111 protein-coding genes, 3 pseudogenes and 1 riboswitch (2 of these 115 cut by a window edge) are annotated in these 115,343 nt (G+C 35.7%); of the genes and pseudogenes, 100 read left to right on the top strand and 14 right to left on the bottom strand.

The genetic code is table 11. The annotated features are described in order from the left end of the window. The 40 genes from nuoF to EZV73_RS15690 all read left to right on the top strand — a co-directional run. Positions 1-186: the 3' end of an NADH-quinone oxidoreductase subunit NuoF gene (gene nuoF / locus EZV73_RS15885; protein WP_240841387.1), read on the top strand. Its footprint begins 1,605 nt before the window's first position; 186 of the gene's 1,791 nt are visible here — the last part of the coding sequence; its start codon lies off the left edge, out of view; its stop codon occupies positions 184-186. A 26-nt stretch (positions 187-212) separates the two neighbouring features. Beyond that, positions 213-1,943 (top strand): NADH-dependent [FeFe] hydrogenase, group A6, encoded by a 1,731-nt coding sequence (locus EZV73_RS15880; protein ID WP_240841386.1) that lies wholly within the window; start codon positions 213-215, stop codon positions 1,941-1,943. Positions 1,944-2,140: 197 nt separating this feature from the next. Further along, positions 2,141-3,550: a sodium-dependent transporter gene (locus tag EZV73_RS15875; protein WP_240841385.1), complete on the top strand. Its 1,410-nt coding sequence runs from the start codon at positions 2,141-2,143 to the stop codon at positions 3,548-3,550. 102 nt (positions 3,551-3,652) lie between these two features. After that, the gene (locus EZV73_RS15870; RefSeq protein ID WP_240841384.1) at positions 3,653-4,135 is read left to right on the top strand and encodes an isochorismatase family protein; all 483 of its coding nucleotides are present in this window, start codon (positions 3,653-3,655) and stop codon (positions 4,133-4,135) included. A gap of 45 nt (positions 4,136-4,180) precedes the next feature. Then, entirely contained in the window at positions 4,181-5,104 is a 924-nt protein-coding gene (locus EZV73_RS15865; RefSeq protein WP_240841383.1) for a GGDEF domain-containing protein, read from the top strand. Between the two features lie 12 nt (positions 5,105-5,116). After that, a complete protein-coding gene (locus EZV73_RS15860) occupies positions 5,117-6,475 on the top strand; it encodes a FapA family protein (protein ID WP_240841382.1) in 1,359 nt (452 codons plus the stop codon). A gap of 56 nt (positions 6,476-6,531) precedes the next feature. Further along, positions 6,532-7,317 (top strand): formate dehydrogenase accessory sulfurtransferase FdhD, encoded by a 786-nt coding sequence (gene fdhD, locus EZV73_RS15855; RefSeq protein ID WP_240841381.1) that lies wholly within the window; start codon positions 6,532-6,534, stop codon positions 7,315-7,317. A gap of 83 nt (positions 7,318-7,400) precedes the next feature. Further along, positions 7,401-7,748 (top strand): DRTGG domain-containing protein, encoded by a 348-nt coding sequence (locus EZV73_RS15850; protein WP_240841380.1) that lies wholly within the window; start codon positions 7,401-7,403, stop codon positions 7,746-7,748. A gap of 10 nt (positions 7,749-7,758) precedes the next feature. Next, positions 7,759-8,202 carry an anti-sigma regulatory factor gene (locus EZV73_RS15845; RefSeq protein WP_240841379.1) on the top strand — a complete coding sequence of 148 codons (444 nt, stop codon included), beginning with the start codon at positions 7,759-7,761 and terminating at the stop codon, positions 8,200-8,202. Between the two features lie 11 nt (positions 8,203-8,213). Continuing rightward, positions 8,214-9,491 (top strand): [Fe-Fe] hydrogenase large subunit C-terminal domain-containing protein, encoded by a 1,278-nt coding sequence (locus EZV73_RS15840; protein ID WP_240841378.1) that lies wholly within the window; start codon positions 8,214-8,216, stop codon positions 9,489-9,491. Then, on the top strand, positions 9,481-9,813 hold the full coding sequence (locus EZV73_RS15835) for an AraC family transcriptional regulator (protein WP_240841377.1): 333 nt from the start codon (positions 9,481-9,483) through the stop codon (positions 9,811-9,813). The genes EZV73_RS15840 and EZV73_RS15835 overlap by 11 nt, the downstream gene beginning before the upstream one ends. Positions 9,814-9,815: 2 nt before the next feature. Next, complete coding sequence (locus tag EZV73_RS15830) at positions 9,816-10,532, top strand: PHP domain-containing protein (protein WP_240841376.1); 717 nt, start codon at positions 9,816-9,818, stop codon at positions 10,530-10,532. A 13-nt stretch (positions 10,533-10,545) separates the two neighbouring features. Continuing rightward, positions 10,546-11,103 (top strand): ATP-binding protein, encoded by a 558-nt coding sequence (locus tag EZV73_RS15825; RefSeq protein WP_240841375.1) that lies wholly within the window; start codon positions 10,546-10,548, stop codon positions 11,101-11,103. 69 nt (positions 11,104-11,172) lie between these two features. After that, on the top strand, positions 11,173-11,808 hold the full coding sequence (gene tmk / locus EZV73_RS15820) for a dTMP kinase (RefSeq protein WP_240841374.1): 636 nt from the start codon (positions 11,173-11,175) through the stop codon (positions 11,806-11,808). Next, positions 11,801-11,971 (top strand): hypothetical protein, encoded by a 171-nt coding sequence (locus tag EZV73_RS15815; RefSeq protein WP_240841373.1) that lies wholly within the window; start codon positions 11,801-11,803, stop codon positions 11,969-11,971. Before tmk ends, EZV73_RS15815 begins: the two co-directional genes overlap by 8 nt. Further along, positions 11,949-12,119: a hypothetical protein gene (locus EZV73_RS15810; RefSeq protein ID WP_240841372.1), complete on the top strand. Its 171-nt coding sequence runs from the start codon at positions 11,949-11,951 to the stop codon at positions 12,117-12,119. The genes EZV73_RS15815 and EZV73_RS15810 overlap by 23 nt, the downstream gene beginning before the upstream one ends. A gap of 84 nt (positions 12,120-12,203) precedes the next feature. After that, positions 12,204-12,530, top strand: coding sequence for a TadE/TadG family type IV pilus assembly protein (locus EZV73_RS15805; RefSeq protein ID WP_240841371.1), 327 nt, complete (start codon positions 12,204-12,206; stop codon positions 12,528-12,530). Next, positions 12,520-14,412, top strand: coding sequence for a DUF5702 domain-containing protein (locus EZV73_RS15800; RefSeq protein WP_240841370.1), 1,893 nt, complete (start codon positions 12,520-12,522; stop codon positions 14,410-14,412). Before EZV73_RS15805 ends, EZV73_RS15800 begins: the two co-directional genes overlap by 11 nt. Then, complete coding sequence (locus EZV73_RS15795; protein WP_240841369.1) at positions 14,405-15,079, top strand: TadE family protein; 675 nt, start codon at positions 14,405-14,407, stop codon at positions 15,077-15,079. Before EZV73_RS15800 ends, EZV73_RS15795 begins: the two co-directional genes overlap by 8 nt. Further along, positions 15,076-15,777 carry a protein kinase gene (locus EZV73_RS15790; protein WP_240841368.1) on the top strand — a complete coding sequence of 234 codons (702 nt, stop codon included), beginning with the start codon at positions 15,076-15,078 and terminating at the stop codon, positions 15,775-15,777. The genes EZV73_RS15795 and EZV73_RS15790 overlap by 4 nt, the downstream gene beginning before the upstream one ends. A gap of 88 nt (positions 15,778-15,865) precedes the next feature. Beyond that, positions 15,866-17,692, top strand: coding sequence for a glycosyl hydrolase family 18 protein (locus EZV73_RS15785; protein ID WP_240841367.1), 1,827 nt, complete (start codon positions 15,866-15,868; stop codon positions 17,690-17,692). A 212-nt stretch (positions 17,693-17,904) separates the two neighbouring features. Next, positions 17,905-18,063, top strand: coding sequence for a hypothetical protein (locus EZV73_RS15780; RefSeq protein WP_240841366.1), 159 nt, complete (start codon positions 17,905-17,907; stop codon positions 18,061-18,063). Positions 18,064-18,274: 211 nt separating this feature from the next. Beyond that, positions 18,275-19,474, top strand: coding sequence for an MFS transporter (locus tag EZV73_RS15775; protein ID WP_240841365.1), 1,200 nt, complete (start codon positions 18,275-18,277; stop codon positions 19,472-19,474). Between the two features lie 245 nt (positions 19,475-19,719). Beyond that, complete coding sequence (locus EZV73_RS15770; protein ID WP_240841364.1) at positions 19,720-20,799, top strand: ornithine cyclodeaminase family protein; 1,080 nt, start codon at positions 19,720-19,722, stop codon at positions 20,797-20,799. A gap of 25 nt (positions 20,800-20,824) precedes the next feature. Beyond that, a complete protein-coding gene (locus EZV73_RS15765) occupies positions 20,825-22,579 on the top strand; it encodes a sigma-54-dependent Fis family transcriptional regulator (RefSeq protein WP_240841363.1) in 1,755 nt (584 codons plus the stop codon). Then, on the top strand, positions 22,579-23,289 hold the full coding sequence (locus EZV73_RS15760) for a gamma-glutamyl-gamma-aminobutyrate hydrolase family protein (protein ID WP_240841362.1): 711 nt from the start codon (positions 22,579-22,581) through the stop codon (positions 23,287-23,289). The genes EZV73_RS15765 and EZV73_RS15760 overlap by 1 nt, the downstream gene beginning before the upstream one ends. A 95-nt stretch (positions 23,290-23,384) precedes the next feature. Then, positions 23,385-25,187 (top strand): S9 family peptidase, encoded by a 1,803-nt coding sequence (locus EZV73_RS28900; protein WP_240841361.1) that lies wholly within the window; start codon positions 23,385-23,387, stop codon positions 25,185-25,187. Further along, on the top strand, positions 25,184-26,239 hold the full coding sequence (locus tag EZV73_RS15750; RefSeq protein WP_240841360.1) for a M20 family metallopeptidase: 1,056 nt from the start codon (positions 25,184-25,186) through the stop codon (positions 26,237-26,239). The genes EZV73_RS28900 and EZV73_RS15750 overlap by 4 nt, the downstream gene beginning before the upstream one ends. Before the next feature lie 42 nt (positions 26,240-26,281). Continuing rightward, entirely contained in the window at positions 26,282-27,832 is a 1,551-nt protein-coding gene (locus tag EZV73_RS15745; RefSeq protein WP_240841359.1) for an ABC transporter substrate-binding protein, read from the top strand. Positions 27,833-27,894: 62 nt separating this feature from the next. Further along, positions 27,895-28,821: a nickel ABC transporter permease gene (nikB, locus tag EZV73_RS15740; protein ID WP_240841358.1), complete on the top strand. Its 927-nt coding sequence runs from the start codon at positions 27,895-27,897 to the stop codon at positions 28,819-28,821. A gap of 8 nt (positions 28,822-28,829) precedes the next feature. Next, positions 28,830-29,726 (top strand): ABC transporter permease, encoded by an 897-nt coding sequence (locus EZV73_RS15735; protein ID WP_240841357.1) that lies wholly within the window; start codon positions 28,830-28,832, stop codon positions 29,724-29,726. A 9-nt stretch (positions 29,727-29,735) separates the two neighbouring features. After that, positions 29,736-30,734: an ABC transporter ATP-binding protein gene (locus tag EZV73_RS15730; RefSeq protein WP_240841356.1), complete on the top strand. Its 999-nt coding sequence runs from the start codon at positions 29,736-29,738 to the stop codon at positions 30,732-30,734. 2 nt (positions 30,735-30,736) lie between these two features. Continuing rightward, positions 30,737-31,690, top strand: coding sequence for an ABC transporter ATP-binding protein (locus EZV73_RS15725; RefSeq protein ID WP_240841355.1), 954 nt, complete (start codon positions 30,737-30,739; stop codon positions 31,688-31,690). 16 nt (positions 31,691-31,706) lie between these two features. Next, positions 31,707-32,699, top strand: a complete 993-nt coding sequence (locus tag EZV73_RS15720) for an aminopeptidase (protein WP_240841354.1) — start codon at positions 31,707-31,709, stop codon at positions 32,697-32,699. A gap of 75 nt (positions 32,700-32,774) precedes the next feature. Then, the gene (locus tag EZV73_RS15715; RefSeq protein ID WP_240841353.1) at positions 32,775-33,728 is read left to right on the top strand and encodes a CoA transferase subunit A; all 954 of its coding nucleotides are present in this window, start codon (positions 32,775-32,777) and stop codon (positions 33,726-33,728) included. Between the two features lie 11 nt (positions 33,729-33,739). Further along, on the top strand, positions 33,740-34,513 hold the full coding sequence (locus EZV73_RS15710; protein ID WP_330637145.1) for a CoA-transferase: 774 nt from the start codon (positions 33,740-33,742) through the stop codon (positions 34,511-34,513). 9 nt (positions 34,514-34,522) lie between these two features. Then, on the top strand, positions 34,523-35,701 hold the full coding sequence (locus EZV73_RS15705; protein ID WP_240841352.1) for a thiolase family protein: 1,179 nt from the start codon (positions 34,523-34,525) through the stop codon (positions 35,699-35,701). Positions 35,702-35,708: 7 nt separating this feature from the next. Continuing rightward, positions 35,709-36,599, top strand: a complete 891-nt coding sequence (locus EZV73_RS15700) for a 3-hydroxyacyl-CoA dehydrogenase family protein (RefSeq protein WP_240841351.1) — start codon at positions 35,709-35,711, stop codon at positions 36,597-36,599. Between the two features lie 2 nt (positions 36,600-36,601). Beyond that, a complete protein-coding gene (locus tag EZV73_RS15695; protein WP_240841350.1) occupies positions 36,602-37,375 on the top strand; it encodes an enoyl-CoA hydratase/isomerase family protein in 774 nt (257 codons plus the stop codon). Positions 37,376-37,436: 61 nt separating this feature from the next. Further along, positions 37,437-38,180 carry an IclR family transcriptional regulator gene (locus tag EZV73_RS15690; protein WP_240841349.1) on the top strand — a complete coding sequence of 248 codons (744 nt, stop codon included), beginning with the start codon at positions 37,437-37,439 and terminating at the stop codon, positions 38,178-38,180. A 31-nt stretch (positions 38,181-38,211) separates the two neighbouring features. Here EZV73_RS15690 and EZV73_RS15685 read toward each other — a convergent pair whose 3' ends face one another. Further along, on the bottom strand, positions 38,212-39,288 hold the full coding sequence (locus EZV73_RS15685) for a nitronate monooxygenase family protein (protein ID WP_240841348.1): 1,077 nt from the start codon (positions 39,286-39,288) through the stop codon (positions 38,212-38,214). Positions 39,289-39,605: 317 nt separating this feature from the next. Between EZV73_RS15685 and EZV73_RS15680 the strand changes: the two genes are divergently transcribed. Genes EZV73_RS15680 through panD form a run of 4 tightly spaced genes read left to right on the top strand, consistent with a single transcriptional unit; the run spans position 39,606 to position 42,491 of the window. Continuing rightward, a complete protein-coding gene (locus EZV73_RS15680) occupies positions 39,606-40,427 on the top strand; it encodes a Rossmann-like and DUF2520 domain-containing protein (protein ID WP_240841347.1) in 822 nt (273 codons plus the stop codon). Further along, entirely contained in the window at positions 40,427-41,257 is an 831-nt protein-coding gene (gene panB, locus EZV73_RS15675; RefSeq protein WP_240841346.1) for a 3-methyl-2-oxobutanoate hydroxymethyltransferase, read from the top strand. The genes EZV73_RS15680 and panB overlap by 1 nt, the downstream gene beginning before the upstream one ends. Next, positions 41,258-42,106 carry a pantoate--beta-alanine ligase gene (gene panC, locus EZV73_RS15670; RefSeq protein WP_240841345.1) on the top strand — a complete coding sequence of 283 codons (849 nt, stop codon included), beginning with the start codon at positions 41,258-41,260 and terminating at the stop codon, positions 42,104-42,106. Between the two features lies 1 nt (position 42,107). After that, entirely contained in the window at positions 42,108-42,491 is a 384-nt protein-coding gene (gene panD / locus EZV73_RS15665; RefSeq protein ID WP_240841344.1) for an aspartate 1-decarboxylase, read from the top strand. Positions 42,492-42,566: 75 nt separating this feature from the next. Here panD and EZV73_RS15660 read toward each other — a convergent pair whose 3' ends face one another. The 4 genes from EZV73_RS15660 to EZV73_RS15645 all read right to left on the bottom strand — a co-directional run bounded on the left by EZV73_RS15660 (position 42,567) and on the right by EZV73_RS15645 (position 47,505). Next, positions 42,567-44,339 carry an ABC-F family ATP-binding cassette domain-containing protein gene (locus EZV73_RS15660; protein ID WP_240841343.1) on the bottom strand — a complete coding sequence of 591 codons (1,773 nt, stop codon included), beginning with the start codon at positions 44,337-44,339 and terminating at the stop codon, positions 42,567-42,569. Positions 44,340-44,730: 391 nt separating this feature from the next. Then, positions 44,731-45,681 carry an L-lactate dehydrogenase gene (locus tag EZV73_RS15655; protein ID WP_240841342.1) on the bottom strand — a complete coding sequence of 317 codons (951 nt, stop codon included), beginning with the start codon at positions 45,679-45,681 and terminating at the stop codon, positions 44,731-44,733. Positions 45,682-45,773: 92 nt separating this feature from the next. Further along, on the bottom strand, positions 45,774-46,262 hold the full coding sequence (locus tag EZV73_RS15650; RefSeq protein ID WP_240841341.1) for a molybdenum cofactor biosynthesis protein B: 489 nt from the start codon (positions 46,260-46,262) through the stop codon (positions 45,774-45,776). Positions 46,263-46,326: 64 nt separating this feature from the next. After that, positions 46,327-47,505 carry a radical SAM protein gene (locus EZV73_RS15645; RefSeq protein ID WP_240841340.1) on the bottom strand — a complete coding sequence of 393 codons (1,179 nt, stop codon included), beginning with the start codon at positions 47,503-47,505 and terminating at the stop codon, positions 46,327-46,329. Positions 47,506-47,829: 324 nt separating this feature from the next. Here EZV73_RS15645 and EZV73_RS15640 point away from each other — a divergent pair. Beyond that, positions 47,830-48,096: pseudogene (locus EZV73_RS15640) on the top strand (BrnT family toxin); the annotation flags it as partial. After that, positions 48,074-48,295 carry a BrnA antitoxin family protein gene (locus EZV73_RS15635; protein ID WP_240841338.1) on the top strand — a complete coding sequence of 74 codons (222 nt, stop codon included), beginning with the start codon at positions 48,074-48,076 and terminating at the stop codon, positions 48,293-48,295. The pseudogene EZV73_RS15640 and the gene EZV73_RS15635, both read left to right, overlap by 23 nt. 212 nt (positions 48,296-48,507) lie before the next feature. Here the strand turns inward: EZV73_RS15635 and EZV73_RS15630 are convergent, their stop codons facing one another. Both EZV73_RS15630 and EZV73_RS15625 read right to left on the bottom strand, forming a co-directional pair. Beyond that, entirely contained in the window at positions 48,508-49,125 is a 618-nt protein-coding gene (locus EZV73_RS15630) for a TetR/AcrR family transcriptional regulator (RefSeq protein WP_240841337.1), read from the bottom strand. Positions 49,126-49,156: 31 nt separating this feature from the next. Next, complete coding sequence (locus EZV73_RS15625) at positions 49,157-50,020, bottom strand: MBL fold metallo-hydrolase (protein WP_240841336.1); 864 nt, start codon at positions 50,018-50,020, stop codon at positions 49,157-49,159. A 1,020-nt stretch (positions 50,021-51,040) separates the two neighbouring features. Between EZV73_RS15625 and EZV73_RS15620 the strand changes: the two genes are divergently transcribed. The 37 genes from EZV73_RS15620 to EZV73_RS15440 all read left to right on the top strand — a co-directional run bounded on the left by EZV73_RS15620 (position 51,041) and on the right by EZV73_RS15440 (position 89,239). Next, positions 51,041-52,486 (top strand): transposase, encoded by a 1,446-nt coding sequence (locus EZV73_RS15620; RefSeq protein ID WP_240841335.1) that lies wholly within the window; start codon positions 51,041-51,043, stop codon positions 52,484-52,486. A gap of 28 nt (positions 52,487-52,514) precedes the next feature. After that, the gene (locus EZV73_RS15615; protein WP_255813504.1) at positions 52,515-53,816 is read left to right on the top strand and encodes an MFS transporter; all 1,302 of its coding nucleotides are present in this window, start codon (positions 52,515-52,517) and stop codon (positions 53,814-53,816) included. A gap of 256 nt (positions 53,817-54,072) precedes the next feature. Then, the gene (locus tag EZV73_RS15610; protein WP_240841333.1) at positions 54,073-55,098 is read left to right on the top strand and encodes a 3-deoxy-7-phosphoheptulonate synthase; all 1,026 of its coding nucleotides are present in this window, start codon (positions 54,073-54,075) and stop codon (positions 55,096-55,098) included. A gap of 8 nt (positions 55,099-55,106) precedes the next feature. After that, on the top strand, positions 55,107-55,427 hold the full coding sequence (locus EZV73_RS15605; protein ID WP_240841332.1) for a hypothetical protein: 321 nt from the start codon (positions 55,107-55,109) through the stop codon (positions 55,425-55,427). A gap of 131 nt (positions 55,428-55,558) precedes the next feature. Continuing rightward, the gene (locus EZV73_RS15600; RefSeq protein WP_240841331.1) at positions 55,559-56,629 is read left to right on the top strand and encodes a M42 family metallopeptidase; all 1,071 of its coding nucleotides are present in this window, start codon (positions 55,559-55,561) and stop codon (positions 56,627-56,629) included. A gap of 51 nt (positions 56,630-56,680) precedes the next feature. Continuing rightward, positions 56,681-56,795, top strand: a riboswitch (molybdenum cofactor riboswitch). Positions 56,796-56,829: 34 nt separating this feature from the next. Next, positions 56,830-57,648 (top strand): substrate-binding domain-containing protein, encoded by an 819-nt coding sequence (locus EZV73_RS15595; protein ID WP_240841330.1) that lies wholly within the window; start codon positions 56,830-56,832, stop codon positions 57,646-57,648. 208 nt (positions 57,649-57,856) lie between these two features. Continuing rightward, entirely contained in the window at positions 57,857-58,489 is a 633-nt protein-coding gene (locus EZV73_RS15590; protein ID WP_240841329.1) for an ABC transporter permease, read from the top strand. Beyond that, the gene (locus EZV73_RS15585) at positions 58,482-59,129 is read left to right on the top strand and encodes an ATP-binding cassette domain-containing protein (protein ID WP_240841328.1); all 648 of its coding nucleotides are present in this window, start codon (positions 58,482-58,484) and stop codon (positions 59,127-59,129) included. Before EZV73_RS15590 ends, EZV73_RS15585 begins: the two co-directional genes overlap by 8 nt. 9 nt (positions 59,130-59,138) lie before the next feature. Next, positions 59,139-60,344, top strand: coding sequence for a molybdopterin molybdotransferase MoeA (locus EZV73_RS15580; RefSeq protein WP_240841327.1), 1,206 nt, complete (start codon positions 59,139-59,141; stop codon positions 60,342-60,344). A gap of 7 nt (positions 60,345-60,351) precedes the next feature. After that, positions 60,352-62,247: a molybdopterin biosynthesis protein gene (locus tag EZV73_RS15575; RefSeq protein WP_240841326.1), complete on the top strand. Its 1,896-nt coding sequence runs from the start codon at positions 60,352-60,354 to the stop codon at positions 62,245-62,247. A gap of 5 nt (positions 62,248-62,252) precedes the next feature. Next, the gene (gene moaA, locus EZV73_RS15570; protein ID WP_240841325.1) at positions 62,253-63,209 is read left to right on the top strand and encodes a GTP 3',8-cyclase MoaA; all 957 of its coding nucleotides are present in this window, start codon (positions 62,253-62,255) and stop codon (positions 63,207-63,209) included. Continuing rightward, a complete protein-coding gene (gene moaC / locus EZV73_RS15565; protein ID WP_240841324.1) occupies positions 63,210-63,689 on the top strand; it encodes a cyclic pyranopterin monophosphate synthase MoaC in 480 nt (159 codons plus the stop codon). Next, the gene (locus EZV73_RS15560) at positions 63,690-64,157 is read left to right on the top strand and encodes an MOSC domain-containing protein (protein ID WP_240841323.1); all 468 of its coding nucleotides are present in this window, start codon (positions 63,690-63,692) and stop codon (positions 64,155-64,157) included. An 89-nt stretch (positions 64,158-64,246) separates the two neighbouring features. Next, positions 64,247-65,056, top strand: coding sequence for a stalk domain-containing protein (locus tag EZV73_RS15555; protein WP_240841322.1), 810 nt, complete (start codon positions 64,247-64,249; stop codon positions 65,054-65,056). Between the two features lie 108 nt (positions 65,057-65,164). Beyond that, a complete protein-coding gene (murB, locus tag EZV73_RS15550) occupies positions 65,165-66,106 on the top strand; it encodes a UDP-N-acetylmuramate dehydrogenase (RefSeq protein ID WP_240841321.1) in 942 nt (313 codons plus the stop codon). 2 nt (positions 66,107-66,108) lie between these two features. Then, positions 66,109-66,846 (top strand): PHP domain-containing protein, encoded by a 738-nt coding sequence (locus EZV73_RS15545; protein WP_240841320.1) that lies wholly within the window; start codon positions 66,109-66,111, stop codon positions 66,844-66,846. Beyond that, the gene (rapZ, locus tag EZV73_RS15540) at positions 66,843-67,691 is read left to right on the top strand and encodes an RNase adapter RapZ (RefSeq protein WP_240841319.1); all 849 of its coding nucleotides are present in this window, start codon (positions 66,843-66,845) and stop codon (positions 67,689-67,691) included. The genes EZV73_RS15545 and rapZ overlap by 4 nt, the downstream gene beginning before the upstream one ends. Then, a complete protein-coding gene (gene yvcK, locus EZV73_RS15535) occupies positions 67,692-68,663 on the top strand; it encodes a uridine diphosphate-N-acetylglucosamine-binding protein YvcK (protein WP_240841318.1) in 972 nt (323 codons plus the stop codon). 151 nt (positions 68,664-68,814) lie between these two features. Continuing rightward, positions 68,815-70,200 (top strand): 6-phospho-beta-glucosidase, encoded by a 1,386-nt coding sequence (locus tag EZV73_RS15530; RefSeq protein ID WP_240841317.1) that lies wholly within the window; start codon positions 68,815-68,817, stop codon positions 70,198-70,200. Continuing rightward, on the top strand, positions 70,197-71,096 hold the full coding sequence (locus tag EZV73_RS15525; protein WP_240841316.1) for a carbohydrate kinase family protein: 900 nt from the start codon (positions 70,197-70,199) through the stop codon (positions 71,094-71,096). Before EZV73_RS15530 ends, EZV73_RS15525 begins: the two co-directional genes overlap by 4 nt. A 57-nt stretch (positions 71,097-71,153) precedes the next feature. Continuing rightward, a complete protein-coding gene (locus EZV73_RS15520) occupies positions 71,154-72,425 on the top strand; it encodes a sugar ABC transporter substrate-binding protein (RefSeq protein WP_240841315.1) in 1,272 nt (423 codons plus the stop codon). 73 nt (positions 72,426-72,498) lie between these two features. Next, positions 72,499-73,401 (top strand): carbohydrate ABC transporter permease, encoded by a 903-nt coding sequence (locus EZV73_RS15515; protein WP_240841314.1) that lies wholly within the window; start codon positions 72,499-72,501, stop codon positions 73,399-73,401. 8 nt (positions 73,402-73,409) lie between these two features. Next, entirely contained in the window at positions 73,410-74,228 is an 819-nt protein-coding gene (locus tag EZV73_RS15510) for a carbohydrate ABC transporter permease (RefSeq protein WP_240841313.1), read from the top strand. Positions 74,229-74,240: 12 nt separating this feature from the next. After that, positions 74,241-74,915, top strand: coding sequence for a PIG-L family deacetylase (locus tag EZV73_RS15505; RefSeq protein WP_240841312.1), 675 nt, complete (start codon positions 74,241-74,243; stop codon positions 74,913-74,915). 60 nt (positions 74,916-74,975) lie between these two features. Next, positions 74,976-75,989, top strand: a complete 1,014-nt coding sequence (locus tag EZV73_RS15500; protein ID WP_240841311.1) for a LacI family DNA-binding transcriptional regulator — start codon at positions 74,976-74,978, stop codon at positions 75,987-75,989. Continuing rightward, entirely contained in the window at positions 75,979-76,377 is a 399-nt protein-coding gene (locus tag EZV73_RS15495) for an NUDIX hydrolase (RefSeq protein WP_240841310.1), read from the top strand. The genes EZV73_RS15500 and EZV73_RS15495 overlap by 11 nt, the downstream gene beginning before the upstream one ends. Before the next feature lie 157 nt (positions 76,378-76,534). Next, positions 76,535-77,782, top strand: coding sequence for a hypothetical protein (locus tag EZV73_RS15490; RefSeq protein WP_240841309.1), 1,248 nt, complete (start codon positions 76,535-76,537; stop codon positions 77,780-77,782). 2 nt (positions 77,783-77,784) lie between these two features. Further along, positions 77,785-77,973 carry a DUF6199 family natural product biosynthesis protein gene (locus EZV73_RS15485; RefSeq protein ID WP_240841308.1) on the top strand — a complete coding sequence of 63 codons (189 nt, stop codon included), beginning with the start codon at positions 77,785-77,787 and terminating at the stop codon, positions 77,971-77,973. A 98-nt stretch (positions 77,974-78,071) separates the two neighbouring features. Then, positions 78,072-78,479, top strand: coding sequence for an NUDIX hydrolase (locus EZV73_RS15480; RefSeq protein WP_240841307.1), 408 nt, complete (start codon positions 78,072-78,074; stop codon positions 78,477-78,479). A gap of 7 nt (positions 78,480-78,486) precedes the next feature. Next, a complete protein-coding gene (gene whiA / locus EZV73_RS15475; protein ID WP_240841306.1) occupies positions 78,487-79,434 on the top strand; it encodes a DNA-binding protein WhiA in 948 nt (315 codons plus the stop codon). After that, on the top strand, positions 79,434-79,700 hold the full coding sequence (locus EZV73_RS15470) for an HPr family phosphocarrier protein (protein ID WP_240841305.1): 267 nt from the start codon (positions 79,434-79,436) through the stop codon (positions 79,698-79,700). The genes whiA and EZV73_RS15470 overlap by 1 nt, the downstream gene beginning before the upstream one ends. Positions 79,701-79,802: 102 nt before the next feature. Further along, positions 79,803-80,948: an HD-GYP domain-containing protein gene (locus tag EZV73_RS15465; protein ID WP_240841304.1), complete on the top strand. Its 1,146-nt coding sequence runs from the start codon at positions 79,803-79,805 to the stop codon at positions 80,946-80,948. 65 nt (positions 80,949-81,013) lie between these two features. Then, the gene (locus EZV73_RS15460) at positions 81,014-82,258 is read left to right on the top strand and encodes an ABC transporter substrate-binding protein (protein WP_240841303.1); all 1,245 of its coding nucleotides are present in this window, start codon (positions 81,014-81,016) and stop codon (positions 82,256-82,258) included. Between the two features lie 41 nt (positions 82,259-82,299). Beyond that, a complete protein-coding gene (locus EZV73_RS15455) occupies positions 82,300-85,776 on the top strand; it encodes a DNA polymerase III subunit alpha (protein WP_240841302.1) in 3,477 nt (1,158 codons plus the stop codon). 191 nt (positions 85,777-85,967) lie between these two features. Next, a complete protein-coding gene (gene pfkA, locus EZV73_RS15450) occupies positions 85,968-86,927 on the top strand; it encodes a 6-phosphofructokinase (protein WP_240841301.1) in 960 nt (319 codons plus the stop codon). A gap of 7 nt (positions 86,928-86,934) precedes the next feature. Then, positions 86,935-88,695 carry a pyruvate kinase gene (gene pyk / locus EZV73_RS15445; RefSeq protein WP_240841300.1) on the top strand — a complete coding sequence of 587 codons (1,761 nt, stop codon included), beginning with the start codon at positions 86,935-86,937 and terminating at the stop codon, positions 88,693-88,695. Positions 88,696-88,753: 58 nt separating this feature from the next. Next, positions 88,754-89,239 carry a GNAT family N-acetyltransferase gene (locus tag EZV73_RS15440; protein ID WP_240841299.1) on the top strand — a complete coding sequence of 162 codons (486 nt, stop codon included), beginning with the start codon at positions 88,754-88,756 and terminating at the stop codon, positions 89,237-89,239. Between the two features lie 29 nt (positions 89,240-89,268). Here EZV73_RS15440 and brnQ read toward each other — a convergent pair whose 3' ends face one another. Next, on the bottom strand, positions 89,269-90,570 hold the full coding sequence (gene brnQ / locus EZV73_RS15435; RefSeq protein ID WP_240841298.1) for a branched-chain amino acid transport system II carrier protein: 1,302 nt from the start codon (positions 90,568-90,570) through the stop codon (positions 89,269-89,271). Between the two features lie 213 nt (positions 90,571-90,783). After that, entirely contained in the window at positions 90,784-91,590 is an 807-nt protein-coding gene (locus EZV73_RS15430; protein WP_240841297.1) for an AraC family transcriptional regulator, read from the bottom strand. Between the two features lie 142 nt (positions 91,591-91,732). Here EZV73_RS15430 and EZV73_RS15425 point away from each other — a divergent pair, with 142 nt between their 5' ends. Continuing rightward, a complete protein-coding gene (locus EZV73_RS15425; protein ID WP_240841296.1) occupies positions 91,733-93,061 on the top strand; it encodes a glycoside-pentoside-hexuronide (GPH):cation symporter in 1,329 nt (442 codons plus the stop codon). Positions 93,062-93,069: 8 nt separating this feature from the next. Beyond that, positions 93,070-95,310 (top strand): glycoside hydrolase family 3 C-terminal domain-containing protein, encoded by a 2,241-nt coding sequence (locus EZV73_RS15420; protein WP_240841295.1) that lies wholly within the window; start codon positions 93,070-93,072, stop codon positions 95,308-95,310. A gap of 27 nt (positions 95,311-95,337) precedes the next feature. On the opposite strand, the gene EZV73_RS15415 is transcribed toward EZV73_RS15420, so the two are convergent. The 4 genes and pseudogenes from EZV73_RS15415 to msrB form a co-directional block, all read right to left on the bottom strand. Next, a complete protein-coding gene (locus tag EZV73_RS15415) occupies positions 95,338-96,624 on the bottom strand; it encodes a citrate synthase (RefSeq protein ID WP_240841294.1) in 1,287 nt (428 codons plus the stop codon). Continuing rightward, positions 96,602-97,582, bottom strand: coding sequence for an isocitrate/isopropylmalate dehydrogenase family protein (locus tag EZV73_RS15410; RefSeq protein WP_240841293.1), 981 nt, complete (start codon positions 97,580-97,582; stop codon positions 96,602-96,604). The genes EZV73_RS15415 and EZV73_RS15410 overlap by 23 nt, the downstream gene beginning before the upstream one ends. After that, the gene (locus EZV73_RS15405) at positions 97,579-99,474 is read right to left on the bottom strand and encodes an aconitate hydratase (RefSeq protein ID WP_240841292.1); all 1,896 of its coding nucleotides are present in this window, start codon (positions 99,472-99,474) and stop codon (positions 97,579-97,581) included. Before EZV73_RS15405 ends, EZV73_RS15410 begins: the two co-directional genes overlap by 4 nt. Before the next feature lie 133 nt (positions 99,475-99,607). Then, positions 99,608-100,414 (bottom strand): annotated as a pseudogene (msrB, locus tag EZV73_RS28995) (peptide-methionine (R)-S-oxide reductase MsrB); the annotation flags it as partial. Between the two features lie 231 nt (positions 100,415-100,645). Between msrB and EZV73_RS15395 the strand changes: the two are divergent. Together EZV73_RS15395 and EZV73_RS15390 are read left to right on the top strand one after the other, a co-directional pair. Beyond that, positions 100,646-101,068, top strand: a complete 423-nt coding sequence (locus EZV73_RS15395) for a thioesterase family protein (RefSeq protein WP_240841290.1) — start codon at positions 100,646-100,648, stop codon at positions 101,066-101,068. Positions 101,069-101,139: 71 nt separating this feature from the next. Continuing rightward, the gene (locus EZV73_RS15390) at positions 101,140-101,667 is read left to right on the top strand and encodes a nuclear transport factor 2 family protein (protein WP_240841289.1); all 528 of its coding nucleotides are present in this window, start codon (positions 101,140-101,142) and stop codon (positions 101,665-101,667) included. Positions 101,668-101,691: 24 nt separating this feature from the next. Here the strand turns inward: EZV73_RS15390 and EZV73_RS28895 are convergent, their stop codons facing one another. Further along, complete coding sequence (locus EZV73_RS28895) at positions 101,692-103,071, bottom strand: GerMN domain-containing protein (RefSeq protein ID WP_240841288.1); 1,380 nt, start codon at positions 103,069-103,071, stop codon at positions 101,692-101,694. 193 nt (positions 103,072-103,264) lie between these two features. Here EZV73_RS28895 and rlmD point away from each other — a divergent pair, with 193 nt between their 5' ends. The 13 genes and pseudogenes from rlmD to EZV73_RS15320 form a co-directional block, all read left to right on the top strand. Continuing rightward, on the top strand, positions 103,265-104,614 hold the full coding sequence (rlmD, locus tag EZV73_RS15380) for a 23S rRNA (uracil(1939)-C(5))-methyltransferase RlmD (RefSeq protein ID WP_240841287.1): 1,350 nt from the start codon (positions 103,265-103,267) through the stop codon (positions 104,612-104,614). Between the two features lie 231 nt (positions 104,615-104,845). Continuing rightward, on the top strand, positions 104,846-105,631 hold the full coding sequence (locus tag EZV73_RS15375; RefSeq protein ID WP_240841286.1) for a ParA family protein: 786 nt from the start codon (positions 104,846-104,848) through the stop codon (positions 105,629-105,631). Continuing rightward, positions 105,618-106,565 carry a ParB N-terminal domain-containing protein gene (locus EZV73_RS15370; protein WP_240841285.1) on the top strand — a complete coding sequence of 316 codons (948 nt, stop codon included), beginning with the start codon at positions 105,618-105,620 and terminating at the stop codon, positions 106,563-106,565. The genes EZV73_RS15375 and EZV73_RS15370 overlap by 14 nt, the downstream gene beginning before the upstream one ends. A gap of 14 nt (positions 106,566-106,579) precedes the next feature. Beyond that, positions 106,580-107,560 (top strand): DUF6017 domain-containing protein, encoded by a 981-nt coding sequence (locus EZV73_RS15365; RefSeq protein ID WP_240841284.1) that lies wholly within the window; start codon positions 106,580-106,582, stop codon positions 107,558-107,560. Between the two features lie 11 nt (positions 107,561-107,571). Next, positions 107,572-108,069 carry a DUF3801 domain-containing protein gene (locus tag EZV73_RS15360; RefSeq protein ID WP_240841283.1) on the top strand — a complete coding sequence of 166 codons (498 nt, stop codon included), beginning with the start codon at positions 107,572-107,574 and terminating at the stop codon, positions 108,067-108,069. A 155-nt stretch (positions 108,070-108,224) separates the two neighbouring features. Next, positions 108,225-109,862, top strand: a pseudogene (locus tag EZV73_RS15355) (VirD4-like conjugal transfer protein, CD1115 family); the annotation flags it as partial. Positions 109,863-110,052: 190 nt separating this feature from the next. Continuing rightward, complete coding sequence (locus tag EZV73_RS15350; protein WP_240841281.1) at positions 110,053-110,679, top strand: hypothetical protein; 627 nt, start codon at positions 110,053-110,055, stop codon at positions 110,677-110,679. A gap of 52 nt (positions 110,680-110,731) precedes the next feature. Next, the gene (locus EZV73_RS15345) at positions 110,732-111,343 is read left to right on the top strand and encodes a hypothetical protein (protein ID WP_240841280.1); all 612 of its coding nucleotides are present in this window, start codon (positions 110,732-110,734) and stop codon (positions 111,341-111,343) included. A gap of 56 nt (positions 111,344-111,399) precedes the next feature. Continuing rightward, entirely contained in the window at positions 111,400-112,344 is a 945-nt protein-coding gene (locus EZV73_RS15340; protein WP_240841279.1) for a DUF2971 domain-containing protein, read from the top strand. A 160-nt stretch (positions 112,345-112,504) separates the two neighbouring features. Beyond that, complete coding sequence (locus EZV73_RS15335; RefSeq protein ID WP_240841278.1) at positions 112,505-112,717, top strand: Maff2 family mobile element protein; 213 nt, start codon at positions 112,505-112,507, stop codon at positions 112,715-112,717. Between the two features lie 12 nt (positions 112,718-112,729). Further along, complete coding sequence (locus EZV73_RS15330) at positions 112,730-113,599, top strand: VirB6/TrbL-like conjugal transfer protein, CD1112 family (RefSeq protein ID WP_240841277.1); 870 nt, start codon at positions 112,730-112,732, stop codon at positions 113,597-113,599. Between the two features lie 9 nt (positions 113,600-113,608). Then, entirely contained in the window at positions 113,609-114,091 is a 483-nt protein-coding gene (locus tag EZV73_RS15325; protein ID WP_240841276.1) for a PrgI family protein, read from the top strand. Continuing rightward, positions 114,066-115,343 carry the 5' portion of a VirB4-like conjugal transfer ATPase, CD1110 family gene (locus EZV73_RS15320; RefSeq protein WP_369123962.1) on the top strand. Its footprint extends 1,035 nt past the window's final position, so 1,278 of the gene's 2,313 nt are visible here — the first part of the coding sequence; the start codon lies at positions 114,066-114,068; its stop codon lies beyond the right edge, outside the window. The genes EZV73_RS15325 and EZV73_RS15320 overlap by 26 nt, the downstream gene beginning before the upstream one ends.

The raw sequence follows: 115,343 nt of genomic DNA, 5'->3' as shown, positions 1-115,343 counted from the left end.
TGTAAAGACTTATTAGCTATCACAATCACTGACAAGTGTATCGGTTGTACTATGTGTAAGACTGTTTGTCCTGTTAACTGTATTGAGGGCGAAAAGAAAGGTCAACATACTATCGATCAAGATGCATGTATCAAGTGTGAGGCGTGTATTTCTAAATGTCCAGTTAAGTGTATTGTAAAGAAATAAGCTGAATATTCGAGGAGGAAGAGAACGTGGTTAAACTTACGATTAACAACACTCAGGTAGAAGTACCAGAGTCATATACAGTTTTAGAAGCGGCTAGAGATGCTGGCTTCGATATTCCTACACTATGCTACATGAAAGAAACTAACGAAGTTGGTGCATGTAGAGTATGTGTGGTAGAAGTTGAAGGTGCTAGATCACTTCAAGCATCTTGTGTATTACCTGTTAGAGATGGCATGGTAGTAAAGACTAACTCAAAGAGAGTTAGAGAAACTAGAAAAACAACAGTTGAGCTTATCTTAGCTAACCATGACAGAGAATGTACTCAATGTGTTAGATCTGGTAACTGTGAATTACAAACTATTTCTGAAGATCTAGGTGTATCTGGTCTTAAGTACCAAGGTGCAAAGAGAGAAAAGAAATTTGATAACTTATCTGCATCATTAGTAAGAGATACTTCAAAGTGTATTCTTTGTGGTAAGTGTGTAAGCGTATGTAAGAAGCAACAAGATGTTGGTATCTTAGGCTTCCAAAACAGAGGCTTCAACACAACTGTAGGTCCTGCATTTGACAGACCAATGACTGAAACAGATTGTTTATTCTGTGGTCAATGTATCAATGTTTGTCCAGTAGGCGCTTTAATGGAAAAATCAGATATCCATAGAGTATGGGATGCATTAGAAGATCCAGATACTTATGTAGTTGTTCAAACTGCTCCAGCTGTAAGAGCTGCATTAGGTGAAGAATTCGGTTTACCAATCGGTACTAGAACAACTGGTAAAATGGCTGCTTCATTAAGAAGATTAGGCTTCAACAGAGTATTTGATACTAACTGGGCTGCTGACTTAACAATCATGGAAGAAGGTCATGAGTTATTACACAGAATCCAAAACGGTGGTACTTTACCGATGATTACATCTTGTTCACCAGGTTGGATCAGATACTGTGAGTTCAATCACCCAGACTTTATTCCTAACTTATCATCTTGTAAGTCTCCACACCAAATGTTTGGTGCTATGGTTAAGTCTTACTTCGCTGAAAAAGAAAACATTGATCCAAAGAAAATGTTCGTTCTTTCAGTAATGCCTTGTACTTCTAAGAAGACTGAAGCTGCAAGACCAGAGATGGAAGTAGATGGTTTAAGAGACGTTGATGCTGTAATCACTACAAGAGAATTAGGTAGAATGATTAAAGAAGCTGGTCTTAACTTCCACAACTTACCGGACGAAGGTTTTGACGAAATCATGGGTGAATACTCAGGTGCTGGTGTTATCTTCGGTGCTACTGGTGGTGTTATGGAAGCGGCATTAAGAACTGTTGCTGATGTATTAACTGGTGAAGACTTAGCTGACTTCGAATACAATGAAGTTAGAGGTTTAACTGAAAATAAAGAAGCGACTATTAAGATTGGTGACTTAGATGTTAAAGTTGCTATCGCTCATGGTACTGAGTCTGCAGGTAGATTATTAGACGCAGTAAGAAGAGGCGAGAAAGATTACCACTTCATCGAGATCATGGGTTGTCCTGGTGGTTGTGTAAACGGTGGTGGTCAGCCACAACAACCTCAAAAGGTTAGAGACATTGTAGATCTTAAAGTTGAAAGAGCGAAAGCTTTATATGAAGAAGATGCTATCTTAACAGTAAGAAAATCTCACCAAAACCCAGAGATGATTAAATTATATGCTGACTACTTAGGCGAGCCTAATGGTCATAAAGCACATAAGTTACTACACACTCACTACACTGCTAGAGAGAAGTAATAAAAGCTACACCGCATCTTAGATGCGGTGTTATTTTTTTTGAGCTTATCTGATGTATTTTCAATAGTGATATTATTTAGAAAAATGCAGGTTTTAAGCCATTTTCTGTTCTTATTTCAAATATATTGAACCATCTAATGTAATGTGCTATTATACACAAGTCGGTTATTTTAGCATAATTAGAAGGGGGTTTACTTATGGCTAAAAGAGAAAATTGGGGCTCTAAATTAGGCTTCATTATGGCTGCTGCCGGTTCGGCAGTGGGTCTGGGGAACATATGGAAGTTTCCATATACTGCTGGTGAAAACGGTGGTGGTGCTTTCGTACTTATTTATTTGTTTTTTGTAGTAGTAATTGGTTTTAGTGTTATGCTTGCTGAGTTTGCAGTAGGTAGAAGAAAGCAGCTTGCTGCAGTGGGTGCATTTAAATCAGAGGATCGTCGTTGGACATTTGCTGGTGCACTGGGGGTTTTAAGTGCTCTCTTGATCATGGGTTTCTATCCTGTTGTAGGTGGTTGGTCTCTTGCTTACGTTTCAAAAGTATTTACGGGACTATTAAATGCGCCAGAGGCAATTGCTTCTACTTTCGACAGTTTTATCACTAATCCTCTTGTACCACTTATGTGGATGGTTGCCTATCTTATCTTAAACATTGTTATTGTTGTGCGAGGTATTTCTACTGGTATTGAAAAAGCAGGTAAAGTATTAATGCCACTTTTATTTGGCATTTTGATTGCCATTTCAATCAAGGGCTTAACACTGCCAGGTGCTATGGCTGGTATGGAGTTTTTATTTAAGCCAGACTTCTCAGTTGTTGATCCTAGTGTTATATTAGCGGCTCTTGGTCAAGCATTCTTCTCATTGTCACTAGGTATGGGCATCATGATTACATATGGTTCTTATTTACCCAAACAGGAGAACTTGGTTTCCAATGCTGCAATCGTAACTGTTATGGATACAGCTGTGGCCTTACTTGCAGGTATTGCCATGTTCCCAGCTATGTTTGCATTCGGTATTGCACCAGCTCAAGGTCCAGGTCTTGTATTTGTTGTTGTACCAACTATCTTTGCTGAAATGGGTGGTGTTGGTACTATCTTTGCTGCTTTATTCTTTATTGCCTTATCAGTAGCTGCATTAACATCTTCGGTTTCGCTGCTTGAAGTTGTGGTCGCCTACTTTATTGACGAAAAAGGTTTTTCAAGACCTAAGGCAGTAGTCGTTTCATCATCTATAATGGTTGTACTTTGTGTATTAGCTTCATTATCCTTAGGTGGTGTCGGTCCTAAAGTCTTCGGTACAGGTGCTTTTGATATCTTTGACTTATTAACAGATAAGATCTTCCTTGCCTTTGGCGGTTTCTTTGTTTCTATCTTTGCAGGTTGGAAGTTATCTAAATCAGATCTTCAAAATGAAGTGACGAACAATGGATCAATTAAGTTTGGTCTATTTGGTATTTGGTATGCACTTGTAAAATACATCATTCCGCTAACCATCCTATGGGTTGCTTTTGGTGGGATTAGAGATGGCTTTGAAAGTGGTGCTGGTCCAATTATGATTATTGGTCTACTCATCATTGCCATAACAGCAGTATTTTCGAAGAAATTATAAACATGCCCAGTCCTATGGACTGGGTTTTCTTTTTTTACACGTTCTATCCCTAAATAGCCATGACTTATATGATATGATGAATTTATAGAGAAAGGAGTTCGTGTGAACATTGCTTTATTAATTATTGATATGCAAGAAGAGTTTTTTAAACAGGAGAGACTAAAGGATATGATGCTTGGTGCATCAGAGTACATCAACGAAGCGGCAAGTTTCTTTAGAAAGGCCGGGTGTCCCGTTGTTATAGTCCAAGATGCTGAAGCGACAAATGGTTTTGATACCATCAAGGAAATTGAAATAGCACCTACTGATATCAGGCTGACAAAAGAGTTTTCTAACTCGTTTTGGAAAACCGATTTGGAAAACATCTTAAAATCGCGTGGCATTGAGTTTGTGGTAGTCAGTGGTTTTGCAGCAGAATACTGTGTACTCTTTACACTAAACGGTGCAGAAGAAAGAGGCTTTGGTGCATCACTTCTACAACATGGGGTGGCTGGATTATCAAAAAAAGCAGTGGAGAAAACCCACCTGCTAAGACCAACGGTCAGCTTAGAAACACTTTATTTTATGCTTCATAAACATAATTGAATGAAAGAAAGCATCTCTGGGTAGATATTCTACAAGGAGGGCTTTATGAGCGAATTTTATTTAAAAGATGAGTTGTATAAATCACATCAGAATATTTCAGAATTTTTTATTGAGAAAGCTGTAGATGTTGTCTTTTATAGAGATCTAATCATACCAGATAATCAATATCATAGCCCGAAGTTTTGGAAGATACTTGGCTATGAGCCTGAAACAAAATCACATTTATCCAATGAGCTTTACATGCACTTGTTGCCTGAGGACCGGGGACTTTTAGATGATGGTATAGAAAGGCTAAAAGAAGACGCGCTAGCGCCTTTTGACAAGCTTTTAAGATTTAAGCATAGAAAAGGTCATACCATTTGGATGAGGTGTCATATGATGATCATCAAAGATGAGTTGGACCGTCCTTTTAGGTTGCTTGCAGTGATGAACGACGTCTCACAGGTAAAGGCTTTGCAAGAACAGGTGGAAAACAAAGACCACAAGGTCTCTGGTTTAAAAGACATGTTAAAGGCTTATGAAATAAAAGACCATAATTCTGGTTTTTACAACAGACTGGTTATGGAAGAGTTGCTTCTTAATGAAAAAGACCGATCAGACAGAAAAAAGAGAATCTTTTCTGTTATGATGCTGACCATCAACAACTATGACCAGCTGAAGATGGATTTTGGTATAGGTGTAGAAGAGAAAATGGTGAAGAACATCTCAAAACGCTTGAACTTATTGTTAAGAAAACAAGATTTGAAGTGCCGTTACAATGAATCTACTTTTCTGATTTTACTACCTGAAACCGGTACAGTGGATTTACAAGACGTTAGAAGAAAACTCCTAAAGGATATGGATAACTGGCACCTCTTGGTAAGGAACAGCCAAATACACTATTCGTGTAAAATTGGCATGACATCATACAATCAACATGAAACAATCGATAATGTAATTGATAGACTTGATTCGGACTTAAATAACTAATTTGGAGGATTGATGAAAGAGATTGATGTTTATATTTCAGATGATTATTATAAGGCTTATTTGTCATTGAGATTACATGGTGAAAGTGTAGGGCCTGAGGAAATCTATGAAGCTTTGAAGAAAAAACATGTTGTTTACGGCATTGACGATGAAGTGATTTCAGCCCTTTGTGAGTTAAATGAAGATGTACTTGATGAACTTGTTGCTGAAGGTCAGCCTCACATTCATGGTATAGACTGTGAGATTGTTTATACTTATGAGGCCGGTGTTCATTCACATCCTACCATCCTAGAAGATGGGACTGTAGATTTTAAATCCATGAATCTTTTTCAGAAGGTTTCAAGTGGTCAAGTACTTGCCACAAAGATACCTGCAACTGAAGGCATTGATGGTATGACTGTGACAGGTAAAAGTATCCGTGCTAAAAATGGTAAAGACAAGCAGTTTTCATTTGGAGAAAACATTGAACCCGACTCTGAAGGTAGGGTCTTAAAGGCAACCAGTGACGGCATATACAAGGTCGAAAATGGTAAAATACTGGTTCAAAATTATATGGAGCTTGACAATGGCGTTGGTGTAGAAACGGGTAATATCAACTTCAAAGGTGACATTGTTGTTAATGGCAATGTCTGCTCGGGTTACCGTATTGACTGTGATGGCAACCTAACCATCAATGGACTTGTTGAAGGTGCAAATCTTATATCTGCTGGTGATTTAACCATTACTAAGGGTGTATCAGGTCATAACGACTGTAGGATCGAGTGTGGTGGTAATTTTGTTGTTAAATACATTGATAACGCAGAAGTATGCGTAAAGGGTAATTTGGAAGCAGGAGAAATCTTAAATTCCAAGGTTTTTTGTGATGGACAAGTGATTGTAAAGGGGAAAAAAGGTCATATTATCGGTGGTGAAATAACTGCAAGATATGCAATTGATGCCACAACCATCGGATCTAGGCTTGGTGTGATTACACTGATAAATCTTGGTGTAGACATCGATAGCATTAAAGAGCTGAGGAGTTTGAAGGAGGAAATTGCTGAAGAACAAGAAACTGTCAGACGACTAAAGCAGTTTATTGCAATTCTTAACGCCAAGGAAAAGAAAGAGATTATTACTGATTCAGAAGTTGAAACTTTAAAAAAATGTTATGAAAGTCTAGAACAGATGACATATATGATAAAAGAGAAGACAAGCCGTTTCAAACACTTGAGAGAAATACTCTTAAAGGCACAAAAGGGCCAGTTGAAAACTGAAACCATCTATCCGGATACCCTTGTTAAAATAGGCATGCATTCCTATTTTATTGACGAGGCTATCTTGAGGTCTATCTTAAAAAAATCAGATGATCAAATTGTTGCAATAGGATTTTAAACAGCCATGTGGTTGTTTATTTTTTGTGCTATAATTATTAAGACGGAAGGAGTTCTATGAGCTTAACGAATACATTAAAAATTAACAAGGTTTCAGAGGATTTGTGTGAATATTTAGAAGATGAAGTGGTTTGTGAGTTTCCTTTAACGATATTTGTTAATGACCAGGAAGCAAACACATTACTTTGTTCGCCTGATAGTCTGGAAATGCTGGTTTTAGGACATCTAAAAAGCGAATGGTATATCAAAGATATATCTGAGGTTAAGTCATTGATCCTCGATTCGGAAAAGGGACTTGCACATGTTGAAGTAAGTCGGTCTCTTGATAAGGATCTTAAAAGACGTTACATCACCTCTGGTTGTGCCAGTTCGGCTATGTTTTATGATCTTATGGATGCTGTTTCTTTAAGGCAATTAAAGTTAAGTCAAGTTTCTTTAGATGCATCATTCATACATAAGAATATGAAGGCCTTTTATGATGAATCAGATCTTTTTAAGAGAACTGGTGGTGTACATATGGCAGCCTTGTTTGAAGGTGAAAACTTGATTTGTGCCTTTGAAGACATTGGTAGGCACAATGCCGTTGATAAGGTAATAGGCTACATGATAAAACATGACTTGTCAAAAGACAAGCTGATGCTTTTTATAAGTGGGCGTGTATCTTCTGAAATGGTCTTGAAATGCATCAAAAGTGGTCTAGGTGTTTTGGTATCTAGATCGGCACCAATGGACCTAGCCGTTAAATTTGCTAGAAATTATGGTATGATCCTTGTGGGGTTTGCAAGAGGACATCGGTACAATATCTATTCTGGTGAAGAAAATGTATTAGGGAAACAATGCTAGTGAAAGTATTGCAAATAGCGGGAATTCGTGTATAATAATATTATATTGTTAAAAAAATAACGTTCGCGCTAGTGGGAGGCTTTATGAAGTTAAGACAAATTGCAGAATTACTGGAATGTGAAATTTTAGTAGGGGAAGAATTTCTAGATAGAGAAGTTGCTTATGCATTTGGATCAGATTTGATGAGTGATGTATTGGCATATACAGAAGAACATACTGTCCTTTTGACAGGACTGTGTAACAATCAAGTTATCAGAACAGCTGAAATGTTAGATCTAAAATCAATTGTGTTTGTAAGAGGTAAAACACCTACACAAGACATTATTGATATGGCAAGAGAGGATGAGATGCTTTTATTAAGAACAGAGCATACGATGTACTCAGCTTCAGGTATTTTATATTCTAACGGTTTAGAGGGTACATCAATTTAAGGAGAACATCATGATATTAGCGCGAGATAACAATGATGTAGCAATGATGAAAACGTTTGATGTTTCTAACGACGATTTTTCATCAGCTGGTATAGCATCAAGTAAAATAAAGAAGATACTTCGTCAGATTGGCATTGATTCCAGTGTCATCAGGCGTGTAGCAATTGCCACTTATGAAGCAGAAATAAATGTAGCAATCCATTCACATGGTGGAAAGATAGATGTATACATCAAGTCAGATAAGGTAGAAATATTTGTAGAAGATACTGGCCCGGGTATTGCTGATTTAAGTTTAGCCATGCAAAAAGGTTATTCAACAGCAACTAAGGAAATAAGGGAATTAGGATTTGGAGCAGGTATGGGACTTCCTAATATGGATAAGTGTAGTGACGACTTTCATATAGAATCTGAAGTTGATAAGTATACTGCTATAAAAATGACATTTAATCTTTAAATGGGGGCATAATGGATAAATATTGGCATTCGGTTGTTTTAGATAATGACTACTGTAATGGTTGTACCAACTGTTTAAGTCGTTGTCCAACACAAGCGATAAGAGTTATCGATGGCAAAGCCAAGATAATGAAGGAAAGATGTATTGATTGCGGTGAGTGCTTGAAAATATGTCACTTTCATGCAAAGGGTACATTGTCAGATAATTTAGAAAAAATATTTGAATACAAATATAAAGTTGCGTTACCGTCCATATCGATGTATGGACAGTTTTCAGCAGAATATGATATAGAGGATATTTTTCAATCATTATATAGACTAGGATTTGATATGGTCTATGATGTTGCGTATGCAGCAGACATACTGACAAAGTATCAAAATGAACTGCTTAAGGATCCGACAGTAGAAAAACCGGTTATATCGACTTACTGTCCAGCCATTACACGTTTGATACAGATCAGGTATCCATCCTTGATTGATAATATAACACGTTTAGAAGCGCCTATGGAGATTGCTGCTAGACAGGTAAAAAAGAAGTTGATGGCTGAAAAAGGACTCAAGTTTGAGGATATTGGTGTGTTTTATATAGCCCAGTGTCCAGCTAAGATAACCAGTATTATACAACCTTTAGGTTTGGAAAAATCTTATATAGATGGCGGAATTTCTTTAGAATCCATCTACTCTAGACTGATAAAAGCGGTTGATAAGGGTTCAAGAGACTTCCCAATTGTTCAAACTGCATCAGGTAATGGTGTAGGCTGGGGCATGGTTGGTGGCCAGTCTTTTGGTCTTGATACAGAAAGATATTTAGCAGTCGATGGGATTGAAGAAGTTATTCGGGTATTAGATAAAATGGAGTTAGGCAAGTTACCTGAAATTGATTTCTTTGAAGGTTATGCTTGTGTAACAGGCTGTTCTGGCGGCGTTTTAAATGTGGAAAATCCATTTATGGCCAAGGCCAGAGTACGCATGAAGTCATCTGAGTTAAAATCCTATAATCCAGATGACATTGATTCTTATCTGACAAGAGAGGACTTAGAATGGGATAAGGAAATGGAAGCTAGAACCATTCTTAAGTTGGATAAGGATTTTAAAGTAGCACTTAAGAAAATGGCTGAATTAGAAGAAATAGCCAATAAACTGCCGGGGATAGATTGTGGTGCATGTGGTGCGCCAACATGTCGTGCCTTAGCAGAAGATATTGTTATGAACAGAGCTCAGTATTCAGATTGTCTCTTATTGGGACGTTATAATAGAAGAAGAAGGAAGAGAGAAAAACATGAAGATTAGTCAATTATTAGAGAATGATGCATTTAAGTTGATATCTAAAACAAACTTGTTGGATAGAGAAATTAAAGGTGTAGAGTGTTGTGATTTATTGTCATGGGTAATGGCAAATGGTAAAGAGGATGATGCTTGGATTACAGTGCAAATTCATTCTAACATCATAGCTGTTGCGACACTTCTTGATTTTTCTTGTATCATTGTACCTGAAAATATTGAAGTAGGTGAAGATGTCTTAGAAAAGGCAAGTGAAGAAGATGTAGCAGTTATTTCAACTGGTCTTGATGCTTATGGCATTTTCAAAGTATTCTTTGAGAATGGCGTTTAAAAATGAAGTTGTATTATGACTTTCATATACACACTGGTTTTTCCCCCTGCGGTTCCGAGGATATGTCCCCTAATAACATAGTCAATATGTCTATTATAAAGGGCTTAGATGCTATTGCAATAACCGATCACAACGGCATAGGAAATGTCAGAGTGACTGTAGAAGTTGGTGAAAAACTGGGCTTGATTGTCATTCCAGGTATGGAAATACAAACAGTTGAAGATGTACATATGGTGGTGCTCTTTAGAGATATCATAGCTTTAGAAAACTTCTATCAAGGTATCAAAGACAAAAGATTGATGATCAAAAATAAGCCGGAACGTTTTGGTGAACAAGTTATTTTTAATGACCAAGATGAAATTGTTGGATATGAAGATAATTATTTGATTACCCCATATAGTCTAACCATCAATGAAATCATAAAGACGGTTCAAAGTTTGGATGGCGTTGTTTTTCCGGCTCATATCAACAGGAATTCATTTTCTATTATTAAGAGTTTGGGTTTTATTGATAAGGACATGGCAATAGAAAATATTGAATGGTATGGAAAAAGACCTGACGATGCAGAAGATATTGAAAAACGTATGTTTAGAAAATACAGAGAATTAATTAATTCAGATGCGCATGATTTAATCAGTATATCTGAAAGAGAAAACTATTTAGAAGTAGAGGAAAAATCGATTCAAGGCATTTTTAAGGTGTTGACCCAATCTGTATAAAGAGGAGAAAAAGGTGAGAGAATTATCATTGCATATTCTTGATATAGCACAGAATTCTATTGTTGCTCAAGCAGATGAAATTCGTATAGCTATTGTTGAGGATTATAGAGACGATCAATTAGCGATTTGTATAAAAGACGATGGTGTTGGTATGGATCAAGACACAGTAAGAAAGGTAGTTGATCCTTTTTACACAACAAGAACAACAAGAAAAGTTGGTTTAGGCATTCCTATGTTTAAGCAGGCTGCAGAGTTATGTGATGGTTCTTTTTCTATTACATCAAGTCCTGGTGTTGGAACAGACATTGTGGCTAAATTCAAGCTGTCGCATATAGATAGAATGCCACTTGGAAATATGTCAGATACTTTGATTACAATCATAAACTCCAACGCAAATGTTGACCTTCTTTATACCCATCAAATTGATGATGAGAAGTTTACCCTGTGTACAAGAGATATCAAAAAGACCTTAGGTGAACTGCCTATTACAAATTTAGATGTATTGATATGGTTAAGGGAATATATCAAGGAAAATCTTGAAGAAATGCATAGAAAAGTCGGTAGGCTGTAGAATGACGACAATTTCGTCATTCTTTTTGTTTGCATCTTGTGTTACAATAGATGAGGAAAAGAGGAAATTATGAGTAAAGGTTATTTAATATCTCTAGAAGGTGGCGAAGGCGCAGGCAAAACTACCATTCTAGAAAAGTTAGAGAAGTATTTTCAATCAAAAAATATCGAGTATATTACAACCAGAGAGCCTGGTGGTGTTCACATATCAGAGCAAATCAGAGAAATCATCTTAGATAAAGATAATGTAGAAATGGATCCCAAAACAGAAGCTCTTTTATTTGCAGCTGCTAGACGTCAGCATCTGGTACAAAAGGTTGTACCTGCATTAGAAGCGGGTAAAATCGTATTTATGGACAGATATGTGGATTCTTCCTTGATTTATCAAGGCTATGTAAGAGGCATGGGTGTTGACGAAGTGTTTGAGCTTAATCAATATGCCATAGAAGATCTTTTGCCTGATGTGACTTTGTATTTTGATTTATCGCCTGAGGTTGGTTTAGGAAGAATCAACAAGGATGATTCGAGAGAAGTCAACCGTTTGGATTTAGAAGAAGGTTCTTTTCATCACAAGGTCAGAGAAGGTTATCTAATGCTTAAAGATAAGTTTGAAAGATTTGAAGTCATAGATGCAGAAAAAGATTTAGAAGCTGTATTTACTCAAGTTATTGAAGTTTTGGTTAAAAGAGGCGTTATCAATGGATAGGATTAAAGCGATCAAACTGGAGCTGGAGTCGATGAAACTTGTAAATGACTGTTCTTATAATAATGACGGTCTTTACAATGAAATGAGAATTTTAAGAGAAAAACTTGAAAAGGAACTAGAAGAATTGTTAGGAGAAAAAAATGAATCTGAAAAAAGTCGGTAGAAATGTCTTGTTGATTACTTTAGCATTGGTGATAATTTTAAACTTCTTACCAGTTCATTATACAGTAAGACTCTTTCTTGGTTCTTTTGGTTTTGGTTCTGGTCTGGTTTTAATGGGCATTGGTAACAGTAAAAAATATGATTTGTAGAAGTTCTGCTAATAAGCAGAATTTTTTTTATGTTGTAATTGTCAAAAAATGGGATTTGTGATAAAGTTAATTTAGGTGATGGAAATGTTTGGTAATAAAAGAGGTTCGACGACAGTTGAAAGTGCGCTTATTGTACCTATGATGATTTTGATTATTGTCTCGTTTATAATGATACTCTTGACCACTTATCTTTATGGTGCAGGACTACTAGAAGAACTAGACGCTTATATTGAGGATCATCATGCTATAGAATTTGAAGGTGAGATCAGAGGCGTTTTATATGAAAAAACTGTTAAGACGACCTATAAAGAAGTTTATTTGGACGCTAGGTTACTTCAAGACTGCGTTGAGTATATGATCTATCAGGCCAAGTCTTATGGTCATATGTTGGAGAAAAAAGATGAACAATAAAGGTGTAATAACGGTCAAAGTAATCTTGATGCTTTCGGCTGTCTTTCTTATTTTTTCGCTTTTAATTGCAAGTATGCAGAAGGGTTTTTATAGAAACAATACCCATAGAAATTCAAAGTTTGCCTGCCAGTCTATGTTGGCAAGTTACGATACTTATCTTTACGTTAATTATGGGCTCTATGGGATGAAAGCGAGAGAAAGAAAAGGTTATTTGCATCATGATCTTTATAAGGAAAATGAAGAAAATCCTATTTTCAGTCAACCTCTTTCAGATTATGCTGTTATAAAAAAGCAAATATCCACCTATATGAACTACCGTCTTCCAGCTAATTATCTCGAGCAGGTGCTTAATAAACTTGAAGTAATCGAAAAGGCTAAGGCGTCTCAGGATGTGATGGATAAGAAGTATATTGTTGATATAGCCCTTTCTGATTTAGGCAAGTTATTTGATAGAAGAGCCGACTTGTCTGTTAAAGTGAATGAAATATTTTTCGAAGTAAATGACTATTCACAAACGTTAGATGATATAAAGTTTGAATTCCAGACATTAAGTGAAATTTATGATCAAGCGGATCAAAACAAAAAAGCTGAGATAGAAAATGAAATAAGTGCCATACTGGATGAGTACAACTCAATTAAAGAATCTTTGGAAAAGTATAGAGATTACAATAAAGAGTTGTTTAAAGTACTTTTAAAATCATCTGATCAAATGATTTCTATTAGAAACTTGATCGAGGAGACAAGAGATTTTATTAGATCGGATAAAAAGGCATTAGATATTATTAAAGATCAACTGATAAGCAGTTTGGAGAAATCTAAGGACCAACTGATGGAGTCAGATACCTTATCCGTATCGAGTGAGTTTGAGTCGTTTATGGTTGAGACTTATCCAAATATAGAAAAATCATGGTATGGCCTATTAGAGCTTCCTTATCATAATGAACAAGTTTTAGATCAGATATTAGAGTCTTCATCCTTAGATCTGTCTGATGTCATTCAAGGTCAAGTTCCAAACCTTGACCTTGAATTAATATCTATGTATAGAAAAGTGACACAGTTAGAAGCTAAGGAAGAAAATCCTGAATCGAAAGCTTATTATAATAAACAAAAGGACCAGGCGGGAAAAGCCTTTAACTATGAGAGTGAAGGTTATGTCATTGATCGACAAACAGCGTATGAAGTGGAAGATACTGCGGATTTCTGGTCTGTTTCAGGGCTAAATCCCTTGATAGACAGTCTTAAGATCAATGAATACATCATGTCAACCTTTAAGACTGCAGCTGCCTCATCAGCAACAGACTATGATTACTTTTCTAAGTATGAAAGATCGAGTTATTTTAAACGAGGAGAGATTGAGTATATCTTAATGGGAGGCAAATCTGAAGGGCTTAATATCTCTAAGGCAGTTGGTCTGGTCTATGGTGTTAGGGTTGTTATGAATGGCATTCATGTTTATACGGATAAGGAAAAACTCCTGTTATCAGAGTCCATTGCGCTAGGGGTGGCAGGTTGGTCAGGATTTGGTGTGCCTTTGGTGGCTAATGTCATTCGCTTAGGTTGGTCATGTGGTGAGAGTGGTTTAGATGTACATGCTCTCATGAAGGGAGAAAGTGTCCCCTTTTTTAAGGTATATCCTAGTCAGTGGAAATTGGACTTAGGTATTGTATATACACCTAAGAAGCTTCCTAATTATTTTAATTTAATTGATTTTACCTATCACGACTATCTAAGGTTGATGCTTATGACCTTAAAGGACGAAACCAAACTCAAACGTGTAGTTAACTTAATTGATCTTAATACCTATAGTGAATACGGTAGTTTTGTCATGAATGAAAGATTTAACAAGGTAAGCATTGGGGCATATGGAGTTGCTTATGAATAGAGGCAGTGTTAGCGTAGAAGCTGCTATTGTTTTTCCTATAACCATTCTTATTATGGTTATGCTTGTACAAGTGATAGCTTTTTTTCCAAGTGAGGATTTAAAAGTTCAACAGGTCAACGATGCTTTAATTAGGTTAGACAGCTTGAACTACGTTTATGAGAAGGTTGGTCTTTTAACATTTGATCTACCAGAAAATCCATATAGTGATTTTATAAGTTCATCACAATCTTTTCTTAATGACCATATGGCATCGGAGATACTAGAAGCCTATTTAAAGAATGAACTCAGTAATCATGAAATCTTACTAGAGGACTTTTCTGTAACTGGTGACACAGTAAGTGGTCTTGTATCTTGGAATAAAGCTTTTGTTTTTGGCCTAAAAAAAGAATCGCATGTCAAGTTTGAACATGTCTTATGGTTGTTTGGTGATGACAAGTCTCTGTATCCAAACGAAACCTTAACCAAGACCCTTTTTAAGAATGAAGAAGAAGAAAAAACAGTCATGGTTTATAAAACCAAATCAGGTTCAAAATATCATAGGGCGGGTTGTTTTTACTTGGTAAGGTCAACAACAGATAAAAGTAAAATTGTGAAAGTTTCCTTATATGATGCCAAGCGCAAGTACTTGTTAAGCCCATGTGAAAGATGTGTAAAGGAGGGAAAGTGAAAGTTAATCAGAAGGTAGGAAGATATACAGTCACTGAAGTTATTACAGACTCTACGGCCTATTGTAGGCAGGTTGACCATGGTACGGAATGGTTTATAAAATTCTTAAAAGAGGATAGTAGGGAAGTTGACTATTTAAAACTCCTAGACCATTGTAGGATACCAAGAGTTATTGATGTATACACAAAAGATGAAGGTGTCTATTATATTATGGACCAAGTAAGAGGGGTCACACTCTATGAAAGGTTAAAGCTAAAGGATATTACTTATAAGGAAATGATACAGTCTACCATCCATCTTTGTCAGATACTTGAACACTTGCATTGTATGAATGTTGTGCATGGTGATATCAAACTGGAAAACTTGGTTTTTGATGAACAGTTTGGCATTCATTTGATTGATTTTGGATCTGCATTTATGGAAAATGATTCTGACTCATTTACTATGGATTTTGTTGCACCAGAGCGACTTTTAGATACTTATCTAGCTGATGAAAGATCAGATATATACTGTTTAGGTCTTGTTATGAAGATTATGCTAAGACATGTTAAAAAGCGGACCATAAAGGAGCTTTTTTATTTCATAAGGCTGTGTAAACTCAAACGTATTATTAAGAAGGCTATAATGGTTCAACCAGAGCGTCGATACCAAAGTGCAACAGATCTAAAAGAAAGTCTAATACATTTGAAGTTTGCGTAACAAAGTATTAAATCTTGATGATATTCTTGTCTAATGATGCCTTACTTCGTTATAATATAAGAAGTACAAATGTACTGAAGGAGTTATTATGGATGATAAGAATGTAGATATTTTACTTAAAAAAAGAAGTGAAGAAATTAAGAAGAAACGTGAAGCTGTAGACTCAGAAACACCTGTAGTTGAAGAGAATCAAGCTCACTGCGTTGATGAACAAACAGTTCAAGATACAATTGTCTCTATAAAAAAAGTTCAAAGAACAAGTATTATTTGGAAGCTAGCAGTACTTATACTGGTTATTGCCTTAAGTGTTCTATGGTTCAATAACATGAGTTTACAAGAAACCATAGAGGATTTAGAGCTAGAAGTCTTGTCTCTATTAGATGGTGGTGCTAGTCATACTTATATGGGTGACACTATCCCTTCTGAATACCTACTTATGGTAGACAATAGAATCTTGATACATGCCGATTTCGTAATGGAGCAGATTGATACGAATATCCATTATTCAAATTCTGGAACAAGGGTTTATATCCCATTAGAACAAGTTGATTATGTACTTGAAACCAAAGAAGTAACAGATTATGTTAAGGAAAATATAGTTGATATCAATATACCAATACTGACTAAAAACGGTCATAACTATATTGATTTTGAAGTGCTTAAGAAGTTATATGGACTTGATTTGATGGTCGCAACTGATGGTTCATACGCTATTTATGACCAAACCTTTGATGGCCTCAGAAAGGTAGCATCAAATATATCTTTTGTAAAAACAAGTCATGGTATGAATGTTGTAGATGAAAGCGATCCTGTTCAGATAAGTGCGATTGTTATTGATACACATGAGGATTTAAGCAAGATCATCACTGAAACCGGAAGAACAGGTTTTGTTAAAACTGTGGATTTAGAGAATTATACAGTTGATATACTTGAAACCCAGCTCAATGATGTAAGGCCTGCACATGATTATGGTGAAAATGTCAATATGACTTGGTCTCAAATCTCTGAGTACAAGAATAATCCCAACCTAAGAAACGATGAAACGATTCCTGGTTTGGATGCTATTTCACCAACTTGGTTTAGCTTAAACATCAATGGTATCATTATTAATGAAGCTGATTTTAGGTATATGAAAGATGCACAAGATAAAGGGTATGAAGTTTGGGGCTTGTTTAATAACAGCTTTAAACCATCTTGGACATCTGAAATGTTAAATGATCCAGTTTATAGAAAAAGAGCCATTGCTCAAATTGCCTTTTATGCTGCCTTGTATGATTTAGATGGTGTTAACATTGATTTTGAAAATATGTATCTAGATGACAAAGAAAAGTTTACACAGTTTATGGCTGAGTTGTCGCCAGTAATGGAAGCTCAAAATGTTACCTTGTCTATTGCGGTGACAGTACCTGGTGGTTCTGATCAATGGTCTAAAGTCTTTGATAGAGAAAACATCGTCAAACATGTGGATTATATGATGTTGATGGCCTATGATGAGTTTTGGGGATCGAGCCCAGTAAGCGGTCCAGTAGCATCTATTCCATGGGTTGAAAAAGGCATTAAAGAGACCCTTGAATTAGTACCAAATGAAAAACTTATTTTAGGTATACCTCTTTATATGAGAGTATGGAAAGAAAGCGGTGTTTCTGTCGATTCTACGGCTTTTGGTATCAAACATCTTGAGGGACTTTTAGATGATGTCGATTATGAGTCCTCTTATGATGAGGAAAACTTCTTAAACTATGTTTCTTATAGAAAAGATGATTTACTCCATAGAATCTGGCTTGAAGATGAATCTTCTATCAATAAGAGAATTACCTTGGCTAAAAAATACAAGCTGCCTGGTATAGGTTCTTGGTCAAAAGAATTTGTGGAAATGGAAACCTGGGAATATATCAATAATATTTTAGATAGATAGCGCTTAATGCGCTATTTTTTTTGAGGAAAATGAGAGTTTTTGATTGGCCCGAAGAGGGCTTTTTTCAATACTATGAGTGGATGTGTTGCATGAGTCAACAATTTGTGAAAGTATTCTTGTTTTTTTGGTAAATTGCTTGCAATTATATTAGTATGATTGTATACTATTTATAGGAAGAATAATTGTATACAATCATACGAGGAGGCGAGACTATGAAGAACATGATGGAAAGTATGTATGTGAAAGTAGACGTTTGTAAGAGATGCGAAGATGAGAAGAAAGTCAATAAATTTGGTTTATGTGAGTCTTGCGCAGCAGAAGTAGATTACGAATACGCGGTACTTTACAGAATTAAGGAAATGGAATACTAATCGATTATCGTTTGGTCATTCTAAACTGAAAGATGGTTAAAGAATTAGAAAGTCGCATAGCGACATTTCTTTTTTTTTGCCCTTCTTTTTTTTCTTGTAGTATAATGAATTAAGGAGGGGATCTTATGGTAAGAATTAGAGGACAGTCTTAACACCTTGTCCGTCCACCGCCATAATTACATTTTAGGATGTTAATTATAGAGGAGGGAATATGACGAGATTGAATAAATTAAAACGAAATATACTATATGTACAAGCTTATTATTTTTTTAGAAGCTTTATTTTTGCTTATGTTATTGAAAGACTTTTCTGGAGAAGTCGCGGTATATCTATAGCTCAAACCGTCTATATTGAGATCATTTATGGTGCTGTTATTATTTTAATGGAAGTACCAACAGGTGTTTTAGCTGACCGCTTTTCAAGAAAGAATATTATTTTATCAGGTTCGCTTTTAACCTTGATAGGTGCGGCTTTGATTTTAAATGCCTATGGCTTTGCTGCATTTGCAGGACTGATTGTTTTATCTGGTATATCAGGAGCCCTAACGAGTGGCAGTGTCACAGCCCTAATGTATGATTCTTTACAAGAAATTGGCGAGACCATGAGTTTTGAAAAGTACTTGTCTAGAATCAAGGCCATACGTTATGGTTCTGGACTATTAGCGGCAATGATCGGTGCTTATGCTGCCTCTAAGGTAAGTTTGATTTTACCTTATCAGATGTCTGTCTTTTCTTGCATGATGATGGTCATCTTTAATGCTTTGTTAACTGAGCCAAATAAATCATCTTCTGAAAATGTTACAAGTGTAAAAGAAATATTTAAGACAGCGAGAGCTGTTATAAGCAGCAAGCATTATATCCAATATATTTTTATTACAGGTGGTGCTATTGGTGCAGCCATTATTTACATTGAAGAGTTCTGGCAGAATTACATGGATGGTATCCAGGTGGATATCATCTACTTTGGACTGATCAGTGGCTTGATGTCCCTATCAGTTTTAATTGCCAGCAGCCGTACCACTAAAATCATCACTACCATTGGGACAAGACAACGTAAGAGAGTCTTTTATACATTGACCATGTTGATATCGGCAGTATCTTATGTGAGTTTATTTCTGATAAGGCATCCACTTGGTTTGCTTTTCATGTTGGTTCCAATATATATCCAAGCAGTCCTTGATACAGTCATACTCGGGGATTTACATCATAATGTTGAATCTCACTATAGAGCAACCATGGAGTCGGTCTATTCTATGTTCAACTCCTTGATGTCGGTTATACTCGGACTGGGCTTTGCCTATGCATCAAAAGTTGCAGATGTCTTTTATGGCTACTTGAGTATTGGTAGTTTCCTGATAGTCATTGTAATAGGTAAAATTATATATTTCAAAAAAAAGGCGTTGAATGAATAATTCAGCGCTTTCTTTTATATCAAATTGTGTCATATTGACATATGAATATCTCAATATGACATATATAGTGGTAATAGGGACTTGTAGTATGAATAATCTGAAAATTTTACAAATTCACATGTCAAGTTGACATGTTGCAAAATTAAATATTAACCTTAAGCCTTGAAAATACATGATTTTAAAGTTGGCACCAGTATTGCATATATGTAATGTGTCAATATAAAAATTACAAGGAGGCTTATGTTATGAGTTCAAAGGTAGAATTTCTCTATCTACAACAAGAAGATTGTATCAAGGCAGGCGGTCTTGATATGGCAGGTTGCATGAAGGCAACTGAACGTTCATTTTTCCTACATGGTAAGAAGGCATTTATTCAACCAGGGAAACCAGTTATCAGATGGGGTGGTCCTGAAACAGAAGAAACAACCGGTAGAATCATGTCTATGCCATCTTATTTAGGTGGTCAGGAATATGAGGAGGAACTAAAGGAAAGAGATTTATTGGGACCAGTAAATACATCAGGTATCAAGTGGATTCCTTCAAAACCTCATAATCCCAGCAAATATAACCTACCAAGAGCAAATGCGGTTATTACAATCGTAGATCCAGACACTTTAATGCCGGTATGTATCATGGATGGTACAGTCGTATCAGCTATGAGAACAGGTGCAGCATCTGGTGTTGCTGCTAAGTATCTGGCAAATCCCGATTCTAAAGTCATGGGACTTGTGGGTGCGTCTGTTCAAGGTAAAACACAGGCAATGGCTATCAAAGCAGGTGTTCCTTCTTTAGAAGTCTTAAAAGTCTTTGACATCAACAGAGCGACATCTGAGAAATTTGTAGAAGAAATGAAAGATCAACTAGGCATGGAACTGGTTGTAGTGGATTCTGCTGAAGAAGCATTTAGAGGTTCTGATGTAATCTCTACTGCGACAATGGCCAAAGAGCCATACGTAAAAGCTGAGTGGTATAAAGAAGGTGCTTTACACTGTGAAATCTCTTTCTGGGATACACCGGCTGAAGCTTTAAAAATAATGGATAAAGTTGTGGTAGACGATTGGTATCAAGTATCGCACCATGGCGTAGATGTAAGCTATCGCGCAGTGAGGGACGGCGTGATTAGTGAAGATAAAATCCTCGGTAATATGGGTGATATTGTTGTAGGCAATATTCCAGGCAGACAAAGCAAGTCGGAAAGAATTTTCTTTAATCCGATCGGCATGGGGATACATGATCTTTCAGAAGCTTTCAGAGTTTATGAAAATGCAAAGGAAATGGGTATCGGTAGAAAACTGCCGCTATGGGAAAATCCTGCATTGGTATAAAAAATGTCCCTCTTAGGAGGGACTTTTGAGTCAATTAAAGAAGATTAAAGAAACTGCCAAACAAGTGGCAAATGCACTTTCGGAAGCCTTACAATTCGACATTGAAATTGTAGATGAAAATCTTGAAATCATTGTTTTAAGTGATCATGCGCCAAAACCTAAACAGGACTTTTATTATGATTCTGGTATCGTCAGTCGCATACTTTTTAAGGAAAATGGACCTAAGATGGTCATGATATCCGATCCAGGTAATGATCCAAGATGTGAGGGTTGTATCAGATATAGTAACTGTTCTTATAAAACAGCTATTTATTCTGTGATTAAAAATGATGATAAAATCATTGGGGCTATGGGGATTGCAACTAGAAAAGAAGACCTTAAGGATCGCTTGATTTCAGAAGCTGATAAAATGCAAAATTTCATTCAAATCATGTCGGAACTCTTGGCTTCAAAGGCAAAAGAGTATGATATTTACTCCAAGCTTCAAGCAGATGCTCAGCTTCTAGATATGGTCATTAACAACATTGACAAGGGTGTTGTAACCCTTGATGCAAACTTAAATATTCTTAGAATCAATAACAAACTTATCAAGCAACTTAACCTACCTATAGAAAAGTATCTACATAGGCATATCAGTCTTTTATTTGACTCACTAGGCAAGGAAAGACAAGAAATACTCGAAACAAAATCGCTAGAAATTGAGATAGATGATTCTAAATATTTCTTCATGATCTCATTTAATCCCTTATATACCAATAAGGGGCTTAATGGTTTTGCAATGATTATGGATGATCTTGAAGAAGTCCATCAGATGTCTTACAAACTCTTACAAAAGCAAGATGAAATTTTACTTAAAAGTATTATAGGGGAATCATCTGCGATTAGAATGTTGAAAGAAAAAATTAAGGCGATTGTTAATTTAGATTCTACAGTCCTTTTATATGGAGAAACAGGTACTGGTAAGGAGTTATTTGCAAGAGCGCTTCACTTTGAAAGTGAAAGAAGAAATGGCCCATTTGTATCCATTAACTGCGGAGCTATACCTGAATCACTTATTGAAAGTGAGTTGTTTGGTTACGATAAAGGTACCTTTACGGGTGCTGATAAAATCGGTAAACACGGTAAGTTCTTTTTAGCCAATAAGGGGACCATCTTATTAGATGAAGTAGAAAATATGCCATTACACTTGCAGCAGAAGATGTTACGCGTTATTGAAAGAAAACAGATAGAACGTATAGGTAGTGTAGAAAGTATTCCTATAGATGTTAGGATAATAGCCGCAACCAATGAACGCTTAGATGTTTTGGTTGAACGCAACCAATTTAGAGAAGACTTGTTCCATCGATTAAACGTATTCAGCTTAATGATTCCCAACTTGAAGAATCGAGAAAATGACCTTTTTATTCTGACTGATTACTTTATAAAACTCTTTAACAAGAAGTTTGGCAAATACATTCTTGACATTTCCGATGAAGTAAGAAGGGTATTTTATCAGTATGAATGGAAAGGCAACATAAGGGAACTTCAAAATACAATAGAGTATGCTGTACATATGGAAAAAGACGATTATATCACCCTTAAAAGCTTACCTTATCAATTCCATGAAAAAGAAGTTGAAAGTAGGTTTAAAACCCTTGAGGCATTAGAGTGGGATCATATAAAGGCAACGCTTGATTACTTTGGATGGCATGAAGAAGGTCGTCTTAAAGCTGCTCAGGAACTGGGAATCAGTCGTTCTACAATCTATAGAAAAATTAGTAAAATGAACAAGGAGACGTGATGAAACCTTTAATAGGTATTAGCTCATATGAGATAGACAAAGAAAGAGGAGCCTATATTACTGTGAATGACTTTTATTCACAAGCTGTCATTGCAGCAGGTGGCATACCTGTTGTAATACCTACAATTAGGCAACTTGAAGAGGCAGAAATATATGCCAAGAGACTAGATGGTCTAGTTTTAACAGGGGGAAATGAAAATATATCACCGAGGTATTATGAAAAGGACCTTAATAAGGAGATTGATTATATCAACCCACCACGAGACGAGTGGGAAATAGCACTTATTAAATTCTTTGAAAATAACAATAAACCCATACTTGGGATTTGTAGAGGCATGCAGCTTATTAATGTATCGCGTAATGGCAGCCTGTTTAGTAATGTACACAATAGGGAAAACTCTATTGGTCATTTTGCCGGAAAAACAAATATGAAGTTTCCGGTTCACACCATAAAAATTGAAGCTGATTCCAAACTTTATGAAAGTTTAGGGCATGAAGCTGAAGTCAATTCTTATCATTACCAGGGCATCAATGGTCTGGGAGATGGTCTGAAAGTTGTTGCAATGAGTCGTGATGGCCTAATTGAGGCCATTGAAGACGATTCAAAAAAATTCTTACAAGGTGTTCAGTGGCACCCTGAAGCCATGATAGAAACTCATTCCATGAAAGAATTATTTTCTAACTTTATCAAGTTCACACATCCTAAATAATAAGATTTTTCTGAAAAATCTTGTAAAGACCAATTTCGTGTGCTAGTATATATGCATAAGATATTTGGAATGCATTCCGCAATACGGAATGAGAGGTGGTTAAAATTAGAATTGAAGCGTTTCAGGATATAAAAACTTTCACAGAAGTGACAGTGATTGAAGACAGAAATGAAGTGTATTACATTACAACTTCAATGTCACTTGATAAAAATACATATGTCAATGAACTGTGGTGTACCAACCTACTTACAAAAAATAGTCAAAAGCTTTTGCTTGAGTCCCCTAGTCTAATCAGAAGAGGAGACAATGGCTTACTGGTTTATACAGGATCACACACAATCTACAAAATTAATTTAACTGACAAGTCAAGTCATGTTTGGGACAAAGTCAACCAAGAGATTCTTGATTTTGAGTACGATGATCATTTGATGTATCAGTTCTCAGTAAAGGAAAATCAATATGATTCTTCCTCGAATGCTTACAAACATATGGGGCTAAAATCATATGGAAAGTTCGCCATTCGTGGTAAGGAAAGCATGGATTTGCTTGGTGGAGATGTCTATCAGTTTAACTACAATAAGACTTTGAAGAAAGCTCTTGTAGTGACATTTGACTTGGGGTTAAAACCGATTTGGAACAGTATATATCTTTTAGACTTAAAAACCTTTGAAACAAAACTCATCTCAAAAGAGCAGTACAGAGTTGGAGATGCACTTTTACTAGACAATGGCCATATTTTGATGACGGCCTGTGATATGAAAAAAAATAGTAGAAATGATGATAAGTCTTTAATTGAGATGGATATGGATGGACAAGTTTTAAAAGTATCAGATTGTGGCTGTAGCTTTGAAGAAATGGGGGTTTACACAGACTGTCATACTTTTAAGGGTAAAAGGGCTAAGTATAAGAAGAAAGCTGCATTTGTTTCTGTTGATAAAGATGGTGAGAACATATTTGAGTGGCCGACCAGACGTAGCTTAGTAAATTTATACAGCATTGATTCTTTTGATTTTTATAAAGATGCTTATATAGCTGTTGGCCTTAAAGGGACTGACTTACAAGAACTCTATTACTTGACTGACGACTGTGAACGGATAACAGACCATAATCAAGCGCTTTCGAGTCTTGCTTTACAGCCTAAGTTTCTTGATGGCAGCATGCCTGGCTGGGTTATTGAGCCTGTAGTGAAAACTGAAAAAGCACCTGCTGTCTTAGTCATACATGGCGGTCCAAAGGGGATGTACAAGCCTGCCTTTTCATTTGATTTACAAGTATTGGCCTCAAAAGGTTATTATGTGATATTTACAAATCCACCAGGTAGCGATGGGTATGGCAATGACTATTCAAACATCCGAGGTGTGTTTGGCTCACTGCCTTATAAAGAGTTGATGACTTACTTAGATGAGGTTTTAGATCAATATCCTCAAATAGATAAAAGCAGAATTGGCTTGATGGGCGGCTCTTATGGAGGCTACTTGACCAACTACATCATTACTAGAACAGATAGGTTTAAAGCAGCAATTTCTGCAAGGGGCATCAGTTCCATGATCAATTCTTTTATGTCATCGGACATAGGGTTTGAATATGTTTATGAGTATATGGATGGCAAAACACCTTGGTCACATAGAAAGGACTTTCTTGAAGCTTCACCCCTATATGATTGTGAACTAATCAAAACACCAACCTTGTTTTTACACGGTGAAAAAGATAAGCGCTGTCATGTGACTGAATCGCTTAATATGTATCATGCACTCACGTATCTAGGAATAGAAACTGGGATTAGGATATTTGAAGATGAAGGACATGGTTTTGTTAGAAGTGGACAGCCAAGACACCGTTTAGAACGCTATCAACTGATGATAACTTGGTTTAGAAAGCACTTGCAGGAGGGAATATGAACTCGCTAGAACTACTAAAAAAATTGGTAAAGATGGATACATCAACTGTAGACAAGGCAAATGAATGTATTGAGTTTTGTCAGGTATATCTAAAGTTTTTTGACATAGATTCAGAAATTATTGTCAGTAACCAAAAGAAATCTCTTGTAGCGACAGTGGGTTCTGGCGACAAATGTATTGTTTTAAATGGTCATATTGATGTGGTGTCTGCTGATTCAAGCCAGTTTGAACCTTATGTAGAGGATAATTTGTTTTATGGACGAGGTGCTTCAGATATGAAGGCTGGTGTTGTTGCCATCATACACGCATTTATAAAAATGAAAGATGCGTCCAATGTAAAAGTGATGCTTCAATTGGTATCTGACGAAGAGGTTGGCGGTCATAACGGTACCAAGGTACTTGTAGAAAAAGGTTATACAGGTGATTTTGTTATTTGTACTGAGCCAACTCAAATGGCTATTTCTACAAGAGCTAAAGGCATCTTGCAAGTAGATATGATTACTTATGGAAAGGCTGCTCATGGCTCTAGGCCTTGGCTAGGAGAAAATGCCATAGAAAAAGCTTATGAGAACTTTAAGAAGATAAAATCCTTACCTATTTTGAAGATAGGTGATGATATATTTGAAAACTCTAGTGTTAATTTATCTATCTCACAAGGAGGAGATATATACAATCGTGTACCGGACTATCATAAGATGGGCATTGATATCAGATATGTACCTCACTTAGATCCAGAAGAGATTTTAAATGACATTAGAAATGTAATAGAAGGTGATGTTCAAGTTGTTCAAATGGAGCCAGGTATCTTGGTTTCAACAGACAATTTTTACATAGATAGAATTAAAGAGGCATTTAAACGTGCACATTATGAGGATGTTAAGATTTTTGGACAGCATGGTTCATCTGATGTTAGGTTTTTTTCTACTTTGAATATACCTGCAATTGAAGTTGGACCAAAAGGTGGTAACTGGCATGGTAAAGATGAATACGTTGATCTTGAGACGCTTGAGTTACTGGAGAATTTACTTGTAGATTTCTTAATGAACTTATAATGGCATTAAAAATGTCTGGGGGAGAAAAAGAAGGAGAAGAAAATGATTAAAAAGTGTTTGGTACTATTTCTGGTCTGTATGATGGTATTATCATCGGTTGTGGCTTGTAGTCAGAATCAAGATTCTGCTACTGCTAGCGGTAATAATAGCTTAGGCGAATCAACTGAAACTCAAGAAGTCTTAAAAGAAGATCTGACGGTTGCAATAAGTGCTGATATAGCATCACTTGATCCTCAAGGTCATAATGACACAAAATCTGAGTTAGTTACAAATGTGTTATTCAATCGTTTGTTTAGATTAAACCAAGATTTTGGCATTGACCCAGATTTGGCTGAGGAGTGGAGTCAACCATCTCCAACTGAATGGGTAATCAAAATCAAAGAAGGCGTTAAGTTCCATGATGGCAGTGAAATGAAGGCTAGCGATGTTAAGTTTTCTTTTGAAAGATCAAAGGAAATGCCTAAGGTACAGCATGTTTTAGCTGAAATGGACACCATTGAAGTGGTAGACGACTATACAGTTAAGATTACAACTAAGACTGCCTTTGCACCTTTCTTATACACGTTAGCCCACGCGGGTGCTTCGATCATTCCAGAGGCTTATGTAAATGCAGGTGGTAATTTTGATGATCCAATTGGTACGGGTCCATACAAGTTTGTTTCATGGGCTTCAGGTGACAAGATTGTGGTAGAAAAGTTTGATGGCTATTTTGATGAAAACAATATGGGCCACATGAAGAAAATCACTTTTAGAGTTATTCCTGAAGGTACTTCAAGAACAATTGCTTTAGAAACTGGTGAAGTGGACCTTGTTCAAGAATTAGAAACAATTGATATGCCTAAAGTAGAAGAAGCTCAAAACTTATCTGTTTATACAACAGAATCTACTAGAGTTGACTTCTTTGCAGTAAACAATGAAAAACCACCATTTGATAACAAGTTGGTAAGACAAGCACTTAACTATGCAATTGATAAACAAGCGATTATGATTGTTGCAATCAATGGCGCAGGTGCAGAAGCAAAATCGGTATTAGCACCTTCTATGTTAGGTTATAAAGGTTCTGATTACTCATATGATCCAGAAAAAGCAAAAGCGTTACTTGCTGAAGCCGGCTTCGAAAACGGTTTTGAAATGACAATCTGGGCATCAGGTGATGAGAGAAAGAGAATCGCAGAAGTTATTCAAGCCAACTTATTAGAAGTAGGTATCACGGCTTCAATTGAAATGTACGAGTGGGCGACTTACATTGATCTATTAATGAAGGGTGAAGAGGAATCGTTAATTATCGGTTGGTCTTCTAATCCAGATCCAGATCAAACATTAACACCTTTATACCACTCAAGCAATATAGGTGGATTTAACTTCTCAAGAATCAACGATTCTAAGATTGATGAGTTAATTGAGACAGCAAGAGTAGAAATGGATTTAGACAAACGTATTGCTATGTACAATGAATTCCATGAGTATATTATGGATGAAGCACCAATCGTACCGCTATTTGTTAAGTTCAATGTTGTAGGTGCAAATGCTGCACTTAAGGATGTTGAACTAAGTCCACAAGGCTTGTTTAATCTTGAAAAAATTCATTACTAAAAAATGTGGATGAAACACTTCGGTGTTTCGTCCACTTCTAAAGTAGAGCTTGTGGGGGAAAGATGGCTAAATATGTTTTAAGAAGACTTTTGATGATGTTACCTGTTATGCTTGGTGTCACATTTGTTGTTTTTTTTATCATCAGTTTAACACCTGGTGATCCAGCAACAATGATTCTTGGCGAAGGTGCAACAGAAGAAGCAGTACAGGAATTACGAGAAGAAATGGGTTTGAATGATCCATTGATCGTACAATACTTTAATTATGTAAAGAATTTATTAAGAGGAGATTTTGGTACCTCTTATTCAACGGGAAAAAGTGTTTGGTCTGACATCAGTTCAAGATTTCCAAATACATTTGTCTTGACCATATCTGCAATTGTCTTGTCGGTCATAATTTCTATACCGATTGGTGTTATATCAGCTACGAGACAGTATTCCATATTTGATAATGTGGGCATGGTCCTTGCACTGGTTGGTATATCCATGCCTTCATTCTGGACAGGCCTGATATTAATCATTTTATTCTCGTTAAAACTTGGATGGTTCCCGTCAGGTGGTATGGATTCTTGGTTGAGTTTGATTCTACCGGCATTTACGCTGGCGGTTGCATCTATGGCATCCATCACAAGAACAACAAGGTCTTCCATGTTAGAAGTTATTAGACAGGATTATATCTCTACTGCCAAGGCTAAAGGTGTCAGTAGAAAAGTTGTTGTTAGAAAACATGCCTTGAAAAATGCATTAATTCCAGCCATAACGGTTATTGGATTAGAGTTTGGTGTTTTACTTGGTGGCGCAGTTTTAACGGAAACGGTATTCTCATGGCCAGGTATCGGTAGATTGATGGTAACGGCTATACAAAGTAAAGACTTGCCTATGGTACTAGGCTGTGTTCTAGTATTTGCCCTGTCTTTTTCAATTGTTAACTTAATCATCGATATACTGTATTCATTTATCGATCCAAGAATAAAAGCGAATTATAGTTAGGAGTTACAATGAGTGCAAATGTTTCAATAAATAGTGTTGAAGTCAAGACACGAGTGAAAAAAAGAAGTCAATATGCAGATGTCTGGAGACGACTTAAGAAAAGTCGAACAGCCATGTTTGGTATTGTATTAATTTTAGCGTTCATTGCCATGGCTATATTTGCAGATGTCATTGCAGATTATGATAATGATGCTATAAAACTGAATGTTTTAGAAAGATTAGAAGGACCAAGTGCCAAGCACTGGTTTGGTACAGATGAGTACGGTAGAGATATTTTTGCGAGAATTGTATTTGGTACAAGAATATCTTTATTCGTAGGTATTATATCAGTTGGTATTGCCCTCAGTATTGGTGGTACCTTAGGGGCTGTAGCCGGCTATTATGGCGGTAAGCTAGATAATATTATCATGCGTTGTTTGGATGTCTTATTAGCCATTCCAACCATCCTTTTAGCCATAACGATTGTTGCCTCCCTTGGCGCTAGTATTTTAAACCTAATGATAGCCGTGGGTATTTCTAATATACCTGGATTTGCAAGAGTCGTTCGTGCAGCGGTCTTAAGTGTTAAGGATCAAGAGTTTATAGAAGCAGCTAAGGCTATTGGCGCTAAGGATCATGTTATTATTTTAAAACATGTTATTCCAAACTCCCTAGCACCAATTATTGTTTATGGTACTTTAAAGGTAGCAACTGCAATTATGGCAACTGCTGCACTTAGTTTTATCGGTTTAGGTGTACAGCCTCCAACACCTGAATGGGGATCTATGCTTGCTGGAGGTAGAGCTTATATGAGAGATCAAATGTATCTGGTTATGTTCCCAGGTTTAGCAATTGTGCTGACTGTATTGTCGCTTAATTTAATAGGTGATGGTCTAAGAGATGCACTAGATCCAAAGTTGAAATAGGGAGGATTTATGTCAGATAACATTTTGAATATAGAAGATCTTTTTATACAGTTCAATACTGATGATGGTGTTGTAAAGGCTCTAAACGGTGTTAGTTTAAACATCAAAAGAGGAAAGACACTTGGACTTGTTGGTGAAACAGGTGCAGGAAAAACAACAACTGCTCGTTCTATACTTAGGTTGGTACAGTCACCACCAGGTGAAATTGTAAGAGGTCAAATTACACTAGATAATATGGACATCATGGGTATGTCGGAAAATGATGTTGAAAAAATACGTGGTTCTGTTGTTTCGATGATATTCCAGGACCCTATGACGGCTCTAAATCCTGTTATATCTGTTGGCGAGCAAATTGCTGAGGCCATTGCCATCCATAAGGAAATGCCTTTAAAGGAAGCCATGGTTGAAGCTGAAAAAATGCTTGAAATGGTAGGTATTCCAGGATCGAGAAAGAACGAGTATCCACATCAGTTTTCAGGTGGTATGAAGCAAAGGGTTATCATTGCAATTGCCTTGTCATGCAGTCCTAAACTTTTGATTGCAGATGAACCGACAACTGCACTGGATGTTACCATTCAGGCACAGGTACTGGAACTTATGAAAAAGCTTAAAGAAGAGATGAACATGTCTATGTTGATGATCACTCATGATTTAGGTGTTGTTGTTGAAGTGTGTGATGAAGTGGCTATCATGTATGCAGGTAGAATTGTTGAAAAAGGTAATCTTGTAGATATCTACAGACATACAAAACATCCATATACAGAGGGACTTTTTAACTCGATACCTAATATTGATGATAGAAAGGCTGTTTTAAAACCAATTAAAGGCTTGATGTCAGATCCAAGTAAGTTGCCAGAGGGCTGTGCATTTTATGACAGGTGTGAATATGCAATGATAGATTGTAAAAACAAACAACCTGAGGTTCTAAAGCTGTCAGAAACCCATACAGTGGCTTGTCATTTGTACCAAAATGATCCAGAGTTTAAGTTGGACATGTTGAAGGAGTAATTATGGCTGAGAAAATTTTAGAAGTTAGAAACTTAAAAAAACATTTTGATACGTCACGAGGTAAGCTGCATGCTGTGGATGGCATTAATTTTACCTTAGAAAGAGGTAAGACATTAGGCCTTGTTGGCGAATCTGGCTGTGGCAAATCTACGACAGGTCGTGTAATATTAAGGTTACTAGAGGCAACTGACGGTGAAATCATCTACAAGGGTCAAAATATAAGAGATCTTAATAAAGAAGAGATGAGAGCTTTAAGAAAAGAACTCCAGATTATCTTTCAAGATCCGTTTTCTTCATTGGATCCAAGAATGACAGTTTTCGAAATAATTGAAGAGCCTATCAAGTTAAATAAAATCATAACCAATAAGGCTAAGCGTCATGACCGTGTGCTTGAATTAATGGAGTTGGTAGGTTTATCAGATCGTTTGGTCAACACTTATCCTCATGAATTGGATGGTGGTAGAAGACAGCGTATAGGTATAGCAAGGGCTTTGGCACTTGACACTCAGTTCATTGTATGTGATGAGCCTGTATCTGCACTGGATGTTTCCATTCAAGCTCAAATACTTAATCTGATGCAGGAACTTCAAGACAAACTGGGTTTAACTTATATATTTATCACACATGATTTGTCAGTTGTGAATCATTTTTCTGATGATATTGCAGTTATGTATCTGGGTAAATTAATTGAGAAGGCACCGGCAGAAGAACTCTTTGAAAATCCGATTCATCCTTATACAAAAGCTTTATTATCTGCTATTCCAAGACCAACACTTGATAATAAGGTAGAAAAAATTATACTTAAAGGAGAGATAACTTCTCCAATCAATCCAAAAAACAACTGTCGTTTTTCAGACAGATGTAATTATACAGAAGCCGTTTGTGAAAGAGAAGAGCCTTGTTTAATAGAGGTAAAAAAAGATCACTTTGTGGCTTGTCACATTTTTAATGATTAATTAGCGGAGGCATAAAATGGACAATAAGATCATTGAAGCAATACTCATTGCAGACCGTATTATGGGTGATTATCTAGCCGTTCAGAAACACGAGGAAGTCTTAATCTGTGTGGACCCTGAAACGGATGTTAGAATGACCAATGCTATGGCTGCAGCTGCGCAAAAGTATGGAAAGGATTATGTTGTTGTTATGATTCCTATTAGGGACAAAACAACAGCAACAACCATCCCTAAAACACTTGAAAAGGCCATGGAAGGCTGTGATGTCTATGTTGGTATGACAAGAGCATCAGGCGCATCGGTATACAACCGTAAAATGAAGGAGTTATTAATAGAAAAGAAGATCCGAGAATCTTCTATGGTTCTTCGAGATATTGATAACTACATAAAGGGTGGTGCTTTAGCCGATTACAATGCAATTTATGAAGAGGGAAAAAGACTGGCTGATATATGGAGAGGCAAGAAGGCCTTTTCTCTAACAACACCAGCAGGCACGCATTTAACAGCAGACATGAATATTATGGAACCCATAATTGAATGTGGTATTGCTAGAGAACCGGGTCAAAGTATGGCATTTTCTGATGGAGAAGTTTCACTTGGTCCAGTAGAAGGTACCATGAATGGTGTCTTGGTTATAGATGGTCCTTTATGTTATTATGGACTACCTCAAAAGCCTATCAAACTAAAAATAAGAAATGGTCGAGTAAGTGAAATCTTAGATGGTGACCCAAGAATCATAAAGGAGTTAGAATCTTTATTTGCAACAGTGGAAAACAGCGATAATATTGCTGAGATTGGTATTGGTTTGAATCCTACTTCACTTTTCAATGGAGATTTTGAAGAAGAAAAGAAAGCACGTGGAACTGTGCATTTAGCTTTAGGTAATGGTATTTACTATGGACAGACAATAGACAGTCAAGTCCATATTGATGTGGTGCTTTATAGTCCAACCGTAACCTTCGATGATCAATTAATTGTTAAAGATGGAAAAGTAATTGTTTTAGATTAATGAGGCATTTATGTCTCTAACTTTTTAATTGATTATTGGAATGCGTTTCATAATACAGAATGAAGAGGTAATTTTATGAAAAAAGTCTTCTCTTTGAAAGAAGCAATCTCAAAATTTGTTCATGATGGTGATTATATCGTTTTCGGTGGTTTCACCACCAACAGAAAACCTTATGCAGCTGTACATGAAATTATAAGACAGGAAAAGAAGTCACTTTATATAGAAAGTGGTCCTGCAGGTGGCGATATGGACATGTTGATAGGTGTTGGTGCTTGTAAGGCATATATCAATTCCTATACAGCAAACTCTGGCTACTCAAATGTTGGAAGAAGATTTAGAAAGGCTATAGAAAATAAGGAAATATTGTTTGAAGATTATTCTTTAGATGTTCAACCTATTTTGTATCATGCTGGTTCCTTAGGATTACCCTATGTGGCAGTAAGACATATGCTTGGTTCAGATTTGGCTGACAAGTGGGGGATTTCTGAAGAGGAAAGAATGAAACATGACAAACTACCAAACAAGAAACTCATGATAAGTGAGAATCCCTTTAAACCAGAAGAAAAATTGTGTCTGGTTCCTACGCCAGATATTGATGTGGCAATCATTCATGTACAAAAAGCTTCTACCAACGGCATAGTAAGAATCGAGGGTTCTACGATTATTGACGTTGATATTGCCTTGAGTGCTAGAAGGTGCATTGTGACATGTGAGGAGTTGGTGGAGCCAGAAGAAATGATGAATCATTCAGAAATGAATCAGATTCCATCTTTTGTTACTGATGCGGTTGTTCATGTGCCTTATGGTGCACATCCGTCTCAAGTTTACAACTACTATGATTATGACAGAGATTTCCTGCAGATGTATGATCAAGTATCAAGGAGTGACGAGTCATTTGATGAGTTTATTAATGAGTGGATCAAGGGTCTTCCTGATCATGAAGCCTATTTGGATAAACTAGGTGTGAATCGCTTGGTCGGTTTAAATGTAAGAAAAGGGCTGGGGTATTCTGTACCCAGTAAAGCATAATGGAGGATAGTGTGTATTATACAAATCGAGAGATGCAAGCTGTATCAATTGCACGTCTGATTCATGATGATCAGATTGCTGTAGTAGGCACTGGTTTGCCTTTAATAGGTGCCTCAATAGCTAAAAGGCTATTTGCACCAACATGCCATTTAATTGTTGAAAGTGGTATTATGGATTGCAATCCCAAAGAAGTGCCAACCAGTGTAGCAGATTGCAGACTGATGGCAAATGGTTCTGTATTATGGGACCAATACAGATATTTTGGATTTCAAACCAATTCAATGAGATATGAAAATATTGATTTGCTAGCCTTTATAGGCGGGGCTCAAATAGATCCATATGGCAATGTTAACTCAACATGCATTGGCGATTATCACCAACCCAAAACCAGATTTACAGGTTCTGGTGGTGCTAATGGTATCGCCACCTTTTTTAATACTGTCATCATGATGCAGCATGAAAAGAGAAGGTTTGTAAAAAGTGTAGATTATTTAACATCACCGGGTTGGATTGATGGTCCTGACGGCAGAAAAAAGAGTGGTTTGCCTTCAAACAGAGGACCGCAAGCGGTTGTGACGGATTTAGGCATTATGAAGTTTGATGATCAGACTAAAAGAATGTATGTAGATCAGTATTATCCAGGTGTTAGCTTGGATCAAATCATTGAGAATACAGGATTTGATATTGATGTGTCTAGGGCACGTCAAGCAGATCCACCGTCTAGACAAGTCATTGAACTTATAAGAACAGAGGTAGATCCTCACAAGGTGTTCATTAAATATTAGGGAGGTATTATGAGAAAAGTAGTCATAGCCAGTGCTGTCAGAACAGCAGGTGGCAAATTTGGTGGTAGCTTAAAGTCTTTTAAAGCTGGGGATTTAGGCGCTATAGTCATTGATGAAGCTGTATCAAGAGCGAAAATAGAAAAAAATGCTGTAGACCAAGTGATTTTTGGTAACGGTTGGCAGGCAGGCGTCGGTGCTAACCCTGCTAGAATTTCTACTGTTAAGTCAGGCCTGCCAGTAAGTGTACCTGCATTTACTGTTAATAAAAGATGTGGATCAAGTTTAAGAGCTTTACAACTAGGTGTACTTTCAATAGCAGCTGGCGAAAGTGATATTGTCGTTGCAGGTGGTACTGAATCTGCTAGTAATGTACCTTATGCATTGCCTGAAGCGAGATGGGGACAGAGAATGGGCTCTAAAACAGTTGATGACTTACTCCACAAAGACGGCTTTATTTGTCCGCTTGCAGATATGTTTATGGGTGATACATGTGAGCTTTTAAATCAGAAGTATGACATATCTAGAACAGAACAAGACATCTATGCATTAGAGTCGCAATCAAAGGCCATCAAAGCGATAAATAATGGTTTGTTTGACGATGAAATTGTACCAATCGAAGTCAAAAGCAGAAAATCAACTCTAATCTTTAAACGTGATGAAGTTCACCGTGAGACAAACTTAGAAAAGCTTGGTAAGCTTCCATCAGTATTTACAAGAGGGAATACCGTTACAGCTGGTAACTCTTGTGCCTTGAGTGATGGCGCCTCTGCTGTTGTCATCATGTCAGAAGAAAAAGCAAAAGCATTAGGTATTAAACCTATGGCTGAAGTTGTGTCGTATTCATTTGTAGGCCTGGAACCTGAATTTATGGGTCTGGGACCTGCTGTTGCGACACCTGTTGCTCTTAAAAAAGCTGGCCTAAGTTTAGAGGATATAGATATGATTGAACTTAATGAAGCCTTTGCAGGACAAGTACTTTCATGTGATAAGGAAATGAAAATGGACATGAGTAAAGTCAATATGTACGGAGGAGCAATAGCTTTAGGACATCCTGTGGCTGCAACTGGTACTAAAATATTAACAACTTTACTATATGGATTAAAGAGAGAAAACAAGACCTATGGATTGGCTACCCTATGTGTGGGTGGTGGACAAGGTGTTGCAATGATTGTTAAGAATATTAAGTGAGGCGAGTATGAAAAAAATATTTGTATACGGCACAGGCACTATGGGAAGAGGTATAGCCATTAATGCAGCTCAAAGTGGTTATCAAGTCCTTTTTTGCAATGATGTCTTTCCAAATGAAGTTAAAGAAAATATCGATATGATTTCAGCTTCATTAGGTAGACGTCTTGCAAAGGGCAAAATGACACAAGAAGCTTTTGATAAAACAATGGGTTTGATAACTGCTAGTACTAAGATAGAGGACTGTAAAGAAGCCGATTTCATCATTGAAACCATTATTGAAGATGTAGAAATTAAAAAAATGGCTTTTGAAAAGATGGAAGCTATAAAGAAGGATGAGGCTATTTTCTTATCCAATACAACTTCGTGTTCAATTACAGAAATCTCTTCGAAACTAAAGGACCCGACTCAGTTGATTGGTTTTCATTATTTCAATCCAGCTCACATCATGAAACTGCTTGAAATCATGCCTGGTATTTTAACATCAAAGGAAACCACAGATAAAGCAAGAGACTTGGCTATCAGTCTTGGTAAAGATCCTGTTGTGACTTATAGGGAAGGACCAGCTGGTGTTACCAGTAGGATTCTTGCGGGTCTACTAAATGAAGCGGTTTGGGTACTTCATGAAGGTATTGCGGGTGTTGCTGATATTGATAAAGCATGTGTTTTAGGTTGCAACCATAAGCTGGGCCCTCTTGAGTTGATTGATTTAATTGGTATTGATATTCATTTAGCCAAGACCAAGATGCTCTATCAAAAAACAGGTGACGCTAGGTACAGACCATGTTTCTTATTAGAACAAATGGTTTCTGCTGGCCAAATTGGTAAAAAGGCTGGTAAAGGTTTTTATGAATACTCTGAGGCTGGTAAAAAAGCCCTACAATTTATTCATGTGAGGTAAGTATGAATTATTTAGATTTTAAAGAATACAACCAATATGCCATTTTGACCATTAAAAGGCCACCCGTCAATGCTCTGTGTCATGAACTTGTTGAAGAGTTATACGACTTAATCAGAAAGCTTGAGGATACGCGTCATATTAGAGCCATGGTTATTACTGGTGCTGGTGAAAAAGCCTTCATGGCAGGTGCGGATATAAATGAACTGGATAAACGTGATTTCATTGAAGCCAGACATGTAACCAAAAGAAGACAAGAAGTCTTTAATATGATAGAAAATCTACATTTTCCTGTGATTGCAGCTGTAAATGGTTATGCTTTGGGGGGCGGTTTGGAACTTGCCCTGTCATGTACCATTAGGATGGCATCTGAAAAGGCAAGCTTTGCAGCGCCAGAAATCAATTTAGGTATAACACCAGGTGATGGTGCCACGCAAAGATTACCAAGAGTTATTGGGCAAGCTAGGGCCATGATGATGATCTTAACTGGGACAAGAATAGATGCTGAAACAGCACTGACTTATGGTTTGATTACAAGTATTTCATCGCAAGCATCACTTTTTGATGATGCGGTAGAGATGTGTAAAAAAATAGCCTCTAAAGCCCCGCTTGCTGTATCTTATGCTAAACAAGCTGTTCTCATTTCTGGCAGTGTGGACATGCATTCTGGTTTGATGTTTGAGTCTTATGTACATGCTTTATCTTGTGCATCTACTGATAAGGAAGAAGGTGTAGAAGCATTTTTAAACAAACGACAACCTGACTTCTTGAATAAGTGATTTTTGCTTGTCTAAACGGGTATCATCAGTTATGATTATCTTAGATGAAATGGAGGAGAAAATGCCTAAAAGTGTTAGAAGAACATTAGATTTACTCAACCTACTCGGTTCTGATAATCAAAAGTATTCAATTGCAGAGATAAGTAGAATGTCGGAGTTACCGCCATCTACAGTTCATAGATTGTTGGCAGTCTTAAAAGAGTATGGATTTGCTGAGCAAGACCCTTTTACTCAAGACTATTATCTTGGCCCAAGTTTGATTTCACTTGGACTTAAAGCACGTAATTATGTGGATTTAAGAAAAACTGGCTACAAGGCACTTAAGGATCTAACGGACGAAACACTCGAGGATTCCTATCTTGCTGTTGTAGATGGGTACACAGGTGTTTTTTTGGAGCAAGTTAAAGGGCCACAAGCCTTGAAAGTTTTTGATGCGCTTAGGACGAGTGTACCCCTTCACTGTGGTGCAATTAGAAAGGTACTTTTGGCAAATTCAGATTCAGACTTCATTGAAGATTATGCTTCAAGGGAATTAGAAAGCTTTACTGATAAGACCATTGATTCTAAAGAGGCTTTAGTGGATAACCTGATGGTCATTAAGGAACAAGGTTATGCTATTTCTCAAGGGGAGTATGTAAAAGATGGTTCAGGTATCGCAGCGCCTGTAAGAGATTATACGGGTGAGGTGATTGCTTCTATTGGTATTATTGGTCCTTCAAGTAGGATAGATGATGCTAAAGAGACCTTGATTAAATCTGTTAGACGTAGAGCAGAGCTCTTATCGAAGGAGCTTGGTTATAAATAAAATGAGCTACTCAACTGAGTAGCTCTATTTTTTACTTTTTAAAGTATGCATTTGCTTCATCGATTAAATCTTGCATTAAGTCTTTAACCTTGGTGATTTTTTCAAGCTTATGACCGTTAGACCCAATGAAAACTAAGCCGTTGTCAACATCGCCTTCTACTGAAGCTACTAGGGCTTCTGTGATACAGTAAGGTGTTGTTGCAGGATTACATCCTCTTAAACATCTGTAACAGTGCTTAATCTTCTGATTAGATGCTTCTACAGTTTCAACAAACTTATTCCTAAGTGCTCTACCTGGAAGACCTACTGGACTGACAATCAATTGGATATCTTCTTCATGTGAGTTGATATAGGCTTCTTTGAAGTTTTCATGAGCATCACACTCTTCTGTTGCAACGAACTGGGTAGACATTTGTACACCAGCAGCTCCTTGTTCAAGACACTCCGCAATATCTTGGCCTGAGAAAATACCACCTGCAGCAATTACAGGGATCTTCTTGTTATACTTTTCTTCGAACTCTTTTACAGCTTGTAATACATCTGCGACAATATCTTTGATATTTGGCATGTTTTCTTTTAAGTCTTCAACAGAAAAACCTAAATGACCACCAGCTTTTGGACCTTCAACGATGATTGCATCTGGCAAATAATCGTATTTTTTTGTCCAAAGTCTTGTAATCGTAGATGCTGCCTTACCTGAAGATACAATAGGTGCGATTTTAGTATCTGTACCTATTACAAATGAAGGTAAGTTCTTAGGTAAACCAGCACCTGAGATGATTAAATCCACCTTCTCTTGTACAGCTAGTTTAACCATGTCAGCATAGTTGGTTACTGATGCTAAGAAGTTAACACCAATAATGCCTTCTGGACTGAGTTCTTTTGCTTTTCTAATTTCTTTTTCCAATCCGCGGAGATTGGCTGTTTCATTATCTGTTCTGAAATCAGGTTCTTTGTAACCTGGTTGTGCACCGGAAATGATACCAATGCCGCCGGCATTAGCCACTGCTGAAGCCAGTTTTGAAAGCGACACGCCGATACCCATACCGCCTTGAATGATTGGCAATTTAGCTATTTTATCACCAATTTTAAGTTCCGAAATATTCATAAATCGACTCCTTTACTCTGTTAGATTGAGTATACCCAAATTTAATAGTAAAGTCAATAGTAGGTATTAGTAGTAGGTTCTAATGTTTTATCATCAAACTACTTACTATTTGCAATATGTTAAATGGTGTGTTACACTGCAAGTGGAAGGTATCTTTTGAGCCTTACCCTAACAATTTTCTTTTAAAACACACTGCTTTGAGCCATAAGGACGGAGACGGTTTATACTTCATGAAAGCCTATAATTGATATAGTCTTGTTTTTCGTGAGTTTATCGTAACGTGCTTAGGCGCGTATTTTTGTTTTTTTGGAGGTATCATGAGAGTTTCATTTATAGGTGCTGGTCATGTAGGAAAAGCTTTAGCTAAGTATATTTCAAATCATGTGGACCTTGTCTACTTTAACAGTAGGTCTAAGTCGTCTGCTGAAAAAGCATGTAAGTATGTGAATTGCCTTTATGGTGATTTAGAAACACTTGTGAATGAATCTGATATGATTTTTATCACAACCAGTGACAATGCCATTTCATCAGTGGCAAAAGACTTAACTTCTTTTGATGTAAAAGGTAAGACTTTTGTTCATACAAGTGGTGCAATGACATCAGATGAACTTCAAGAACTGAAGGCACTAGGTGCTTTTACATGTTCAATGCATCCACTTCAGACATTTTCAGATACAGATAAAGCAGTGATGGATTTAAAACAAGCTTATTTTGCTCTAGAAGGTGATACTGATAAGCTCATGGATCTTGTTTCAAAGACTTGTAATCCATATTTTATCTTATCGAAAGAGCAAAAGAATAAGTACCACTTGTCAGCATGTATTTTCTCTAATTACTTGGTAACACTTATGAATTATGGTTCAAGGATCTTATCTTCTATAGGTATAGAAGAAGAGGATGGTTTAAAGGCCATGAAGCCTTTAATTGAAGCGACTTTATCAAATATTCATTTGAAAGGTACAGAAAAAGCCCTAACAGGTCCTATACAAAGAGCAGATACCAAGACCCTAGAAAAACATATGACTGAACTTGACGGGTTAGATTTAGAAGCATATCGACTATTAGGTGAGATGACAACTGATAGGTTGATCATGGATAAAGATAAGAAAAGCATCTTAGATGCGATGTGGAGAAAATAATGAAAAAATTTACTGTAACGTCTTTTCAAAATGCAAAAGACAAGGGTGAAAAAATTTCGATGTTAACAGCATATGATTTTACAACAGCTCAGTTACTTGATGATGCAGGTGTGGATTCGATCTTGGTTGGTGATTCTTTAGGTATGACCATGCTGGGTTATGAGACAACGTTAGAAGTGACAATGGATGATATGATTCATCATACTAAGGCAGTCGTTAGAGGCGCTAAAAGAGCCCTTGTTATTGGTGATATGCCATTTCTTTCTTACCATGTAAGTGTTGAAGATACCATTAGAAATGCCGGTAGGTTTATTAAAGAGGCTGGTGCACATGCTGTTAAGCTTGAAGGTGGTATTGAGATGGTTGATAAGATCAAAGCCTTAGTTGCAGCTAAGATACCTGTTGTTGGCCATATTGGCTTAACACCTCAATCTGTCAATATGTTTGGTGGCTTTAAGGTTCAAGGAAAATCAGCAGAGCAAGCCCAGGCCATCATTGATGATGCCAGAGCACTAGAAGAAGCGGGTGTTTTTGCCATTGTACTAGAATGTGTGCCAAGTGAGCTTGCAAAGAAGATTACGGATATTGTGGGTATTCCAACCATTGGTATCGGTGCTGGTAAAGACTGTGACGGTCAAGTGCTTGTAATCCAAGATGTCCTTGGTATGTATCAGGGCCTACAGCCTAAGTTTGTTAAGAGATACAAGGAAACTGGTCTTGATATCATTGAAGCGACAAAAGCTTATATAAATGAAATAAATGAAGGTGTATTTCCAGCTAAGGAACATACATTTACTATAAAAGAAGAAGTGTTGGAGAAATTATATTAAATGAAGATTATTGGTTCAGTAAAAGAGTTAAGACAGGCTATAAAGGCTGAAAAGCTTCAGGCCAAGTCGGTGGGTTTTGTACCTACAATGGGTTTTCTACATGAAGGACATTTATCTTTGGTAAGAGCAGCTAAAGAAAACAATGATATAGTTGTAGTTTCTATCTTTGTCAATCCAACTCAGTTTGGTGAAAATGAAGACCTAGATGCTTATCCAAGAGACTTAGAAGGCGATCAGGCCAAACTGGTAGGAGAAGGTGTAGATATCTTGTTTTACCCAACTGTTGAAGAAATGTATCCTCAAGGTTATTCAACTTATGTAGATGTGGAAGGGGATATGACTGGTGTATTATGTGGTTCTTCTAGACCCGGACATTTTAGAGGCGTAGCAACAGTGGTTACCAAACTCTTCAATATGGTTGCACCTGACAGGGCTTACTTTGGACAAAAGGACGCTCAACAGGTATCGGTTATAGAGAGAATGGTAAAAGATTTAAACATGGATTTAGAGATTGTACCCTGTCCAATTCACAGAGAAGCTGATGGTCTTGCTATGAGTTCAAGAAATACTTACCTTTCTGAAAAAGAAAGAAAAGATGCCTTGGTTTTATCAGCGTCTTTATTTGAAGCTAAAGACAAGATACTTGCTGGTGAGACAAGTGCTGAAAAGATTATCTCAGGAATTGTTGACAAAATTAGTACAGTAGACTATGCTATTATAGATTACGTCGAAATTGTTGATGCGCTTTCATTAGAAAGAATCGACACATTAAAGGGCACCATCTTAATTGCACTGGCAGTTAAAGTTGGTAAGCCGCGATTAATTGATAACTTAAGGTTGGAGGTATAATATGTTACTTAACATGTTTAAAGGTAAAATTCATAGAGCGACTGTTACTGAGGCAAACTTAAATTATGTTGGTTCTATCACTATTGATGCAGATTTATTAAAGGCATCGGGTATCATTCCGGGAGAACGTGTTCAAATTGTTAACAACAACAATGGTGCAAGACTTGAAACTTATGTCATAAAGGGAGAACCTGGTTCTGGTGTTATTTGTTTAAATGGTGCTGCTGCAAGATTGGTTCAACCAGGAGATAGTGTTATTATCATAGCATATGCAATGATGACACCAGAAGAAGCTGAAAACTTTGAGCCAATGGTTGTATTCGTTGATGAAGATAATAAAATTACAGAAACTGCCCATGAAGAGAAGCATGGAGATATAAAATAATTTGATATAATCAAAGTAATCATAATATAAGAAGTACCTCTTACTCATTCTAAACTTGAGTAAAAGGTACTTTTTTTAGTTGATATAAAGTTCATATAAATGGTTAAGTTTGGCTTCAAGTAGACGATAGTTTTCATCTTTTCCATAGTACTTGCTGTGGTCTTCCATTTTACTTTCTAAATGCTCTATTTGCTCTTCTAGTTGTAAACCACTGGTCTTAGGCTCTGTCATCATCTGACCGATATAGGAGCTGTAGTTACCTTTATGATCAATAAGGTGGCCATCTTTAATTTCGATTAACCTGTCAACACATTTATTGAGATAATAGCGGTCATGAGAGACTGCTATAATAGTCCCTTTGTAAGCTAGGATGGCTTTTTCAATGGCAATTCTTGATTCTAAGTCCAAATGGTTTGTTGGCTCATCTAGAATAAGGCAGTGAGGATTTTTAAGCATCATTTCTCCTAAGATAATCCTTACTTTTTCACCGCCGCTTAAATCTTTTATCTGACTGTTTAAGACGTCACCGTAAAATTGAAACTTAGATAAATGTTTTCTTATTTCAGAATCCTTCATCTCATATCTTGTATGCATATATTCCAGTATTGAAAGAGACTCGTCTTCAAATGACACCTCCTGACCTAAATAGACATAATCTACCCATTTACCAAAATCGACATGACCAGTGTAGTCATTATCTAAACCTAGAAAGATGTTGATGAGTGTTGTTTTACCACATCCGTTTGGACCAATTATGGCTACTCTTTCACCGCCATAGATGGTTAGGTCCACATCTTTTAAAAGGTGCAAATCATCAAATGATTTATTTAAATGTTCTATAGTAAGTACCTCATGACTCAAGTGTTTGATTGGTTGAAAAGTAAGGGCCGGACCAGAAATACTCTTTAGGTTTTCTGTAGACTTTAGATGCATCATCATTTCCTTGGCTTTTTCTTCATACCGAATTAAAAGTTTTTCACGGCTCTGAGATTGCTTGATTTTCTTGTACTTACGAAGCTTAGTAATCATGGCTTTTTCACTTTTAATGTGTCTTTCGATGTTTTTCTGTTCTTTCAGATAGTAATCTCTTAATTGACTTTTCTGGTGTAGGTAGGATGAATAATTACACTTTCGTGTGGTTAAATGTCCGCCCTGAAGTTCTGCGATTCTTGTTGTCACCCGGTCTAGAAAGAACCTGTCATGAGATACAAGTAAGACCCCACCTGAAAACTTTTTAAGATAGTTTTCTAGCCATTCAATGGCCTTGATGTCTAAGTGGTTGGTAGGTTCATCAAGTACCAATAAATCAGGTTCGTTGATCAGTATTCTAGCTAGGGCCACTCTCATTTTTTCACCACCAGACAACTTGTTGATGGGGCGTGTTAAAGCACTTTCTTTTAAGCCCAGGCCTAATAGAGTTTTTTTAATCATACTTTGCTTGGTATAACCATCTAAGAGTTCGAAGGATGCCATCGTTTTTTCATACTTATCAAGGATAGGCTGATAGTCATCCTTTTCATAGTCGAGTGTCGCCATTTTTTCTTCGAGTGATTTAAGTTTCTTTTCAAGCCTATCGATTTCTTCTAGATGAAGGGCAGTGACATCTGCTACTTCTAAATCTTCAAGGTACTGAGACAGATAGCCTATTTTTACGCGCTTTGAAGTGAAGACCTGACCTTGGTCTTGTTCTACTTGATCCATCATAATCTTTAAAAGAGTGGTTTTGCCTGAACCATTTGGACCGATTAAGGCAACTCGTTCTCCTTTTTCTACTTGCAGACTGACATCTGCTAGTACAACTTTGTTTCTGTATTCTTTTCGAATATTGTTTACTGCTATTAAACTCATTTTTTCCTCCTTAATGAATGGGAGTATGTTCAGAGTTCATTTATGACAAAAAAACTCTACAACAAAAACAGTTGTAGAGTAGGTTATTATTATCAGTAATCTCCATGGCAAAAAGACCCTTATTCAGCATATAAACTTGCCTAAGTGTTTAAGGTATACTTTTTAAATTGAGACTACGGCTACTCACAAACATTTGCTCCGAACATAGCTCACCGAATATAGAATTAATTTCTTTACTCGAAGCAAACGCCTGTGGTCATAGTCGATACTTTAATACTGATAATAGTCATTTTATATTCTCCTGTATCGATTTGATTCACCTTTATCATATCACTTTTTTTACAAGGATTAGGTTACAGAATCATTACACCAAAAAAGTAGCCCCAAAAGGCTACTTAATGTAATTAAGAATTTCTTGTAGCTTGTCACCACTTTTCTTAAGTAGTTTGCTTTCTTCATCTGTTAAGTTCAACTCAACAATTTTATGAATACCTTCAGAAGAAACAATGGTAGGGACACTCATGGCAATCTTATCTATACCATATTCGCCGTTTAAGAGACTCGATACAGTTAGTATTGAATGTTCATTCCTTAAAATAGCCTCTGTGATACGCTTAATGGCTGTAGAAACACCATAATAGGTTGCTACCTTTCTATCGATGATATGATAGCCAGCATGGATGACCTGATTTAAAATGCCTTCTTTATCAAGACCATGACATGCATTTGAGTTGCAGTTATCACAGTATGATTCTAGTGGAGAGCCCGCAATGTTTGTTAAAGACCATGCTGCAACTTCACTATCACCATGTTCACCTAATATATAACCATGTACATTTCTAGCATCTACCTTGCAGTGTTGGCTGAGTAGGTATCTAAATCTTGCAGAATCAAGCACCGTACCAGAGCCTAAAACTTTCTTAGGATTATAATCAACCGATTCGACAGCGACTTGTGTCAAAATATCAACCGGATTAGTTGCAACAAGGATGATTGCCTCTCTTGTATATTTAACGATTTCTTTCATGATAGAGGTCATGATCTGACTGTTCTGTTTTGCCAGATCCAATCGAGTACCACCTGGTTGAATGGAAGGGCCTGCTGTCATGATAATTAAATCTGCGTCTTTACAATCTTCATATGTTCCTACTTTAATGGTCATTGGTTTTGTGAAAGATAAACAGTGGTTTAAGTCCATTACTTCGCCTTCGGCCTTTTTAATATCTAGATCTATTAGAGCAATTTCTGATACCAAACCTGATTGCATTAAGGTGTAAGCAGTCGTAGAACCTACATAACCCGCACCTATGATAACAACTTTATTATTTGTATGACTTTTCATATTGTCCTCCTCAAGACCACTATACAACATTGTGAAGAATTAAACAATACTAAAATGGTATAAAAAGAAACTAAAAAGAAAATCCCGAAGGATTATCTAGCACATTCTCCTGTTTTGCCTGTCATAATTTCTAAACCATGTTCAAGAGGCGGAAGAATATATTCTAGTGTTTCTTTAACAGCTTTTGGACTACCTGGAAGGTTGATGATCAGGGTTGATTTTCTAATACCAGCAGCTGCCCTTGATAACATGGCTTTTTTTGTTATAGAAAGACTGTAAGCTCTCATGGCCTCTGGTATACCAGGCACTTCTCTATCAATAACAGCCTTGGTAGCCTCAGGTGTAAAATCTCTTGGAGAGAAGCCTGTACCGCCTGTTGTTAAGATTAGATCACAAGTCTGGTTGTCAGCCCATTTTATCATTTGTTCTTTTAAAAGATCTACTTCATCTGGTAAAATAACTTTTTCTAGGACTTGGTAGTTTGCAGCTTCCATTAAGTCTCTTATAACTTCACCGGATTTATCGATGCGTTCACCGATAGAACCCTTGTCACTTACTGTAATAATACATACTTTAAACATAATTTACCTCCAAGTCTAGATTAAATCATTTACCATGGGATTGTAAAGGATAAATAACTCTGGATTATTTTAACTTAAGGGTGCAATAATCGTAATCAGCACCATCTATGATGATTTCTCTGATAAAGTTTGAGAGTTTTCTATTTTTAATAATTTTATCAAACTCATCACTTCTTAAGAGACCATCTACTTTTTCATCAACTAAGTCAAACTTGAGATTTCTTCTTCTAGCTACATAAGTTCTTTCTTCTTTTAACCATGCCAAATAGCGTTTGTTTGCAGCTCGCAATCTCGTAATATCTATATTTCTACTCTTATACAAGACCAGCATATGATCCAGTAAAAGCTCTATTGTATGGTAATTGTTATACTGGGTCCTATAGTACCTAAGCGGGAGCCTTTGAGCAAGGCCAATGGTATTCATATAATCTGTCATATCTTGATAGAATTTCTTATTGCTGTAGCGCGGACCACCATAGTCTGTATTGTTTGAGTACAGATCTCTGTATCTGTTGACCAAGTGAGGATAATGAGCTTTTAATGTTTCAAAGTAAAGTTCTTTAAGTCGACCAGGATTTAATGCTAGGACCATAGGAATTAAAAAGTCTACATCAAGGGCTTTGAGTTGATCTAATAGATTGACTATGCTTTCTTTTGTTTCTGTAATATAGGGAAGTAAGGGCATAGCAGAAATACCCACACCAATATCATTTGCCTTTAAAAGTTTAATGGAATCTATTCTTTCTTTAACAGAAGGTGCCTTGGGTTCAAATATTCTAGTGACTTCCTCATCGAGACTTGTAAGTGTCATGTTGATATGTATGTCTGCATAGGCCTTCATATCTTTGAAGATATCAATATCACGATTCATTAAAACTGATTTTGTTAAGAAGGTAGCCGGATACCTAATATCCCTGATTAACTTGAGTGTTTCTCTAGAAATTTCTAGTTCTTTCTCAATAGGTTGATAAGAATCGCTTGTACCTGTTGAAATGCCAATAGTGCCATACTCTCTAAGTTTAGGGAGTTCTTCTTTTAACCGATCAAGTGTGTTTTGCTTAACAACAATATCCTGTTCAAAATTCCCTTCAATGTTGTACTTTTCAGCTCTTACATAGCAGTAGGTACACCCGTGCTCGCAGGCAAGGTAGGGTGACATTCGATAGAAGTTAACGTACCAACTATCGGGATGTTGGTCCTTATAAAGTATCTTCTTCACTTCTTTATACTGTGGTGTTCTCATTATAGTCTCCATTTCCTGATTATATTGTACACCATATTGTAAGACGATTGCTCGACGATTTTGACTACAACTATTCTTACCCTACAAAATAGTTAGAAAATCTGGGATAAGTGTAGTGTACATCTCTTTGGAGTTATACATGAAACATTAATAATAAAGGAAGTAGTATTTCTAGTAAGTGATTAGGTAAAGAAAGAGAACTACTGATTGTATATGGTGAAGCCGACTGTTTTGTGTATGTACAATGTAGTGATAATACTGAATCCTTATTGTATATTTTAATTAGGAGGATGTATTTTGAAATTATTGTAGGATGAAAATAAAAACATAACCAACAAAGAAAAACATGGTGTGAGTTTTGAACAAGCAAGAGAAGTTTTTTTCGATCCGTTTCAATCAAGTATACATGACGAGAGATTTAGTTCCTTTGAAGAAAAGTGGATTGCAGTTGGAACAACTCATGAACAATATATTTTAGTTGTTGCACATTTATATTTTGACGACGATGGCGATGAAATAATTAGAATTATATCAGCGAGAAATGCAACTAACCATGAAAGAAGGCAATATGAGTATGAAAGAAGATTATGAAATGAAAGATGAATATGACTTTTCAAAAGGAGTAGGGGGACGATTTTATAAACCTCATAAGAAGTCGATAATAATTCGCCTAGATGACGATATTATTCTTTTCTTCAAAAAGAAAGCTTCCGAAGAAAGAATAGGTTATCAAACACTTTTGAACTCAGCATTACGTGAATATATAAAGAATCATGCAGTTAATGAATAAGTAAAGTGACTCCTCTATTAAGTTAGGGGAGTGTAACGCCCTGTTATAGTTTGGAAGCTACCATACATCTTGAAAGAAGTATGGCTATGTTATCATAAAAAACATAGTTGAAAACATAAAAAGTTTTGAGAGTCTATCTCAAAACTTTTTTGTATAAGGACTCAAGAAACAACTAAAAATGATCTATTGATTCTTATATAAATGAAATGCAATTATATGAGATATGGAGATATCATGAAAGTCACTTGTTTACCTGCGTGATCAGATACCTTTTCTTTTGGATAATCTGAAATGATATATGTAGCGAATATTTCGATAAGAACTTTGAGGAGTAAATCAGAGAATATCTCAGTATCAAAGGACTCCATAAGTTCTTTTTTTGATTTGAAATGTTCTGTGATATTAACTATTTGATCTTTGAGGAGTGTATCATATCCGTTATAAAATGAGTATATAAAGGAGTCTGTATCTGTGAGCTCACCAACAGACGATAAAGCGAATTCCTTCATCATTTCTTTATTTGTTGAAAAAACTGCATTAACGTACAAATCTAAGTATAAAAGAAGTGTATCGGATAGTGTATTTCTATAGTCAGAGGAGTCCAACTCTATAATGAGATTCTTGAAGTGTAATGTGTCTTCCATTGTAATTCTATAGAGTTCAGATTTTGATTTGAAATAGAGATAGGCAGTACCGCGACCGACTCCTGCTTTTTCAGCTATAGCTTCAATGGTTGTATTCTTATACCCTGTTTTGATGAAAAGTTCATGCGCTGCTGTGATTATTTTTTGTGTGAAATACTTTTTCTTTTCCTCTCGTTTAGATGTCATATAGTCTCCTTCGTAGTGGCAAATCTTTCAATTAAAAGAATAATTTCATATTATCATTGATCCTTTTATATTTGGGTATCATGTTCTGTCTGAAACTGTTATTGTTTAAGAAATCGGCTAGGTCCTGTATGTCTCTGTAATGTAATACAGGAAGTGTGTAATCTAATGCATGAGAACAATATATGATTGTATCCCTTTGAACAGTTTCAGCAAGATGATTGGCAGTCACAATCGTGTCATCAAGGCTGCCATCGGGAACCAATAGCTTACTGATTCCGAGGATACCAGGCATCATATAGTCACCTATAAACAACTGCATAGAATGATCATCATACAATGCAATTGAGTTTCTGGCATGGCCAGGAACTGGTATGACTCTTACACTACGATTGCCTATATCTAAAGTAGCATCTGCTTCCAATACATCATCATAATGAATTTGAGGAGGAGTTACACCTTCAACTTTACCTAGAAAGGAATCTTCAGTAGGAGTCAAACATTTGTTTTCTGACAAGATTTGATTTTCCAATTGGATTTTACATAATAAAGTTTCTTCAAAATCATTGATCTGTCCAAGATGGTCAAAGTGAAAGTGACTTGGTATTGATATGACTGGCAGTTTTGTAAGGCTTCTAACCAGAGGTTCGATGTTATGATATCCTGTTCCTGAATCAAACAGTATGGCTTTAATTGTGCCTAGGAGGAGATAGGAGTAGTTTTTCTGATAGTACCTTGGCTCTCCAATGGCAATGGTATTATCATCAATGTACTCATAAGTAAAATAGTCATCATACCATTTGGCATTCGTGGGTATTTCCACTTTCTCTTTTTTTGCAAACATCGATCCGCCACTTATTATAAAAATGATGAGCTTGAAAAATAATCTTCTGATCATTGGAACCTCCTTTTATCTGAGTTAATGAGCATCGTATAAAGCTTAAAGATAAATATGAATGCATTCATGAATATATTCATATATTATATTAGATCTCCGTTTATGTCAAGTTGTACGAGAGGTTGGGGGGATTTCACGGAGGTGTCGATGGAATTAAAAAACTATCATTTGAGTAGAAAAGCACATAGTATATGACACAATCACAATCATCCAATTTTGAAAGATGTTATTGAGTCAATATTTACAAGTGGCTTTAAAGATCTATTGGTTAATAGAGAGAGTGGGGAAATTATATAAGTTAGTCATAGAAAGGAGGTAACAAAGAATAATTCAATTAAGCATATTAATAAGAAATGTCATTTTTATGTCGGTAAGAATAAATGAGAATTTGCAGAAGAAAGTCTATTTATATGATAAGGTGCAAAATTAGGTATGCAAATACTGCACCAACACATATTTGAAGACTTTTAGCCTGATTATCTATAATGGTCAGACTATCTTTTATCTTGACAATAGCAAGTAACTACTGATTTATTGTTTTAGAAGTTATTGAAAATTTATGAGTTTAATTAATTTGTAAAACTAAATCATATTACTTTAGTGTTAAGATAATTATGTATTTAGGAGGATATTTATGTTAGTAAAAATCAAATATGAGACAACTGTGAATGTTTTAGCTCCATTCGGAAGCTGCGGTGGCTGTATGGAGCTTTTAAGATTAACCGCTAACTAAAAGATTCAATAGTCATTGTCTTGCTTTCGTAATATTAAAATGTTGAAAACTATTATGAAGGAGAATGACAATGAGTTTTATTAAAGATATTACTAAACTAAAGAATTTCGTTTTATAAAAAATCCGAGAACACACGTGTTTTTAAACATGAGATGAATCGGATTTAATAGTTGGTATAAATAACTTTGATCAAAAAAAACGGAACAAAAACTGTTAAAACCAAATGCGAACACTTGTTCTTTCTTCCTAAAACATGGTATAATATTAGAGAGAGAGGAGGTGAACAAATGAGTAAAAAAGGTACTTACAGAACAGTACAAATTAGGATTAAATCAGGTCATGATATGTATAATTATTGTGATGAAATGTGTTTTAACTCAAAGAATCTTTTTAACACAAGCAACTATCATTTCAGACAAGTGTTTTCAGGAATAGGTAAGAGCAAGCGTCATAAAAATGAAGATGAAGTCATCAATGACATTAATGAGAAAATCCCTCTGATTAACAAGAAGCTTAAGGAAGGTTACAAGAAAAAAGTTAAGAAAGGTAAAAAAGCTCAGAAACCAGTGCAGTTTAATTTGCTATCAAAAGACAATAAGATTGTTACTTATAATCTATTAGACGCTTACTTCAAGTACATCGATCAAGTAGATTATAGATTTCTACCAGCTCATACGAATCAGAATACAATCAAACAAGTTATTAGAGCATGGAAGAGCTATTTTAAGTTAATGGAACTCTACAGAAAAGGTGAGTTAGAAGATGAACCTAAAATACCAAAATATAAAAAGAAAAATGGCAGATATGTTGTGGTTTTGTCCAATCAGGTATGTGTGATAAAAGACGATAAGGATCCTCATAGAAAAGATAAATATTTGAGATTTCCAAAAACAGACTATCAATTGAATATCACAAAATGCATGGACTATGAAAATTTCAAACTAAAAGAAGTGCGTATTGTGCCAGGTTCAAGTTTCTATACACTTGAGATTGTACTGGATCTTGGTGAATCAGAAGAACTGTCACATGAAAGTAAGCGTCTATTGGGTATTGATATCGGTGTAAATAACTTTGCAACTATTGTAAACAATGTTGGTCAGCGACCAGTTATTGTAAATGGTAAAGGACTTAAAAGCATCAATCAATACTATAATAAGAAACGCGCAGGTTTAATGAGCATCCTGAGAAATGGCAAACAAAAAGGTGAAGGTCAGTATCATTCAAAACAGTTGAATCGATTAGATGAAAAAAGAAATGCTAAGGTAAAAGACTTTTTACATAAATCCAGTCGTTATATTATAGATTATGCTGTAGAGCATGGTATCGACACCATTGTAATTGGTTATAACAAAGGATTTAAACAAGCTTGTAATATGGGAAAGAAAAACAATCAAAACTTTACAACAATCCCATTCAAAAGATTCATAGATGTACTTGAGTACAAAGCAAGTGATGCTGGCATCAAATTAAACGTTACTGAAGAAAGTTATACATCGAAAGCATCATTCTTAGATGGTGATGAACTACCAGTCTATGATGAGAATAATAAGAAGACCTATAAGTTTTCAGGTAAGCGTATAAAAAGAGGCTTGTATAGGACAAAAACAGGCATAATCATCAATGCGGATGTTAATGCAGCATTTAATATCATAAGAAAAGTATTTCCAAATGCGAAAGGCGGATGGAACAGAGGCGTCATGGAGGTGCCAATTAGGATAAGGGCAGTTTGCTAATCTCCTAAGGAATCTCGTGATTTTAATCATGAGAACTTCAATATGGCTAGGACAGTCTGTATCTTCCTTAGGAAGTTCCATGACAAGCTTTGCTATTACAATATGGGCATTTGAAAGAACAGGGAGTGCACTGACACTTTTTATATCTGGAATGCTTATTATGGCTCCTAAAATGTTTCTAGGAGTTTTCCTTGGCCCTTTGATTGATAGGATGAATAAAAAGGCGATCATACTTATTTCTGACATAGGTGCTGGGGTATGTACCTTAACATTATTTCTGCTTTTAAGAGCAGATTCACTTGAAATATGGCATATATATAGCTTGAATTTTCTTAGCAGTATTTTGTCGAGTTTTCAATATCCTGCAAGTGATGTTGCTGTCAGCTTGATTGTTCCAAAAAAATATTATGTTAAAGCAAGTGGCATGCAGTCTTTTTCAAATGGGAAAATACAGATGTTGGCACCAATTTTTGCAGCATTTTTCTTGGCTTTGACAGATATGAGTGTTGTTATATTTATTGATTTTGTTACACTGGCTTTTTCTACTTTGACACTAGCATTTATGGTTAAAATACCCTTTGATTCAAAAGAGAAAGGGCAAAAGTTTTGTTTGATGCATCATTTGCAGGAGTTGCGAAAAGGCTTTTCGATAATATGGGACTCTATACTACTAAAGAAACTCTTGTTATTTATGGCTTTCATTAACTTTTTAGCTGGATTGACCTACTTCAATATACTTTCCCCAATGATTTTGGCTCGAACGGGTCACAATGTAAAAATACTGGGATTTGTCAATGGGGCCATTGGACTCGGTGGTATTATCGGTGGCTTGATAGTGGTCATAATGCCGACCATGAAAAGCAAGGTGAGGACAATGTTTTTATACGCAGGATTATCATTCTTTTTAGGTGACTTTCTGTTTGCATTTGGTAACTCAATGTGGACATGGGGCATGGCTGGCTTTCTTACTAGTGTATTCATACCTCCACTGATTGCGAATGAAAGTTATTTTTGGCGCACCATAATTCCAGTAGAAATGCAGGGATGTGCTTTTTCTTTTAAATATGCAATGAAATCGGGTATGATTCCGATTGGCATGCTTATTGGAGGCATTTTAGCCGATTATGTTTTTGAACCTTTTATGACGAGTGAACCGAATTATCTGTCCTTCATCTTTAAGAGTGGTGAAGGCATGGGCATGGCATTGATGTTTTTTATCACAGGAATTTTGGGTACATGTGTCAGTTTGAGGGGGTTTTTCAATACTTCCTTATTGGAGGCCGAACAAGAATCAGAAAATTCCTCAGATGAAAAGATAATAAGTGTTTAACTTATATCAAAATAGTTCATATGGTACTAAAGAGTCCGTGATAGAAATCACGCTCTTTAGTATTTTTTAGTTTACAATGCATATAGATCCTGTAACCAGTATTGTAAAATTGAGAGTTAGTTTTTTTAATGATGTAAGTTTTTAATGGGTTTTGCATAAAAATTCAATTATCTGTGTAAATCTTCAAAAAAGTCAACTTGTCACCAACTTTTGCTTGTGTTATGATGGGCGAAATATAAAAAAAAGGGGGAGGCATATGTTTAAATACATTCAAAAAATTCCACATCCAGATGAAGTTAAAGAAATCATGCCTTTATCAAATGAGTTAAAGTTAATAAAGGAAAAAAGAGATCAAGAAATTAAGAAGATATTTACTGGTGAAAGTGATCAGTTTATTTTAATTATAGGTCCATGTTCTGCTCATTGTGAGTCATCTGTATTAGAGTATGTAAGTAAGTTAGGTAAACTACAGGATAAGGTAAAAGATAAAATACTGATGATTCCTAGAGTCTATACCAACAAGCCAAGAACAACAGGAGAAGGCTATAAAGGCATGCTTCATCAGCCTATACCTAATCAAGCGCCTGATATGTTAGAAGGAATAAGAAAGATACGTTCCCTTCAGATGAAGGTCATAAAAGCATCCGGTTTAACATCTGCAGACGAGATGTTGTATCCGACCAACTATCCTTATGTAGAAGACTTGTTAAGCTACATAGCAGTTGGTGCGAGATCTGTTGAAAACCAAAAACACCGCTTAACTGTTTCTGGTGTAGAAGTACCAGTAGGTATGAAAAATCCAACAAGTGGCGACTTACTTGTCATGCTTAATTCTATAAAAGCGGGTCAACTTAGCCATAATTTCATTTATAATGGTTATGAAGTAGAAACTTCGGGTAATCCATTAGCACATGGTATTTTAAGAGGTGCAGTCAATCAGTATGGTAGAAACATACCCAATTATCACTTTGAAGACTTAATGTATCTTGCAGAAAAATATGGTGAGCGAGGACTCTTAAATCAAGCTTTAATTGTGGATGCCAATCATGCTAATTCTATGAAGCAATACCAGGAACAACCTAGAATTGCATTAGAGGTAATGAAGTCTAGAAACTACAATCCACTTATTAAAAAGATGGTCAAAGGCTTGATGGTTGAATCTTATTTGGTAGAGGGCAAGCAAAGTGAAAATGGTACTGTAAAAGGTCAGTCTATAACAGATGCCTGTCTAGGCTGGGATCAAACTGAAAGATTGGTTTATGACATAATGGAGCAATTATAGGTGGTATTATGAGAGCTTATGTAAAGAAACATGACTTGTTTTTAAAAAAATCAGAAGTAAGTGAAGTGGTTTATAAGTATCATCTTCAGCAGATTGCATTTATGCAGCATGAAAGATTGATACATTTAATCGTACTTTGTTTGACAACGATTGTTTTCTTGTTAAGCTTAACTCTGGCCTATATAACCATAAATATTGGTTTGATGACAATAGCGCTTATTTTAGGTATCCTTGAACTTTTTTATGTGAGACACTATTTCTTTATGGAAAATCATGTGCAGGCTTGGTACAAAATAGCTGATGACATGTATGAAAAATTGTATTTTTAGATTAAACATCCTTCGGGATGTTTTTTTGTTGTCGACAAGACAATTATGTCTGGATTTCTATGATAAAATCAATTTGTTTAGTGATGCGAATTAAATTATGTGCTACAATTATTTTACAGGGGGAATTTAAAATGAACAAGCAATTAGAATTTATAAAAGCACTTTCTGATGCACCTGGTGCACCAGGATTTGAAGATGAAGTGATTGGTGTGATTAGGGACTATCTTGGCGATGATTTTGACTTAAAAGAAGATAGAATGAGAAACCTAGTCATCTATCCTAAAAATTTTGATGAAAAGAAGCCTACGATTATGCTTGATGGCCATTCTGATGAGGTAGCCTTTATGGTCCAGTCTATACAAGCTAATGGCCTTATTAGATTTATAGCACTTGGCGGTTGGTTTTCACAGAATGTTGGTGCCAGCAAGGTTTGTGTTAGAAATTCAGATGGTGAATACTTAACAGGCATCGTTGCCTCAAAACCACCTCATTTTATGAAACCAGCAGAGCGTACTAAGATAGTAGAAATCGCTGATATGTTGATTGATATTGGTGCCTCTTCTTATGAAGAAGTGGTAGAGACCTTTAAAATAGAGCCTGGTGCACCGATTGTACCTTATGCAAAGTTTGAATACATAGAGAAGAATGATACCTTTATAGGCAAGGCATTTGACAATCGTTTGGGTTGTGCTTTAGTAGTAGAAACCATGCTTGCTATGAAGGATGTGGACTTAAAGGTAAACATCGTTGGCGCAATTTCAAGCCAGGAAGAAGTAGGCACAAGAGGTTCACAGTTAACAGCTAAAATCATCCAACCTGATGCAGCCATTGTATTTGAAGGTACACCAGCGGATGATTCTCATAGAGGTCACTATGAAGCACAAGGTGTATTGAAAAAGGGTGTACAGATCAGACACAGAGATAACTCAATGGTGGGAAATCCCCGTTTTATCAGCATGGCTAGAAATCTTGCTAAAGAAGGTAATATTAAGTTCCAAGATGCTATCAGACAAGGTGGTGGTACCGATGCAGGCAAGATTCATTTAATGGATAAAGCTGTACCAACTTTGGTATTTGGTGTACCAGTAAGATATGCCCATACACATTTTGGTATTTCTGCTTATGAGGATTATAAGTCAACTTTAGACTTGGCAATTAAAGTGATAGAAAAGTTTGATGAAACAACATTGAACAAATTATAGTATATGTAAAATTGCTATGGTTATGATAAGCCAATTTATGATATAATACCTTTGAAGTATATTTTCCGAGTTATTATCTCTAAGGGGGACTATGAGATTCTAACCGATGGGTCATTTAAGAAATTATATGGCCTCCCGTTTGGAAAGGAAAGTGCTCCTTTTGGATTAATTTTCGGAAAAGTTAGACAATAGGGGGTTTTATGAAGAAATTTTTAGCAGCTGCCTTAATTATGTGTTTAATATTAACAACATTTATGGGCTGCCAGCAAGAAGAAAGAAGACTTATTTTAGCAACAACAACATCTACACAAAACAGTGGTCTACTAGATCATATCATTCCAGATTTTGAAGAAAAGACAGGTATTGACGTTGACGTCATTGCAGTTGGTACAGGCGCGGCACTTCAAATGGGTCGAGATGGGGAAGCGGACGCCTTATTGGTTCATGCCAAATCAGCTGAAGAAGAGTTCATAGCTGAAGGGCATGGTGTAAGCCGTTCTGATGTTATGTATAATGACTTTGTTATTGTAGGTCCTAAAGACGATCCAGCTGGTTTAAAAGACATCAAAGACGATGTAAAAAAAGCTTATGAAGTTGTACTTACTTCAGCCTCTACATTTGTTTCAAGAGGAGATGATTCAGGTACCCATAAGAAAGAACTTTCTATTTGGGATCAAGCTGGTTTAGAACCTTCTGGAGACTGGTATGTAGAAGTTGGTAAAGGTATGGGTGACACATTAACCATGGCAGATGAGATGAATGCTTATACCATGACTGACAGAGCAACTTATTTAGCGATGATGGATAATTTGGATTTAGAGATTGTCATAGAAGGTGATTCTTCTTTATTCAATCAATATGGTGTTATTCCAGTAGATCCTAATAAAAACGATATGATCAATGCTGATGAAGCAGATGAGTTCGTTAAGTGGTTGTTGAGTAAAGATACTCAAGACATGATTGGCGAGTTTGGTATAGAGAAGTTTGGTCAACCACTTTTTATACCTAATGCTCAGTAGTTCATATTTGGATTTATATAAAAAGTTTTAATTAATAGTGAAAATACTGCCAGGGCAGTATTTTCCTTGTCTTACTGCAACAGACGCAATTTAGATAATTACCTTTAGACTTTAATTAGGAAGTTGTTTAAGCGTTAGGGGAAATATGGATTATATTTTTAAAGGATTAAAAGGAGCCTTACTCCTTATATTTTCAGGGGATCTGGAAATGTACAGCATTATAGGATTATCTCTTTTGGTATCACTGACCTCTGTTGCCATTGCATCAGGAATTTCTATACCACTTGGTATTGTAACAGGTTTGCATGATTTTAGAGGTAAAAAGCTCTTTACGAGAGTTACTTATGCATTTATGGGTATACCGCCCGTGGTACTTGGTTTAGTTGTTTTTCTGTTTTTAGCAAGAAAAGGACCGCTAGGTTATTTAAATATTAAGTTTACAGTTACAGCCATGATCATCGCTCAGACGCTACTTGTAATCCCGATTATTTTAGGGAATATTTTCAATTCTGTTACTGCCCATGGTAGGGTAATCATGTTATCTTGTAAAACTTTAGGGGCAAGTAGGATGCAGACTTTATGGATCTTAATAAAAGAACTTAAAAGGTCTATGTTAATCGCTGTTATTACTGGATTTGGAAGGGCTATATCTGAAGTTGGTGCCGTATTTATTGTTGGTGGTAACATCAAGGATGAAACACGGACCATGACCACTTATATCGTCATGCAGAATTCTATGGGAAATTATGAAGTATCTATAGCGCTTGGTATTGTGCTTTTAACAATTGTCTTTATTGTCAATGGCATACTTCATAAATATGTAGGTGTTTACGATGATTAAAATTGACAAGCTGATAAAAGAATACGACGATAAACGCGTGGTGGATATTGACAAACTTCAAATACCTGACAAGATGATTTTTGGAATTATTGGTGGTAATGGTTCAGGCAAGTCTACTCTTTTAAAGATGATTGCACAGTTAGAAGAAAAAACACTGGGGCACATAGAAACGGGTGTAGACTTAGACCAGATGGTTTATCTCTTTCAAAAGCCACACCTATTTAATACAAGTGTCAGAAAAAATATAGGTTCACCACTAAAGTTTAGAAAGTGGGACAAAGACCAAATAGATAAAAGAGTAGATGAACTTTTAAAGCTCTTTGACATTGAACACTTAAGTCATATGAATGCCCTTAAGTTATCTGGTGGAGAGGCTCAAAAGGTTAATCTTGCAAGAGCACTATCATTTGGGCCTAAGTGGATCTTTTTAGATGAACCAACTGCTAATATTGATCCAAAATCTACACGTCAGATTGAAGAAATACTTAAGTCTTTAGATATAAATATGATACTTGTAACCCATAATTTAAATCAAGCGACTAGGATGTGCAAGCAAGTTGCAGTCATGTTTGAAGGAAAAATAGTAGAAATATCTGAGCCTGAAAAGGCGTTGGAACATGAAAGTTTACAGTATGTTTAAGGAGACAGGATGAGATTATACAATGTACATACATTAAGTGAAGCTGAAGCAGTTATGAAGAATAATTTTACTTTTGAAACTGAAGTTGTAAGCATCAATCAAGCATTAAATAGAGTCCTTGCAGAGGATGTTAAGACAGAAATTCAGGTGCCTAGTTTTAGAAGATCAACAGTAGATGGTTATGCAGTCTTAGCATCAGACTTATCTGGTGCATCTGAGACCATGCCGATGTTACTAGACTTAATTGGCTCAGTGGAAATGGGTGTTTTATCAGGTCTATCTGTTTCTGAAGGACAAACCATGTATGTGCCTACTGGTGGAATGGTACCAGACGGAGCGGATGCCATGGTCATGATTGAATACACTGAAAAGATGGCTGAAAATACTGTAGCAATTCTAGCAACTGCAGCACCTCTTCAAAACATCATATCTAAAGGAGCGGACGTTGAAAAGGGTGATACGATACTGAAAAAACATCAGCTTTTAAGACCGCGTCATATTGGTAGTCTGGCTGCAACAGGTGTTTTCGAGGTCGTGGTATATAAGCAGCTGACGGCAACCGTCATCTCTACTGGTGATGAACTGATTACTACAGACCAGCCTTTAGAAACTGGGCAGGTTTATGATATCAACACTTATACCTTGACAGGCAAGCTCAATCAGTTTGGCATAGAGGTTATTAAACAAGAAGTTTTAAAAGATATAAGACAAGAAATCAAAGAAGCTGTAAGAAAAGGTAATGAGACATCTGATATTACTATAATTTCAGGTGGTTCTTCTGTAGGAGAAAAAGACTATACAGCAGATATAATAGATGAACTGAGTCAAGATGACGGGGTTTTGATTCATGGACTGGCTGTCAAGCCCGGCAAACCAACCATTGTAGGTAAGGTTAATAATAAGATGGTCCTAGGCTTACCAGGTCATCCGGTTTCTGCAATGGTCGTTTTAGACCAGCTTCTGAGAATGTATTTTTCACTCCAAAGAGATACGAGTCCTTTTAGTATTCAAGGTATCTTAAGTCAGAATGTACATGCAGCTCCTGGAAGAGAAACCTTTATTATGGTGAAAGTAATAGATGGTGAGATTGTACCTGTTCATGGTAAATCAGGTATGATTACTATGATGTCTAAGGCTGATGGTTATATAAGAATACCAAAGGATACTGAAGGTATAGCTTCAGGCAGTCAAGTGACAGCATATTTATTCGAGTAGGTGAAAGATGAAGAGAAATATATATTTATCAAGTTTAAAATTAGAAGATGCCAAGAAACTGTATTTTGACAATATAGCTCTTGATCATCTTGTGAAGCATGAGACGATATTGGTTGAAGAGAGTTTGGACAGGTATACGGCTAAGTCTGTATTTGCCAGAGTTTCTTCTCCTCACTACAATGCCTCAGCTATGGACGGTATCATGGTCAAAGCTGTTGATACTTACGGCATTGATGAAATGCATCCTAGACAGTTTAAAGAAGGAGATTTTAAGTATGTCGATACAGGTGATGTTATAGAAGATCCCTATGATGCAGTTGTTATGATTGAAGATGTACAAGTTATAGATGATAAGACCATTGAATTAATTAAAGCGGCATCGCCTTGGCAGCATGTTCGACCAATTGGTGAAGATATTGTCAAGGCTGAAATGATTCTTCCTAAAGGTCATTTGATTCGTCCAGTAGATATTGGCGCCTTGTTATCAGGTGGTATTGTTGAAATAGAAGTTATCAGAAAACCTAGTGTAGGTATTTTGCCAACAGGTACTGAAATTGTTGAACCAAAAGAGGACTTGATACCTGGTGAAATCATCGATTCAAACTCTAGGATGTTTGAAGCCATGGTTCATAAGATGGGTGGTCAGCCTGTACGTTATACATCTATAAAAGATGACTACGATGCTTTAAAAAATCATATTTTGAAGATGGTTTCTTTACATGATATTGTTCTCATTAATGCGGGATCTTCAGCAGGCACAGAAGATTACACTGTAAGTATTATCAAGGAACTGGGTCAGGTCTTGGTTCATGGTGTTGCCATCAAACCAGGCAAGCCTGCCATTTTAGGTACTATTCAAGATAAACCGGTTATCGGTATACCGGGGTATCCTGTATCCGCCTTCTTTGTATTTGATGTTTATGTTAATGCCATGATGGACTTATGGTATGGTCAAATTCATAGAGAACGTTCAAAGGTAAAGGCGATCTTGTCCAAAAGACTCATGTCGTCTGTTAAACATCAAGAGTATGTAAGAATGAAACTTGGTCTGGTAGAAAACAAGATGATTGCAACGCCTCTTTCTAGAGGTGCAGGTGTGACCATGTCTCTAGTTAAGGCGGATGGTATCTGTGTTGTACCACAATCGGTAGAGGGTTATGAAGCAGGGACTGAGGTGGAAATAGAACTTTTAAGAGACATGTCTGATATCATGCAGACCATCGTATCCATAGGTTCTCATGATATCATCATGGATATATTAGGTGATATGTTAGACCAGGCAACCTTAAGTTCAACTCATGTGGGCTCAATGGGGGGCATTATGGCCATGATGAAGGGAGAAGCCCATCTAGCACCTGTCCACTTATTGGATGCAGATACTGGGGTTTACAATGTATCGTTTTTAAACAAGTATTTAAAAGAACATGATGTTCTATTGATAGAAGGTATCAAACGTATTCAGGGTCTCTATGTGCCTAAGGGAAATCCTAAAAACATTAAGGGTATCTCTGATTTGTCTCGAGATGATCTTGTCTTTGTCAACAGACAAAAAGGCGCAGGAACGAGACTTTTACTGGATTATAATTTAAAAGTTGAAAAGATAGATAAGACTTCCATTACAGGTTATGAAAGAGAAATGACGACTCATATGACGGTAGCATCAGCTGTAAAATCTGGCTCTGCGGACCTAGGTATGGGGATTGAGTCTGTTGCCCATGTGATGGATCTAGACTTTATTCCAATTGGTGAAGAGTCCTATGATTTTGTTGTAAAAAAATCATTTTACGAGACACGACTGTTTAAACGCTTTGAAGAGGTCATTCAGTCGGAAGAGTTCGCAGAGAAATTGAATGAACTTGGTGGTTATAGGATTGAAAACATTGGTAAGACAATAGAATTGTAGGTTTTATGAAAGACAGCTATGATAGAAAAATCAATTATTTAAGATTATCAGTAACAGACAGATGTAATCTAAGATGTAAATATTGTATGCCTGAGTCAGGTATTTCTAAGAAGACACATCAAGATATCTTAAGGCATGAGGAAATGCTTAGAATTGTAAGAATTTCAGCAAAACTCGGTATTGAAAAAGTACGATTAACTGGTGGTGAACCCCTTATAAGAAAAGGGATTGTTGACTTGGTAAGAGAAATCAAATGCATTGATGGTATACGTGAGCTTACTATGACCACCAATGGTATCTTGCTAGGAGATATGTTAGATGATTTAGTTGAAGCTGGACTGGACCGCATCAATCTGTCTTTAGATACCCTGGATGAAAACAAGTACAGAAAAATCACCAGGGGTGGTGAACTGGGACCAGTTCTTGACTGCATGAAACGTATTCTGGACAAGAAAATGAAGTTAAAAATCAATGTGGTCCTAATAGGAGGCTTTAACATTGATGAGGTTGTGGACTTTGTAAACCTTACTAAAGACCACCCTATTGATGTGCGTTTCATCGAGCTTATGCCAATAGGTGAAGCCAGCCAGTGGAGTCATGACAAGTTTGTATCTGGCGAAAAGGTTTTAGAACTTGCTAAGTTATTGCCTGTGGTGACAGAAGATTTAGGGTCGCCAGCCAAATATTATAAACTTGAGGATGGTTTGGGCAGAGTAGGACTGATTAATCCAATATCTTGTTCTTTCTGTGACAATTGTAACAGGATTAGAGTCACATCAGACGGTAAGGTAAAGCCTTGTTTGCATTCTGATTCAGAGATTGATTTGATGAACATTATCAGAAATCAAGGAGACTTAGAAGAAGCTTTGAAAGAGGCTATTTGGAAGAAACCTAAAGCTCATGGCATGAACGACGAAGATTACATGCCCATCAAAAGAGACATGAATCGTATAGGGGGTTAAATGACTTTTACACATTTTAATGATGAGGGTAAGGCGAAAATGGTTGATGTATCTGATAAAAAGATGACTGATAGAACCGCTGTTGCCTATGGTGAAATTCATGTTAGTAAGGAAATTATTGAAAAGATAAATAATAACGATATGAAAAAAGGAGACGTCTTATCTGTTGCTCAAATAGCAGGTATTATGGGAGCTAAAAAGACAAGTGATCTGATCCCTATGTGTCATAATATTTTCATATCAGGTGCTGACTTGATCTTTTCAGTTGATGAAGTAAATTCAAAGATAGAAATAAAGTCGACTGTTAAAACTTCAGGTCAAACGGGTATTGAAATGGAAGCTTTGACTGCGGTGAGTGTAGCGGCTCTTACTATTTACGACATGTGTAAGGCTGTTGACAAAAATATGGTCATTGGTGAGATTAAACTTTTAAAGAAAACTGGTGGTAAAAGTGGTGTGTTTGAGAGAAAAGAGGACTAGATGGCAAAATTACTATCGATTAACTTAAGTGAAAAAAAAGGTGTGATAAAAAAGCCTGTCAGTGAAGCTGTGCTTATTGAAGAGTATGGTATAGAAGGTGATGCACATGCAGGTAAGTGGCATCGTCAAGTCAGCTTGCTTGGTCAAGAGAGTGTTGACAAAATGATTGCAAAGGGTCTGGATCATTTGAAACCAGGTGATTTTGCCGAGAATCTTTTAACTGAAGGCATTGTTTTGTATGAGTTACCAGTTGGAACGATTCTAACCATTGGTGAAACCAAACACGAAGTGACTCAGATCGGTAAGGAGTGCCATACAGGCTGCGAAATCAAACAAATCACTGGCGAATGCGTCATGCCAAAAGAGGGGATATTTACCCGCGTACTAAAAGGCGGTACCATTCGTATTGGCGATGAAATCACTGTTATAGAGTACGGGGAAAAGGATGTTTTTACAGTAGAAAAGTAAGATCTTCTTATGACATTTCTTTTACATAAGCCATGATATGATGGCTTTTAGGTGAATCTGATATATAATACACCTATTGGAGGTGTAACATGAAGAAATTTATATGCATGGCTTTGGTCTTATGTATGATGAGTATGTCCCTTGCATTTGGTGAAACGGCTGTGACTCTTAAGTTAAATGGTGACTACATCAAGTCGGATCAAAATCACTTACTCATCGAAGATGTCATTTATGTAGAAGCAAGTGCCCTTACAAAAGCACTTGGAGGCACAATTTCATGGAACGAACTTTTAAGAATTGCAAAAATAGAATATGAGGATCATGTCATTGAACTTCAAATTGATAATGATACTGCTAGAATCAATGGCCAGTTTACCAAGCTGAGTCACCAACCGATCTTAGTTAATCATAAGACCATGGTGCCCTTAGATTTATTTGAAAGCTATTTTGATCTAGAGACTGTATATGATGAAAAAATGTATATCTTAAATCTAACAAAAACGGGCTATACAGTGCCAGAAGATTTTATTGAAACAAAGAGTTATTCAGAAGAGGATTTCTATTGGTTAGCAAAAATTGTGACAGTAGAATCAGGCAGTCAAGATTATGAGATGGCCCTTGCTATAGCCAATACGGTATTAAATAGAGTCAAGGATGAACGTTTTCCAAATACAGTTGAAGAAGTCATTTTTCAAATCGACCGTTACGTTCAGTTTCCACCGGCTCACAAGTCATCTTTTAAAACTTTAGAACCATCCGATATGGCTATCAAGGCAGCATCACAGGCTTTAGAAGGCGTCAACAACATAGGTTACAGTTTATACTTTAACAATGCGCCGTTTAAGTCAAAATCAGAAGATTTAATCAGAATCATACATGGCGAATACTTTTACGAATAAGACAATGAGAGTTGTCTTTTTCTTGTTTTTATTAGTAGGAAGATTTGCATTTCAATTGAGATTAAATATCGATAGTATGGTATAATGTAGGAGTTAAAGGAGAAGATAATGGTAAAATTACATGAAGGTAAGTCTTTTAATGAAATAGAGGGCTTATATGAAAAAATAAATGAAGTAGTAGACGCTTCAAGACTGCTAGTAGATACACCTATGAAAGACCATACGTCTTTTAAGATTGGTGGTCCAGCAGCGCTTTTGGTTGATATTGCAAGTATTGATGAAGTCAAGCAAGTACTAGATATCTTAAATGACAACAATGCCAAATATTATGTTATGGGCAATGGTTCTAACTTATTAGTAGAGGATGAAGGTTTTTCAGGTGTTATTGTTAAACTGGCAGATTATTTGGCCAATGTAACCATTAAAGGCAATCAGGTAAGAGCTGAAGCCGGTATTTTGCTTTCAACCTTGTCAAAGATTATTGCAAAAGAATCTCTAATTGGGTTTGAGTTTGCCAGTGGCATTCCAGGCACTGTAGGAGGGGCCATTACCATGAATGCTGGTGCATATGATGGTGAAATGAAAGACTGTGTTGTATCAGTTAAAGTTTTAAAAGAAGATGGTAGCATTGAAGATATAAAAAATGAAGATATGCATTTTTCATACAGAATGAGTGATGTGAAGGTTCATAACTATATAGTTCTTGAAGCAACTTATCAGTTTGAAATTGGTGATCCAGAAGTCATCTCAGAAAAAACAAGAGATTTTACTCAAAGAAGAACTTCTAAGCAGCCTTTGACTTTACCGTCAGCAGGTTCAATGTTTAAAAGACCACCGGGTTACTATGCTGGTAAGTTAATCGATGATTCTGGTTTAAGAGGTGCTAGAATTGGAGACGCACAGGTTTCAGAAAAACATTGTGGCTTTGTAGTCAACAGAGGACAAGCCACATGTAAAGAGGTTTTAGATTTAATTACAATGGTACAAAAGGTTGTCTTAGACAAGTATGGTGTTTTACTAGAAACAGAGGTAAAGCATTTAGGAGGCTAAATATGAAGATAATTGCCGATTATCATACACATACGACTTTTAGTCATGGGTCTGGTTCTATTGAAGACAATGTTAAAGCTGCTATTTCAAAAGGTTTAAAGACCATTGCCATCAGTGACCATGGTCCCGGACATGCCTTTTATGGTATAAAAAAATCTCGTTACAAAGAAATGCGTGAAGAAATAGATCGTTTAAATGAGCTTTATCCGGACATTCAAATCCTTCTAGGTTTAGAAGCAAACTTTATGAGCGTAGACGGGACCATTGATGTGGATGACGATATGTTAGAAATAGCGGATATCATTATGTGTGGCTATCATTTTGGCTCTTCACCCAGAAAACTTTTGATGGACTTAAAAATGCATGCTTATGCCATTTTATCAAAGCATTCTAAGGGTATATATGAAAAGTCTAAGAAATTGAACACAATCATGCTGATAAATGCTATGAATAGATATGACTTAACAGCTATTACACATCCAGGTGCCAAGGGACCTATTGATGTTTTAGCTGTTGCGAAAGTTGCAAGTGAAAAAAATGTTGCCCTTGAAGTCAATGCCAAACACGGTCATTTAACAGTTGAGGAAATTAAAATCGCTTTACAGACGGATGTGAAGTTTATTTTAGGTTCCGATGCACATGATCCAGAAAATGTCGGTGTCTTTACTGAAAGTTTAAATCGCTGTCTTGAGGCAGGGATTCCTATATCAAGAATTTTAAATGCTGAGGAGGCTTCATGAAAATAGTAATCGTTACAGGATTATCTGGTGCTGGTAAATCTTCTGCCATGAAGAGTATGGAAGACTCGGGGTATTATTGCGTTGACAATTTACCACCTATACTGATCTCAAAGTTTATTGAAATTTGTCGTTACTCGGTAGAAGAACTTGATAAGATTGCCCTAGGTATTGATATCAGAGGGGGCGCTTTCTTTGAAGACTTCCATGAGGGCTATAAAGAATTAAAGAACAAGGGATACGATTGTAAAATACTTTATGTAGAAGCATCAGATGAAGCCCTTGTTAAAAGATACAAGGAACTTAGAAGACCACATCCTTTATCAGGCGAACAAACATTAGTTGAGAGTATTCAAATGGAAAGGGTCATGCTTCAGTCTTTAAGAGATGAAGCTGATATCATTATGGATACTTCAGATCTTGGAATCAATGCTTTTAGAAACCAAGTAAGAGAGAAATTTACTGAGGATATGAACCAACCTAATATCTCAATCATCTGTAATTCCTTTGGTTTCAAAAAAGGGATTGCCATCGATTCAGATCTGGTGTTTGATGTTAGGTTTTTACCGAATCCATTTTATATATCAGAACTTAGAGAAAAAACAGGTAATCAAAAAGCGGTACAGGATTATGTGATGAGCTTTGATGAAAGTCAGATTTTCTTAGAGAAAATTAAAGATTTGACGTCATTTCTGATACCACAATATATCAAAGAAGGAAAGACTCAGCTGGTGATAAGCTTTGGCTGTACAGGTGGCAGACACCGTTCTGTTACCATGGCCAACAAGCTTGCAGAGTATCTTAAAAAAGAAAATTACAGAGTATTTATAACACATAGGGACAGTTAGATGAATGATGTAAAAATTGTAGCCATAGGTGGCGGTACGGGTCTTTCTATATTACTTAGGGGCCTCAAGTTGTTTTCCGAGGAAATTACTGCTATTGTCAATGTTGTAGATGATGGTGGCGGTTCTGGCGTTTTAAGAGAAGACCTTGCCATGTTGCCACCAGGCGATATTAGAAACTGCATACTGGGTTTAGCCAGTAAAGAGCCCGTATTACAAGAGTTGTTTGCCTATAGATTTGATGAAGGCAGATACAAGAACCAATCCTTTGGCAATCTGATGATTGCTGCCATGCTAGGCATATCAGAAAACTTTGAAGATGCCATTTCAAAGATCAGTGATATATTTGCAGTACAAGGTCAGGTTCTTCCAGCTACAAATGAAGATGTTCATCTTGTAGCTGAACTTGAAGATGGTACCATTGTAAGAGGTGAATCCAAGATCCCTTACCAAGTCTTGAAGAAAAGATCGCCGATTAAGAAGGTTTTCTTAAAGCCTTTAGAAGTAACTGCATTATCAAGATCGATTAAAGCCATAGAGGAAGCTGATATTATCTTTGTAGGACCAGGTTCTTTATATACAAGTCTGATTCCTAACTTACTGGTGACTGGCATCAGCGAAGCCATTGTTGCATCATCAGCCAAGAAAATATATCTATCCAATCTGATGACACAACCAGGTGAAACAGATGATTTTTCTATAGCCGATCATGTTAAGGCAATTTATGAGCATTCTGAAGTACGCTTCGATTTTATTGTTGCCAATAATGAAGAAGTATCCAAAGAAGTTAAAGAACGTTACTTAAAGGAAGCTTCTAAAATGTTGATGCTAAATAGAAAAGACAGACAGTATTTTTCGGATCAAAATATGAAAGTTGTTGAGTCTAACTTTATTGAAGTCAGACAAGGTTATGTGCGTCACGATATAGAAAAAATCGTTGAATTTATGAACGACCATATAAATAAAGGACTTTAAGTCCTTTTTTTTTAGTTGTTACACAATTCAAAAAACTTCTTGACATTACGTATAAGATAGTGTTAAATAAATTTAGAAAGCGCTTTCAAAATTTATCGGATATCTTATATTTTTTTATTCATTATTGAAAGCGCTTTCAAAAGGAGGTACTATGAAACTAACATTAATAGGTGGTGGCGGAGTAAGGTCACCATTTCTAGCAAAATCTATTGCACTTGGTGCACATTTAGGTGGTATAAAAGAAGTTGTTTTTATGGACACAGATAAAGAAAAACTTGATAAGTTTGGATTAATGGCAAAGATTATATCAAACAAAATTAACCCAGATTTGGATTTTAAAATTACCACTGATTCAATAGAGGCAATAAAAGATGCCGATTACATCATCACAACTTTAAGAGTTGGACAAGATGAAGGTAGAGTTATTGATGAAAGAATTGCTATGAAGTATAACCTTTTAGGACAAGAAACGACTGGCGCAGGCGGCTTTGGGATGGCACTTAGATCCATTGATGTTTTAATAAACTATTGTCAGCTAATAAAGGAGCATGCAAAAAAAGATGCATTGGTATTTAATTTTACTAATCCCTCAGGTATTGTGACCCAAGCACTAAGAAAAAAAGGATTTAACAATGTATATGGTATTTGTGATGCGCCTAGTGAGTTTATCAAGCAATTAGTAGCAATTCTAGATGTAGATGAGAATGATTTTTCAATTAAATGTTTTGGATTGAATCACCTATCTTGGTTCAAGGATGCTCGTGTCAAGGGGAAAGATGTGATGGGTGAGCTCTTAAATCATGACAAGCTTTACACAGATACAGAAATGAGACTATTTGAGCCATCTCTTGTTAAACAATCAAACAACATGCTTTTAAACGAGTATCTATATTTCTATTACTATCGAGATAAGGCTATCAAGTCCATTAAATCAGCTGGTCAAACAAGAGGAGAGTTGATTAAAGAAGTTAACCAAGACATGATGAAAGAACTCAAAACAGTTGACGTTCAGAATAATTTTGATAAAGCATTTAACATATTTATGTCTTATTATTTGATAAGAGAAAACAACTATTTTTCTATAGAATCAGGAGAGTTAAGACCTAAGCAATTGCAAGTACCATCAGTTCGAGAAATGCTTGATGCAGATGATGAAGGCGGTTACGCTGGTGTAGCATTAAACTTTATCAAGGCATATCATTCAGGAAAATCAGTTGAAATGGTTCTTTCTATACCAAACGAAGGAGCTATTAATGGACTCGAAGATGATGACGTAGTAGAGATTTCCTGCACAATTAAAAAGGGGACTATAATACCAAAACATGTTGGTCATGTGGATGATTTTCAGTTAAATCTCATTAGAACAATTAAGTTTTATGAAAGAAACGTGGTTGAAGCTATATTGGAGAAAAGTAAGTCAAAGGCTGTAAAAGCATTGACAATTCATCCCTTAATAAACTCTTATGACTTAGCAGTAAAGTTAGTTGATGAATATTTAGAAGCGCATAAGGCATATATAGGAGAGTGGCAGGAATGATGCAGTTTTCAACTTTTGGACAAATGAACATTGATTTGATTTTCGATGGAATCACTTCTTTGCCAGAACAAGGAGAAGAAGTGTTTGCAAGTAATTTTGACTTGCAGCTCGGTGGTGGACCAATGGTTTGTCCAATTATACTTAACCAACTTGGAGTTAAAAGTCAATTAGGAACTTTTTTAGGTCAAGATATGCTCAGTGATTTAGCACGCAATTTACTAAGTAAGATGAATTTTAATGATTATACCAATTTTAATGCAATAGAGAAGAATCCTGTAGTTGTAACATCAGTTCTTTCGTTAGAAAAGGATAGAAGTTTTATATGTTATAACGAAAATGTTAGAGAAGATCAAATAACAGATGAAATAGTTTATGACTTTCTTAAGGACTCGAAAGTAGTTTTTGCACCTATCGGTAAGCTAAATGTACTTAGAAGATTAAAGCAAAGAGGGATTAAAATTATTTTTGACACAGGTTGGGACGATGATTTACATATTGATATGTTCAAAGAGATGCTTAAGTACGTTGATGTTTTTACACCGAACCATAAAGAGGCTATGAAAATGACAGATACTAGTACCATTGAAGAAGCGGTGATTGAATTAGCAAAGTATGTAAAGTACCCGGTAATCTCTAATGGAGATAAGGGGTGCATCACCTATATAAATAATGAAATCATTCGAGTAGAGATGCCTGTAGATTTTGAGGTTGTTGATACAACTGGCGCAGGAGATAATTTTCTTACTGGCATAGCATATGGATTGATTCATGAGAAGGATATCATAACGTGTATGAAATATGGTAACATCTTTGGAGGTTATTCTACTCAAGGATTAGGTTGCTATAAGTCATCCATAACTTTAGAGGCTATTGATGACTTAATGGCACTTTATTAGATTAAACATACGAATGTATTTTTAATAAACAAGAAATAAGAATATTAAGGGGGAAAAATGAAAAAAAGATTGATTGTTATTATGATGATTGCGGCACTACTTTTATCTCTGATAGGGTGTGCTTCAGGTGATTCGCAGGCAACAGGTGAAAAACAAAAGGTAGTACTTGGCATTTGGGATGAAAATCAGAAAGAAGCATTACAAATAGTTGTAGATCAGTTTAATGCTCAAAGTGAAACAGTAGAAGCATCTATTGAGTTAACACCATGGTCAAACTATTGGACTAAGTTAGATGCAGCCGCTAATGCTGGAGAAGCACCTGATGTATTTTGGATGAACGTTTATATGCCAAAGTATGTGGCAGGTAATGTTTTACTACCATTAGATGAATACATAAAAAAAGATAGCCTAGATATGTCTGCATATGTACCTGCTGTTAAGACTATGTATAACTATGAAGATCAGCAATGGGCAATTCCTAAAGGTATGGACTCGGTAGTTGTGGTTTATAATAAAGCAATCTTTGATAAGTATGATGTTGCTTATCCGGAAGAGGGATGGACATGGGATGAAATGAAGGTAATCGCTGCTGAGTTAAAAGAAAAGATGACTGCGGCAGATTCTGGCGAATATCCAATACTAATGGAGTTAGACGCACAACCATCTCACTTTAACTTTATCTATCAGATGGGTGGAGAAGTTATCAGCTCAGATTACACAAAGAGTGGTTATAATAAACCTGAAACAGTAGCAGCTTATCAAAATGTTGTTGACTTGCTCGATGAGGAGTTATTAGCACCTTATACAGTACTATCTGAGACAAAAGGTACTGATTTATTCCTTTCTCAAAAAGGTGCAATTGTATTTGCTGGTTCTTGGAAGGCTAAAGTTTTTGAAGAATCATCAATTGGTACTGAAGGGAATATCGGGATGGTTACAATGCCTAAACAAGCTGATTCAAATGCAACCGTTATTGGTGGTCTTGGATATTCAATATACAAAAACACAGAGCATCCTGATGCTGCATGGGAACTAGTTAAATACCTAACTGGCGAAGAGGGAAATAAAATCCAAGCTGAACATGGTATTGATATACCAGCACTTACATCAGCACAACATTATTACAAGTCGAACTTTACAAAAATTGATCCACAAGTTTACTTTGATGCTGTTGCTAGTTCTGTTCCGTTTCCAGCTGGTCCAGATTTAACAGTTTGGTTTGGTCCAGTTAATGATAATGCAGCTAGAATTTTTGCTGGTGAGATATCAGCTGAAGAAGGTTGTAACAATATTTATGTAGAAATGCAAAAAATAATCGATGAAGATTAATCTTAAAGGGGATGTTAATCCCCTTTATTTTAAGAAAGGAGTCAACTAAATATGAATAATGCAGGTGATATAAATGTTTAAAAAGGGCAAGTATACCGCAATTAAAAGAAACGAAATCAGATCAGCTTTTTTATTTTTAACACCTTTGATCATTGGTTTACTTGTTTTTTACTTTTATGCTTTTTTTCAGAATATCTTATACAGCTTTACTGATTTGAGTTCATTTGGAGAGCCAAACTTCGTTGGTTTTGATAATTATAAGCGTCTTTTCGAAGATCCAAAGTTCTATATGGCCCTTAGCAACACTATCAAATATGTGTTACTAGGTGTACCAGCTGTTGTAATCCTTTCAACGATAGCAGCTGCGTTGATCAACTCAAAAATTAAGTTACAAGGTTTTTTCAGAACCGCTTTGTTTATACCAGCAGTAACGATGCCAGCAGCCATTGGATTACTATGGCGATGGCTGTATAACTACGAGTTTGGTATCATAAACTTTATTTTAGACAAACTTGGTTTTGAGAAAATAGCTTGGCTATCAGACCCAAAAGTTGTCTTGATTTCCATTACCATTGTTTTGGTATGGAGTATGATAAGTACCAACATGATCATTATCCTTGCTGGTTTGCAAGGAATTTCAAGATCCTATTATGAAGCAGCAGAAATTGATGGTGCAAGTGGCTTAAAGTCATTCTTCTTAATCACATTACCATTATTATCACCAACACTTTTTTTTGTAACTATTATGGCGACTATAGGCATCTTTCAAATCTTTGATTTTATATTCTTGATGGTTCAACCAACAGCTTTAAGTATGCAATACAGTATGTCATTGGTTTATTATTTCTATGATCGAGCTTTCATGGCGTTTGAAAAAGGTTACGCAGCCTCAATTTCTATGGTGTTATTTGTGATTATTTTGTTAGTGACAGTATTACAGTTTGTACTTCAGAAAAAATGGGTTCATTATGAATAGGAGGAAAGATGAAAAAAAATTATAGAATTTGGATTTATCTTAGTTTGGTTATTGCTATCATTGCAACAATTGGTCCATTTATTTGGATGTTTTTAACTTCGATAAAGACCTATGAAGAAGCGATTAAGATACCTCCATCAATATTGCCTGAAATAACACAGTGGATCAATTATAAGATTGTATTAGATAAGTTTCCGTTTATTCAACTTTACTTTAACACCTTTGTAGTTGTATTAGGTGTTGTTGTTGGTCAAATAATCGTAAGTTCCTTAGCGGCCTATGCATTTGCAAGGTTGGAGTTTCCATTTAAGAAAATTTTATTTGTAATTGTGTTATCACTACTGATGATACCTGGTCAAATTTTTCTGATACCACATTATAATATAATGATTGCCTTGAAGAGTACAAACACCTTAAGGGCACTGATTATACCTGGTTTATTTAATGTATTTGGTGTATTCTTGTTAAGACAATTCTTTATGGGAATTCCGAAAGAACTTGATGAAGCTGCTATGATTGATGGGTGTAATAGATTTCAGATTTATTACAAGATAATTATGCCTTTAGCAAAACCTGGATTAGTAGCTTTAGCTATAGTTACTTCCTTAAATACTTGGAAGTCTTTAATGTGGCCAATTATTGTTAATAGATCAATGGAAAAGATGACTTTATCAGCAGGATTAGCTTTTCTAATAGGTGAACATACGACCTATTATGAACAAGTTATGGCAGGGGCTGTGATATCAGTTTTACCGATGATAGTTATATTTATCTTCTTCCAAAAGCAAATTGTAGAGGGGATTGCCTCTACTGGGATAAAGGGTTAAAAGGAGTATTGTATGTTAGATTATTTGTTTATAGGTGCACATCCAGACGATGAATCAAGCGTTGTTGGTATGATGTTAAAGGCTAAAAATGAAGGGAAGAAAACTGGAGTAGTTATACTTACCAAAGGAGAAGCTGGTGGTTTTGCTACTAAGAATACACGAGTAGAAGAACTGAAAAAAGCAGCAGAGATGATGGATTTAGATGTCTGTATAAATTTAGATTTTCCAGATGCAGGAGTTGAGTTTAACATGACAACAGTCGATGCCATAATTAAGGTTTTGGTTGAACACAAGCCAAAAGTAGTTCTAACACTTCATTCAGAAGATTATCATCCTGATCATAGAGCTGTTTCTCAATCTGTTGATAGAGCCGTTTTTGTTGCTGGCTTAAAAAAACACATGGGCAATGAAACATGGCATCCACAACAGGTATTGTATGTTTCTCTTGATCAAAGAACCAATCCACATAGACCTGATCTCATTATAGATATTACTGAAGTTTATTCACTTAAGGAAAAGGTTGTTTCATCTTATGAATCACAAGGAATTTTACCTTTTGTTGAAAAACATGCATCTTACTATGGTGGATTAGGTGGATTTAAGTATGGAGAGGGTTTATACATTAAACAGCCATTACGAATATCTACTGTATCATCTCTTTTAAATAAGAGTAAGATTGGTAGATAAAGTTGACACTACTTGCCATTAGACTTAACATATAAGTAGTAAAGTTTGAGGTGAAACAGTATGAAAGTAAAAATAGATGATGTAGCCAAAAAAGCAGGAGTATCAATTTCAACCGTTTCTAGAGTGGTTAATGGTTATGAACACGTGAGTAAGAAATCTAAAGAACGTGTTGAAAAAGCAATTAGAGAATTAGAGTATTCGCCAAGTCAAGCGGCGAGAAGTCTTGCTTCGCAAAAATCAAAATTAATTGGTATCATAGTTCCTGACTTGACCAACCAATATTATGCTAACATGATAACTGCAATCGAAGAAGAAGCTAGTAAATTAGATTACAGTATTATTATTTGCAACATACAAGAGAATATGAAAAAAGAACTTAAGTATATGAAAATGCTTAAGGAAATGTGGGTCGATGGTGTAATATTAATGCATGAAAAAATTAATGATGAAACTAAGAAGTTTCTTATGGACTGTAGTTTTCCAGTGGTTTTATCAAGTGTAAAAATTGATGATTTAAAACTTCCGAATATTAATATCAATGATGAACAAGCTGCTTTTGATGCGACTAATTATTTGTTGGAACTCGGTCATAGAAGAGTTGCTATGATAAGTGGCGATTTGAGAGATATAACAGCAGGAATTAGTCGTTTGAAAGGGTATAAACGTGCACTAACAGAAGCAGGTATAAAGATTGATGAATCATTAATCAAAGAAGGTTATTTTAAATTTGAAGATGGTTACAACAACATGAAAACCTTACTGATGTTAAAAGATAGACCTACAGCTGTATTTGCAGCAAGTGATGTAATGGCTATAGGGGCTATGAACTGTGCAATGGATATGGGGTTTGAGGTGCCGGAAGACATTTCTTTCATGGGGTTTGATAACATTGATATGGCTAGTGTTGTAAGACCAAGGCTTTCAACAGTCAATCAACCAGCAAAACTTATAGGACAGGTTTCATTTAGAACACTTTTAAATAAGATGAACGATAAAATGATTGATGAAGAAATTGTTATCGAACACAGTTTGGTCAAGCGAAACTCTTGTAAAGAGGTGAACTTTGAAGGTTAGAGTAGGTGTTGGTGTTCTCATTTGGAAGGATGATAAAATCCTGATGATCAAAAGGTCTGGTTCTCATGGTCATGAGACTTGGTCCTGTCCAGGCGGACACTTAGATTATGGCGAAGATCCATTTGAGTGTGCCAAACGTGAGACCAATGAAGAAGTTGGTATTAACATTAAGAACTTAAGATTCAAAGGCATCACCAATGATTTATTTAAAGAAGGCAAACATTATATAACCATTTGGATAGAATCGGACTATGATAGTGGTAATGTGACTGTAAATGCAAAAGATGAGCTGACAGAGGTGAACTGGTTTTCTTTTGATCATTTACCTACCCCTTTGTTTCAGTCCATGCAAAACTATCTAGATGGACATTTAATTCAAACAAGTTAACCTGAGCAATCAGGTTATTTTTATTGGTATTTATAAGTAAGCACTTGATTTGATGAGTTATATATAAATAATATTAAAAGTATTGTAATAATATTACAGAACCCCTAGACTATATGTTTTCATCTTATTTAATTCTATGATACAAGTGGAGGCTAAAATGAAAAAGAAGAAGCAGATTTTAATCGTATTGTTACTGGTGCTAACAGTGGCAAGTAGTTATTGGATGATAGATTATCAAGAAGATAAAGAAGCGTTTGATGAAATACAAATGTTTTTAGGTATGTCTTTTAGATATTGTAGAAACTATATAGTTGGTCAGTCATTTAATGATAGCATAGACTACAAGTTAGAAAGTGCTAAAGGCTATTCAAGGCTATTAGGCCATCTAGATATGATATCAGCTGATAACCGCTTTATTGATGTAGAAACTCATGTTGCCTATATTGGTATATTAGATGATTTGGAAGTCTTATTTGAAAAAGACTTAGACCAAGATAAATTAGATAAAAAAGCAGATGATATTATCGCTTATCTAACAGACTTAGAAGAACTGTGCGATGCTTATCAAAATACTGATATGCCTATGAAAGAATATTTGAATGCACAAAAGACTTTAATAGCATCATATCATTTTTATCTGAAGCAGGTTGATGTCAGTGATATGAATTATGAGAATGTTTTAAAAGATCATCCAGACTATATGTCATTTCTTAATGTCAAGGTGGATCAGGAGCTTTTAAGAGAAAAGCTATTTAGCTACTTTGATGCTTTATATGACCATGTAGAAAAAGATGATATTAAAATTCATGAAGAAGTTTCAATGCATCACTTTGTTGGTTCTATAGATAGCATTCAATTTTCTTATAAGGATTCTGAAGGTTATATGTATGGCGATGGATCCATATTACAGATGCAAAATGATGTAAAAGAAAGAAAAACTGCTCTTATAAGCGAAGCGGATAAAGAAAGCATTAAAAAAGAAGTTAAAACTTACTTAGAAAAGATTGGTTATTCAGAGTATCAGTATCTAGAGTTAGAAGACTATGATGGCATGTGTTATGTTCATGCGTATAGGTCGGATCATAAACGTTCTTCATTTGATGATTTTACCTTTTACTATGTAAAAAATAGTGACATTGAATTACAAATGGTTAGTTTTCCTTTACCGATTATAAAAGATATCTACGACCATGTTGATTATGAAGACTACTATAACAATAGAACAATACTAGAAAAAGACTTAAAGGCATATAAGATTAAGGATGCTTGTTTTAAACTGAGAGAATCAGATAATGTTATAGACTACTTCTGGGACTTTGTTGTTGTTATTGGGGATGATGATTACGAAATATCTTTTGACGCAAAGACTTTAGAGTTTTTAGGAATCTATAAGTTAAGGGAGTGAACATGAATAAGTTTGTGGGGCTTTTTTTGATAGTGACTGGTATATTATCACTTATAAAACCAGAAATGATGGCCATGTTTGGTGAACGATGGAAGTATAAAAACGCCGAACCGAGTGAAATGAATATCGGCCTAACTAAGATCAGTGGAGGGCTGTCTATCTTTATAGGCATTCTCTTACTTTTCTCGTAAATTTGTCATTATGACTGATTTCTGATAGAATACTAAAAATGTGAAAAATAATTCAGTTCATGCTATACTGTTTATAGAGTATGTAAGGAAGTGTAAGTATGAATGAGGTAATCAGTGCAGGAGGCATTGTCTATTATAAAGATAAGATATTGATGTTAAGAAAAAAGAATGGTGATTGGGTTTTACCAAAGGGTCGAATCGAGAACGGTGAGACTTTAGAAGAAACTGCCATTCGAGAAGTTAAAGAGGAAACGAATGTAGATGCAATCATATTAGATTATATAGGTATAACATCATATTCTTTTAGTAATTTCTGGACAGATTATCAAATGATCAATAAAACAGTGTCGTGGTATTTGATGGAAGCAAAATCTTTTGATTTGGAACCTTTAATGGAAGAGGGTTTTGTAAAAGCTGCTTTCATTGAATCGAGTAAAGTGGTAAAAATGGCCAAGTATGATGACGAAAGAAAAGTCATAAGAAAGGCTTTAGAAGCAATAAAGTAGGTGAAGTATGTCTTTTTCATCAAAGGCGAAAAATGAGTTGGCAAGACGAACTTCTGACAGTAAGTGTTGTCAAATGGCTGAACTATCGGCCTTGGTGCGTGTAAGTGGTACCATACAATTAAGAGGTTTGGGTAAAACAGATTTACTGATAACAACCGAAAACCCGGCAATAGGACGTATGATTTTTGTCTTATTTAAAAGAAGTATGAGAATTCATACAGACTTAGAAGTTGTTAAAAACAATGTACTTAGAAAAAACAACTCTTATCAGATTAAGATAACAGATGCAACAGACATCTTGAAAAGGTTAGAAATCATGGTTGAAAAGGATGACTCCATAGTCATCAACAATGGACTACCTAAAAAGCTGATAGAGGATGAATGTTGTAGAAGGGCTTATATTCGAGGTGTATTCTTAGGTGGGGGTTCTTTATCTGATCCAGAAAAGTCTTATCACTTGGAGTTAATTACTCATAGAGAAGACTACGCCAATGAGTTAAAAGATTTGATTAACTCTTACAACTTACATGCAAGAGTGATTGCCAGAAAGAAAAACTTCATTGTTTACTTAAAAGAAGGTGATCAGATTGTGGATCTATTGAACATCATAGGCGCACATACCGCTCTTATGTCATTCGAGAATGTAAGAATTGTTAAGTCAATGAGAAACAACATTAATCGTCTTGTAAACTGTGAAACAGCTAATCTGAACAAAATGGTAAATGCTGCAGTTAAGCAGAAAAAGCATATAGAAATTATTGAGCAGTATGCAGGTCTGGATTCCTTACCAGATGGTCTAAAAGAAATTGCCATGATTAGACTGAATAATACAGACTTGAGTTTGAAAGAACTTGGTGAGATGTTAAGTCCGCCAATAGGCAAATCAGGTGTTAATCACCGCATGAAGAAAATCGAAAAAATAGCATTGGATATAATAGACAAGGAGGCATTATAATGATTAAGAAGGAATTTACAATAAAAAGTCCATTAGGCTTACATGCAAGAGTAGCATCTAAGTTTGTTCAGTTAACAAATGGTTTTTTATCAGAAGTTGAGTTAGGTTATGAAAATGATTACATTGATGGTAAGTCAATTATGTGTATCATTTCAATGAGTATCCCCAAAGACGGTGTTATTACTTTAACAGTAAAAGGCCCAGATGAAGAGGAAGCTGTAGAAAAACTTGAGCAATTCTTCAATGTTGATATAATGAATGTATAATTTTGTTGCCTTTTAAGAGTAAATATCATAAAATAGTACTAGAGTCGAATTTTGTCGAATACATGTTGTTCACGGCGAGATTCGTTTTTTTTGGAGGATATTATGAAAAGCATCAAACGTTCAGTTGATATCAGGCAATTAGAAGAAGGCATGATACTGGCTGAGACTATTTTTGATATAGATGGAAAAGTACTTTTTAATGAAGGCTTAAGGCTAAATCAGAAACGAATTGTGAGAATTCAAAAGCTTGATATTAAACAATGTTTGGTAGAAGACAGAGAAGCTCAACCGGTACATAAGAATGTGGTTAAGGAATCAGCTTCTTTATTCGAAAAAAAGGCAGCCTATAGGAAATCAGTTATCTTAAATGAAACTCGACAAGAAGCCACACTTGTTGTTGAGGATTTACTCAGTAAAGTATTAGATGGTAATTCTTTAAAAGCTGACAGGATTAAGAAGATTGTAGGAAAAATCATCGATGTAATCTTAATGGATGACAGGGTGGTCTTGAACTTATCAAACCTAAGTGCCATAGATGATTATCTCTTGTCTCATTCCGTGAATGTCTGTGTTTTATCTTTAATAACAGGCATATATTACGGCTTGACGCAAAATAAGCTCATGCAGCTTGGGACGGGTGCTTTGATACATGATATTGGTAAAATGCTTATTCCTCAAGATATTTACCACAAACCTGAGAAATTAACAGAAGAAGAATACGAGATAATGAAAAATCATACCGTATATGGCCATAAGATTTTAAGTGGTAACTTAAATCTTGAAAATGATACAGCCAATATCGCTCTTTGGCATCACGAACGAGTAGATGGGCTTGGATATCCTCATGGCTTAAATAGACATGAGATCCCAATCTTTGCAAAAATCGTTGCCATAGCCGATGTATTTGATGCCATGACCAGTGATAGAATCTATTGTAAAAGGATAGATTACTATCAAGGGGTTTATTATTTAATAGAACATGCCGATACTCAATTTGATACAGATATAATAAAGAAGTTCATTATTATGATTGGCTACTATCCGATTGGTCTATATGTTAAATTGAATACAGGTGATATTGGACAGGTTATGACGAAAAACAAACTTTGTCCGGTCGTTAGAGTAACCCAGGATGCAAATGGTGAGCGCTTAGCGTCCTATTATGAGATTGACTTGTATAAGAATCCTAGTATATCAATAATTGATATTAATATAGATGAATTTAAAATTAGAAAAGCCTCTAAGTAGGCTTTTTGTTTTATTGTGGCCTTATTTAAGATATAATGAGAAGAGAGAGAAAAGGCAGGTAATTTATGATAAAAAAAGTACTTTTATGGTCTATAATCTTATGTTTGACACTTGCTATGGTATCTTGTCAAACAGCAGATATTCTAACAGGTGATCAAACGCCTGACAAAGAGTGGGACCTTATTGTAGAAAGCGGCTCTAACACAACTGTCAACTTATATGTAACTGATACAGATGAAAAGATGAGAGCATGGTTAAGCTCTAAGTACTACAACCAGTTAAAAACCATGTATAATATAGAACTGAGCATTAAAATCATGTCCTTAGATGACATTACTACCATACTAGAAGCTGAACTTTTGAATGAAGTGAAAGATGGTGTGATTGATTTGGTGATTCTAAAAGATGAAGAGTTTAGAATCATGCACGAAAAAGGGCTTTTGTATGCAGAGATTGGTGACAAGGTCTTAAACTTTGATGACAGACTCAACAAACTCTTGATGGATGTAAAATCTGAACATGGTTATGCTTTAGATGGTTATGGTGTTCCGTTTGGAAGACAACAAATGGTACTGACATTTGATGAGGATGAACTTGAGATTTATCCAACTTCAACGGAAGATTTAATGAGCTTTGTTGAAGACAATCCATCTTCCTTTACCTACCCGAATCCAACCATGGATGAAGTCGGTGGTGAGTTTATTAGAACTGTTATTTACGAAATTGTAGGTAGTGAAAATATGGAAGTCCTCTTTGAAGAAGGTGTTACTAAAGAGAGGGTAGAAGAAATCATCATGCCTGGTTTAGATTATTTAAAAGCATTAGATCCTTATTTGTTAAAGGATGAAGCCATGTACTATGAAAGTATAGATCAAGTTGATCAAGCCTTTTTAAATGGTGACTTATTCTTTACGATGAACAGTGATTTTTCATACATAACAGATGCGATAAAAAATGAAGTATACCCTGATGGTGCAAGAAACTTTGTTTTCGACCAGGGCACTGTAATGGATACGCTTTACTTTGCAGTACCTCTTAATGCATCGAATAAAACAGGTGCCATACTTGCGATCCATGAAATGTTGTCTTTAGACATGCAAGTTGATAAGTATGCACCAGCCAACTGGGGCTCTTTGCCGGTCATTGATACCAACTTAATCAGTGAAGCTGATGCAGAGCTGTTTTTAAAGGCGAGTTTAAAAAGACATGCTGTCAGAGTGGAAGAACTGGCAGATAAAAGGTACCATGAATTACCTCAATCGGTTATTATGATGATTAATGACCTTTGGGATATGCATGTGAATCAGTAAAGTATGGCCTTCATTGTATGAAGGCCTTTTTAAGGAGTACTATGAGTTTTACACATTTACATTTACATACTGAATATAGTTTGCTAGACGGTTTTGCTAGGATCAAACCCTTATTTCAGAAACTAAAAGAAGAGAATATGCATGCTGTTGCCATAACCGATCATGGGGTTATGTTTGGTGCAGTAGATTTTTATAAGGAAGCCATCAAACACGGTATCAAACCCATCATTGGATGTGAGGTTTATACGGCTGCTAGAAAATACACTGATAAGGATCCTGGTATCGATAAAAACAGTGGTCACTTGGTGCTTCTGGCTAAAGATAATAAAGGTTATCAAAACCTTATTAAACTTGTATCAGAAGGTTTTGTTCATGGTTTTTACTACAAGCCAAGAATAGACTATGCGCTTTTAGAAGAGTATTCAGAAGGTTTGATTGCCTTAAGTGCCTGCTTGGCGGGTGATGTACAACAAGCTCTTATGTACAACGATTATGAAAAAGCCAAAAAAATCGCTCTCAGACTAAAGACTATATTTAAAGAAGATTTCTACTTGGAACTTCAAGACCATGGCATGATGGAGCAAAAGGCTGTAAATATGCATCTGATTAGACTTTCAAAAGATATTGATGTACCTTTAGTCGCTACAAATGATGTCCATTATCTACAGAAGACCGATGCAGCTGTTCACGATGTTCTTTTATGTATACAGACAGGGAAAAACATCTCTGACAGCAAAAGAATGAAGTTTCCTTCAGATGAGTTCTATTTAAAGTCAGCCCAGGAAATGAAGGCCTTGTTTTCACATGTGCCGGAAGCCATAGAAAACACCAATAAGATTGCAGAAAAGTGTAATGTCAGTTTTGACTTTGAATCAAGACATTTGCCGGAATATCTCTTGCCTGATGGTTATGACCATGACAGGTATTTAAGAGAGCTCTGTTTGATGGGCTTAAAAGAACGTTATGAAGACTATGAAAAGCACCTAGAAAGAATGGATTATGAACTTCAGACCATTTCAAACATGGGCTTTTCTGATTACTTCTTGATTGTTTGGGACTTTATCAAGTATGCAAAAGACAATAGTATAGCCGTTGGTCCTGGTAGAGGATCTGTTGGTGGCTCTATTGTAGCTTATGTCTTAAAGATTACAGACGTGGACCCGATTAAGTATGACCTGATCTTTGAAAGGTTTTTAAATCCAGAGCGTGTCACCATGCCGGATATTGATATAGATTTTGAAGATACAAGACGTCAGGAAGTTATAGATTATGTTATAGAAAAGTATGGTAAAGACCATGTCTCACAAATCATTACATTTGGTACTATGGCGGCCAAAGCAGCACTTCGAGATGTAGGAAGGGTTGTAGAACTGCCTTATAGTGATGCAGACAAACTGGCTAAGGCAGTACCATTTGCTTTAGGGATGACTTTGGATAAAGCTTTAAACCAATCCAAAGAATTTCATCAAATGTATGAAGAAGAGCCTGAGCTTAGACAGGTTATAAAGGCAGCAAAAGCCGTTGAAGGTATGCCTAGACATGCATCAACTCATGCAGCTGGGGTTGTTATATCCAAACTGCCAGTTGACCATTATGTCCCTTTATACCTCCAAGATGAGTCGATTACAACCCAGTATTCCATGACCCTTTTAGAAGAACTTGGTCTACTAAAGATGGACTTTCTTGGTTTAAGGACATTAAAGGTTATTAAAGATACCATCAAACACATCAAAAGACAAAAGAATATTGATTTTTCATTTGAACATATAGGTTACGATGACCAGGCGACCTTCGATCTGATAGGGCGTGGTGAAACCTTAGGTGTCTTCCAGCTAGAGAGTGCAGGAATGATTCGCTTTATGAAAGAGCTTAAACCCTCTTCTTTAGAAGACATCATCGCCGGAATATCTTTATACAGACCCGGTCCGATGGATTCTATACCTAAGTATATTATGAACAAGAATAATCCTTCTATGGTTAAATATGACCATCCTATGTTAGAAAGCATCTTAGATGTTACTTATGGTTGCATTGTTTACCAGGAACAAGTTATGCGTATTGTAAGGGAACTAGGTGGTTTCTCTTATGGTCGATCTGATATCGTCAGAAGAGCCATGAGTAAAAAGAAGAAGGATGTAATGGATAGAGAAAAGCAAATCTTTATTCATGGATCCCTTGAAGAAGGTGTAGAGGGCTGTGTGAAAAGAGGGGTGCCTGCTCCTGTCGCCGAACGTATCTTTAATGATATGGAGGACTTTGCCAAGTATGCCTTTAACAAGTCACATGCAGCTGGTTATGGCATCATTGCATTTCAAACAGCTTATTTGAAAGCACATTTTCCTGTGGAATTTATGGCGGCTACTATGACCAGTATGATTGGTAACCAGTCCAAGATTGCAAGATACATTCAGGATTGCTACCGAATGAACATTGAAATTTTACCACCAGATGTCAATAAGAGTTTTGGTTCTTTCTCGGTTGAAAACAACTGTATCCGCTTTGGTCTTAAATCCGTAAAGAATGTAGGAAGAGGCATCATCGCTTCTATTATAAAGGAAAGATCTTTTTCGGATTTTACAGATTTCTGTGAAAAAGTAGACCATAGAGAACTGAATAAACGAGCCGTTGAATCTTTGATTAAGGCAGGTGCTTATGATAATTTCAAACATAATCGTGCCCAACTACTGGCTTCTTTTGATAAAGTCGTAGATGCTATCCATTCTGAAAAAAGAAGAAATGCCAAGGGACAACTGTCTATGTTTTCCATGGAAGGCATGGATTCTATGAACTCTGGTATGTTAGATAAGATGGCTAATGTCAAAGAACTAGCGGATAAGGTTAAACTGAGTTTTGAAAAGGATGTACTGGGCTTGTACTTAACAGGCCATCCTTTAAATGAAATTAAAGATCTTGTAAACAGAGTTTCTTCCATGAATCTAGGAGATTTAAAGGAAGCAGCTAAGTCACCCGATTTTCAAAGAAAGTACGATGGAAAAGCTTTTAATCTTGCAGGTATGGTGATTCATAAGAGAAACATGACCACAAAAGCGGGTAAGATTATGTCCTTTATACAGGTAGAAGACTTATATGATGCTATTGAGATTATAGTTTTTCCAAAAGTATACGACCAGTGTTTTCATCTTTTAAAGGAAGATCAGTTTGTCATTGTAAAAAGTAGACTCAACTTTAAAGAAGATGAGGAGCCAAAACTGATAGCAGATAACATCATGGTTTTAAACGAAGAAAATGCTGCTGGCTTATTGGGGAGAAGAAAGACACCTATAAAAAAGCAAAAAGTTGTGAAATTATTTTTAAAGCTTCCAACGAAAGATGATGCATTGATGAATGATATTTTAAAAGAACTGAAAGTAAGTCCAGGCAAAATGCCAGTGGTTTTATATTTTGCAGACACAAAAAAGAAAATGATAGCACCTGAACATTTATGGGTAAATAATAGTCAGCAATTGGTAAATACATTAAAAATAATTCTTGGAGAAGATGCTGTGATAGTTCAGTAAAAAAAAGAAAACGTTATCATGTGAAAAAACACATAAATCCTTGTAAAAAGTGACGATTTTGCGACATTTTCATTTGAAATATTGCACTTATTATTATAGAATTATAGATGTGACAACCTGGGACAAATTTTGTGTCCGGGACGATAACGTACCAACTGACAAAAATCATAACAATGATTGGAGTGAAAAACATGAAAAGAATCGGGATTTTAACAAGTGGTGGAGATGCACCAGGTATGAATGCAGCCGTTAGAGCTGTTGTTCGTGTGGCAATATTTAATGGGTTAAAAGTATCAGGTATTAGAAGAGGTTATCAAGGTTTAATAGAAGGAGACATCTTTGATATGGATGTTTCATCAGTTGGTGATATTATACATAGAGGTGGTACCATATTACAGTCTGCTAGATGTCTAGAGTTTAAGACTGAGGAAGGCCTTCAAAAGGGGCTGGATATGTTAAAGCTCTTCAACATTGACGGCTTAGTCGTATGTGGCGGTGACGGTTCATACAATGGTGCCTTCAAATTATGGCAAAATGGTTTTCCTACAATAGGTATTCCAGGCACTATAGATAATGACTTAGGTTACACTGACTATACAATTGGATTTGATACTGCAATCAATACGGTTGTAAACGCCATAGGTAACTTAAGAGATACATCATCATCTCATGGTAGAGCAAATATCGTTGAAGTAATGGGAAGACATTGTGGTGACATTGCATTACATGCAGGACTTGCAGGTGGTGCAGAAACAATTATTATTCCAGAAGTAGACTTTGATATAGATGAGGTTTGCAGAAAACTTCTTCAAGGAAAAAACAGAGGTAAACTTCACAATATCATCTTGGTTGCTGAAGGTGTTGGCAAGCCATATGATATTGCTGATGCAATCAAAGATAAAATAGATATGGATACACGAGTATCGATTATTGGGCATTTACAACGTGGTGGTATACCAACAGCATTTGATAGAATAATTGCTAGCCGCTTTGGTAACCGAGCTGTAGAACTTCTAATGGAAGGAAAAGGTGGTCGTGCCGTTGGTATCGATGGCAACGACATCATTGATGTTTCTTTAGAAGATGCTGTAAAACCAAATGATCGTCTAAATAAGAAAATGTATGAATTAGCTCAAATGCTATCAATTTAAGGAGAGTATGAATATGAAAAAAACTAAAATTGTTTGTACCATTGGCCCTGCAAGTGAGAAGAAAGAAGTATTTTCTAAACTTGTTGAGAATGGTTTAAATGTTGCAAGACTGAACTTCTCACATGGTGACCATGCTGAGCACCTTGCAAGAATTGAAATGATTAAAGAAGTAAGAAGAGAATTAAACAAGCCTGTAGCTATCTTATTAGATACTAAAGGTCCTGAAATCAGAACTGGTAAGTTCCACGAGCCTGTAGTGCTTGAAGAAGGTCAAACATTCACACTTACAACTGACGAGTTTGTTGGTACTCAAGATAAATGCCAAATTTCGTATGAAGGTCTTCCTGCAGACGTAGTAAAAGGTGATACAATTCTTATTGATGATGGTTTAGTAGGTTTAAGAGTTGAAGAAGTGAAGGGTAACGATATTGTTACTACTGTAATGAACACAGGTCAAGTTAAAAACCATAAGGGTGTTAACGTACCAGGTGTTAAGATCAACTTACCTGCGATTACGCCTAAAGACGAAGCAGATATCCGTTTCGGTTTAGAAAATGGTATTGATTTTATTGCAGCTTCATTTGTTAGAAAAGCTGCTGACGTATTAGAAATTAGAAAAATCTTAGAATCAAGTGATTTACAAGATGTTCATATTATCTCTAAAATTGAGAACCAAGAAGGTATGGATAACTTAGATGAAATCATCAGAGTATCTGATGGTATCATGGTAGCGCGTGGTGACTTAGGTGTTGAAATTCCTACTGAAGATGTACCTCTAGCTCAAAAGCTTATGATTTCTAAGTGTAACTTAGCTGGTAAGCCAGTAATCACAGCGACACAAATGTTAGATTCTATGCAAAGAAACCCTAGACCAACAAGAGCAGAAGTAACTGACGTTGCGAATGCAATCTTAGATGGTACAGATGCTATCATGTTATCTGGTGAGACTGCTGCTGGTAAGTACCCAGTTGAATCTGTTCAAACAATGGCTAACATTGCTAGAAAAATGGAATCAACTATGGATTACAAAGCATTATTAAATAAGAAGTCAGAAGAATTAGTAGAAGCTGGTGTAACATTTGCTGTTTCTCATGCAACTTGTAACACAGCACTTAACTTAGATTCAGCTGCAATTATCACTGCAACATCTTCTGGTTTTACTACTAGAAAAGTTTCGCAGTTTAGACCTAAAGCACCAATCATTGCTACAACAATGAACGAGAGAGTAAGAAGAAAATTATCATTAGTTTGGGGTGTTGAGTCAGTACTAGTTGATATGGCTACATCTACAGATGAAATCTTCGAAATGGGTGTAAACAAGTCTAAAGAAGCTGGTTACATTAAGAAGGGTGATTTAGTAGTTATCACTGCTGGTGTACCAATTGGTGTAACAGGTGCAACTAACTTAATGAAGGTTCAAATCGTAGGTGAGATCCTTTTAAGAGGTCTTGGTCTTGGTAGAACTGCAATCACAGGTAATGCTTGTGTGGTTAAGTCGGTTGAAGAAGCAAAAGCTAAGTTCAAAGAAGGCGACATTTTAGTTACTCAAGTAACAGACAGAGACTTAATGCCATTCATCGAAAAAGCTGCTGGTATGGTAATCGAAGAGGGTGGTTACACTTCTCATGGTGCTATCGTTGCTTTAAACCTTGAAATCCCAACAGTAGTTGGTGCTAACAATGCAACTGAAAGAATTGAAGATGGTCAAGAAATCACATTAGATTCAAACAAGGGTATTGTTTATGAAGGTAGAACAAGAGTATTTTAATTAATTGGGACAGCCAAATGGCTGTCCTTTTATGTTATGATGGTTTTGGAGGGGTGTCATGAAAATAAGAAGAGCAAGAAAAGATGATTTGAAGATTTTAACTGATATTTACAACCAAGCGATTTTAACGCAAAAATGTACAGCTGATATGGATACATTTACAGTAGAAGAAAGACGGGCTTGGTTTGAAGCGAGAGATGATAAATATCCACTATATGTAGCTGAAGAGGAGACTGTAATAGGCTATGCTTATCTTTCAGCTTATAGACCCGGTAGAAGGGCTATGGACGGAACTGTTGAGGTCAGTTACTATTTAGACCTTGAAGCTACAGGAAAGGGCATAGGAAGCAAATTATTAAGCTTTATGATAGATGAGGCTAAAAGACTTAATTACAAGACAATCGTTGCTATTTTACTAGATGTGAATGAAGCCAGTAAGGGCCTGCTTAGAAAATATGATTTCGAGGAGTGGGGACGCATAAAAGCTATAGCAGAGTTTGACAATCATACATGTGATCATCTTTATTTTGGAAGAAAACTATAATAACCAGCACACTTGTGCTGGTTATATTTTTAGTATTGCGGTTGTATTCTTTTTTTAGTCGTTCTGTTCTTGCTTTCATAGTAGATATTTGCCAGTCCAAAGCCTATGATTGCTGGTATTACCCATGGTAAACCCAATGAGTTAAGTGGTAAGAGTTCCAAAAGCTCATTGATTGTTTGAGTTAATATCCCCAGTTCACTTAAGCCTTGTGGAAGACTGATTAAGCTTGTCGCAACAACTGTCCATTTGAAGGCACTTTTATGCTTGATGTGTTGACCAAATAGGTTAAGAAAGACAAGCACAATGCCCATAGGGTAGATAATTGTTAAGAGTGGTCCTGCAACAGAAACAATGAACTCCACACCGCCCATGGCCATTAGGCCCGAGACGATTACACTTAAGGTTACAATCATATTGTACTTGACATACTTAGGTGTGATTTGATCAAAGAACTCACTGGCAGCTGCTGTGATACCAATAGATGTTGTTAAACATGCAAATGAAACACATACCCCTAATAAAATGCTTCCGATATTTCCTAAAATTGCTTGTACAATCGTTACAGTCATCAGTGATCTGCTGTCGATGCCTGCTAAAAGTGTTTGTCCATTGGCACCTAGCACAAGTAGTCCACCGTAGATTAAAGCCAGTCCAATAGCAGCAATGATACCTGCTCGCCATGTGATAGAGAAAAACTTGCTCTGGTGATAGCCCTTATCCTTTAGTGTTTTTAATATAATCGAGCCCAGCATGATGGCAACAAATAAGTCCATGGTTTGATAACCGCCTGTAAAACCGATTTTAAAAGCATCTTTGTTTTGAGTAATTGGTGAACCAATGCCTTTGAAGATGCCCAGGCCAACTATGAAAACTAAAAGTGTAACCAATATAGGGGTCATCCATTTTCCGATGATATCTATAATAGATGATTGTTTGATAGATAATAACCAAGTTAATGCAAAGAAAATAAGTATGATTATCCAAGCTGGTACAGAAGGTAATATTGGCTGAATCCCCATTTCGAATGTTGTTGCACCTGTTCTAGGTACACCCATGAATGGTCCTAAAATCAGTGCTATGATCAGTCCAAATACAGTTGAAAATGTTGGTCCTACATGTTTACCAAAATCAGATATTGAGCCACCAGCTTTTATGACTGCCATGATGCCTAGTATAGGCATGCCGATGCCAGTTATAAAGAAACCGATTATGGCAAGTATATAATCGCTACCTGCTAGATTACCAATTGCAGGTGGAAATATTAAGTTACCAGCGCCAAAAAACATGGCGAATAATGCTAAACCTAAAATAAGAATGTCTGTCTTTTTCATAGTATGATCCTTTCGTTAAAAATTTAACATATTTACACCTAGGATTATACGCCTTATTTTAAATAAATCAAGAGAAAAAGCTGTTAAATAACTGAAATAACTATATTCAGACAATTTAGAATATAAAGATATATTGTTAAAAATATAACGAAAAATTATAAGAACTCAGCATTTTAGCCTATTGTAAGTCTAAAAAAACCACCAAGTAGGTGGTTAAAATTGAAAGGATTTGTCCCTTATGTTCAGATTCATCTCCTTAAATTGCATGGGTGTATGACCAGTAAACTTTTTGAAAGTTTTGTTGAAGTAACTTTGTGTACAGTAGCCAAGTTTTGTAGAAATCTCAATCAAAGTTGAATCGGAGAATAGAAGCAGATGTTTTGCCTTCTTTATTCGACTTTCATGCACATATTGACTAAAACTCATACCAGTATCTTTGTTAAAGACTCTAGATAAATAAGAGTTGTTGACATTGATAGAAGTAGAGACATCCTGCAAGGTTATTTGCTTACATAGATTTTTTTCAATATAAGAAATGGCTTCATTGGTCAGTTCCGAATAGTGTTTTTCCTTTGAAATAATGCCCTTTTTTATTTGACTCATAAAATCCAATATCATGACTGAGTTGAGATTGACAATTGCGTCTTCACTTATCAAGGATTCGATTTTATTGATATATAGATCACTTAGAAAATAAGCATATCTTTCATTCAGACCAGACTGAATGGCCACTCTGGTTATCAAGGCACAAGAGCATATTAAATTATTCTTTAGAGAACGGATGGTATTATTTTTACATAAGTTAGCTACATGATACTCATTATATTTTCGCCCAACTTCCTCTACTTGATCAACATCCCCTTCAATGATAGCTGCATACAATTCCTTTTCTAACTCGAAAGGATGGTGTGTAGCATTGCTATAAGCGTGTTCTTGGAACATGGAATCATCTCTTAAGAGCATATCAGAAATCTTAGGAGAATTCAGTAGATCATTCAGTTTTAAATTACCAATAAACATACAAACACATCCTTAATGTAAAATCTGTTATATAACATGTAAGAAGATTGATATATTTTAATTTTCAAAAAATATATCATATTCATAGATGGTGCCATTATAACACAGGAAATTAAATAGTCAAAATAGGGATGGGAGGAATATGAATAAGCAAGCAGGTTTACTAACTACAAGATCAGAACGGATGTCCTACGGAAGTTTTTTTGTGGGTCAAAATATTATATATATCTTGGTCTTGTCATTTTTAGCACAGTTTTATACGGATGAAGTAGGACTTGCACCAGCCGCAGTAGCAACATTGTTTTTAGTAGCAAGAGTATGGGATGCGGTCAATGATCCTATGCTGGGTGCTTTAGTGGATAAATGTAACTTAAAAGGTGGAAGGTTTAAGCCCTGGATCAATGCAGTAGCAGTTTTAATGCCACTTGTTACCATAGCCTTGTTTTACAATATAGGTGGTAGTTCTACTAGCAACTTAATTTATGCTTATGTTACTTATATCTTATGGGGCATGATTTATACAGTAAGTGATGTACCTATCTTTGCCCTGGCAACAGCCATGACAGATAATTTGGATGAACGTGTAAGTCTTATTTCTATAGGACGTTTGGCTGCCGGTATAGCTGGCATGATTGCCTCTGTAGCAGCTGCACCTATTATCGGTGCTTTAGGATGGACTGGTGCGACACTTGTCTTAATGGCAATAGCACTTGTTACAATGATTCCTATAAGATTTTTTACAAAAGAGAGAATTGTTTATGACCGTCAGGAAAACGTTTCGATTAAGACAATGTTTGAAGCGGTATATAAAAATAAGTATTTGTTGATTTATTACAGTGCTTTTATTGTCATGATGAGTTTTAATACGGGCTCTGCAGTAGGGACTTATTTCGCAACTTACAATCTTGGTAATTTTGACTTGTTTTCAGTCGTGATGTTGGTCGGTATTCTACCTATGATGATTATTCCGGTTTTTCTACCTAAACTGATTACAATGATGGGAAAGAAAAAGCTATTTTTGGTGACAACAGGTGTAGGCATCTTAGTAACCTTGGCCCAATATTTTATAGGTTATAGTAATTTTGCGTTGTTCTTGGTTTTAAGTTTTATAAAAGGATTTGCCCTTTATACGCCAATGATGATGATGGGACTTTTTTCAGCAGATTGTGCTGAATATGGTGCTTATGTAACTGGTAAAAGAAATGAAGGAATTACATTTTCTATTCAAACATTTTCTACCAAACTAGGTACCGCATTTGCTGGTTTTTTCGGTACAATGTTATTAGGTTATTATGGTTATGTTGCCAATGCCGCACAATCTGAAAGAGCCATGAATGGCATATGGAAGTTGATGACCTTATATCCTGTAATAGGTATGGTTATTGGTTTTGTTATAATTTACAAGTTTTATGATTTAGAGGAAGCAGACGTAAAAAGAATGATAGATGAAATGCAGATGAAAGCGAGTTAGGAGAAAAAATGAGTAAAAAGGTAAATGAGTGGTTAAAAGAATTGACATTAGAAGAAAAAGCATCACTTTGTTCTGGTAAAGATTTCTGGACAACACAAGACATCGAAAGATTAGGAATTCCTTCTATTATGGTAACCGATGGCCCACACGGTCTTAGAAAGCAAGCCGGGGAATCCGATCATCTGGGATTAAATGAATCCATAAAAACAACCTGTTTTCCATCAGGTGTCAGTTTGGCTTCTTCATGGGATAGAGATCTATTAGAAGAAGTCGGTAAAGCCCTTGGTGAAGAAAGTCAATCAGAGGATGTATCGGTCTTATTAGGTCCAGGTGTTAACATCAAACGTTCACCTTTATGTGGCAGAAACTTTGAGTATTTTTCAGAAGACCCTTATCTGTCATCACAAATTGCCAAACATCATATTTTAGGTGTACAAAGTCAAGGTGTAGGCACATCTATTAAACACTTTGCTGCCAACAATCAAGAATACAAGAGAATGAATGTGGATACCATTGTTGATGAAAGAACTTTAAGAGAAATCTATTTAGCCAGTTTTGAAACTGCTATTAAGGAAGCTAAACCATGGACAGTGATGTCTGCATACAATAAGCTTAATGGTGTTTACTGTAGTGATAATCATAGACTCTTAACAGAAATTCTTAGAGATGAATGGGGTTATGAAGGTTTAGTCATCTCAGACTGGGGTGCTGAAGATGATCGTATTCAAGGTATAAAAGCAGGCATGGATTTAGAGATGCCAGGTAATGGTGGTAGAAATGATCAAAAAATTGTTGATGCTGTTAATAATAGCGACTTAAGTGGTGAAGCTTTAGATAAAGTGGTTGCACGTGTTCTTGATCTTGCTTATAAAGGAAGTGAAAAACAAAACCAGGTGACCTATGATAAAAAAGAGCATGATGACTTGGCAAAAAAAGTGGCTTCTGAGTGTATGGTTTTATTAAAAAACGACCATGACATCTTACCTTTATCAAGTGACCAGAAAATAGCTGTTCTTGGTGAATTGGCAGTGGCATCTAGATATCAAGGTGGCGGTAGTTCACACATCAATCCAACCTATCTACATAGTGCATTGGATTCACTTCAAGCACTTGGCAATATATCATATGCCAAAGGTTACAATCTCTCAGAAGATCAAGTGGATGACAAGCTGGTTGATCACGCTTTAGAGCTTGTTCATTCAAATGACCTTGTTGTCATATTTGCTGGGCTTCCAGAAAGATATGAATCGGAAGGTTATGATAGAAGTCATATGTCTATACCAGAGAATCAGCTTGACTTAATCGATAGAGTAAGTCAGGTAAGTGATAAAGTGGTTGTGGTATTGGCTAATGGCTCACCTATCGAAATGCCATGGGTTGATCAAGTTCAAGGCCTTTTAGAAGGCTATTTAGGTGGTCAAGCTGGCGGTGCGGCAATTGCTGATATCTTATATGGTCATGTAAATCCTTCGGGTAAATTAGCAGAGACCTTTCCTATTAAGATGAAAGACAATCCGTCTTCACTTAACTTCCCAGGTAAAGAGACAAAGGTTATGTATCAAGAAGGAATTTTTGTAGGTTATAGATATTATGAGGCAAAAGAAATGAAAACACTCTTTTCATTTGGTCATGGCTTATCTTATACAAGTTTTGAATACAGCAATTTAAGCCTGGATAAGGATCAGATAAATGATACTGAGTTTGTGACATTGTCTGTTGATATTAAAAATACTGGTAATAGACTAGGAAAAGAAGTAGTACAAGTTTATGTAAAAGAGATGAATCCTATTGTGATTAGACCTGAAAAAGAACTAAAAGAGTTTGTTAAAGTTGAGTTGAAACCAGGTCAAATCAAGACAGTAACTTTTAAATTGAGTAAAAGAGCATTTGCCTATTACAATGTTGATATAAAAGATTGGCATGTAGCAACAGGTGACTTTAAATTGATGGTTGGTTCTTCTGTGGATCAGATTCACCTTGAGAGGCTTATAAATGTTACATCCACACAAGTTATAAAGAAAGTTTATACAAGAAATACGTCTCTTGATGAACTTAAAGACCATCCGGTAGGCAAAGCAATGGTAGACCAGGTCGTAGGTAAGATAGCTGAAATGATGGGCGGTTCTGGCGTGATTCAAGGAGATGCCTTAGAAGGTTTTATAGCATCCTTGACACTTAGAAACTTGCTGATGTTCGGTGGCATGTCTGAAACGGAACTTGAAGGATTGATTTATCAACTTAATCAATAAGAAACAAGGAGTTACTTTCGTAACTCCTTATTTAATGTACTTGTAAGCTGGACGTAAAATTCTTGGATTGGATAAAAGTGTTTCAAGTCTATGAGCTGACCAACCAACGATACGAGCGGTTGCAAATAAAGGTGTATAGAGGTCTTTTGGGATTTCAAGTAATCTATATACCAGATTTGCATAGAAATCAGTATTGGCGCAGATGTGCTTATTTTTCAAATCATAAATAAGTGACTTACCCGTGTTTTCGATAGATTCGTATAAGTCATAGACTTCTAGTTTGTTCTTTTCTATAGCCAAAGCCTTTGCTTTGGCTTTAAGAATTTCAGCTCTAGGATCAGACTTTGTATAAACAGCATGACCGAGGCCATATAAAAGCCCTCTGTGATTGTCTGTTTTTTTATCCATGATGTTAAGAAGGTAGTCTCTTAAGTCATCCTTGTTCTTGTAGTTACAGTTCTTGATTATATCATCAATCATAGAGCCTACAAGTTCGTTGGCACCACCATGTTTAGGACCCTTTAGTGAGCCTACCGCAGCTGCCATAGCAGAGTAGGTATCGGTACCTGTTGAAGTGACAACCGTGGTTGTAAATGTGGAATTGTTACCACCGCCATGTTCTGCATGAAGGACCAAAAGAAGATCAAGAACATGTTCTTCAAGTGGTGTGTATGAGTTGTCCGGTCTAAGCATATGGAGTATATTGGCTGCCGTTTTTTTCATTAAATCAGGTTTGTGAATATACAAACTTTTAGATTGAAAGTAATGGGCTTTTGCATGATAGCCATATGAAATGATGGTTGGCATAAAAGCGATTAAGCGTATGCACTGCATCAGCTGATTCGAAAGTGTCATATCTTCAGCCTTGTCATCGTATGAATAGAGGACTAGTAAAGACCTTTGTATCTTATTCATAATACTCTTGCTTGGGTTCTTTAAAATCATATTTTCAGTAAAATCCGGAGGCAATGTCCTGGATTCACTGAGTAGCTTGTTGAAAGACTCTAATTCCTCTTCATCTGGAAAATGACCAAATAGAAGAAGGTAGGCAGTTTGTTCAAAGCAGGTACTGCCTTCGTATCTTTTGATGATGTCATGGATATTATGATCTCTATAAGTTAGTTGTCCATTTGAAGGGATGACTTGACTATCGACTAAGTCGTATCCCTTGACATTACCTATTTTCGTCAGTCCAACAAGGACACCTGTACCATCTGAGTTTCTTAGTCCCGACTTAACATTGTGAGTTTTGAAGAGCTCTTTAGGGATGGTGTTACATGTTAGTGCTTTTTCAATCATTAAAGGATTCAACATTTAACACCTCCAGTTGATTTATGATGTAGTCGGTAAATGATGTACAGGTATGATGACCGCCTAAATCCTTAGTCGTTTGATTGTTATTGACCGCTTGTTTAATAGCTGTCCTTAACATTTTAGCATGAGCCTTGTAACCTATATGGTCCAACATCAAACAGGCTGATAACAATAAACTGATTGGATTAGCAAGATCTTTACCTGCGATATCAGGTGCTGTACCATGAACAGCTTCAAATATGGCAATTTCATCAGAAAGATTAGCACCAGGCACGACCCCTAAGCCACCTATTAGGCCTGCGCATAAGTCAGAGAGTATATCACCATAAAGATTGGGTGCAACAATGACATCAAACTGACTCGGCTTTAAAACCAACTGCATGCACATATTATCAACAATAAGTGATTCAAACTCAATGTCTTTATAGGATGCTGAAATTTCTTTGCCTACTGATAAGAAAAGACCATCAGTTAACTTGAGGATATTGGCCTTATGGACCAAGGTTACCTTTTTTCTATTGTGACGTTTGGCATATTCAAATGCTGCGGTAATGATATTAGATGATGCCTGTCTGGTAATGATTCTATTGGCATGGTATTCATCCTCTGAAATTTTGATTTCTTCACCAATGTATAAACCTTCTGTATTTTCTCTAAAGATAACCAGATCAAGGTCACTTCTTAAGTCTTCTACAGGTCTGAAGTTGACGCCAAGTTTAAAGGCTTGTCTTAGCTGTACATTTAATGACTTGTGACCATGGCCAATTGGTGTGGCAAGTGGTCCTTTTAAAGCAACCTTATTTGACTTGATACTATCAATTAAGTCGTCAGTAAGTGTTCTAGTCGTGATGTGCTTTTCGTCCCATTTTATATCAAGTTTCATAGAATCGATGATTTTTCTTGTAGAGGAAACTATTTCTGGACCAATGCCGTTTCCTGGTATCAGTGTAATATTCATTTTGCCTCCTCATACTTAATTGCGCCGCCGCTCATTAATACATTAAGCTCTCTAGAGGAGCATTCCAGTTTTACCTTATAAACTTCATCTCTAGTGATATTATCAACGAGTATTGCTTCTAAGTTCTTTAAATTGACTCTCAGTTCGTCGCCTTCATTGATTTTTTTATAGTCCTTCGTATCTTCAAATACCAAAGGCAAAATGCTTGAGTTGATCAAGTTTTTCTTATGAATTCTCGCATAAGATTTTGCCACGATGGCTTTAACACCTAAGTGAAGAGGTAAAAGGGCAGCATGTTCTCTAGAAGAACCTTGACCATAATTCTCACCAGCAATTAAAATACTGTCATCACATGACTGGGATTTTATATAAAAATCAGGTGTTAAAGTACTCAGCATATGTTTTGAAAGCTCTGGAATATTAGATCTTAAAGGTAGAAGTTTTGCATTTGAAGGGACAATATCATCTGTTGTGATGTTATCAGAACCCTTAAATAAAACACTACCATGAATATATTTATCTTTGGCTTGTCCGATAGGGAAAGGATGGATATTTGGTCCTCTAACTATCTCAGCACCCGGATTTCCTTCGTAATGGATGAAATAGTTGTCATTAACAAGATAAAAATCTGGTTCATGACTTTCAAGTCCTAAGTTTTCGGGTGACGTCAAAACACCCTTAAGTGCACTGATGGCTGCTGTTTCTGGACTTACCAAATAGACATCAGCAGTGCTAGTGCCACAGCGGCCTTTAAAATTTCTGTTAAAGGTTCTAAGTGAAACACCACCAGATTTAGGTGCTTGTCCCATGCCGATACATGGTCCGCACGAAGCTTCTAGTATTCTTGCACCAGCCTGTATCATATCTGTTAGGCTCCCATTGTTTGCAAGCATCTGTACAATACTGTTAGAACCTGGCGAAATAACGAGACTGACATTAGGGTGTACTTTTTTCCCTTTTAAGATACTGGCTACTTTCATCAAGTCATCATAAGATGAGTTGGTACAGGACCCAATTGCAACCTGATTGATTTTCAAACCTTCTAGAGATTTAACAGTCTTAATATTATCTGGACTGTGAGGACAGGCAATCTTTGCCTCAATTTCACTTAAGTTGATCTCTAAAACATAATCGTAGACTGCATCGTCATCAGCAGCTAATGGGGTGTAATCATCTTCTCTACCTTGCTTTTGTAAATATTTTAAAGTCTCATCATCACTTGGGAAGATAGAAGTGGTTGCGCCAAGTTCAGTGCCCATGTTGGTAATGGTTGCGCGCTCAGTTAAAGAGAGTGTTTTTACACCAGGACCTGAATATTCTATAACATAACCCACACCGCCTTTAACAGATAGTTTTTCAAGAACCGTCAAAATGATGTCCTTGGCTGAAGCACCACTTAGCTTGCCTGTAAGTTTAACGTTTAAAACCTTAGGCACTGTTAAGTAATAATAGCCCTTTGCAATACCAATGGCTATGTCTAAACCACCGGAACCTATAGCAAGTGCTCCCATACCGCCACTGGTTGGTGTATGAGAATCTGAGCCTATGAGTACAATGCCCGGTCTAGAAAATCTTTCTAAGTGAAGCTGGTGACATATACCATTGCCTGCCTTTGAATAGATAATCCCGTATTTTTCACAGACAGACCTGATATATTCATGATCATCAGCATTTTCAAACCCTAGTTGCAAAGTGTTGTGATCGATGTAGGCAACTGAAAGTTCTGTTTGACGTTTAACGTCTTTCATGGCTTCTAGTTGTAAATATGCCATTGTACCTGTTGTATCTTGAGTAAGGGTTTGATCAACCTTTAAAACAACTTCAGAACCCGCTTCTAGCTGGCCTTGTAGTAGTTTATTCTCCAAAATTTTATATGTAAGATTCTTGCCCATATAGCCTCCTTTGTATAATTGTATACGATTATACTGATAAAAAATTCACCTGTCAACATATTTATGCATAAAATATAAATAAATATACATAAAAAGAAGACCCTGAATAGGGTCCTCTTAATAAGGAGATGTGTTATTCAAATAAATATCGGAAATCACCGTAGCCTTCTTTTTCTAAATCATCTTTAGAAATAAACCTAAGTGATGCGGAGTTCATACAGTATCTAAGTCCTGTTGGTTGAGGGCCGTCATTAAATAGATGACCTAAGTGGGAATCGCCTTTTTTACTTCTGACTTCTGTTCGAGTAGAGAAGAGTTTGTTGTCTTCATGGAAAGTAAAGTTTTCTTCTACAAGTACATCGTAAAAGCTGGGCCATCCAGTACCAGACTTATATTTGTGGGTAGAAGAGAATAAAGGTTCACCAGAGACAATATCTACATAAATACCTTCGTCTTCGTTATCCCAATATGCATTGTTAAATGGAGGTTCAGTACCATCTTCTTGAGTAACATGTTTTTGTAAATCAGTTAACATTTCTATTCTTTCCTCCTTGTTAAATTTGTTAAAAGCTTCATGAAAATCTATTGTAGCTTCAGTTTTATAGTAATCTTGGTGTCTTTCTTCGGCAATATGAAAGCCTGTAGATTTTAGTATCCTTATATCATCTGTCTTATCAGAAAAGAAGTTTTCTGCAATTTGTCTTTCTTCTTCTGTTTCATAGAAGACCTTAGCATAACATGATGTATAATCATCATCTGGATTTAGATACTCCCAGAAGATCTCCAGTAAATTTTCGTATGTTAAAATATCATGGTCGTAATAGACTCTGACAGCTTCTGATTCTAAACTGACGAGTTCATAGATAGGATTTTCATCTTCAAGTTCATTAAATCCAGATACGGCATCGATGACACCTATATATTTTTCGAATCCCGATTCGACGCCCCAAAATCAGCCTGCTGAAAATGTAGCATATTCGTAATCAGAATCACCTGAGTTTATCAGATAAACCAGAGATGAGATGACTACTAGCATGATAAGGACCAGTACTAATTTAATTTTCATAGTGCCTCCTTGAATACATTATATACAATAATGGTATAGTTTAAAAGTTCATTTAATCTTTCTTAATAAATTAAAGTCTTGTATAATAGGGCATGGAGGTGAGTTATGTTTTATCATAAGGAGTATATTAGACCTAGATATGAAGAAACCGATCAAATGGGTGTCATTTATCATGGTAATTACATCACTTGGTTTGAACAAGCTAGATCAGGCTTTTTCAGGGAACTGGGTTATTCATATAAGAGATTAGAAGATGAGGGATACTGGATTCCTGTAATAGAAGTAGGATGTAAGTATTTTGCACCTGCCAAGTACGATGAAGAGGTTTATGTAAAAACATCTATTGCAGCACACTCTGGTGTACGTATAGAGCTTAAGTATCAAGTTTATGATGTAGAAACTGATACGCTTTTGGTAGAGGGATTTACCAAACATGCGACAACTGATAAGAACTTAAGACCGATCAGCTTAAAGAAAAAAGCACCTGAGCTTTACAAGCTTGTCATAACATGTTTTGAAAACGAGTAAAATGATTTTACTTGTTTTTTCTTTTTTCTAGCTTATTTTTTAGGTTATGATAGAGTTAAGGAGGTGTTGTTATGAACTCAAGAGATGTTATTGAAAGATTAGTTGAAGGGTACAAAGAAAGACCCTTAAATAAAATTGATGACTTTATGTCCATTTTTTCAGATCATGAAATGACGCAAATGATCGGTATAGGCGCAACAGAACCAGGTAAATATGAATGGTTTACTGGAAAAGAGGCGATAAAGGAGATTGTTGTTTCTGATTGGACTTATTGGGGGAAGGTTCACTTTAAAATGGAAACATTAAGACTTTTAGAACACGGTCAGGCAGCATCTTTTTCACTTTGTGCAGAACTTGAGCAAGTAGAAATGACAGAAGAAACGTGGGGCTTTTTTCTGTCTCAAATGAAAGAGCTTTTAGATAAAAAAGAGATGACTGCAGCAGATCGTATGTTTGAAGCCTCTCATTATGGTATCAGACGTGTTAGGGAAAAGAATCTAGGTGTAGGCCATGCTTTTGATATGGTTGTTACAGGTCATCTAATAAAAGAAGACTCCTGGAAAATACAAATGTTGCACTGGTCAATGCCAGTAGAATAAGAAAACAGCACCTAAGTGCTGTTTTTAATATTCTCCAATAAAGTTGATATAAGATGGTTCTAATTGTGGTTCTAAGAAAGAATAGCCACCATAGTTTTCAAGCGCCTGACCATCAACAGTAATCAATACCTTGTTGATATTAGGGTTTGATGTAAATGAATAGAGTATAGCGTTGATCATTAATCTTCTGTATTCCGGCTTGTCTTCATAAGCCTTTAGAAAAGCACTATTGAAGTCAGCTGTAATGGTTGTACCTTCTATCATGAAGGTAGACATTTCTACTTCCGGTGGAATGATTTGAGTCCATTGTTTGTTGTCAATGTAACCTGTTTTTAAAGTATTGAAGATTGAAAGGATCTCATCATAAACATTATCTTCAGAAATTTCAAATGGAATCAAATACCTTTTAGAAGTAGAGTTTGATTCAGACAGATAAACCTGAGTCGATGTTGCCTGTTCATAAACTTGTGATAAATCTACATTATAAAATGTATTAGCTAACTGCTGATCATCTACAAATAATGATAATCTATCGATATGTGGAAGTCTTGTCAGTGATTTGATTAAGGCTTCGGCAGCTAAATCTGCTTCAACGTCGTTTTCAATGATCTTGTTAATTTCGTTTGAATACATAAATACACCATAGTAACCATCACCAAGCTTTTGAATACTAGATTTTTGTGGTAGAACAGGCTCTGTAGATAATCCATAACCAATTGGTGGTGGGTTATAAAGTCTGTTTCTAACTTCTACAGTAATACTTTCTGGATAAGTTACACTCATATAAACAGGTACTAAGTGTGTAGCATCTTCATTTTTAAAGAATGTCTTATAAATAAAGTTGCCGTTGTTTTGAGCAGAACCATTGTTTACATACTCAATTTCTGGTCTGTAGGCAATTTCGTATGAGTAAGCTGGTATGTCTTTATCATTAAATGACACTTCAGCTCTGAAGAAGCCATCTCTATTTAAACCAAGACTGTAGTAGTCAAGATCTAAGACATAGTCAACCATGGCCATATCGTTTTCATATGAAATATCAGCACTCTTTATAATCTTATCAGGACCAAGGATTTGAAAAACTTGCTCATTTTGATATAAGGTGATGTTGATGTCATTATAGTTATAAGAACTTTCATATTCTAATGGAATATTAGTCTTAAGTGTTAATTCTATATTGGTTGGATCATATATTCTATCTGAATTATCTGTATGATAAGTCACTTCATAGTTTGGTACAAATGCTTCATCGACAGGTACCACAACTTCTTCTTCAGGTTCATCGGTAGAAGAAAAGATACTGCCCAAATCAAGCATTTCTAAAGCTGCTGTATTTATAGGCAAAGCAGCTAGGGTAAAGCAAACAATAACAATAAAAAATAAATTTATAAATAAACGCGTCACGTCGTAATCCTCCTAGGTATTCACATACTCTCATTATAGTGCAAAATGTGAAATCTGGCTACTCGATAATTCAGAATTAATTGCAATTTTATATTTATTTTGTCTAATATAAGCTTATTAAGTGAAATCAGTATCTTGAAAGCGTGTCAAGCCCATAAAATTGTGATATAATAAGTGACTGGCAGGAGGGTGTATGTTAGAAAAAAATAAGTGTTATGAGATAGAAATAATAGATTTAGGTGATAATGGAGAAGGTATTGGAAAGGTTGATGACTTCACTGTTTTTGTTCATGGCGGTATACCTGGTGATAAGGTGACAGCTAAGATTATAAAAGTCAAGAAGCAGTATGCAATCGGCATTGTTGACTCGATTGTTGAAGGCTCAAATATGAGACAGGTTCCAACATGTCCATATACCAAATGTGGTGGTTGTCAAACCCAGATGATTGATTATAACTCACAGCTTGAACTAAAAAAGAAACAAGTGGAAGATGCTATGAAACGCATTGGTGGTTTAGATGTAGAAGTTGAAGATGTTCTTGGTATGGAAGAGCCTATTTGTTATAGAAATAAATCGCAGTATCCTGTCAGAATGGTTGATGGAAGAATTCAAGTTGGTTTTTACAAGCAGAGAACCCACGATGTTGTTGATATAGATCAGTGTATGGTTCAGCACCCGCTAGTCAATAAGGTGATGAAATCTTTGAAGAATCATCTTAAAAATTTAGATATAAAGATTTATAATGAGGAAAAGCACAGAGGCATTTTAAGACATATCGTCACTAGAATATCTTTTAAGACAAAAGATATGATGTTGATATTTGTAACCAACTCTAAAGAAGAGCAAGTTGTCTTAAAAGATTTATCAATAGAACTAAGCAAGGAATTCCCTGAGATAAAATCCTTTATTCAAAATATCAACACTTCTAAAGGCAACAGAGTCATGGGTTATGATAACATCACGCTATTAGGTGATGATAAGATTACTGATTATATTGAAGATCTTTCGTTTGAAATATCACCATTGTCTTTTTTACAAGTCAATCCATCTCAGACAGAAGTCCTATACAATAAGGCCCTTGAGTATGCTGAAATAAGCAAAGACGATGAAGTATTTGATATCTACTGTGGTATTGGTACCATATCTTTATTCTTAGCAAAAGCAGCCAAACGCGTAACAGGCGTGGAGCTTATTGATGTGGCTATTAAAGATGCAAAAGAAAACGCAGTGAACAATCAAATTGATAATACTGAGTTTCATGCTGATAAAGCGGAAGTAATCATACCTGATCTTTATAAGAAAGGTTATCAAGCTGATGTCATTGTTGTAGACCCACCTAGAAAAGGGTGTGAAAAAGAGGTGTTGGATACAATCCTTAAAATGGCACCAAAGAAAGTCGTTTATGTATCATGTAAGCCTTCTACACTGGCAAGAGATTTAAAGATACTGTCAGAAAAGTACTCGGTAGAAAAAGTGCAGCCCGTAGACCTTTTCCCGTTCACTACCCACGTGGAGACCATTGTGGCACTGCAAAGAAATTAATCGTTGAAATCGTTGAATTTACTCACTTTGTAGATTTCTGGACTTTCGAAGTAAAAGCGGATTTTACTAGAGAAAAGCGTGAAATTGGCAAAATCAATGTTTCGGTTGGGGTATACCTCGATGAAGGTGATACAAAGCACTTTATAGATGAAAAATAAGAATAATTAAGATTTTAGGGATACTTTTAACACAAGTGTCCCTTTTTACATGCAAAAATCAAGGAGGATTGAAATGGCAGAGATAATCACAATAGCAAATCAAAAGGGTGGCGTTGCTAAAACGACGACAACATTGAATTTAGGATATTCATTAGTTCAGTTAGGTAAGAAAGTTTTGATGATTGATTTCGATGGACAGGCAAACTTAACCACATGTTTTGGAGTAGATGTGAATTCTATCGAAACCAATATAGCTAATATAATGACACTGCAAATGGAAGATGAAAATCTTCCTGATAAGTCAGAGTATATTGTTTCTAAGAACGGTTTAGATTTAATACCATCAAGTATTCTACTGACAGTCGTTGATGCTAACTTGAAATTAGAAATGGGCAGTGAACGCATCTTATATGAGATCTTAGAGCCTTTACAAGAGGACTATGATTACATATTGATTGATACATCGCCTTCTTTAGGATCTTTAACGATTAATGCATTAAGTGCAGCAGATAGCGTTATCATTACAGTTAATCCTCAATTACTTGCAATGATGGGACTTAATTATTTATTAAAGACTATCAGTAAAATAAAAAAACGTATCAATCCTAGACTAGGAATCAAAGGTATACTTCTAACCATGTGTGATACAAGAACGAATTTGACAAAAGTTCTTTCTGATCAAGTGAGTGAAGCATATGATGGTAAGGTCAAAATTTTTGATACTCAGATACCAACAACTGTTAAAGTTGGTGAGTCCATATATTATAGCCAAGCAATATCTGAGTATTCGCCTTCATCAACTGCTGGCTTAGCTTATCAAGAATTTGCAAAGGAGATGTTAGATAGTGAAATTAGATAGCCCTAGAAGAAAAATTACAGATGCAGTTGATCTATTTGGATTTGATGAAAATAACAGTACAATACCTGATATTGAGATAAATTTAATCCAAGAATTTAGAGATCATCCATTTCACTCATATGAGGGTAGAAGACTTGATGATATGGTTGAGAGTATTAAAAATAACGGTGTTTTAAATCCTGTTATTATACGTCCAATCGGACCAGGACAATATGAAATGCTTGCTGGTCATAATAGGATGAATGCTGCTACAATTGCTGGACTTAAAACAGTGCCATCAATTATCAAAGAAGATCTGACAGATGAAGAAGCGTATATCTATGTAATTGAAACCAATTTAATGCAACGATCATTTAATGATATGTATCCATCAGAACAAGCTGCAGTCTTAGAAGTTCAATATAAGAATGTGATTAGTCAAGGTAGAAGAACTGATATTCAAAATGAGATTAAAATGTTAGAGAATAATGATGTTCAAAGTTCAGAAAAAACATCAACAAATAACAGAGAGAATGTTGGTAATGAGCATGATATGTCATCTAGTTCTGTAGCTAGAACTTTAAGGCTTAATAAGTTGATAGGTGAATGGAAAGAAGCTGTAGATTATAAAAAAGTTAAGAAATTGGTGGGTGTATCTTTATCTTATTTACCTAAAAAGCTTCAGAAACACCTTTACAGGGAATGCGAAGATTTAAGCAAAAAATTGAGCTTAAATGAAGCTAATGAACTAAAGAAATTACATCGATCTGGACAACTAAATGAAACAGAAATCAGTAAGTTCTTGATAGATGTAGAAAAGAAAAAAATGAAACCTAAAGCGTATCAAAAGGTGAAGGTTTCAAGTCAAATTATAACAAAGTATTTTAAAGATAATACACCAAATGAAGTAGAAGAAATCATAGAAAAAGCACTAGTAAAGTATTTTAAAAATTAAGTGGGGTGGAGAAAATGGCAGGTCTAAAATTAGACTATTATTATGGAAATGAATCAGAGCAATTCACTTTTTTTCGTATCCCCAAAGTACTATTTACTGATAATAGATTTAGGAAGTTATCAGCAGAATCTAAAGTCCTGTACGGTATGTTATTAGATCGTATGGCACTTTCCCGAGCTAATGGTTGGCTTGATAAAGAAAATAGGGTTTACATCATTTTTACAGTAGAAGAAATTCAAGAGAATTTGAATTGTTCTAAACAGAAGGCTGTAAATATGATGGCTGAGTTAGATGATAAAAAAGGCATAGGGTTAATCGAAAAAAAGCGTCAAGGACTTGGAAGACCAAACATCATTTATGTGAAAAACTTCATCCTAGGAAACACTGGAAGCCTTGAAAACACTGGAGAATTCCAGAAGTCTAAAAATCATACTTCTGAAGGTCTAAATAATAGACTTCAAGAAGTCCATAAATTAGACTTCAAGGAGTCTAATAATCATATTTCAGTAGGTCAAGAAAATAGACTTCAAGAAGTTCCAAATTTAGACCCTAATAATACTAATTATAATCATACTGAATTTAATCATATCCAATCTAATCTAAAAACAGACGATGGACAGGATGAGATTAATCAATATTTGGAATATGAGAAACTCATAAAAGCAAATATTGAGTACAATGTTGTTTATGTTTATGACAAGATAAACCTAAAGGATGTTGATAATATTGTTGGTGTTATGTGTGATGTTCTTTGCACACCAAGAGAAGATACTATTCGTGTTAATGGCGTAGCATTACCTGGTGATATTGTTAAACAAAGATTTTTAGAAATTAGACAAAAGCACATAGATTACATTTTGGATTGCATGAATGAAAATCCATCCAAGATAAAAAATATTAGGGCTTATTTAATTACCACGATCTTTAATGCACCATCAACAATAGATCAGTATTATCGATCAAGGGTTAATCATGATATGTATGGTTCGAGATGAGGTGAAAGTAAGTGCAAGAACATGTAAACGAGAAAACCATTGCCCTACAAATTAAGGCAGCACGATTTACTGCTGTAGAACTAAAAAAAGTTTTGAATAAATACCTAGCTCACAGGAAAAATGTAAAGAGAGGTAAAAAGGCCATTAAGAGTGTTAAGCCTTTAGGCAAGACCACTCTTGAAAATCTCAGTAGAAAATATGATGGACTTAAGAACATTGAGATTAACGAAAAAAATATAAAAGACTTTGAGAAGGTGGCAAAAAAATATAATTTGGAATATGCACTAAAAAAAGATACTGCATCTAAACCACCAACTTATTTTGTGTTTTTCAAAGGCAAAGATCTAGATGTAATTGATTTTGCATTCAAAGAATATTTAAAAAGCAGTTTAGCAAAAGATGAGGATAAAAGGCCATCCCTTAAGGATAGACTTAAAACAATGGTTGAAAAGTCAAAGCAAATGGATAAAGGGAAAGAGAAAAAACTGGATAAGGAGCAAAGTCTATGACAGATGAAACAAGACAGATGATTTTCAAACTTGCACCTTATGTTATTATATTTTACTTATGTAACCAATTATCTGAACTCTACCATTCATTTGATGTAAATGAGCCTTTAGAGCGATTATCACAACTTTTAATACAATCTCATAGGTTGTTTGAAACACCCTTACCAAGCTTAAATTTCAAAGATTTAATGGTTAGTGTAGTAGGAGCATTAGTCATATTTTTAATTGTTTATATCAAAGGTAAGAATGCTAAGAAGTTCAGAAAGGGCATCGAGTATGGCTCTGCAAGATGGGGAAATAATAAGGATATTAAGCCTTACATCGATAAAGAATTTTCAAAGAATGTATTACTAACTCAAAGTGAAAGATTGATGATGAATTCTAGACCCCCAAACCCAAAGTATGCAAGAAATAAAAATGTTTTAGTTGTTGGAGGTTCTGGTTCAGGAAAGACTAGATTCTTTGTAAAACCTAACTTAATGCAGATGCATTCAAGTTTTGTTATTACTGATCCTAAAGGTACTCTTCTTGTTGAATGTGGTAAATTGCTAGCAAGAGGTAGACCTAAGAAAACTAAAAATGGGAAAGTGAAGTATGAGGCATATCGTATTAAGACATTTAACACCATTAATTTCAAGAAGTCTATGCATTATAATCCTTTTGTTTATATACGTTCCGAAAAGGACATCCTGAAGCTTGTGAGTACCATTATAGCCAACACAAAAGGTGAAGGTGATAAAGCTGGTGAAGACTTTTGGGTGAAAGCTGAGAAACTATATTATACTGCTTTGATAGGTTACATTTATTATAAAGCACCCATGGAAGAACAAAACTTTTCAACATTATTAGAGTTGATTAATGCCAGTGAAGCCAGAGAGGATGATGAAGACTTTAAGAATCCAGTGGATTTGTTATTTGATGCCTTAGAGCGTGAGGACCCTAATCATTTTGCAGTGAGACAATATAAAAAATATAAACTAGCTGCAGGTAAAACTGCGAAGTCTATTCTTATTTCCTGTGGTGCTAGATTAGCACCTTTTGATATTGCAGAATTAAGAGAAATCATGGAATATGATGAAATGGATTTGGATACATTAGGTGATGAGTTATCTGCATTGTTTGTTATCATTTCAGATACAGATGATACCTTTAACTTTGTAGTTGCAATGATGTACACTCAGTTATTTAATCTACTGGCAGATAAAGCAGATGATTTCTACAAAGGTAGACTACCTATTCATGTTAGGTTTTTACTTGATGAATTTGCCAATATAGGTCAAATACCAAAGTTTGAAAAATTAATAGCTACAATTCGTTCTAGAGAAATGTCTGCAAGTATTATTCTTCAGACTCAAAGTCAATTAAAAGCCATATATAAAGATCATGCTGAAACAATCATTGGTAACTGTGATAGCATGCTCTTTTTAGGTGGTAAAGAAAAGACTACACTTAAAGACTTATCAGACAGTTTAGGCAAAGAAACCATCGATTTGTACAACAATTCAGAAACAAGAGGTAGAGAAAGAAGCTATGGACTAAACTATCAAAAAGTCGGCAAGGAACTTATGACTATGGACGAGCTAGCTGTAATGGACTCTGATAAATGTATCTTACAACTACGTGGTGTTAGGCCTTTCTTATCTAATAAGTTTGATATCACCAAACATAAAAACTACCCCTTATTAGGTGATTATGATGACAAAAATAATTTTAATATAGAACAGTACATGAAGACAAATCTAAGATTTAAGAGAAGTCAAGCTATTGAGGTAATTGAAGTAGATGTAGATTAATCAACTTATGGTCAACTTGACCATAAGTCGGACTTTGTAAAAACTTCATAATTGTTTAAAGGATAATTATGATACTATCGGAATAAAACTTGGAATTTTAGTTAATAATGTTTTTCTATGTTAAACTATTATTATGGTTAATTTAAACTGTTGACATAACTGCAGTTACAAATTGAAAGAGAGGATGAATATGAAGGGGATATTTACTTATAATAGTGATGTTAATAAGACTGCATATTTGAATTGGAGAACAGATAAGCATGATGCGCTTGGTAATATGATTAGCCTTGCAGATGGTTATTTTAAGGCGGCAATCACTTTATCGGAGAACTTGTTAAATGACAACAGAAATAAGGATGCTGACGTTATTATTTTTCCAATGCTTTTCTCGGTGAATCATGGAATCGAGTTGTATTTAAAAGTGCTTATTTGGGAATATAATATTTTATTAAAGAATGACATGAAGTTTGATAAAATTCATGATATTAAGCAGTTGTATAATGTTGTTGAAAAACGTATGATAGCTTTTGAGGGCGATAAGGATCAACGAAAGAAATTTAGACAACTGACATTAGGCTTAAAAAAATATATTGATGAGCTTTACGAAAATATTGAATTAAGAGAGAAAAGTAACGACAATATGGATTTTTCAAGGTATCCTTTTAATAGGAGTTTTGAAAATCATTTCTATGCAGATGATTACATGAATAAAGTTGTTGATTTAGAGAATTTTTTAATTCGTTTTAAAGAAATTGGAGAAAATCTCGATTCAATTACTTCGCATTATCTATATGATTATATTCAGAGTGATTATTAGTAATCAAAATATTTGATATAAATTTTTTATAGTAGTAAAGTGAGGATATTTAATGCAAAGAAAGCTGTTTATTGAAGGGAAAAATCAAAGAACAAGAGCCTATTTTGGATGGCAAGATAAAGATACGGCTTTTTATGGGGTAAAGATGGGGTATAAGAATGCTGCTGATAAATTAGTTGATGATGCTATTGAAAGTGGTTTAACTGGAGCCATTAGTACGCTTGATACATTCATTTTTCCTATTTGTTTTTTATATAGAAACTCGATAGAAGTATCACTTAAAGGTATTTATATGAGGTATTGTGGTGGCTTGCTTAAAGGAGGTCATGATCTAGTTCTTTTATGGAACAATCTATATAACGAGGTTATTTTAAATATTCAAGATGATAAGTTCCTTGATGAGGTGAAAAAGTACAAGAAAAAATTTGTTCTATACTCATTTAATGATATTGATTATGGTGAGATTCGAGCACTTTTTAATGAGTTTAATCAAATCAATGACCAAAAAGCCGATGTATTTAGATACTTATTGGATAAGAACGGAGAGTTATATTTTACTGATAATAAATTTATCGATTATCCAAATTTAAAAGAAACAATGGATTATATTTATAAAGCATTGGATTATATTTATACTGTTGTTGATGAGTATTTGAGTAGTTAAATAAACAATACAGGGTTATATATGGCGTTATGGTCCAATGAGAAAGGGTGAATTTAATGGAAAATGAAATATCATATCATTATTGTAGTATAAATGCTGGCTACAGTATTTTAAAGAATCGTTCTCTATGGCTTTCAAACTTAAAATCAACTAATGATAAAAAAGAATTATTTTATGGGAAGAAAATCGTTTCAAAAACAATAGATAAACTTAGCGAAGCGAGTGGGAGTGAATATATAGAATCACTAGAAGGAGTTCATAGAGCTAGTAAGGATCAAAAACTAGTGAATAAATTTGTGAATACAAATTATTATGGCGCATCATTTTCAGAGTATGGTGATAATCTTACACATTGGGATAGGTACGCTAGTAGTGCAACTGGGGTTGCAATTGGTTTCAATCTCAATATTCTGAAGGAATTGTTTGATATATATAGATTGCCTAATATGATGAATGGTTGGTTCAATAAAGGTAAAGTAGTATATAACGAGAATGAAATGATTGATATAATATTGCAAAATTTAATATCAATCATTGAGTATTTTAATGAGATGAATGTTAAATACCATGAGAATCATGGAATTGCAATATATGCAACGCTATTACACAATGTAATTCCAAATTATAAGCATGATAGCTTTATAGACGAAAAGGAGATAAGAATTAGCTTTGCAGAAGGTACACCTGAGAATGATAGTAGAGTATATAGTGATTTGTTTGTAGATGAGGATAAAGAACTTGGTAAAATAATGAAAAAGAGAATAATTGATGCTTCGAAGGAGTTAAGGATTGATAAAAAAAGCAAACAGTTCGGATTGTTTTCAACTGGAGTGAGAAGTTATTATTCCTTAAATCTTGAAAAAATTTGGTCATCAAAGTTAGTACCTGAAATTATAATTGGTCCTAAATCTACCCAGGATATCAGAGAGTTTAAACAGTTTCTTAAGTCTGTTGGACTTAAAGGTACAAAAGTAAAGGTATCTGATATTCCGTATAGGTGATAAACATGAATTAAATCAACTTTTGGTCAACTTGACCAGAAGTAAAAATGAATAAATGTGATAGTTAAGCACTTGATTGAGAACACTCAACAGGTGCTTTTTCTATATAAAAAATTAAGTCTATTTATTTAGACAAATCAAAAACAGGAGGAAATTATAAATGGGATTTTTTAATTCGGCAGTTGATACACTGCAAACGTTGGTAGGTGCATTAGGAGCTGGTCTTGGAGTATGGGGGATGATTAATCTCTTTGAAGGCTATGGTAATGATAATCCTGGTGCTAAGTCACAAGGCATAAAACAGCTTATGGCTGGTGGTGGTGTTTTGCTTATTGCAACACAACTTATTCCATTACTTAAGGGTGTATTCTAGGAGGTTACTTGTGTGTTAGGAATTTTCGATCAGATTGAAGAATTTTTCAACAATCTACTTATTGGAGTAATCGAGCAGAACTTAACAAGCCTTTTAGCAGATGTGAATGACCGCGTTGGAACGATAGCTACTGAGGTAGGTAAAACACCTCAATCTTGGAATGGTAGTATCTTTAGTATGATCAAATCACTTTCAGATAATGTTATTGTTCCAATTGCGGGATTAATCATGACAGCTATACTCTGTTATGAATTGCTATCAATGCTTATGGAAAAAAATAATCTACATGATGTAGATACTTGGATGTTCTTTAAATGGATGATGAAAGCAGTTATTGCAATTTACTTAGTTACGAATACATTTGATATTGTTATGGCGATATTTGATGTTGGTCAACATATCGTCAGTGCTGCAGCTGGTTCAATTTCTACGAGTACAAACATTGATATCTCATCATCTGTAACAGCTATGATTGATGCCTTAGATGGTTTATCTACTGCAGAACTAATTGCAATAGCTTTGGAAACTTTTATAGTTAAGATTAGCATGTATGCAATATCAATAATTATCACAGTAATTTTATACGGTAGGATGATAGAAATTTACCTATCTAGTTCTATTGCAGCTATACCACTTTCTACAATGGCAAATAAGGAATGGGGACAGGTTGGTAATAACTATATTAGAGGTCTTGCTGCACTTGGTATTCAAGGTTTTTTTATAATGGTTTGTGTTGGTATATATGCAGTGTTAGTAGGATCAATAACTGTTAATGCTGATATACATGCCACTGTATTCTCGATTTTAAGTTATACAGTTATATTATGTTTTGCATTGATCAAAACAAGTGGTTTATCAAAATCAGTAATGAATGCGCATTAGGAGGGAAATATGGCATTTGTTTCAGTACCAAAGGATCTTAATAAGGTTAAAACAAAAGTAGCACTTAATCTGACCAAAAGACAGTTGATTTCCTTTTCTATTGCTGGTGTTACAGGACTACCAACATATTGGTTTTCTAGAAAAGTGATAGGAAATGATTTAGCAATATTTTTAATGATTGGTGTTGTGATGCCATTTTTCTTTGTAGCGATATTCGAGAAAGATGGCATTGTATTTGAAAAATATTTGGGCCATATCATACGACAAAAGTTCTTATATCCTAAGATAAGAGTTTATAGAACACAGAATTTTTATGATTATCTAAATACTCCAATAGAAAGTGAGGTAAGACAGCTTGGGAAAGAAAAGGGCAGTAAGCGAAAAAAAGTTGTCAAGAAATCAAAAAACACTAAGAGACAACAAGAAACAGTTAAAGCAAGACAAAGTAAAAAGCAAAAAGAAGAAGATAAATTCAAGAAGAAAAGTGCCTGAAACAGTTCAGGATACACTTGCCTATAAGGCTATATTTCCAGATGGTATTTGCCAGGTGAACAATATGAAGTTCTCGAAGACAATACAGTTCTTTGATATAAACTACTTATTAGCTCAAAATGAAGATAAGTCATTGATCTTTGATAATTATTGTGACTTTCTCAATTACTTTGACGCATCTATATCAGTTCAGCTGTCATTTGTAAATATGACAGCCAATACAAATCTATTCTTAGATGCAATCAAGATAGAAGATCAAAATGATGATTTCAATACCATTAGGAAAGAGTATTCAGAGATGCTTCAAAACCAGCTAGCTAAAGGTAATAATGGTCTTCTTAAAACAAAGTACATTACTTTCTCTATTCAAAGTGATAATTATAAAAAGGCCAAACCAAGGCTTGAAAGAATTGAAATGGATATCATTAATAACTTTAAAGTCATGGGAGTGAAATCTTATGCTTTAACAGGTAAAGAACGTGTGGAGCTTCTTCATAGGATGTGTCACCAAGATACCAAAGAGCAGCTGAACTTCTCATGGGACTTAGTAAAGAATGGTGGTATGAGTACCAAAGATATTATTGCACCAACTTCATTTAACTTTTCAAATCACAAGCAGTTAAAGGTTGGGCAGACTATAGGTGCGGTTAGTCATCTACAAATATTAGCACCAGAACTTACAGATCGTATGTTGGCTGATTTTCTAGATATGAGCAATGATATCATGGTGAATTTTCATATTAAATCAATAGATCAAACTCAAGCTATTAAAATGATCAAGCGGAAGATAACTGACATTGACAAGATGAAGATTGAGGAGCAAAAAAAAGCTGTTAGAGCAGGTTATGACATGGATATATTACCTTCTGATTTAGTGACATTTGATACAGAAGCAAAGAACTTGTTAGAGGAGCTGCAAAGTAGAAATGAAAGATTGTTTCTTGTAACCATTCTGATTTACAATACTGCATCTAGTAAACAGAAACTAGAAAATATCATCTTCCAAGTAGGTGGTCTAGCGCAGAAATATAATTGTGCAGTTAGAAGATTAGACTATCAACAAGAGAATGGTTTTTTATCAACATTGCCCCTTGGTGAAAACTTCATTGATATAAATAGGGCTTTAACAACATCAAGTACAGCCATATTTATCCCTTTTACAACACAAGAGTTGTTTATGGAAGGTGAAAGTCTTTATTATGGCTTAAACGCTTTATCTAGTAACATGATTATGGTAGATAGAAAAAAACTC

Source organism: Acidaminobacter sp. JC074, assembly GCF_022496765.1.
Lineage (GTDB): Bacteria > Bacillota > Clostridia > Peptostreptococcales > Acidaminobacteraceae > JABXKX01.
This window is presented reverse-complemented; position numbering and strand designations above follow the sequence as displayed.

Excerpts from the sequence above, each read along its gene's own strand:
- EZV73_RS15875 (WP_240841385.1), top strand. The coding sequence starts at position 2,141 with ATGGCTAAAAGAGAAAATTGGGGCTCTAAATTAGGCTTCATTATGGCT.
- EZV73_RS15865 (WP_240841383.1), top strand. The coding sequence starts at position 4,181 with ATGAGCGAATTTTATTTAAAAGATGAGTTGTATAAATCACATCAGAAT.
- EZV73_RS15860 (WP_240841382.1), top strand. The coding sequence starts at position 5,117 with ATGAAAGAGATTGATGTTTATATTTCAGATGATTATTATAAGGCTTAT.
- fdhD (WP_240841381.1), top strand. The coding sequence starts at position 6,532 with ATGAGCTTAACGAATACATTAAAAATTAACAAGGTTTCAGAGGATTTG.
- EZV73_RS15850 (WP_240841380.1), top strand. The coding sequence starts at position 7,401 with ATGAAGTTAAGACAAATTGCAGAATTACTGGAATGTGAAATTTTAGTA.
- EZV73_RS15845 (WP_240841379.1), top strand. The coding sequence starts at position 7,759 with ATGATATTAGCGCGAGATAACAATGATGTAGCAATGATGAAAACGTTT.
- EZV73_RS15840 (WP_240841378.1), top strand. The coding sequence starts at position 8,214 with ATGGATAAATATTGGCATTCGGTTGTTTTAGATAATGACTACTGTAAT.
- EZV73_RS15835 (WP_240841377.1), top strand. The coding sequence starts at position 9,481 with ATGAAGATTAGTCAATTATTAGAGAATGATGCATTTAAGTTGATATCT.
- EZV73_RS15830 (WP_240841376.1), top strand. The coding sequence starts at position 9,816 with ATGAAGTTGTATTATGACTTTCATATACACACTGGTTTTTCCCCCTGC.
- tmk (WP_240841374.1), top strand. The coding sequence starts at position 11,173 with ATGAGTAAAGGTTATTTAATATCTCTAGAAGGTGGCGAAGGCGCAGGC.
- EZV73_RS15815 (WP_240841373.1), top strand. The coding sequence starts at position 11,801 with ATGGATAGGATTAAAGCGATCAAACTGGAGCTGGAGTCGATGAAACTT.
- EZV73_RS15810 (WP_240841372.1), top strand. The coding sequence starts at position 11,949 with ATGAATCTGAAAAAAGTCGGTAGAAATGTCTTGTTGATTACTTTAGCA.
- EZV73_RS15805 (WP_240841371.1), top strand. The coding sequence starts at position 12,204 with ATGTTTGGTAATAAAAGAGGTTCGACGACAGTTGAAAGTGCGCTTATT.
- EZV73_RS15800 (WP_240841370.1), top strand. The coding sequence starts at position 12,520 with ATGAACAATAAAGGTGTAATAACGGTCAAAGTAATCTTGATGCTTTCG.
- EZV73_RS15795 (WP_240841369.1), top strand. The coding sequence starts at position 14,405 with ATGAATAGAGGCAGTGTTAGCGTAGAAGCTGCTATTGTTTTTCCTATA.
- EZV73_RS15785 (WP_240841367.1), top strand. The coding sequence starts at position 15,866 with ATGGATGATAAGAATGTAGATATTTTACTTAAAAAAAGAAGTGAAGAA.
- EZV73_RS15780 (WP_240841366.1), top strand. The coding sequence starts at position 17,905 with ATGAAGAACATGATGGAAAGTATGTATGTGAAAGTAGACGTTTGTAAG.
- EZV73_RS15775 (WP_240841365.1), top strand. The coding sequence starts at position 18,275 with ATGACGAGATTGAATAAATTAAAACGAAATATACTATATGTACAAGCT.
- EZV73_RS15770 (WP_240841364.1), top strand. The coding sequence starts at position 19,720 with ATGAGTTCAAAGGTAGAATTTCTCTATCTACAACAAGAAGATTGTATC.
- EZV73_RS15760 (WP_240841362.1), top strand. The coding sequence starts at position 22,579 with ATGAAACCTTTAATAGGTATTAGCTCATATGAGATAGACAAAGAAAGA.
- EZV73_RS15750 (WP_240841360.1), top strand. The coding sequence starts at position 25,184 with ATGAACTCGCTAGAACTACTAAAAAAATTGGTAAAGATGGATACATCA.
- EZV73_RS15745 (WP_240841359.1), top strand. The coding sequence starts at position 26,282 with ATGATTAAAAAGTGTTTGGTACTATTTCTGGTCTGTATGATGGTATTA.
- nikB (WP_240841358.1), top strand. The coding sequence starts at position 27,895 with ATGGCTAAATATGTTTTAAGAAGACTTTTGATGATGTTACCTGTTATG.
- EZV73_RS15735 (WP_240841357.1), top strand. The coding sequence starts at position 28,830 with ATGAGTGCAAATGTTTCAATAAATAGTGTTGAAGTCAAGACACGAGTG.
- EZV73_RS15730 (WP_240841356.1), top strand. The coding sequence starts at position 29,736 with ATGTCAGATAACATTTTGAATATAGAAGATCTTTTTATACAGTTCAAT.
- EZV73_RS15725 (WP_240841355.1), top strand. The coding sequence starts at position 30,737 with ATGGCTGAGAAAATTTTAGAAGTTAGAAACTTAAAAAAACATTTTGAT.
- EZV73_RS15720 (WP_240841354.1), top strand. The coding sequence starts at position 31,707 with ATGGACAATAAGATCATTGAAGCAATACTCATTGCAGACCGTATTATG.
- EZV73_RS15715 (WP_240841353.1), top strand. The coding sequence starts at position 32,775 with ATGAAAAAAGTCTTCTCTTTGAAAGAAGCAATCTCAAAATTTGTTCAT.
- EZV73_RS15705 (WP_240841352.1), top strand. The coding sequence starts at position 34,523 with ATGAGAAAAGTAGTCATAGCCAGTGCTGTCAGAACAGCAGGTGGCAAA.
- EZV73_RS15700 (WP_240841351.1), top strand. The coding sequence starts at position 35,709 with ATGAAAAAAATATTTGTATACGGCACAGGCACTATGGGAAGAGGTATA.
- EZV73_RS15695 (WP_240841350.1), top strand. The coding sequence starts at position 36,602 with ATGAATTATTTAGATTTTAAAGAATACAACCAATATGCCATTTTGACC.
- EZV73_RS15690 (WP_240841349.1), top strand. The coding sequence starts at position 37,437 with ATGCCTAAAAGTGTTAGAAGAACATTAGATTTACTCAACCTACTCGGT.
- EZV73_RS15685 (WP_240841348.1), bottom strand. The coding sequence starts at position 39,288 with ATGAATATTTCGGAACTTAAAATTGGTGATAAAATAGCTAAATTGCCA.
- EZV73_RS15680 (WP_240841347.1), top strand. The coding sequence starts at position 39,606 with ATGAGAGTTTCATTTATAGGTGCTGGTCATGTAGGAAAAGCTTTAGCT.
- panB (WP_240841346.1), top strand. The coding sequence starts at position 40,427 with ATGAAAAAATTTACTGTAACGTCTTTTCAAAATGCAAAAGACAAGGGT.
- panC (WP_240841345.1), top strand. The coding sequence starts at position 41,258 with ATGAAGATTATTGGTTCAGTAAAAGAGTTAAGACAGGCTATAAAGGCT.
- panD (WP_240841344.1), top strand. The coding sequence starts at position 42,108 with ATGTTACTTAACATGTTTAAAGGTAAAATTCATAGAGCGACTGTTACT.
- EZV73_RS15660 (WP_240841343.1), bottom strand. The coding sequence starts at position 44,339 with ATGAGTTTAATAGCAGTAAACAATATTCGAAAAGAATACAGAAACAAA.
- EZV73_RS15655 (WP_240841342.1), bottom strand. The coding sequence starts at position 45,681 with ATGAAAAGTCATACAAATAATAAAGTTGTTATCATAGGTGCGGGTTAT.
- EZV73_RS15650 (WP_240841341.1), bottom strand. The coding sequence starts at position 46,262 with ATGTTTAAAGTATGTATTATTACAGTAAGTGACAAGGGTTCTATCGGT.
- EZV73_RS15645 (WP_240841340.1), bottom strand. The coding sequence starts at position 47,505 with ATGAGAACACCACAGTATAAAGAAGTGAAGAAGATACTTTATAAGGAC.
- EZV73_RS15635 (WP_240841338.1), top strand. The coding sequence starts at position 48,074 with ATGAGTATGAAAGAAGATTATGAAATGAAAGATGAATATGACTTTTCA.
- EZV73_RS15630 (WP_240841337.1), bottom strand. The coding sequence starts at position 49,125 with ATGACATCTAAACGAGAGGAAAAGAAAAAGTATTTCACACAAAAAATA.
- EZV73_RS15625 (WP_240841336.1), bottom strand. The coding sequence starts at position 50,020 with ATGATCAGAAGATTATTTTTCAAGCTCATCATTTTTATAATAAGTGGC.
- EZV73_RS15620 (WP_240841335.1), top strand. The coding sequence starts at position 51,041 with ATGAGTAAAAAAGGTACTTACAGAACAGTACAAATTAGGATTAAATCA.
- EZV73_RS15615 (WP_255813504.1), top strand. The coding sequence starts at position 52,515 with ATGAGAACTTCAATATGGCTAGGACAGTCTGTATCTTCCTTAGGAAGT.
- EZV73_RS15610 (WP_240841333.1), top strand. The coding sequence starts at position 54,073 with ATGTTTAAATACATTCAAAAAATTCCACATCCAGATGAAGTTAAAGAA.
- EZV73_RS15605 (WP_240841332.1), top strand. The coding sequence starts at position 55,107 with ATGAGAGCTTATGTAAAGAAACATGACTTGTTTTTAAAAAAATCAGAA.
- EZV73_RS15600 (WP_240841331.1), top strand. The coding sequence starts at position 55,559 with ATGAACAAGCAATTAGAATTTATAAAAGCACTTTCTGATGCACCTGGT.
- EZV73_RS15595 (WP_240841330.1), top strand. The coding sequence starts at position 56,830 with ATGAAGAAATTTTTAGCAGCTGCCTTAATTATGTGTTTAATATTAACA.
- EZV73_RS15590 (WP_240841329.1), top strand. The coding sequence starts at position 57,857 with ATGTACAGCATTATAGGATTATCTCTTTTGGTATCACTGACCTCTGTT.
- EZV73_RS15585 (WP_240841328.1), top strand. The coding sequence starts at position 58,482 with ATGATTAAAATTGACAAGCTGATAAAAGAATACGACGATAAACGCGTG.
- EZV73_RS15580 (WP_240841327.1), top strand. The coding sequence starts at position 59,139 with ATGAGATTATACAATGTACATACATTAAGTGAAGCTGAAGCAGTTATG.
- EZV73_RS15575 (WP_240841326.1), top strand. The coding sequence starts at position 60,352 with ATGAAGAGAAATATATATTTATCAAGTTTAAAATTAGAAGATGCCAAG.
- moaA (WP_240841325.1), top strand. The coding sequence starts at position 62,253 with ATGAAAGACAGCTATGATAGAAAAATCAATTATTTAAGATTATCAGTA.
- moaC (WP_240841324.1), top strand. The coding sequence starts at position 63,210 with ATGACTTTTACACATTTTAATGATGAGGGTAAGGCGAAAATGGTTGAT.
- EZV73_RS15560 (WP_240841323.1), top strand. The coding sequence starts at position 63,690 with ATGGCAAAATTACTATCGATTAACTTAAGTGAAAAAAAAGGTGTGATA.
- EZV73_RS15555 (WP_240841322.1), top strand. The coding sequence starts at position 64,247 with ATGAAGAAATTTATATGCATGGCTTTGGTCTTATGTATGATGAGTATG.
- murB (WP_240841321.1), top strand. The coding sequence starts at position 65,165 with ATGGTAAAATTACATGAAGGTAAGTCTTTTAATGAAATAGAGGGCTTA.
- EZV73_RS15545 (WP_240841320.1), top strand. The coding sequence starts at position 66,109 with ATGAAGATAATTGCCGATTATCATACACATACGACTTTTAGTCATGGG.
- rapZ (WP_240841319.1), top strand. The coding sequence starts at position 66,843 with ATGAAAATAGTAATCGTTACAGGATTATCTGGTGCTGGTAAATCTTCT.
- yvcK (WP_240841318.1), top strand. The coding sequence starts at position 67,692 with ATGAATGATGTAAAAATTGTAGCCATAGGTGGCGGTACGGGTCTTTCT.
- EZV73_RS15530 (WP_240841317.1), top strand. The coding sequence starts at position 68,815 with ATGAAACTAACATTAATAGGTGGTGGCGGAGTAAGGTCACCATTTCTA.
- EZV73_RS15525 (WP_240841316.1), top strand. The coding sequence starts at position 70,197 with ATGATGCAGTTTTCAACTTTTGGACAAATGAACATTGATTTGATTTTC.
- EZV73_RS15520 (WP_240841315.1), top strand. The coding sequence starts at position 71,154 with ATGAAAAAAAGATTGATTGTTATTATGATGATTGCGGCACTACTTTTA.
- EZV73_RS15515 (WP_240841314.1), top strand. The coding sequence starts at position 72,499 with ATGTTTAAAAAGGGCAAGTATACCGCAATTAAAAGAAACGAAATCAGA.
- EZV73_RS15510 (WP_240841313.1), top strand. The coding sequence starts at position 73,410 with ATGAAAAAAAATTATAGAATTTGGATTTATCTTAGTTTGGTTATTGCT.
- EZV73_RS15505 (WP_240841312.1), top strand. The coding sequence starts at position 74,241 with ATGTTAGATTATTTGTTTATAGGTGCACATCCAGACGATGAATCAAGC.
- EZV73_RS15500 (WP_240841311.1), top strand. The coding sequence starts at position 74,976 with ATGAAAGTAAAAATAGATGATGTAGCCAAAAAAGCAGGAGTATCAATT.
- EZV73_RS15490 (WP_240841309.1), top strand. The coding sequence starts at position 76,535 with ATGAAAAAGAAGAAGCAGATTTTAATCGTATTGTTACTGGTGCTAACA.
- EZV73_RS15485 (WP_240841308.1), top strand. The coding sequence starts at position 77,785 with ATGAATAAGTTTGTGGGGCTTTTTTTGATAGTGACTGGTATATTATCA.
- EZV73_RS15480 (WP_240841307.1), top strand. The coding sequence starts at position 78,072 with ATGAATGAGGTAATCAGTGCAGGAGGCATTGTCTATTATAAAGATAAG.
- whiA (WP_240841306.1), top strand. The coding sequence starts at position 78,487 with ATGTCTTTTTCATCAAAGGCGAAAAATGAGTTGGCAAGACGAACTTCT.
- EZV73_RS15470 (WP_240841305.1), top strand. The coding sequence starts at position 79,434 with ATGATTAAGAAGGAATTTACAATAAAAAGTCCATTAGGCTTACATGCA.
- EZV73_RS15465 (WP_240841304.1), top strand. The coding sequence starts at position 79,803 with ATGAAAAGCATCAAACGTTCAGTTGATATCAGGCAATTAGAAGAAGGC.
- EZV73_RS15460 (WP_240841303.1), top strand. The coding sequence starts at position 81,014 with ATGATAAAAAAAGTACTTTTATGGTCTATAATCTTATGTTTGACACTT.
- EZV73_RS15455 (WP_240841302.1), top strand. The coding sequence starts at position 82,300 with ATGAGTTTTACACATTTACATTTACATACTGAATATAGTTTGCTAGAC.
- pfkA (WP_240841301.1), top strand. The coding sequence starts at position 85,968 with ATGAAAAGAATCGGGATTTTAACAAGTGGTGGAGATGCACCAGGTATG.
- pyk (WP_240841300.1), top strand. The coding sequence starts at position 86,935 with ATGAATATGAAAAAAACTAAAATTGTTTGTACCATTGGCCCTGCAAGT.
- EZV73_RS15440 (WP_240841299.1), top strand. The coding sequence starts at position 88,754 with ATGAAAATAAGAAGAGCAAGAAAAGATGATTTGAAGATTTTAACTGAT.
- brnQ (WP_240841298.1), bottom strand. The coding sequence starts at position 90,570 with ATGAAAAAGACAGACATTCTTATTTTAGGTTTAGCATTATTCGCCATG.
- EZV73_RS15430 (WP_240841297.1), bottom strand. The coding sequence starts at position 91,590 with ATGTTTATTGGTAATTTAAAACTGAATGATCTACTGAATTCTCCTAAG.
- EZV73_RS15425 (WP_240841296.1), top strand. The coding sequence starts at position 91,733 with ATGAATAAGCAAGCAGGTTTACTAACTACAAGATCAGAACGGATGTCC.
- EZV73_RS15420 (WP_240841295.1), top strand. The coding sequence starts at position 93,070 with ATGAGTAAAAAGGTAAATGAGTGGTTAAAAGAATTGACATTAGAAGAA.
- EZV73_RS15415 (WP_240841294.1), bottom strand. The coding sequence starts at position 96,624 with ATGTTGAATCCTTTAATGATTGAAAAAGCACTAACATGTAACACCATC.
- EZV73_RS15410 (WP_240841293.1), bottom strand. The coding sequence starts at position 97,582 with ATGAATATTACACTGATACCAGGAAACGGCATTGGTCCAGAAATAGTT.
- EZV73_RS15405 (WP_240841292.1), bottom strand. The coding sequence starts at position 99,474 with ATGGGCAAGAATCTTACATATAAAATTTTGGAGAATAAACTACTACAA.
- EZV73_RS15395 (WP_240841290.1), top strand. The coding sequence starts at position 100,646 with ATGTTTTATCATAAGGAGTATATTAGACCTAGATATGAAGAAACCGAT.
- EZV73_RS15390 (WP_240841289.1), top strand. The coding sequence starts at position 101,140 with ATGAACTCAAGAGATGTTATTGAAAGATTAGTTGAAGGGTACAAAGAA.
- rlmD (WP_240841287.1), top strand. The coding sequence starts at position 103,265 with ATGTTAGAAAAAAATAAGTGTTATGAGATAGAAATAATAGATTTAGGT.
- EZV73_RS15375 (WP_240841286.1), top strand. The coding sequence starts at position 104,846 with ATGGCAGAGATAATCACAATAGCAAATCAAAAGGGTGGCGTTGCTAAA.
- EZV73_RS15365 (WP_240841284.1), top strand. The coding sequence starts at position 106,580 with ATGGCAGGTCTAAAATTAGACTATTATTATGGAAATGAATCAGAGCAA.
- EZV73_RS15350 (WP_240841281.1), top strand. The coding sequence starts at position 110,053 with ATGAAGGGGATATTTACTTATAATAGTGATGTTAATAAGACTGCATAT.
- EZV73_RS15345 (WP_240841280.1), top strand. The coding sequence starts at position 110,732 with ATGCAAAGAAAGCTGTTTATTGAAGGGAAAAATCAAAGAACAAGAGCC.
- EZV73_RS15340 (WP_240841279.1), top strand. The coding sequence starts at position 111,400 with ATGGAAAATGAAATATCATATCATTATTGTAGTATAAATGCTGGCTAC.
- EZV73_RS15335 (WP_240841278.1), top strand. The coding sequence starts at position 112,505 with ATGGGATTTTTTAATTCGGCAGTTGATACACTGCAAACGTTGGTAGGT.
- EZV73_RS15325 (WP_240841276.1), top strand. The coding sequence starts at position 113,609 with ATGGCATTTGTTTCAGTACCAAAGGATCTTAATAAGGTTAAAACAAAA.